This is a genomic window from Salinisphaera sp. C84B14, assembly GCF_040361435.1.
GTDB lineage: Bacteria > Pseudomonadota > Gammaproteobacteria > Nevskiales > Salinisphaeraceae > Salinisphaera.
Genome location: NZ_APNL01000002.1, coordinates 1 through 113674, shown reverse-complemented (window position 1 = coordinate 113674; position 113674 = coordinate 1). Strand labels below are relative to the sequence as shown.

Annotated in this window: 103 protein-coding genes and 1 pseudogene; 51 read left to right on the top strand and 53 right to left on the bottom strand. The window is 65.0% G+C overall.

Annotation, left to right across the window (positions count from 1 at the left end):
• Positions 1 to 36: 36 nt before the first annotated feature.
• From C84B14_RS02000 to dsbG, 8 genes are all read right to left on the bottom strand, one after another.
• Positions 37 to 414, bottom strand: a complete 378-nt coding sequence (locus C84B14_RS02000; RefSeq protein ID WP_353221633.1) for a type II toxin-antitoxin system VapC family toxin — start codon at positions 412 to 414, stop codon at positions 37 to 39.
• Positions 411 to 608 (bottom strand): type II toxin-antitoxin system VapB family antitoxin, encoded by a 198-nt coding sequence (locus tag C84B14_RS01995; RefSeq protein WP_353221632.1) that lies wholly within the window; start codon positions 606 to 608, stop codon positions 411 to 413. Before C84B14_RS01995 ends, C84B14_RS02000 begins: the two co-directional genes overlap by 4 nt.
• 73 nt (positions 609 to 681) lie before the next feature.
• Positions 682 to 1311, bottom strand: coding sequence for a LutC/YkgG family protein (locus tag C84B14_RS01990; RefSeq protein WP_353221631.1), 630 nt, complete (start codon positions 1309 to 1311; stop codon positions 682 to 684).
• Between the two features lie 3 nt (positions 1312 to 1314).
• Complete coding sequence (locus C84B14_RS01985; protein WP_353221630.1) at positions 1315 to 2034, bottom strand: class I SAM-dependent methyltransferase; 720 nt, start codon at positions 2032 to 2034, stop codon at positions 1315 to 1317.
• A gap of 4 nt (positions 2035 to 2038) precedes the next feature.
• A complete protein-coding gene (locus C84B14_RS01980; protein WP_353221629.1) occupies positions 2039 to 3532 on the bottom strand; it encodes a lactate utilization protein B in 1494 nt (497 codons plus the stop codon).
• The gene (locus tag C84B14_RS01975) at positions 3529 to 4272 is read right to left on the bottom strand and encodes a (Fe-S)-binding protein (protein WP_353221628.1); all 744 of its coding nucleotides are present in this window, start codon (positions 4270 to 4272) and stop codon (positions 3529 to 3531) included. Before C84B14_RS01975 ends, C84B14_RS01980 begins: the two co-directional genes overlap by 4 nt.
• A 235-nt stretch (positions 4273 to 4507) precedes the next feature.
• A complete protein-coding gene (locus C84B14_RS01970) occupies positions 4508 to 7177 on the bottom strand; it encodes a M16 family metallopeptidase (protein WP_353221627.1) in 2670 nt (889 codons plus the stop codon).
• A gap of 76 nt (positions 7178 to 7253) precedes the next feature.
• Positions 7254 to 8027 (bottom strand): thiol:disulfide interchange protein DsbG, encoded by a 774-nt coding sequence (dsbG, locus tag C84B14_RS01965; protein ID WP_353221626.1) that lies wholly within the window; start codon positions 8025 to 8027, stop codon positions 7254 to 7256.
• A gap of 181 nt (positions 8028 to 8208) precedes the next feature.
• Between dsbG and C84B14_RS01960 the strand changes: the two genes are divergently transcribed.
• Positions 8209 to 8607, top strand: coding sequence for a DUF4282 domain-containing protein (locus C84B14_RS01960; protein WP_353221625.1), 399 nt, complete (start codon positions 8209 to 8211; stop codon positions 8605 to 8607).
• A 76-nt stretch (positions 8608 to 8683) separates the two neighbouring features.
• On the opposite strand, the gene C84B14_RS01955 is transcribed toward C84B14_RS01960, so the two are convergent.
• From C84B14_RS01955 to C84B14_RS01940, 4 genes are all read right to left on the bottom strand, one after another.
• Complete coding sequence (locus tag C84B14_RS01955; protein ID WP_353221624.1) at positions 8684 to 9433, bottom strand: SDR family oxidoreductase; 750 nt, start codon at positions 9431 to 9433, stop codon at positions 8684 to 8686.
• A gap of 46 nt (positions 9434 to 9479) precedes the next feature.
• Positions 9480 to 10229 (bottom strand): sulfite exporter TauE/SafE family protein, encoded by a 750-nt coding sequence (locus C84B14_RS01950; RefSeq protein WP_353221623.1) that lies wholly within the window; start codon positions 10227 to 10229, stop codon positions 9480 to 9482.
• A 110-nt stretch (positions 10230 to 10339) separates the two neighbouring features.
• Complete coding sequence (locus C84B14_RS01945) at positions 10340 to 10894, bottom strand: cytochrome b (RefSeq protein WP_353221622.1); 555 nt, start codon at positions 10892 to 10894, stop codon at positions 10340 to 10342.
• Between the two features lie 253 nt (positions 10895 to 11147).
• A complete protein-coding gene (locus C84B14_RS01940; RefSeq protein ID WP_353221621.1) occupies positions 11148 to 12149 on the bottom strand; it encodes a helix-turn-helix transcriptional regulator in 1002 nt (333 codons plus the stop codon).
• A 142-nt stretch (positions 12150 to 12291) separates the two neighbouring features.
• Here C84B14_RS01940 and C84B14_RS01935 point away from each other — a divergent pair, with 142 nt between their 5' ends.
• The 3 genes from C84B14_RS01935 (at position 12292) to C84B14_RS01925 (ending at position 16180) form a co-directional block, all read left to right on the top strand.
• On the top strand, positions 12292 to 14427 hold the full coding sequence (locus C84B14_RS01935) for a TonB-dependent siderophore receptor (protein WP_353221620.1): 2136 nt from the start codon (positions 12292 to 12294) through the stop codon (positions 14425 to 14427).
• Positions 14428 to 14519: 92 nt separating this feature from the next.
• Positions 14520 to 15374, top strand: coding sequence for an alpha/beta hydrolase (locus C84B14_RS01930; protein WP_353221619.1), 855 nt, complete (start codon positions 14520 to 14522; stop codon positions 15372 to 15374).
• Positions 15371 to 16180, top strand: a complete 810-nt coding sequence (locus C84B14_RS01925; RefSeq protein WP_353221618.1) for a siderophore-interacting protein — start codon at positions 15371 to 15373, stop codon at positions 16178 to 16180. The genes C84B14_RS01930 and C84B14_RS01925 overlap by 4 nt, the downstream gene beginning before the upstream one ends.
• Here C84B14_RS01925 and C84B14_RS01920 read toward each other — a convergent pair.
• From C84B14_RS01920 to C84B14_RS01900, 5 genes are all read right to left on the bottom strand, one after another.
• Positions 16177 to 17022, bottom strand: coding sequence for an ABC transporter ATP-binding protein (locus tag C84B14_RS01920; protein WP_353221617.1), 846 nt, complete (start codon positions 17020 to 17022; stop codon positions 16177 to 16179). The two genes, C84B14_RS01925 and C84B14_RS01920, sit on opposite strands and share 4 nt — an antisense overlap.
• Entirely contained in the window at positions 17019 to 18101 is a 1083-nt protein-coding gene (locus C84B14_RS01915) for a FecCD family ABC transporter permease (RefSeq protein ID WP_353221616.1), read from the bottom strand. Before C84B14_RS01915 ends, C84B14_RS01920 begins: the two co-directional genes overlap by 4 nt.
• Complete coding sequence (locus C84B14_RS01910; RefSeq protein ID WP_502949881.1) at positions 18098 to 19138, bottom strand: FecCD family ABC transporter permease; 1041 nt, start codon at positions 19136 to 19138, stop codon at positions 18098 to 18100. Before C84B14_RS01910 ends, C84B14_RS01915 begins: the two co-directional genes overlap by 4 nt.
• Entirely contained in the window at positions 19135 to 20070 is a 936-nt protein-coding gene (locus tag C84B14_RS01905) for an ABC transporter substrate-binding protein (RefSeq protein ID WP_353221615.1), read from the bottom strand. The genes C84B14_RS01910 and C84B14_RS01905 overlap by 4 nt, the downstream gene beginning before the upstream one ends.
• 118 nt (positions 20071 to 20188) lie before the next feature.
• Positions 20189 to 22150: a ligand-gated channel protein gene (locus C84B14_RS01900; RefSeq protein WP_353221614.1), complete on the bottom strand. Its 1962-nt coding sequence runs from the start codon at positions 22148 to 22150 to the stop codon at positions 20189 to 20191.
• 145 nt (positions 22151 to 22295) lie between these two features.
• Here C84B14_RS01900 and C84B14_RS01895 point away from each other — a divergent pair, with 145 nt between their 5' ends.
• The 3 genes from C84B14_RS01895 to C84B14_RS01885 all read left to right on the top strand — a co-directional run bounded on the left by C84B14_RS01895 (position 22296) and on the right by C84B14_RS01885 (position 26414).
• Positions 22296 to 23213: a LysR family transcriptional regulator gene (locus C84B14_RS01895; RefSeq protein ID WP_353221613.1), complete on the top strand. Its 918-nt coding sequence runs from the start codon at positions 22296 to 22298 to the stop codon at positions 23211 to 23213.
• A gap of 73 nt (positions 23214 to 23286) precedes the next feature.
• Positions 23287 to 24543 (top strand): Glu/Leu/Phe/Val family dehydrogenase, encoded by a 1257-nt coding sequence (locus C84B14_RS01890; protein WP_353221612.1) that lies wholly within the window; start codon positions 23287 to 23289, stop codon positions 24541 to 24543.
• 449 nt (positions 24544 to 24992) lie between these two features.
• Entirely contained in the window at positions 24993 to 26414 is a 1422-nt protein-coding gene (locus C84B14_RS01885; RefSeq protein WP_353221611.1) for an alpha/beta hydrolase family protein, read from the top strand.
• A gap of 91 nt (positions 26415 to 26505) precedes the next feature.
• On the opposite strand, the gene C84B14_RS01880 is transcribed toward C84B14_RS01885, so the two are convergent.
• Positions 26506 to 27474 carry a TerC family protein gene (locus C84B14_RS01880; RefSeq protein ID WP_353221610.1) on the bottom strand — a complete coding sequence of 323 codons (969 nt, stop codon included), beginning with the start codon at positions 27472 to 27474 and terminating at the stop codon, positions 26506 to 26508.
• A gap of 202 nt (positions 27475 to 27676) precedes the next feature.
• Here C84B14_RS01880 and C84B14_RS01875 point away from each other — a divergent pair, with 202 nt between their 5' ends.
• The 5 genes from C84B14_RS01875 to C84B14_RS01855 all read left to right on the top strand — a co-directional run bounded on the left by C84B14_RS01875 (position 27677) and on the right by C84B14_RS01855 (position 32902).
• A complete protein-coding gene (locus C84B14_RS01875; protein ID WP_348767362.1) occupies positions 27677 to 29074 on the top strand; it encodes a hypothetical protein in 1398 nt (465 codons plus the stop codon).
• Positions 29075 to 29140: 66 nt separating this feature from the next.
• Positions 29141 to 29722, top strand: a complete 582-nt coding sequence (locus tag C84B14_RS01870) for an LOG family protein (RefSeq protein WP_353221609.1) — start codon at positions 29141 to 29143, stop codon at positions 29720 to 29722.
• A 31-nt stretch (positions 29723 to 29753) separates the two neighbouring features.
• Entirely contained in the window at positions 29754 to 31250 is a 1497-nt protein-coding gene (locus C84B14_RS01865) for an SLC13 family permease (protein ID WP_353221608.1), read from the top strand.
• A 6-nt stretch (positions 31251 to 31256) separates the two neighbouring features.
• Positions 31257 to 31853 (top strand): 3'-5' exonuclease, encoded by a 597-nt coding sequence (locus tag C84B14_RS01860; RefSeq protein ID WP_353221607.1) that lies wholly within the window; start codon positions 31257 to 31259, stop codon positions 31851 to 31853.
• A gap of 107 nt (positions 31854 to 31960) precedes the next feature.
• Complete coding sequence (locus C84B14_RS01855; protein WP_353221606.1) at positions 31961 to 32902, top strand: oxygenase MpaB family protein; 942 nt, start codon at positions 31961 to 31963, stop codon at positions 32900 to 32902.
• Positions 32903 to 33317: 415 nt separating this feature from the next.
• On the opposite strand, the gene C84B14_RS01850 is transcribed toward C84B14_RS01855, so the two are convergent.
• A complete protein-coding gene (locus tag C84B14_RS01850; protein ID WP_353221605.1) occupies positions 33318 to 34445 on the bottom strand; it encodes a M23 family metallopeptidase in 1128 nt (375 codons plus the stop codon).
• Between the two features lie 134 nt (positions 34446 to 34579).
• Between C84B14_RS01850 and C84B14_RS01845 the strand changes: the two genes are divergently transcribed.
• The 3 genes from C84B14_RS01845 (at position 34580) to C84B14_RS01835 (ending at position 38034) form a co-directional block, all read left to right on the top strand.
• Positions 34580 to 36001, top strand: coding sequence for an amidase (locus C84B14_RS01845; RefSeq protein ID WP_353221604.1), 1422 nt, complete (start codon positions 34580 to 34582; stop codon positions 35999 to 36001).
• 161 nt (positions 36002 to 36162) lie between these two features.
• Positions 36163 to 37560: an FAD-binding oxidoreductase gene (locus tag C84B14_RS01840; RefSeq protein ID WP_353221603.1), complete on the top strand. Its 1398-nt coding sequence runs from the start codon at positions 36163 to 36165 to the stop codon at positions 37558 to 37560.
• 78 nt (positions 37561 to 37638) lie between these two features.
• Positions 37639 to 38034 carry a PaaI family thioesterase gene (locus C84B14_RS01835; protein ID WP_353221602.1) on the top strand — a complete coding sequence of 132 codons (396 nt, stop codon included), beginning with the start codon at positions 37639 to 37641 and terminating at the stop codon, positions 38032 to 38034.
• Here the strand turns inward: C84B14_RS01835 and C84B14_RS01830 are convergent.
• From C84B14_RS01830 to C84B14_RS01815, 4 genes are all read right to left on the bottom strand, one after another.
• Positions 38031 to 39215: an MFS transporter gene (locus C84B14_RS01830; RefSeq protein WP_353221601.1), complete on the bottom strand. Its 1185-nt coding sequence runs from the start codon at positions 39213 to 39215 to the stop codon at positions 38031 to 38033. The genes C84B14_RS01835 and C84B14_RS01830 overlap by 4 nt on opposite strands.
• 103 nt (positions 39216 to 39318) lie before the next feature.
• Positions 39319 to 40149, bottom strand: a complete 831-nt coding sequence (locus C84B14_RS01825; RefSeq protein WP_353221600.1) for an HD-GYP domain-containing protein — start codon at positions 40147 to 40149, stop codon at positions 39319 to 39321.
• A gap of 24 nt (positions 40150 to 40173) precedes the next feature.
• Positions 40174 to 40512, bottom strand: a complete 339-nt coding sequence (locus tag C84B14_RS01820) for a DUF3391 domain-containing protein (RefSeq protein WP_353221599.1) — start codon at positions 40510 to 40512, stop codon at positions 40174 to 40176.
• 184 nt (positions 40513 to 40696) lie between these two features.
• Entirely contained in the window at positions 40697 to 41707 is a 1011-nt protein-coding gene (locus tag C84B14_RS01815; protein ID WP_353221598.1) for an NAD(P)/FAD-dependent oxidoreductase, read from the bottom strand.
• Positions 41708 to 41806: 99 nt separating this feature from the next.
• Here C84B14_RS01815 and C84B14_RS01810 point away from each other — a divergent pair, with 99 nt between their 5' ends.
• Both C84B14_RS01810 and C84B14_RS01805 read left to right on the top strand, forming a co-directional pair.
• On the top strand, positions 41807 to 43096 hold the full coding sequence (locus C84B14_RS01810; RefSeq protein WP_353221597.1) for an alpha/beta hydrolase: 1290 nt from the start codon (positions 41807 to 41809) through the stop codon (positions 43094 to 43096).
• Positions 43093 to 43860, top strand: a complete 768-nt coding sequence (locus tag C84B14_RS01805; RefSeq protein WP_353221596.1) for an MlaA family lipoprotein — start codon at positions 43093 to 43095, stop codon at positions 43858 to 43860. The genes C84B14_RS01810 and C84B14_RS01805 overlap by 4 nt, the downstream gene beginning before the upstream one ends.
• A 16-nt stretch (positions 43861 to 43876) precedes the next feature.
• Here the strand turns inward: C84B14_RS01805 and C84B14_RS01800 are convergent, their stop codons facing one another.
• Positions 43877 to 45025, bottom strand: coding sequence for a glycerate kinase (locus C84B14_RS01800; RefSeq protein WP_353221595.1), 1149 nt, complete (start codon positions 45023 to 45025; stop codon positions 43877 to 43879).
• An 899-nt stretch (positions 45026 to 45924) separates the two neighbouring features.
• Here C84B14_RS01800 and fliA point away from each other — a divergent pair.
• Both fliA and C84B14_RS01790 read left to right on the top strand, forming a co-directional pair.
• Positions 45925 to 46698 (top strand): RNA polymerase sigma factor FliA, encoded by a 774-nt coding sequence (gene fliA, locus C84B14_RS01795; protein WP_353221594.1) that lies wholly within the window; start codon positions 45925 to 45927, stop codon positions 46696 to 46698.
• Between the two features lie 138 nt (positions 46699 to 46836).
• Positions 46837 to 47364: a gamma-glutamylcyclotransferase family protein gene (locus C84B14_RS01790; protein ID WP_353221593.1), complete on the top strand. Its 528-nt coding sequence runs from the start codon at positions 46837 to 46839 to the stop codon at positions 47362 to 47364.
• A gap of 273 nt (positions 47365 to 47637) precedes the next feature.
• Here C84B14_RS01790 and C84B14_RS01785 read toward each other — a convergent pair whose 3' ends face one another.
• The 5 genes from C84B14_RS01785 to C84B14_RS01765 form a co-directional block, all read right to left on the bottom strand.
• Positions 47638 to 48747 carry a glycosyltransferase family protein gene (locus tag C84B14_RS01785; protein WP_353221592.1) on the bottom strand — a complete coding sequence of 370 codons (1110 nt, stop codon included), beginning with the start codon at positions 48745 to 48747 and terminating at the stop codon, positions 47638 to 47640.
• Between the two features lie 81 nt (positions 48748 to 48828).
• Entirely contained in the window at positions 48829 to 49803 is a 975-nt protein-coding gene (locus C84B14_RS01780; protein ID WP_353221591.1) for a chorismate transformation FkbO/Hyg5 family protein, read from the bottom strand.
• Positions 49804 to 49836: 33 nt separating this feature from the next.
• Complete coding sequence (locus C84B14_RS01775) at positions 49837 to 50967, bottom strand: glycosyltransferase family 9 protein (RefSeq protein ID WP_353221590.1); 1131 nt, start codon at positions 50965 to 50967, stop codon at positions 49837 to 49839.
• 141 nt (positions 50968 to 51108) lie between these two features.
• Complete coding sequence (locus C84B14_RS01770) at positions 51109 to 52383, bottom strand: sensor histidine kinase (protein ID WP_348765770.1); 1275 nt, start codon at positions 52381 to 52383, stop codon at positions 51109 to 51111.
• A gap of 2 nt (positions 52384 to 52385) precedes the next feature.
• The gene (locus C84B14_RS01765) at positions 52386 to 53066 is read right to left on the bottom strand and encodes a response regulator transcription factor (RefSeq protein ID WP_353221589.1); all 681 of its coding nucleotides are present in this window, start codon (positions 53064 to 53066) and stop codon (positions 52386 to 52388) included.
• Between the two features lie 221 nt (positions 53067 to 53287).
• Between C84B14_RS01765 and C84B14_RS01760 the strand changes: the two genes are divergently transcribed.
• From C84B14_RS01760 to C84B14_RS01750, 3 genes are all read left to right on the top strand, one after another.
• Positions 53288 to 54109 (top strand): HAD-IIB family hydrolase, encoded by an 822-nt coding sequence (locus C84B14_RS01760; protein ID WP_353221588.1) that lies wholly within the window; start codon positions 53288 to 53290, stop codon positions 54107 to 54109.
• Between the two features lie 13 nt (positions 54110 to 54122).
• Entirely contained in the window at positions 54123 to 55358 is a 1236-nt protein-coding gene (locus C84B14_RS01755) for a glycosyltransferase family protein (RefSeq protein ID WP_348765773.1), read from the top strand.
• Between the two features lie 94 nt (positions 55359 to 55452).
• Positions 55453 to 56742, top strand: coding sequence for a GGDEF domain-containing protein (locus C84B14_RS01750; protein ID WP_353221587.1), 1290 nt, complete (start codon positions 55453 to 55455; stop codon positions 56740 to 56742).
• Here the strand turns inward: C84B14_RS01750 and C84B14_RS01745 are convergent.
• A complete protein-coding gene (locus C84B14_RS01745; RefSeq protein WP_353221586.1) occupies positions 56739 to 58454 on the bottom strand; it encodes an alpha-amylase family glycosyl hydrolase in 1716 nt (571 codons plus the stop codon). The two genes, C84B14_RS01750 and C84B14_RS01745, sit on opposite strands and share 4 nt — an antisense overlap.
• Before the next feature lie 93 nt (positions 58455 to 58547).
• On the opposite strand from C84B14_RS01745, the gene C84B14_RS01740 reads away from it, so the two are divergent.
• Together C84B14_RS01740 and C84B14_RS01735 are read left to right on the top strand one after the other, a co-directional pair.
• The gene (locus tag C84B14_RS01740; protein ID WP_353221585.1) at positions 58548 to 58958 is read left to right on the top strand and encodes a GFA family protein; all 411 of its coding nucleotides are present in this window, start codon (positions 58548 to 58550) and stop codon (positions 58956 to 58958) included.
• A gap of 7 nt (positions 58959 to 58965) precedes the next feature.
• On the top strand, positions 58966 to 60354 hold the full coding sequence (locus tag C84B14_RS01735) for a DUF945 family protein (protein ID WP_353221584.1): 1389 nt from the start codon (positions 58966 to 58968) through the stop codon (positions 60352 to 60354).
• Positions 60355 to 60364: 10 nt separating this feature from the next.
• Here C84B14_RS01735 and C84B14_RS01730 read toward each other — a convergent pair whose 3' ends face one another.
• Positions 60365 to 60853, bottom strand: a complete 489-nt coding sequence (locus C84B14_RS01730; protein WP_353221583.1) for a DUF2938 domain-containing protein — start codon at positions 60851 to 60853, stop codon at positions 60365 to 60367.
• A gap of 74 nt (positions 60854 to 60927) precedes the next feature.
• On the opposite strand from C84B14_RS01730, the gene C84B14_RS01725 reads away from it, so the two are divergent.
• From C84B14_RS01725 to C84B14_RS01705, 5 genes are all read left to right on the top strand, one after another.
• Positions 60928 to 61350 carry a helix-turn-helix domain-containing protein gene (locus C84B14_RS01725; RefSeq protein ID WP_353221582.1) on the top strand — a complete coding sequence of 141 codons (423 nt, stop codon included), beginning with the start codon at positions 60928 to 60930 and terminating at the stop codon, positions 61348 to 61350.
• 132 nt (positions 61351 to 61482) lie between these two features.
• Positions 61483 to 63396: a tRNA uridine-5-carboxymethylaminomethyl(34) synthesis enzyme MnmG gene (gene mnmG, locus C84B14_RS01720; RefSeq protein WP_353221581.1), complete on the top strand. Its 1914-nt coding sequence runs from the start codon at positions 61483 to 61485 to the stop codon at positions 63394 to 63396.
• Between the two features lie 153 nt (positions 63397 to 63549).
• A complete protein-coding gene (locus tag C84B14_RS01715) occupies positions 63550 to 65184 on the top strand; it encodes a peptide ABC transporter substrate-binding protein (RefSeq protein ID WP_353221580.1) in 1635 nt (544 codons plus the stop codon).
• Positions 65185 to 65224: 40 nt separating this feature from the next.
• Positions 65225 to 66139, top strand: coding sequence for an oligopeptide ABC transporter permease OppB (gene oppB, locus C84B14_RS01710; RefSeq protein WP_348765780.1), 915 nt, complete (start codon positions 65225 to 65227; stop codon positions 66137 to 66139).
• A 37-nt stretch (positions 66140 to 66176) separates the two neighbouring features.
• The gene (locus tag C84B14_RS01705; RefSeq protein WP_353221579.1) at positions 66177 to 67064 is read left to right on the top strand and encodes an ABC transporter permease subunit; all 888 of its coding nucleotides are present in this window, start codon (positions 66177 to 66179) and stop codon (positions 67062 to 67064) included.
• Between the two features lie 10 nt (positions 67065 to 67074).
• Here the strand turns inward: C84B14_RS01705 and C84B14_RS01700 are convergent, their stop codons facing one another.
• From C84B14_RS01700 to C84B14_RS01685, 4 genes are all read right to left on the bottom strand, one after another.
• On the bottom strand, positions 67075 to 67419 hold the full coding sequence (locus tag C84B14_RS01700; protein ID WP_353221578.1) for a cupin domain-containing protein: 345 nt from the start codon (positions 67417 to 67419) through the stop codon (positions 67075 to 67077).
• Positions 67416 to 68732: a purine-cytosine permease family protein gene (locus tag C84B14_RS01695; RefSeq protein WP_353221577.1), complete on the bottom strand. Its 1317-nt coding sequence runs from the start codon at positions 68730 to 68732 to the stop codon at positions 67416 to 67418. Before C84B14_RS01695 ends, C84B14_RS01700 begins: the two co-directional genes overlap by 4 nt.
• Before the next feature lie 49 nt (positions 68733 to 68781).
• Positions 68782 to 69477, bottom strand: coding sequence for a biuret amidohydrolase (gene biuH / locus C84B14_RS01690; protein ID WP_353221576.1), 696 nt, complete (start codon positions 69475 to 69477; stop codon positions 68782 to 68784).
• A gap of 111 nt (positions 69478 to 69588) precedes the next feature.
• On the bottom strand, positions 69589 to 70332 hold the full coding sequence (locus C84B14_RS01685) for a GntR family transcriptional regulator (RefSeq protein ID WP_353221575.1): 744 nt from the start codon (positions 70330 to 70332) through the stop codon (positions 69589 to 69591).
• 279 nt (positions 70333 to 70611) lie between these two features.
• Here C84B14_RS01685 and C84B14_RS01680 point away from each other — a divergent pair, with 279 nt between their 5' ends.
• Both C84B14_RS01680 and C84B14_RS01675 read left to right on the top strand, forming a co-directional pair.
• The gene (locus tag C84B14_RS01680) at positions 70612 to 71430 is read left to right on the top strand and encodes an ABC transporter ATP-binding protein (RefSeq protein WP_353221574.1); all 819 of its coding nucleotides are present in this window, start codon (positions 70612 to 70614) and stop codon (positions 71428 to 71430) included.
• Positions 71427 to 72890 carry a phospholipase D-like domain-containing protein gene (locus tag C84B14_RS01675; RefSeq protein WP_353221573.1) on the top strand — a complete coding sequence of 488 codons (1464 nt, stop codon included), beginning with the start codon at positions 71427 to 71429 and terminating at the stop codon, positions 72888 to 72890. Before C84B14_RS01680 ends, C84B14_RS01675 begins: the two co-directional genes overlap by 4 nt.
• Positions 72891 to 72912: 22 nt before the next feature.
• On the opposite strand, the gene C84B14_RS01670 is transcribed toward C84B14_RS01675, so the two are convergent.
• The gene (locus tag C84B14_RS01670) at positions 72913 to 73740 is read right to left on the bottom strand and encodes an endonuclease/exonuclease/phosphatase family protein (protein ID WP_348765787.1); all 828 of its coding nucleotides are present in this window, start codon (positions 73738 to 73740) and stop codon (positions 72913 to 72915) included.
• A 56-nt stretch (positions 73741 to 73796) separates the two neighbouring features.
• On the opposite strand from C84B14_RS01670, the gene C84B14_RS01665 reads away from it, so the two are divergent.
• From C84B14_RS01665 to C84B14_RS01655, 3 genes are read left to right on the top strand one after another with little or no spacing between them, the layout of a single operon-like run.
• Positions 73797 to 74807 carry an ABC transporter ATP-binding protein gene (locus tag C84B14_RS01665; protein ID WP_353221777.1) on the top strand — a complete coding sequence of 337 codons (1011 nt, stop codon included), beginning with the start codon at positions 73797 to 73799 and terminating at the stop codon, positions 74805 to 74807.
• A 3-nt stretch (positions 74808 to 74810) separates the two neighbouring features.
• Positions 74811 to 76040 (top strand): amidohydrolase family protein, encoded by a 1230-nt coding sequence (locus C84B14_RS01660; RefSeq protein WP_353221572.1) that lies wholly within the window; start codon positions 74811 to 74813, stop codon positions 76038 to 76040.
• A 57-nt stretch (positions 76041 to 76097) separates the two neighbouring features.
• Complete coding sequence (locus C84B14_RS01655) at positions 76098 to 77855, top strand: alkaline phosphatase D family protein (RefSeq protein ID WP_353221571.1); 1758 nt, start codon at positions 76098 to 76100, stop codon at positions 77853 to 77855.
• A gap of 202 nt (positions 77856 to 78057) precedes the next feature.
• Here C84B14_RS01655 and rbp read toward each other — a convergent pair whose 3' ends face one another.
• Together rbp and C84B14_RS01645 are read right to left on the bottom strand one after the other, a co-directional pair.
• Complete coding sequence (gene rbp / locus C84B14_RS01650; protein ID WP_006914093.1) at positions 78058 to 78330, bottom strand: RNA-binding regulator; 273 nt, start codon at positions 78328 to 78330, stop codon at positions 78058 to 78060.
• A 217-nt stretch (positions 78331 to 78547) separates the two neighbouring features.
• Positions 78548 to 79315 carry a M48 family metallopeptidase gene (locus C84B14_RS01645; RefSeq protein WP_353221570.1) on the bottom strand — a complete coding sequence of 256 codons (768 nt, stop codon included), beginning with the start codon at positions 79313 to 79315 and terminating at the stop codon, positions 78548 to 78550.
• A 135-nt stretch (positions 79316 to 79450) separates the two neighbouring features.
• Between C84B14_RS01645 and uvrD the strand changes: the two genes are divergently transcribed.
• The 3 genes from uvrD (at position 79451) to C84B14_RS01630 (ending at position 83867) form a co-directional block, all read left to right on the top strand.
• The gene (uvrD, locus tag C84B14_RS01640) at positions 79451 to 81610 is read left to right on the top strand and encodes a DNA helicase II (RefSeq protein ID WP_353221569.1); all 2160 of its coding nucleotides are present in this window, start codon (positions 79451 to 79453) and stop codon (positions 81608 to 81610) included.
• 110 nt (positions 81611 to 81720) lie between these two features.
• Positions 81721 to 82686 carry a DUF3187 family protein gene (locus tag C84B14_RS01635; protein WP_353221568.1) on the top strand — a complete coding sequence of 322 codons (966 nt, stop codon included), beginning with the start codon at positions 81721 to 81723 and terminating at the stop codon, positions 82684 to 82686.
• Positions 82687 to 82712: 26 nt separating this feature from the next.
• Entirely contained in the window at positions 82713 to 83867 is a 1155-nt protein-coding gene (locus tag C84B14_RS01630; protein WP_353221567.1) for a transporter substrate-binding domain-containing protein, read from the top strand.
• A 54-nt stretch (positions 83868 to 83921) separates the two neighbouring features.
• On the opposite strand, the gene C84B14_RS01625 is transcribed toward C84B14_RS01630, so the two are convergent.
• The 8 genes from C84B14_RS01625 to C84B14_RS01590 all read right to left on the bottom strand — a co-directional run bounded on the left by C84B14_RS01625 (position 83922) and on the right by C84B14_RS01590 (position 93417).
• Entirely contained in the window at positions 83922 to 84650 is a 729-nt protein-coding gene (locus tag C84B14_RS01625) for an SPOR domain-containing protein (RefSeq protein ID WP_353221566.1), read from the bottom strand.
• On the bottom strand, positions 84650 to 86317 hold the full coding sequence (gene argS / locus C84B14_RS01620; RefSeq protein ID WP_502949880.1) for an arginine--tRNA ligase: 1668 nt from the start codon (positions 86315 to 86317) through the stop codon (positions 84650 to 84652). The genes C84B14_RS01625 and argS overlap by 1 nt, the downstream gene beginning before the upstream one ends.
• A 105-nt stretch (positions 86318 to 86422) precedes the next feature.
• The gene (locus tag C84B14_RS01615) at positions 86423 to 88621 is read right to left on the bottom strand and encodes a primosomal protein N' (RefSeq protein ID WP_353221565.1); all 2199 of its coding nucleotides are present in this window, start codon (positions 88619 to 88621) and stop codon (positions 86423 to 86425) included.
• Between the two features lie 271 nt (positions 88622 to 88892).
• Entirely contained in the window at positions 88893 to 89474 is a 582-nt protein-coding gene (locus C84B14_RS01610; RefSeq protein ID WP_353221564.1) for an NUDIX hydrolase, read from the bottom strand.
• Between the two features lie 80 nt (positions 89475 to 89554).
• Positions 89555 to 90952, bottom strand: a complete 1398-nt coding sequence (locus C84B14_RS01605) for an NAD(P)(+) transhydrogenase (Re/Si-specific) subunit beta (protein ID WP_348767314.1) — start codon at positions 90950 to 90952, stop codon at positions 89555 to 89557.
• Positions 90953 to 91001: 49 nt separating this feature from the next.
• Positions 91002 to 91286 carry an NAD(P) transhydrogenase subunit alpha part 2 gene (locus C84B14_RS01600; RefSeq protein WP_006914082.1) on the bottom strand — a complete coding sequence of 95 codons (285 nt, stop codon included), beginning with the start codon at positions 91284 to 91286 and terminating at the stop codon, positions 91002 to 91004.
• 41 nt (positions 91287 to 91327) lie between these two features.
• A complete protein-coding gene (locus C84B14_RS01595) occupies positions 91328 to 92500 on the bottom strand; it encodes an NAD(P) transhydrogenase subunit alpha (protein ID WP_348767313.1) in 1173 nt (390 codons plus the stop codon).
• Between the two features lie 155 nt (positions 92501 to 92655).
• Positions 92656 to 93417, bottom strand: coding sequence for a hypothetical protein (locus tag C84B14_RS01590; RefSeq protein WP_353221563.1), 762 nt, complete (start codon positions 93415 to 93417; stop codon positions 92656 to 92658).
• 70 nt (positions 93418 to 93487) lie between these two features.
• Here C84B14_RS01590 and C84B14_RS01585 point away from each other — a divergent pair, with 70 nt between their 5' ends.
• The 4 genes and pseudogenes from C84B14_RS01585 to C84B14_RS01570 all read left to right on the top strand — a co-directional run bounded on the left by C84B14_RS01585 (position 93488) and on the right by C84B14_RS01570 (position 97526).
• Positions 93488 to 94375, top strand: a complete 888-nt coding sequence (locus C84B14_RS01585) for a 5'-3' exonuclease (RefSeq protein ID WP_353221562.1) — start codon at positions 93488 to 93490, stop codon at positions 94373 to 94375.
• Positions 94372 to 95250, top strand: coding sequence for a fructosamine kinase family protein (locus C84B14_RS01580; protein WP_353221561.1), 879 nt, complete (start codon positions 94372 to 94374; stop codon positions 95248 to 95250). The genes C84B14_RS01585 and C84B14_RS01580 overlap by 4 nt, the downstream gene beginning before the upstream one ends.
• An 88-nt stretch (positions 95251 to 95338) precedes the next feature.
• Positions 95339 to 96206, top strand: a pseudogene (ttcA, locus tag C84B14_RS01575) (tRNA 2-thiocytidine(32) synthetase TtcA).
• Between the two features lie 132 nt (positions 96207 to 96338).
• Entirely contained in the window at positions 96339 to 97526 is a 1188-nt protein-coding gene (locus tag C84B14_RS01570) for an acyl-CoA desaturase (protein WP_348767565.1), read from the top strand.
• Between the two features lie 449 nt (positions 97527 to 97975).
• Here the strand turns inward: C84B14_RS01570 and C84B14_RS01565 are convergent, their stop codons facing one another.
• Positions 97976 to 98857 carry an ion transporter gene (locus C84B14_RS01565; protein WP_348767566.1) on the bottom strand — a complete coding sequence of 294 codons (882 nt, stop codon included), beginning with the start codon at positions 98855 to 98857 and terminating at the stop codon, positions 97976 to 97978.
• A 25-nt stretch (positions 98858 to 98882) separates the two neighbouring features.
• Positions 98883 to 99404 (bottom strand): NlpC/P60 family protein, encoded by a 522-nt coding sequence (locus C84B14_RS01560; protein WP_348767567.1) that lies wholly within the window; start codon positions 99402 to 99404, stop codon positions 98883 to 98885.
• Positions 99405 to 99494: 90 nt separating this feature from the next.
• On the opposite strand from C84B14_RS01560, the gene C84B14_RS01555 reads away from it, so the two are divergent.
• Positions 99495 to 101018, top strand: coding sequence for a Ppx/GppA phosphatase family protein (locus C84B14_RS01555; RefSeq protein WP_353221559.1), 1524 nt, complete (start codon positions 99495 to 99497; stop codon positions 101016 to 101018).
• Positions 101019 to 101165: 147 nt separating this feature from the next.
• Here C84B14_RS01555 and C84B14_RS01550 read toward each other — a convergent pair whose 3' ends face one another.
• From C84B14_RS01550 to C84B14_RS01535, 4 genes are all read right to left on the bottom strand, one after another.
• On the bottom strand, positions 101166 to 101657 hold the full coding sequence (locus tag C84B14_RS01550; RefSeq protein ID WP_353221558.1) for a GNAT family N-acetyltransferase: 492 nt from the start codon (positions 101655 to 101657) through the stop codon (positions 101166 to 101168).
• A gap of 21 nt (positions 101658 to 101678) precedes the next feature.
• Entirely contained in the window at positions 101679 to 103289 is a 1611-nt protein-coding gene (locus tag C84B14_RS01545) for a peptide chain release factor 3 (protein ID WP_353221557.1), read from the bottom strand.
• A gap of 328 nt (positions 103290 to 103617) precedes the next feature.
• On the bottom strand, positions 103618 to 104361 hold the full coding sequence (locus C84B14_RS01540) for a hypothetical protein (RefSeq protein ID WP_353221556.1): 744 nt from the start codon (positions 104359 to 104361) through the stop codon (positions 103618 to 103620).
• Between the two features lie 38 nt (positions 104362 to 104399).
• Positions 104400 to 104675: an acylphosphatase gene (locus C84B14_RS01535; RefSeq protein WP_348767572.1), complete on the bottom strand. Its 276-nt coding sequence runs from the start codon at positions 104673 to 104675 to the stop codon at positions 104400 to 104402.
• Positions 104676 to 104854: 179 nt separating this feature from the next.
• Between C84B14_RS01535 and C84B14_RS01530 the strand changes: the two genes are divergently transcribed.
• The 4 genes from C84B14_RS01530 to C84B14_RS01515 all read left to right on the top strand — a co-directional run bounded on the left by C84B14_RS01530 (position 104855) and on the right by C84B14_RS01515 (position 106457).
• Positions 104855 to 105409: a hypothetical protein gene (locus C84B14_RS01530; RefSeq protein WP_353221555.1), complete on the top strand. Its 555-nt coding sequence runs from the start codon at positions 104855 to 104857 to the stop codon at positions 105407 to 105409.
• 90 nt (positions 105410 to 105499) lie between these two features.
• Entirely contained in the window at positions 105500 to 105847 is a 348-nt protein-coding gene (locus tag C84B14_RS01525; protein WP_348767574.1) for a c-type cytochrome, read from the top strand.
• Positions 105848 to 105864: 17 nt separating this feature from the next.
• Positions 105865 to 106227 (top strand): c-type cytochrome, encoded by a 363-nt coding sequence (locus C84B14_RS01520; RefSeq protein WP_348767575.1) that lies wholly within the window; start codon positions 105865 to 105867, stop codon positions 106225 to 106227.
• A 47-nt stretch (positions 106228 to 106274) separates the two neighbouring features.
• Positions 106275 to 106457 (top strand): hypothetical protein, encoded by a 183-nt coding sequence (locus C84B14_RS01515; protein ID WP_348767576.1) that lies wholly within the window; start codon positions 106275 to 106277, stop codon positions 106455 to 106457.
• A gap of 303 nt (positions 106458 to 106760) precedes the next feature.
• On the opposite strand, the gene C84B14_RS01510 is transcribed toward C84B14_RS01515, so the two are convergent.
• Positions 106761 to 107585, bottom strand: a complete 825-nt coding sequence (locus tag C84B14_RS01510; RefSeq protein WP_353221554.1) for a ParB/RepB/Spo0J family partition protein — start codon at positions 107583 to 107585, stop codon at positions 106761 to 106763.
• Positions 107586 to 107706: 121 nt separating this feature from the next.
• Between C84B14_RS01510 and C84B14_RS01505 the strand changes: the two genes are divergently transcribed.
• From C84B14_RS01505 to plsB, 5 genes are read left to right on the top strand one after another with little or no spacing between them, the layout of a single operon-like run.
• Positions 107707 to 108525, top strand: coding sequence for a lysophospholipid acyltransferase family protein (locus C84B14_RS01505; RefSeq protein ID WP_348767668.1), 819 nt, complete (start codon positions 107707 to 107709; stop codon positions 108523 to 108525).
• Positions 108525 to 109622, top strand: coding sequence for an NAD-dependent epimerase/dehydratase family protein (locus C84B14_RS01500; RefSeq protein WP_353221553.1), 1098 nt, complete (start codon positions 108525 to 108527; stop codon positions 109620 to 109622). Before C84B14_RS01505 ends, C84B14_RS01500 begins: the two co-directional genes overlap by 1 nt.
• Before the next feature lie 32 nt (positions 109623 to 109654).
• Positions 109655 to 110407, top strand: a complete 753-nt coding sequence (locus tag C84B14_RS01495) for an MlaA family lipoprotein (protein ID WP_348767666.1) — start codon at positions 109655 to 109657, stop codon at positions 110405 to 110407.
• A gap of 10 nt (positions 110408 to 110417) precedes the next feature.
• Positions 110418 to 111113 carry a protein kinase family protein gene (locus tag C84B14_RS01490; protein WP_348767665.1) on the top strand — a complete coding sequence of 232 codons (696 nt, stop codon included), beginning with the start codon at positions 110418 to 110420 and terminating at the stop codon, positions 111111 to 111113.
• Positions 111114 to 113633, top strand: coding sequence for a glycerol-3-phosphate 1-O-acyltransferase PlsB (plsB, locus tag C84B14_RS01485; RefSeq protein WP_353221552.1), 2520 nt, complete (start codon positions 111114 to 111116; stop codon positions 113631 to 113633).
• Positions 113634 to 113674: the final 41 nt, after the last annotated feature.

The following is a 113674-nucleotide window of genomic DNA, read 5'->3' as shown; positions in this document are numbered from 1 at the left end:
AGCGCGCTCAGGGCTGCGTTGAGTTCGCAGCAGCGCTCACGAACCGCCCGCAGGATCCATCGCAAGGTTCAGTTCGCCGGCCGTTCGCGCGAGGCGTTTATCTCTCGTCCATAAGCGACCATCGCCCATGAGTGCCGCCGCTGCGAGCAGGTGCACGTCCACGAAGCCGATGCCCCGGCCCATCAGCGCGTGACGCTCAATGAAGTCGCGCGCTTCGGTGTGCGTTGCGACGGGTGCCATGGGTAGTGCATCGAGCAGCGCGAATATTTCGCGGCGTGCCTTGAAGTGTCCGCAGGCCAGTTCGCCGAGCACCATTGGGTGGCTACAGACTTCGTTGCTGTTCAGGCGCGAGGCCAGGGCCGCGTCGCCATGTCGGAAATGGTCGATCCAGATCGAGGTATCGACAAGAATCACGCGGGTTCGGATTGGCGCCGCGGCGGGTTATTCAATTGCGGTTCGCTGCCGCCCAGACGTGCGAGGCGCTGCGCACTCTCCCGTTGGATCAGCGCCGACAGCGCTTCGCGTACGAGCGCGGTGCGCTCTGACAGGCCGGTCAGGCGTTGCGCCTCGGCGAGTAATGCATCATCTAGATTGATCGTCGTACGCATGAGCGACATCCATGTTGCCGATGGTTCAATCGTACATCATGCGGTGACGATCCAGATGCGGTGTCGCTAGTGCTCAGGCCGGGTTCGCAGACACCGGAATCACCGTCAAAGACCGCACCCCCTGCGCCCCACGAACAAGCACGCCTTCGATATCCGCGGTGGCCGAGGGGCCGGTGTGGAAGACGGTGTAGTTTGCGCTCACGAAATCGTCGCGCTGGTAGGCGCGGTGGAGGTTGGTGACGATTTCGGCCGGGTCGATCAGTACGACGAGGTGCTGGGCGAGATAGGCGATGGCGTTGACGGTGAGTTCGGCTTCGGTAAAGGCCACGCTGCCGGTTTCGGCTACGCCGAAGCGTGCACGCAGCACGGCGATATCCACGTCGTGGACGGTGGCCGGGTCGTCGCTGTTGGTGAGCGTCCGGTTGCCGGCGACTTCCTGCACGTTGGAGGCAATCACGGCGTCGGCGAACGGTTTGCCCAGCTTTTCGGCGAGCGCCTGCTGTACGGCGTCTTCGATGCTCTGGCCGTCGCCCAGCGCATGCCAGCTGCCGCCCATCATGGTCAGGCGTTCGGCGAACAGGTCGACGAGGCCGGCGCGTTCCTGCGGGTAGTTGTCGTCGTAGTTCGGCACCGTGGGTGCGGGCGCGTCGAGGCCCGGTTTGGCGCTGCGAACGGCGCCGAGGATGTCGTCGCGGCTGCTCATGGGTTAAAGCTCCGGGTCGTCGTCGGTCGGCTGGCGGATGGCGATGAGTATCAGCGAGGCCGGCAGATAGTGGTTGTCGTCGAGCGGTTCCTCAACCGCGGCCAGACGCCAGTCGCCGCTGTTGACGAGTTCCAGCCAGCGCCCGAGGGTGCGGAAATACCAGGGGGCGTCGTCCTGGAAGCCGCTGCCCAGGCAGGCACCGCTGGCACTGCGCCAGCCGTCTATATAGGGCCGGTCGCCGCAGGCGGTGAGCGGGTGCAGGGTCTGGATGACCAGCAGCCCGCCGGGGACCACCGCGCGGGCCGCGCCGGCCAGGGCATCGTCCACGCTGTCTTCGCCGAGCAGGGAGAAGTTGCACACGGCCATATCGAAGGGTTCGGCGAACTCGGCGTCGGCCAGGTCTTCGTAGGCACAGACCTTGAGGTCGACGTTCGGGTTGACGCACTTCTCGCGCGCGGCGTCGATGAGCTCGGGCACGGCATCGATGCCGGTACAGGCGATGTCTTCGGCGGCCAGTGCGCGCAGCAGCCAGCCTTCGCCGCAGCCGATGTCGAGCACGCGCTCGGGCCCGCAGTCGAGCACGGTATCCACGATGGCGCGGTCGGTGGTGCGGCGGCTGGCGATGCCGTGCTGATGAATGGCGTGCACCCAGGCCGCCGCGTTGTCGTGCCACGCTTCGAGAATGGCGTTCTCAGCGGGCAATCTCTGGGTGTCGTGGGCCATGGCGTTAGTTCTCCGGGGTGTTGCGGCTTGCGCCATCCCGGTTGAGACGATGGCGCTTGTACCAGTCGTGGAAGGTGCCGTTGTCGGGCGGGCTGGGCATTTCGCGGCCTTCGCCCCAGGCGTTCATGCGGTTGTAGATCGCCCAGCGCGGCAAATGCTTTAGCGCGGAGTTGGTGGCCTTGATCGCGGCGCGATAGCCCTTGGGGCTGGCCAGCACCTTGCCGGCCGCGGCGAGCCCGGTTTTCTTGGTCCACGGCAGGTGGCCGTTCTCGGCCAACACCTGACGCCAGCCGAAGATCTGTTCGTGGATATTGATCTTCACCGGGCACACGTTGGTGCAGCTGCCGTTGAGCGTGGAGGCAAACGGCAGATTGGAATAGCGGTGGGCGTCGAAGGTGGGGTTGAGGATCAGCCCCAGCGGGCCGGCATAGGTCGCGCCATAGCTCAGCCCGCCGGAACGCCGGTACACCGGGCAGGTGTTCATGCAGGCGCCGCAGCGAATGCACTTGAGCGACGACCAGAACTTCTCCATGCCCAGGCGCTTGGAGCGGCCGTTGTCGACCAGCACGATATGCATCTCGCCGCCTTGCTTGGGGCCGCGGAAATGCGATGTGTACTGGGTGATGGGCGAGCCGAGCGCCGAGCGCGACAGCAGGCGGATGAATACGCCCATGTCTTCCACGCGGGGCACGAGTTTTTCGATGCCGATGGAGGCCACGTGCAGGTTGGGCACGTTGGCCGACAGGTCGGCGTTGCCTTCGTTGGTGCAGACCACGAAGCCGCCGGTTTCGGCCACGGCGAAGTTGGCACCGGTCATGCCGGCATCGGCGTCCAGAATCAGCGGCCGCGTGGCGTCACGCTGGGCCCCGGCGAGATAGTGGGCGTCGTCGTTGTCGGGATCTGAACCAAGCTTGTCGGCGAACAGCCGCGCCACGTCCGAACGCATCTTGTGCACGGGCGGCACCACGATATGGCTCGGGTCTTCGCCGTCGAGCTGCTGGATACGCTCGCCCAGATCGGTTTCCACGATTTCGATGCCCACGCCGTCCATGTAGTGCCGAAAGCCGCACTCTTCCATGAGCATGGACTTCGCCTTGATCACGCTCTTCACGCCGTGATCGTTGAAGATCTCGTGGATGATGCGGTTGTGCTCGGCGCCGTCTTTCGCCCAGTGCACGTGGATGCCGTTGGCCTTGGCGTTGGCCTCGAACTGCTCGAGATAGGTGTCGAGGTTGGTGAGCGTGTGCGTCTTGATGTCGCTGGCCAGCTGGCGCAGCTCTTCCCATTCCTCGATCGTATGGGCCTGTTTGTCGCGCTTGCTGCGCATGGCCCAGACGCGGGTGTCGTGCGATTTGGCGTGTTCCGGCGCGTTCAGAAACTGCTTAGCCGAACGCGCATGGTCCACGCGCTTGCCGTCGGCGGCCTTCGCCGGGCGCGGCTGGGGCTCCGGCGTGGCGCGTTTCATGGTGGCCGCGGGATTGGGTTCGTTGCCGTTCATTGGCTTGCCCCGTTGAGGATTTCAGCGATGTGCTTGAAGCGGATCGGCGCGCCGATGCGGGCAGCACAGCCGGACTGGTGCATCAGACACGACGAATCGGCCGAGACGATATATTCCGCGCCGTTGCGGCCGTGATCGGCGATCTTGTCTTGGCCCATCCGGGTAGAGACGTCCGGTTCGGTCACCGAGAAGGTGCCGCCAAAGCCGCAGCATTCGTCCGGCCGGTCGATGGAGACCAGCTCGATGCCGGCGACCTTTTCCAGCAGTGCCCGCGGCTTGGAGAAATATTCGCCGTGCAGTTCGCTGGGCTTGCCGTGGCCGAGATTGCGCAGCGTGTTGCAGGAGTCGTGATAGCCCACGCGGTGCTCGAAACGCGCCCAGGGGAATGCATCGACCTTGAGTACGTCGTGCAGGAACTCGACCAGTTCGAGCGTGTTCTCGCGTACGTGTTTGACCTCCGGCGTCTGCTCGATGGCGGTCAGGTTGTCGCGTATCTGGTGCACGCAGGAGCCGGACGGCGCCACGATGACGTCGTATTTCGCGAAGTTCTTCACGAACAGCGCTTCGGTGGCCCGTGCTTCGTCGTGGCAGCCGGAGTTGACCATGGGCTGGCCACAGCAGGTCTGGTCGAAGGGGTAGTCCACCTTGCAGTCGAAGCGTTCCAGCAATTCCAGCGTGGCAATGCCCACGCCGGGATAGAAGGCATCGATGAAACAGGGCACGAACAGGCCGATTTGCATGGGCTCTCCGAAAAGTCGCGAGCGGAACGAGGCCGGGCGGGCGGCCGCAGGCTCAGTCTAACGCGCGTGTTGCCGGATTGTCCGGCCCGGTCGTTGCCTTATACAAAAGTCGAAAGGGCCCATGTCGATGCCCTTTCGAGCCACGGCATGCCGCCGGCCCGCCCGGCGACGCCCGCCTGACTATGGCAACTACGCGACCGGCGCCGTGTCGGTTTCCGCGAGGGGATAAGGTTGGCTAGGACGCCGGCGCCGGCCCCTGGATGACGTGCACCAGGGCATCGGGGCGTATCCAGCGCTTGAAGGCTGCCTGGATCGCCTCGGCATCCAGCGACTGGTACGCCCGTGCGGCACGATAGGGCGCGTCCAGCGGCAGGCCGTTCTCCACGCGCGAGAGCAGCCCCATGCCGATGGCGCCGGCACTGGCTTCGCCCAACGGTACCTGGCGCACGAGCCCGGCCTGGGCACGATGCAGTTCGGCAGCGGATACCGGTGCCTTGGCCATATCGGCGAGCGCATCGGCAATCAGGCGATTGGCTTCGGCCACTTTGTCCGGCTGGCTGCCGTATTCGAACGCCAGCCGGGCGCGGGTACGGTCGGCCTGCAGGCCGGAATGAATGTAGTACACCAGCCCGCGCTCGGCGCGCAGCTCGCGATAGAGCCGGCTGGCATAGAAACCGCCGGTGAGCACCTGGTTGCCGAGTTCAAGGGCGCGGTAATCTTCGTCCGTCGGCTGCAGGCCCAGGGTTTCGGCGACCTGAACCGTGTCCTGTACGCGGGCGCTGTCGGGCACGTGCACGGTGGCGGCTTTATTGGCGGACACTGCAGGTAGGTCCACGTCGGGCGTTGGCCCTTTGGCTTTCCAGGCGCCAAAGTTCTTTTCTACCGCCTTGCGTACCTGGGCGGTATCAACGTCGCCGACGACCACCAGCGTGGCCAGGTCGGGTCGGAATGTCTTGTCGTAGTAGTCGGTGACGTCGGCCAGGGACAGGCCGTTCACCGTGGCCGGCGTGGCATGGCGCAGGGTCGGATCGTCGTTCGGCAAGAGCGCGCGCTTGAGCGCCTGCCCGGCATGAAAATCCGGGCTGGTCAGCTGGCCGGCCACCGCGCCGGCCGTCTGGGCCTGCACGACCTTGAAGGCCTCTTTGGGCAGCGCGGGAGCCAGCTCGTTTTCGGCGAGTAGCGCCAGGCCGCGGTCGAAGTGTTCGGGCAGCACGGTCAACGAGAAATCGCTGCCGGCGCTGGCCTGGGCACCGATCGCATCGAGTTCGGCCTGATAAGCCACCCGGTCGTGCTTTCGGGTGCCGTAATCGAGCAGGCTCGACAGTACGCCGTCGATGCCTTCCTTGCCCTTGGGCGCCTGCAGATAGGGTTCGTTACGGATATGGCCGTAGACGTGCACGGCATGGGTGGCATCAGTGGGCACCACGATCAGACGCAGGCCGTTGTCCAGCGTGCTTTGTTGCGGGGTAACGCGCGGCGTGGGCGTGTCGATGCTGGCCAGCGGTTTGGCGGCCCAGTCCGGCAGGTCGACATCGGCCGCATGGCTCGGCGCGAAGGATTCGCCGCCGCCGAAGCCGTCGCCGGCGGCGGGTGCGCCCGAGCCTTCGGGCGTGAGCACCGTCAGCACGCTCTGGTCTGGATCGAGCATACGTTGTGCCAAGCGATTGACCGCCTTGGCGTCGACGCGGCGAATGGCGGCCAGCTGGGCATCCGGCGAGGCCAGGCCGTCGATCGCAACCGCCTGCGACCACTGCTCGGCGAGCCCTTCGATGGAATCGCGGGCGGCGGCGTTGCGGGTCGTGAGCTGGCGTTTGGCGGCTTCGACCTGCTCTGCGCTTGCGCCTTTGTCCGCGATATCGCCCAGCACGTCGCGCATTTGCGCCACCAGGGCATCGCTGTCGGCGCCCTTGGGAAAGGCCGCGGCGGCATAGGCGATGCCGGCTTCGCGCAGGCCGTCGAGGGCGAACTGGGTGCCCAGGCTCTTGCCGGTGGCCACCAGCCGGCTATACAGCGCGCTGCGCGGGTTGTTGAGGATGGTGGCGAGTACATTGGCGGCGGCGTACTCGTCGGCGCTGTGCGTGCCGGGGGCACGAAAGGCGAGGTAGGCCAGGCCATAGCCGGCATCGGTGGCCATGCGGATAGGCTCGGCATCCACCGGCGAGAGCGCAACCGGCGCGGTCTTGGGCAGTTCGTGCGGCTCGATATCGCCGAACAGGCGGCCCACGGTGGCCAGGGTCTGCTTGGCGTCGACGTCGCCGCTCACGATCAGGGTGGCGTTATTGGGCGTATACCAGCGCTCGTGAAAGGCCTTGAGCATCTTGCCCGTGGTCTTGTCGAAGGAGGCTTTCGTGCCGAGCGCGTCGTGGGCATAGGGCGTGCCCGCGAACAGCTGCTCGCGCAGGCGGGTATAGGCGACATAGTCCGGACTGGACAGATCGCGGGCGACTTCCTGCTCGATGGCGCCGCGTTCCTTCTCCCAGGCGCTCTGATCGTTGGCGACCGAGCGCATGCGCTCGGCGTGCAGCCGTAGTGCCACCTCGAGATACTGGGCCGGCACGGTGAAGTAGTAGCGGGTGACTTCGTCCTGGGTATCGGCATTGAAGCGGCCGCCCATGGCCGCGGCAATGGCCGAGATCTGCGCCGCGGACAGGTCGTCGGTGCCGCGAAACATCATGTGTTCCTGCGCATGCGCCATGCCGGGAAAGCCGGCCGGGGCATCGCGCGAACCCACGTCGTAATTCATCATCGTGGTCACCGTGGGCGCAAGCCGGTTCGGCACCACGATGACCTGCAGACCGTTGTCCAGCGTCGTACGGCGTACGGCGTCGTCTTGAGCGGGGGCTGCCAGCACGGGTAGGGCGGCAGCCCATAGGCACAGCAGCAGCAGGGGGCGTAGACGGGTCATGGGGCCTCGCTCATCGTTCGACGCAATATGGTTGCAGGCTACAGACAACCATTTGCCCCTGCGAGTGCCCGGGCGGCTACTTTTTGCCGAAAATTTCCTCGCGCAGCGCGCCCTGGGGCATGCCCTGATGGATATCGATCTTGCCTTCGGCGTTGCGATACACCAGCCCCGGCGTGCCCTGGATGCCCAGCGACGACATCAGCATGTTGTTGGCGGCGACCTTTTCGCGCAGTTCGGCCGGCATGTCCTCGAGCGGCTCGATCCCGCCACGGCTGTAGTTCTCCTCGTGCCGGGCCAGTGCTGCGCTCGGGTCGTCGGCGCCGAGAATGGCGGCCGCCTTGCCGGGGCTGGACGGCTTGATGATGCCCACCGGAATATGGCGCAGCTGTACCTTGCCGGATTCGACCCAGGGCCGGGCGACTTCGTAGAACTTGTGGCAGTACGGGCAGTTGGGGTCGGTGAACACGTAGATCACGCGTTTGGCGTCGTCATCGCCGTCGGCCACCCAATTGGATTTTTCCAGCTTCGGCCAGGCGCTCTGGATATCGGGCTGGGTGATGGTGGCGTCCAGCACCTCCTGGCTCAGGTTCTTGCCGTCGGCGTCGAGCATCGGGCCGATGATCACGTGCTCGCGATCCGGGGTGAGGTAGAGCGTGAGCGGGCGGTTGCCGGCACGCGCGGCATAGCCGGTCATGCCGCCGGGGGCATCGAAGGCCTCGACGATGGTCAGGCCCTTGCCCTCGAGATTGCGAATCGGCGCCGGCCATTGCGGCGCGGCGACAGCCACCGCGAGCGGCAGCGTGGCAAGCAATAGGCCGGCAGCGATTAAGGGCCGAGCAAGGCGTGACATGAAGACTCCTGAACAAACGGGTGCGCCTGTGGCGATCGCGCCAGTCTATCTGAATCGACGATCGCGACGGGGCCAACGGCGGCCGATGTTTGCTGCAATGCAACAAAACAGCATAGGATCGGTCTTAGCGCGCACGACGTGCGATACGCGCGTTCAGCGCGAGGGTTTGTAGGTAAATGCAATGAAACGACTTCACGAAATGCGCAACGATGGCGGCAGCCTGCTTTCAGGGCTGTTCGACCGTCGTTTCACCACGGTGATTACCACCCAGATGGTGCCCACCATCTATACGTTGGGCCAGCTGCTGTCGGGCATGGCGACCGTCTACGTCATCTTCTGGGCGTTTCAGCAATCCTGGATCAGCGGTCTGGCCTGGCTGTGTCTGCTCGGGCCGGCCATGTTTCTGGCCCTGGTGGTCACGATTCGAGTCATGCTCGAGTTCGTTTTGACCGTCTTCCGGATCGCCTTCTTTCTGGAAGCCCTGGGCGGGCAGATCGAGAGCATCGCCGGCCAGACCGAGGATATCCATCAGGATTTGCCGCGTATCCGCTTCTGGCGCAAATCAGCACGCGGCAAGTAGGCCGACTGTCACCGGCGCCGCGGACAAACTTCTGCCCTCGGCGCCGGCGGCAGGCTTCATGACTGCAGGCGTCGGCTCAGACGCCGCCGTCCACGTCCAGAAACGCGCCGGTGGTGAACTTCGCCTCGGTGAGATACAGAATCGCCTCGGCAATATCCTCCGGCTGGCCGATCCGGCCCAGCGGAATGGCCGATTTCGCCTGTTCGGGTTTGTCCGGCAGGCCGCCGCTGGCATGGATTTCGGTATCCACCACGCCCGGCCGTACCGCGTTCACGCGAATCTGGTCGCCCGCGACTTCCTTGGCCAGCCCTTCGGTGAGCGTGTCGATTGCGCCCTTGGAGGCACCGTAGTCGATATACGTACCGGCACCGCCGCCGCCGGCCGCATGGCTGGCCGCCGAGGAGACGTTCACGATCGCCCCGCCCGGGCCGCCGTAGGACGTGCCCATGCGCCGGATCGCTTCGCGCGCACACAGGAACGGGCCCACAACGTTCACCGACATCATCCGCGCCACGCGTTCGGCGGACATATCCGCCACCTTGGACGGCTGATCGACGATGCCGGCGTTGTTCACCAGCGCGGTGATACGACCCAGCTCGTCGTCCACGGTCGCGAACAGGCGTACCACGTCCTGTTCGTTAGCCACGTCGGCCTGGATGGCCATCGCCTTGCCGCCGTCCTTTTCGATTGCCTTGACGACCGCGTCGGCGGCCTCTTTATTGCTGTGGTAGTTCACCGCCACCGCATAGCCGTATTTCGCGGCCATCAGGCAGGTGGCCGCACCGATGCCCCGGCTGCCGCCGGTGACCAGCATCACTTTATCCATGACTCAACTCTGCAGAGAATGATGGTCACAGGGTAACGCCTGCCCTTTACACACGCATAAACATCAGCACGGTCATGATCGAGCCGATGGCCACGATGCCGATGCGGTGCCAGCGCGGCGCGATGCGATAGCCGAACGCCGCGCCGATCCAGCCGCCGAGCATGGCGCCGCCGGCCATGAGTGCGGCCAGCGGCCAGTCGATGAGACCGAACGCCGCATACACCGATACCGAGATCGTGGTCAGCGTGGCCGACATCACCGCCTTCATCGCCACCGAGGTCAGCAGCCGGGTCTGGCCCAGCAGCCCGAGCAGGGCGATTACGATGATGCCCACGCCGCCGTTGAAATAACCGCCGTAGGTACAGGCGAGATAGAGCGCGATGGTCGCCACCGGCGTGCTGGCCTCGCGTTCGGCCATGCGCTGCTTGAGCCAGGGGGCGGCCGCGAAGATCAGCGTGGCCACGCCCATCAGCCAGGGTACGATCGCCGCGAAGGCGCGGTCGCCGGTGAGCAGCAGCAGCGAAGCGCCGCTGATACCGCCGGCCGCGGCGATTGCCACCATCGCCGGCAGCGACAGCGCGGCCGGCGGGGCCACATCGCGACGGAACCGGAACAGCGTTGTCGCATAGCCGGGCAGCACGGCCGTTGCGCTGGTGGCATTGGCCACGGTCGGCGGCAGGCCGTGAAACAGCAGGGCCGGCAGGGTGATGAAGCTGCCGCCGCCGGCCAGCGCGTTGATCGCGCCGGCCGCCAGGGCCGCGACGAAGAGCAAAGCGATATCCAAGAGCCAGTTCACGCGATGGAAAGAGCGTGCTCAGTCTAAGCCGTCGGCGGCTGCGGTGCGCGCCGCAGCCGACATGTTGTGCCGCTCAGGTGTAATCAACACCTGTGGCGCGAATGTTCGGCTTACAGGCGTTCGTCGCCTTTGGTCATACGGGCGATCAACGGTTGCTTGAGGCCATGGGTGTGTACGAACGCCATCGCGATATGACCGGCAATCAGGGCGAACAGAATCCAGCCGAGAAAGCCGTGCCATTGGTTACCGAGATTGCTCATCCACTCGATCTTGGTTTCCATGCCGTCGAAGATCTGCACGCCGAGCGCCGAAAAGGGGCGCGTGCTGCCATAGGCGCGGATGACCGCGACCACGGGGACCGCGATGAGCAGCACATACATGGCGACATGGCCGAGCGCGGCCGCGCGCTGCAGGCCGCCCGCATGCGACGGCCGGCGCGAGAGGTTGAGCAGCCCCCAGATACCGCGCAGCACTGCCAGGATGAGAATCAGCACGCCGTTGGAGAAGTGGTAGCCGAAGAAGAAGTCGGTGACCGGCGTATCGTCGAAAAAGTAGTGCAACGCTGCAGATGTCGCCTGCCATACGAGTAGCAGTGCCATCGACCAGTGAAAAAATCGACTGACCAGACCGTAACCGTATGCGTGGTCCATGACTCGAGTATCCATGCGAACCCCTTGGCGTGCGTGCCGATAGTGTCGGTGAAGCGAGGTGACGGGGCGTTGCGCCTGGCAAACCGTACAAGGCACGACGGCGCCGCCGAGCGCTTCGATCAATTCCCCAGGGAAATCCTAGCGTAATCGGCTTGCCAACGCGTGGGCAGAACGTTGCCGCAACGTTTGCACGAACGCGGCCGGGCCGGGATGACGGTGCTCGGCCCCGACGGGGTCTGGCCGGCTTGTTCGGTTTGCGTCGCGGCGGTCAGGCGCGCCGGCGGCGTTCGCTCGGCGCGATGCCGTAGACGCGCCGATAGGCGGTCGCGAAGTTGGCGGCGCTGGTATAGCCGGCAAGTTCGGCGGCGGTCACGACGTTGACGCCGTCTTCGCGCAGGGCACGATCGGCAGCCTGGAGACGGCGTTCGCGCAGAAACTTTTGCACGCTCATGCCATAGCAGACGTTGAAGTGGCGCTGCAGGCTGCTACGGCTCATGCCCGCCTCGCGCGCGAGTGCATCGACGGTCAGTGGCGCCGCCGATGGTTTGTCGACGAGATCGCGCATGCGCCGTAGCCGGCGTGCATCGATCGGCCGCGGCGGCTCGTCGGTGGCGGGCATAGCCAGTAGCGCGGGCAGGGCTTCGGCGACCATCGCCAGGGCCAGGCTTTCGCAGCGCAGCCGTCGCGCCGGGCCGGCGCTGTCGCCGCTGCTGTCCGCGGCGATCAGCACCTGGGCGCTCGCGCACAGCGCGCTGCTGGGCTGCCAGGGCTGCATGCACAGGTGCGGCGTATCCAGTAGATGCATGCTGCCGCGGCCGTCGCCGAGCGTGACCAGGCGTTGGCGCAGCCAGTCGTGCGGTACGGTCAGGGTGAGGCTTTGTTCCCGGCTGTTGCGTCGCGCACGGCGCTCGAAGATTGTCGGTTCGTGCAGATGCACGGCACAGGCATAGCGCGTGCCGGCCCCGGCCGGTAATGGGCGATCGCCGAATCGCACATCGACTTCCCCGGCGAGCACCAGGATCAGCTTGAGGCCCGGGCACAGCTGCAGTCGGGAGCGCATGTCCTGGCGGTTACGCACGCTGGCATGTCGCAGTACCAGCCCGCCCGGCAGGGCATCGACACCGAACTGACCTTCCAGGGGCGGCGAGTCGTCGGCGACGCGCGTCTGGTAGTCGCGGCCGAGATGCGCCGCATGCCGGTTGAGTTCGGCAGCGCCGATGAAGCGTTCGAGACGGGCAGGGTCGGTCGCGGTGTTCGAATGCAAAGACATTTGAGCGTTTCGCAAAGGTTTGGGCGGCAAGCCTCTGAAATAATGCGCGGCACAAAGTGTAAATGCAAAAGATTCGCATTCGCACACGGTTGAACTTGCAATCGCCCGGCGTTGCCGCGCGTGGTTTCACATTGGGGGGAATATGAACGGCTGCATCAAAACCCGGCAATCGCTTGGTACACCGCTGTTGCTTGGCGTGGTCATACTCGCTTCGGCCATGCCGGCCGCGGCACAGAAAGACGGCGCTGCCGGTGACGAGCCGCTTCAGCTCGAAATGGTCACCGTCGAAGGCAATCAGCTCTACGACATGCTGCCGTCCGAGCAGACCGGCGGCTATGCGGTGGATGCGGCTACGGTGGGTACCAAGACACCGGCCGCACTCAAGGATATTCCGCAGTCGATCAGCGTAATCACCCGTGAGTCCATCGAGGATCGCAACGTGGATACGCTCGACGAACTGGCGCGGCGCACGCCGGGCCTGCGCGTGCTCACCAACGATGCCGGGCGTTCGTCGATCTATTCGCGCGGCTACGAATACGACGAGTTCAATATCGACGGCCTGCCGGCGCCCATGGCCAGCATCAACGGCACGCTGCCCAATCTGGCCGCCTTCGATCGCGTCGAGGTGATGCGCGGGCCGTCCGGGTTGTTCAACAGCAGCAGCGAGCTGGGCGGCATCGTCAACCTCGTGCGCAAGCGCCCGACCGAGGACGCCCAGGGCCACGTGATCGGCCGCTATGGCAGCTTCAACCAGTACTATCTGGAAGGCGACGCCTCCGGCCCGCTGACCGAGGACGGGCGCCTGCGCGGGCGCGCGGTGGTCGCACAGAGCGATACCGACGGCTTTGTCGACAACAACGACAACAACTCCCAGAGCTTCTACGGCACCCTCGAATACGATATCGATCCGGATACGATGGTGTCGGTGGCCTATCTGCGTCAGCAGCGCGATATCACCGTCAACAACGGCCTGGCCACCGATGCCGACGGCAGCCTGCTGGACGTGGACCGCTCGACGTTCTTCGGCGCCGACTGGAACGATTTCACCGCCACCACCGACGACTTCATCTTCGAGCTGACCCATCGCTTCGAGTCGGGCGGCTTCGGTCGGGTGGGCGCGCGCTATTCCAACCGCAACGCCGACTACAACTATGCCTTTGGCGGCGGCCCGGTGGCCGCGGATGGCACCGTGCCGGTATCCGCCACGGCCGGTGATATCGACCAGAACACGCTCGCCGTGGATGCCAGCTATAGCCAGCCGTTCGAAACCTTCGGCAACGTCAGCGAATTCGTGGCCGGCGCCGACTACAAGCACTACGACACCGACTCCATTCGTGGACGGGCACGCCTGGGCCGTACCGACGCCGATGATTTCGAAGACCTGGCCTATGTCGACGTGCTCGCCAGCGGTTCGCTCACCGACAACACGACCAAGCTCGAAGAAATCGGCCTCTATACGAAGCTGACCTTCCGTCCGGTCGAGCCGCTGGCCCTGATCGGCGGCGTACGGGTGAGCGACTACAAGGTCGAGCTCACCGACAACACGGCAGGCACCACCGGCTCGCGCGACGACAATGGCAAGCTCACCCCCTATGCCGGGCTGGTGCTGGACGTGGATCGCCACCACGCCCTGTATGCCAGCTACTCCAAGGTGTTCAACCCGCAGACCGCCTACGACATCAACGGCGATCTCATCGAGCCGCGTGAAGGCACCCAGTACGAAACCGGCGTGAAGGGCAGCTATTTCAACGGCGACCTCAATGCCCGTGCCAGCCTGTTCCGGATGTACGACCGCAACTACGCAGCGGGCGTGCCCGGCGAAAACTACAACGAAGCCATCGGCCAGCGCCGTATTCAGGGCGTGGAGTTCGAGCTCGACGGCTCGCCGATCGAACAGCTGGATATCATCGCCGGCTATACCTATCTGGATACGGAAGTCGAGCGCGGCGCCGACGAGGCCACCTTCGTGCTCATGCCCGATCACATGTTCAACCTGTGGACCAAGTACGCCTTCGATTCCGGCCTGCTCGATCGGGTGAGCATCGGCGCCGGCGTGACCGCCTTCAGCGACTTCAGCTCCCTGCAGGGCGTGGAAGCGCCGGGCTATGCGGTGGTCGATGCGATGGTGGGCTACCAGTTCACCGACAAGCTTTCCGGGGCACTCAACGTGAACAACCTGCTCGACAAGAAGTACTACAACCGCGTCGGCAGCACCGGCACGTTCAACTTCTATGGCGAACCCACGAGCGTGGTCGGCTCCCTGCGCTACGACTTCTAGTGCGCCGGGGCCAGATCGCGAAATCCAGGGCGGGGGGCGTTGCGCGCCTCGCTCTGTGTTGTGTGCTGGTGATGGGCGGGTTCGCCCCGGCCATGGCCCAGCCCGATCTGAAGACCGTGGTCCACCCCGAGGCCGCGGCCGCGCTGCGCCACGAGTCGATCGTCGATCCGGCGACCGGGCGGGTCTATGAACTGTTGATCTCGCAGCCGCAAGCGCCGGCGCCGGATGCCGGTTACCCGGTCGTGTTCCTGTTCGACGGCAACCGCACCGCGCCGGCCGCGCTGGCATGGCTGCAGTCACATGAGCTGGCCGATCGCGTGCTCGTGGTCGGCCTGGGCTATCCCGATACCGTCGCCTTCAATATTCCGCGCCGGTTTGAAGACCTCACCCCGAGCGCGGTGGCCGGGAGAGCGGGCAGCGGTCAGGCCAGGGCATTTCTGGATTTCGTCGAAGCCCGCGTCAAGCCGCGTATCGCCCGCGACTACCCGCTCGACCCGGCACGAACCGCGCTCTACGGGCATTCTCTCGGCGGGCTGGCCGTGCTGTTCGATCTGGCCCATCATCCGGCCCGCTTTTCCGCCTATTTTGCCGCCAGCCCGTCGCTGTGGTGGGACGATGTCCGGGTCATGCCGCAGCTACAGCAGGCCGTACAGGGTGATTCCTGTGCTCGCAGCGCGCCAAAAACCGTGATCATCACCGTCGGGGCCAAGGAGCAACCGTTGAATACCGCCCAAACAGACAACCCCGAGCGTGCCGCCAAGCTCGCGCGCCGGCAGATGGTCGCCAACGCCGCGCAGGCGAACGAAATACTGGCCCGCTGCCCGGCATTCGACGTGGACTATCGGCTGCTGGCCGGTGCCGGGCACGGCGCGGCGCTCGATCGCGGGCTGTTCCACGCACTGGCGCGCTGGCTGGGCCGCGCCGCCACGGCCGAGCCCACGCCATGAGTGCACGTGGCCCCTGGCCGGTACAGGTCACCGACGTGGCGCGCTTGTCGCCCAGTCTGCTGCGTGTCGAGCTGGCCGGCGAAGACGGCGTGCTGTCGGGCTTTGCCGGCGATCATGGCGGCGCGCATATCAAGATCTTTCTGCCGGGGCCGGGTGAAACCGCGCCCGCGCTGCCCGAACTCACGCCCGACGGGCCGCGCTGGCCACAGTCGCGGCCGATCACGCGGACCTATTCGGTTCGCTATTTCGATGCGTCTCGACAGCGCCTGTACGTCGATTTCGTGCTGCACGGCGACGACGGCCCGGCCTCGGCCTGGGCCCTGCGCGCGCGGGTGGGCGATACGATCGGCGTGGCCGGCCCGGGCGGGCCGAGTCCCATGCTCGCGCCCGCGCAGCGCGTGCTGCTGGCCGGCGATATCACCGCACTGCCGGCGATCGCCGCCCTGCTGGAAAGCCTGCCGGCCCAGGTATCCGGGCATGCGATCGTGCAGTTGCCGGCCGAGGCCGACCGGCCCGAACTCGATTACGCAGCCGCGGTCACCATCGACTGGCTACGAGCGCCGCATGCCGACCATGCCGATACGCCCATGGTGCAGGCGCTGAAAGCGCTGGCGCCGCCGAGCGAGCCGGTCGCGGCCTGGGTGGCCGGCGAAAACGCCTCGGTGCTGGCCATGCGCGCGCATCTGCGCGATGTCTGGGGGCTGGCGCGCCAACAGATCTATGCCGTGCCGTACTGGAAAGCCCGTGCCAGCGAAGAGGCCTATCACGCCGAGCGTCATCGGGTGATGGACAACTTCGAGAGCTAGCGTCTGATCGAGCCGGGTACGGCGTCGCGGGCGCGGCGTACGTTGGCCAGCAGCGGCGCGCCGGTATCGGTATCGGTGACCAGCGTACAGTCCACGCCGTAGAGTTCGCGGACCAGCTCGCGGCTGACGATTTCCGAGGGCGGGCCGGCCGCGACCACGCAGCCGTCGCGCATGGCCACCAGATGGTCGGCATAGCGACAGGCGTTGCCCAGATCGTGCAGCACCATCACCACCGTCTTGCCCTCGGCGGCGAGATCGCGCACCAGCTCGAACACTTCGATGGCATGGCCCAGATCGAGGGCGGTGGTAGGTTCGTCGAGCAGCAGCACCGGCGTTTGCTGGGCGATCGACATGGCAATCCAGGCACGCTGGCGCTGGCCGCCGGACATGGCTTCCAGCGGGCGGTGTGCCAACGCCTGCAGATCGGCGGCGGCCAGGGCGGCCTCTACAACGGCGCCGTCCTCGGCCGACCACTGGCGCAGCCAGCTCTGGTGCGGCTGACGCCCGAAGCGGATCAGTTCGGCCGCGGTCAGGCCTTCCGGGGCGGTTACGTTCTGGGGCAGCAGGGCCAGCGCCCGGGCCAGTGCGCGTGCGCCGTAGCTGCGAATATCGCGGCCTTCGAGGGTAATACGACCGGCCTGTGGCGTATGCAGACGTGCCAGCGCGGACAGCAGCGTGGATTTGCCGCAGCCGTTGGGCCCCACAATCGCGGTGACTTGTTCGCGAGGAAAGGCGATATCCAGCTCGCTGAGCACCGGGCGCCGACCGTAGCTCACGCACAGCTTTTCGGCCTGCAGCGGGCTGGTCAGCGACAGGGGCGGCGCGTCGAAAGGCACGGTCATACGCCTATTCTGTGGCCTGGGCGTAGCAGTATCCAGAGCAGCACCGGCGCGCCGACCACGGTGCTGATCAGCCCGACCGGAATCTCGATCGGCGAGAACAGCACCCGCCCGGCCAGATCGGCCGCCACCATGAGCAGGGCGCCGGCCAGCATGGCGCCCATCAGCGGCACGCCGCGTCGCGAGGACAGATGGCGGGCCACTTCCGGGCCGATCAGCGCGATTAGCCCCACCGGGCCGGCGACCGCCACCGCCAGCGCGGTCAGGCCCACCGACAGCGCCAGCGCGCCCAGGCGGATGTAGCGCACGCGAATCCCCAGGCCTTGGGCCACGCCTTCGGAAAAACGCACCACCCCCAGCGCCCGCGCCAGCGCCGCCGCGCCGATCAGGCCGATCACTAGGCCGACGGCGAGCATGTTCAAGGCGAGCGCGCCCACGCCGTTGAGGCTGCCCACCGTCCAGGGATAGGCCGCATTGGCGGCATCGATCGCGCTGCGGGCGAGCATGAGCCGCGTGATCGCATCGAAGGCCGCGCCCACGCCGATGCCCGCTACGAGAAAACGATAGCCCTGGGTGCCGATGCCGCCCGCCAGACCGAAGGCGATGGCGGTGGCCACGCTGGCCCCGACCAGCGCCATCGCCGGCGGCGCGATGCCCAGGCCCACGCCCAGCACCGAGGCCACGGCGAAGGCGGTCGCGCCGTTGTCCAGGCCGATGATGCCGGGGGTGGCCAGCCGGTTGCGGGCAAGGGTCTGCATCAGACAGCCCGCCAGCGCGAAGGCCGCCCCCGAGAGCACGCCGGCAAGCAGCCGCGTGGCGCGCAGCTGCTGGACGACGAATACGTCCATGCCGTCGCCGTAGCCGAACAGCCCGGCGATCGCGGCGCCGGGGGCGATCGATACCTCGCCCAGGCACAGCGATGCCACGCAGGCGGCAAACAGCGCCGCGGCCAGCAGCAGATTGGCCCCGCAGGCCCGCTTGTCGAGCAGCAACGAGCGCCCGCTGCGAGCCGGGCCGAGCGGCAGGCGCCAGCTGCCGGCGGGCGCGATCGTATTCTTTGCCTGCTGGCTGGCGGTATTCATAACGTGGGCAGACGCCGCGAGCGCACGACGGCCACCAGCACCGGCGCGCCGATCAGGGCCGTGAGCACGCCCAGCGGCAGTTCGGAGGGGCGTACGACCAGTCGCGATACCACGTCCGCGCCGAGCGTGAGTGTGGCGCCGATGGGCAGACACAGCCAGAGCGTGGCGCGTACATCCGGGCCGACCAGCGCCCGTGCCACGAAGGGTGCGACCAGGCCGATGAAGGCGATCGGCCCGGCGATGGCGGTGGCCGATCCCACCAGCAGCGCTACGGACACGACCACCAGCAGGCGAACCAGTCGGGGCCTGTGCCCCAGCCCGCTGGCCACGTGTTCGCCCAGCGCCAGCGCGGCCAGCGGCCGGGCGATACCGATGACCATCAGCGCGGCCACGGCGAGGCCCGGCAGCAGCGCAATCACGTCGGCCGGGCGACGGCCGGCAAAGCTACCCACGACCCAGAACCGGATTTCGTCGGCGGTGCGTTCGTCGAACAGCAGCACCAGCGAGGTCAGCGCATAGAGCAGGCCGGAAAGCACCGCGCCGGCGAGCACGAGCCGCACCGGATCATCACCGGCGCCGCGCACGCGCGAAGCCGCGAGTACGGCCAGACAGCCGGCCAGCGCACCGAGCTGGGCCACCGGTACGCGCAGGGTGGCTGCATCCGCGCCGAGTGCGATGGCGATGGCCACCGCGAAGGTGGCGCCGCCGCTGACCCCCAGCAGGCCGGGCTCGGCCAGCGGGTTGCGGGTGACCGCCTGCAGCAACGCCCCGGCGACCGCCAGGGCCGCGCCGACCAGTACGCCGATGGCGGTACGCGGTGCGCGCAGCGATTCGATTGCGAACCAGGCGTTGTCGTCGGCGACGCGTCCGCTGAGCGTGCGTATGAGCGTATCCAGGGACGCGACCGGGCCCACGGCACCGGCGCCGAAAAGGAGGCTGGCTGCGCATACGATCAGCGCAACGCCGGCCAGCACTGCGAACCACAGGCCGACGCGGCGCTGGGGCGTTTTGCCAGCAGTGCGGGGGCGCTCGCTCAAGGCCGGGCGGCGATACCCAGCGCGCGGGCGATGTGGTCGAGAATCGCGTCAGCGGCCAGCGGGCCGGAGGCACTGGTCCAGAGCTGGCCGTCGACGGGTACGACATGATCGCGCTGCACTACGCTCAGGCGTTCGAAGGCCGGCGAGGTGCGGGCCTTGGCCAGCGCGGATTCACCGTCGTCGTTGAGGGTGGCCAGAAACAGCCAGTCGCTGTCGATACGGTCCAGGTTTTCCAGGCTGAGCGGATCGCTATGCGGGCGATCATCGGCGATGTCGTCATGGTCGGCCGTCTCGAAACCGGCCGCGGCCAGCACCCGGCCGCCGAATATTTTCGACGACATGACCAGCGGGCCCTGCGGCATCCAGCGCGCCAGCGTGGCCTCGGTATCGGCCGGTACCTGCGCGCTGATCTGCTCGGCGCGTTTGTCGAAGGCCGCGATGAGTTGTTCGGCCTTGTCTTCGCGGTCGAGCGCGCGTGCGAACAGCCGGGTTTCGTTCTGCCATGCATCGGGGCCGAAGGCGGCGTTCTTTGGTACCACGGTTGGGGCGATCTTCGACAGCAGCCGGTACTGCGGTTCGGACAGGTTTGAAGACGCCAGGATCACGTCCGGACGCTGGGCGACCACGGCTTCGATATTGCTCTCGCGCGCGGTGCCGACGATGGCGATACCCGGCACGCGCGCCTGCATGTAGTTGGCCACGCTGTTGCCGCCGCGCGTGGCCACGGCTGCGACCGGTTTCGTGCCCAGGGCCACAGCGGCATCGAGCGCGCCTTCATACAGGGTCACGACCCGCTCGGGGGTGCCGTCGATCTCGACCTTGCCATAGGCGGTATCGAGCGCGCGCGCGGCCTGTGCCGGGCCGGCAAAAACGGCCAGAACGAGGATTGCGATGACGCCGAGCGCACTGCGCCGGCCATTGAAAAACGACATGGGTGAAGCTCCGTGATGGCGCACGGTCGGGGTCGCGACCGTGCAGGATAATGCGCGCCGCCACCGAGAGCCAGCGGCGGCGCGTGCGACGGATTTGCCGGCGGCGCTAAGACGGTGTTCAGAACTCGACGTTCATGCCCAGCCAGTAGCGGCGCCCGTCCTCGACGAAGCCGTATTCTTCGTAGTTAACGTCCTCGTCGAACAGGTTGTAGACGCCGAGGTTGAGCGTGGTGGCATCGGTCAGGGCATAGCCCATGCCGGCGTCCACGAAGGTGTAGGACGGCGCGATCAGAGCGCTCTGCGAAGGCCCGGTGGTGGGCTGGCTCTCTTCGCCGCGATAGGTCAGGCGCGCCCAGGAGGCGATGCTCTGCGTGGCCTGCCAGTTGGCCGAGGCGCTGAACAGATGCTTGGGCAGCTGGGTGAGCGGTTCGCCCTCGTATTCGCCGGACTTCTGTTCGGAATCGGTATAGGTATAGCTCGCGGATACGTCCACGGTGGTGCTCACCGGGGCCGACAGGGCAACTTCCACGCCCTGGGTGATCGCTTCGTCGACGTTGATGCGATAGGTGGGGTCGGAGCCGAACTGGTTGGCGCCGTCGCTACAGATATCGATCGGGCAGGCCACGCGGGTGATCTTGTCGTCGAAGTCGTTGTGAAACAGCGTCAGGCTGGCGTTGGCGCCCCAGTCGCTGGCATAGAGCAGGGCGATCTCCTTGTTGACCGAGGTTTCCGGTTCCAGATCCGGGTTGCCGTAGATATTGCCGCCGCGGCTGACCTGGCCGAAGTCGGGCGTGATCTCGCGCAGATCCGGGGCCCGGAAGCCGGTCGACACGCCGCCCTTGAGGGTCCAGTTGCGGGTGGGGTTCCATACGCCGTACAGGCGCGGGCTGAGGTGCGAATCGAAGTTCTCGTCGTGGTCCAGGCGCAGCCCGCCGGTGAGTGCGAAGGTGTCGGTGAGCATCCACTCGTCCTCGGCGAACACCGCCCAGATGTCTTTTTCGACATCGGTGAGATCGGAGATCTGGTTGGTGGTGTCGTCGGCCAGTTCCTGGCGCTCGGCGCTGGCGCCGAGAGTGACGACGTGCATGCCCAGGGGCACGACCACGCTGGTCTTGGCCACCGTGTTGGTGATCTCGATTTCGCGGCTCGAGTTCTCCGCCCGTTCGCGCTGGATATAGGAATCGGTGGTGCCGAAGTCCCAGCGGCCCTGGTGGGTGAGGGCGTAATGTTCGCGCGAATAGCGGTTGAACGAATCGGTACAACCACCGCGACAGCCCGTCACCCGGCCGGAGCGGCCGACGTTCTGTTCGCGTGTCTGTTCCTCGGCGCCGGCTTCGAGGGTGAAGTCCTGGTTGTCGGTGGGCGTGAACGCCAGGCGTGCGGTGAGATTGCGCAGGTCCTTGCCTTCATAGCCGTCGATGATCTCGTCTTCGGCGCGACGGCTGACCTTGCCATAGAGCTGCAGGCCCAGCAGGTCCTGCTTGAGCGGGCCGCCGACATAGAAATTCGCGCTCTGCCGATTCCCCGAGTCGCCGTCTTCCTGGATGATGGCGTCGGCCTGTACGGCGCCGCCCCAGTCCTCGGGCACCTTGCGGGTGATGATATTGATCACGCCGCCGATGGCGTCGGAGCCGTAGAGCGTGGACATCGGCCCGCGGATGACCTCGATCCGGTCAATAGCCTGCAGCGGCGGCAGAAAATCCTGCTCGAAGCCGGCGCTGCCGTTCGGGCGGGTTTCGCGGGTGTTCTGGCGCTTGCCGTCGACGAGGATCAGCGTATAGGCGCTGGGCATGCCGCGGATGCTGATATCGCGGCCGTTATCGCCCGCGCCGCCGCCGGTGACGATCACGCCGGGTACGTCCTGCAGCGCATCGGTGACGTTGCGGTAGTAGCGTTTTTCGATCTTTTCCTGATCGATCACGCTGATCGAGGCCGGCGCGTCTTCAATCTGCTGTTCATGGCCGGAGGCCGTCACCACGACCTCGCCGAGCGACATCGCCTCCTGGGCGTTCGCGCCCGTACTGCTTCCCACAACAATCGCGACGCACAGCCCTACCCGGGCACGCTGAATACCGGTCATTGATCCCCCAAGGAATTCATTAAATACGAATCATTCTTATTAAGATTTTGCTATAAAGCGGGTTGCAATGGATCGAACGCCTGATTGCGTTTACAGCAACACGACCTCCGAGCCCGCAGGGTTCGGCCACAAGCAAGGCACGGGGATGCATCAACTCAACGAGCTGGCGGCCTTCGTTGCCGTGGTCGACAGCGCCAGCCTCACCGCCACGGCACGCCGTATGTCGTTGTCCAAGTCCACCCTGAGCCGGCGTCTGGCACGGCTGGAGGCCCGGGTGGGCCAGCCGCTGCTGCGCCGGCGTGCGAACGGGCTCGAGCCCACCGATGCGGGCTGGGTATTTGCCGGCTACTGTCGGGACATGCTCGATATCGATCGGGAAAGCCGCTATGCGCTGGAGCAGCTCAGCGAACGGGTGGCCGGCAAGCTGACCGTACACGCGCATCCGCTGTTCATGCGCGGCTGGTTCATGCACAGCGTAGAGGCGTTTCTACAGCGCTTTGCCGAGATCGAGCTCAACCTGCGCACGTTGACCCATCCGCCCGGCGATGGCTCGGGCGTGTCGTTGTGCCTGTGGCCGGGTGAACTCGCCGACTGCGGCCTGCGCTGCGAAGTCGTGGGCCAGCTCAGCCGCGGCATTTATGCACATCCGGACTATCTGGCTGCGAACGGCACGCCGTCGCATCCGCGCGAGCTGGCCGATCACCACTGGGTGGATATGCTCGGCGATCGGCGTACGCCGCTGGAGCTGCACAACGACCGCCAGGGCATGGTCTATCGGCTGGCGCCGGTTCGTACACGGGTGAGAACCGATCAGCTGGTATTGCAGGCCGATGCGATTGCCCGCGGCCAGGGGCTGGGGATCATGCCGGACTGGACCGCCGCCAAGCGTTCCCAGGCACATCCGGGCACGCTGCGCCGCTGTCTGGCCGACTGGTCGGTCGCGCCGCTGCCGGTCACGCTGGCCTACCCCTACGGCCGGCTGCCGCGACGCACGGTCTGTCTGCTCGACTACCTGCGCGAGGCCATCCCGCAGGCATGGCGCAGCCAGACGGCCGCTGCCTGAACCGCCCGGCGGCTCTTGTATTGGCGGTTGGTCGGACGCAGCTACGTTCTATTGTCCGCAAACGTATTGTCTTATGCCCAGTCTTTTCGACGGTGCGAGCGCGCGTATCGAAGCCGCGCTCGAGCATATCGATATCTCCGACGATATCGCCCAGCAGCTGGCCCAGCCGGACACCGCGCTCAAGGTGTCGGTGCCGCTGCGCCACGACAACGGCGAAATGAAGCTCTACCCCGGTTACCGGGTGCGCTATGACACCACGCTGGGCCCGGCCAAGGGCGGGATTCGTTTTCATCCGGACGTGAACGTCGACGAAGTCTCGACCCTGGCGTTCTGGATGACCATGAAATGCGCGGTGCTCGGCCTGCCCTTCGGCGGCGGCAAGGGCGGCATTTCGATCGATCCCAAAGAGCTATCGCCGGCGGAGATGGAACGGCTTTCGCGCGCCTATATCGACAAGATCGCCGACTTCATCGGCCCGGATTCCGATATCCCCGCGCCGGACGTGAATACCAACCCGCGCGTGATGGGCTGGATGATGGACCAGTACCGCATCATCAACCGGGCCGAGGAACGTGCCGTGATCACCGGCAAGCCGGTGGAAATGGGCGGCTCCGAAGGCCGCACCACGGCTACCGGTGACGGCGCCTTCCATACGCTTCAAACGATGATGGAGCGCTGGGAGCGCGACGCCGACGGCACCACCGTGGCCGTGCAGGGCTTTGGCAACGCCGGCCAGCAGTTCGCACGGTTGTGTGTCGACGCCGGCTACACGGTGGTCGCGGTCAGCGATTCCGGCGGCGCGATCTACGACGAGAACGGTCTGGATATCGATGACGTGGCCGAGGCCAAACAGTCCAAGGGATCGGTCACCGATGCCGACGGCGAGCAAATGTCCAACGACGATCTGATCGCTCTCAAGGTCGACGTGCTGGCACCGGCCGCCCTGGAAAACGTGATCACCGAGGACAATGCCGCCAACGTGCAGGCCGGTGTGATCGTCGAGATCGCCAACGGCCCGGTTGCCAGCGAGGCCGATGCCACGCTCGTGGAAAACGGCGTGCAGGTGCTGCCCGATATCCTCGCCAACGCCGGCGGCGTGACGGTGAGCTACTTCGAATGGGTCCAGAACCGCCAGGCCTGGTACTGGGATGCCGATACCGTGGCCGAGCGCCTGAAAACGCGCATGGTCGATGCTACCCAGCGCGTGGCCGACCGCGCCGAGGAGTTGGAGATCGACTATCGCACCGCCGCCTACGTGATCGCGCTGGAAAAACTGGAAAAGGCGGCCGAGGCCCGCGGCACCAGCGCCTTCTTTCGCGACGGCGCCTAGGGTGAGGTAACTCACCCGGCAAAAAGGCATCCCGGTGCCGGGTGGGTACGCTGGCTGGGTAGCGCCAAGCGCTGCCTGCGTTCTCCTTGCGCAGGATGGTGCTGCCCCAAGCTGGGCCGCGTATTCGACGTTAGGGTTATGTGCGCGCGTTCCGTGGTGCCCGGACCGGCAGGCACGAGCTGTGCAAGCGACTGACTGATCAGCGTATTTTCATCTCTTTCGCTGCAGCGACGCACGGCCGCTGTGGCCCGGTTTTATGCACGTACGGTCGAGGCACTTGACGCACGCCACGGTACGGTGAATTACTGGCGTACGCCGGTGAAATGACGTTTCGATTTTGTCGCGCCGGACGTAATAGAACCAGAATAAACCTAAAAATAAACACGGCCCGTTCGACCCCGTGTCCGTTTGACCGGACCGGGCCCCCTCGACGGCGCCCAGGAGGAGACATGAAAGATCGACGCTGGACCTTGCAGGTCCTGGCGCTCGCGTGCGCGAGCGCATTGGTGGTGGGCTGTTCCGATAGCGATGACAGCATCGACACCGTAGACTCCGATAACGACACGCTGACGCGTCAGCAGGACAGCCGTGAGTTCGCCGTCAATCGCGAGACGCTGGCATTCGAGGCGATCACCGGGGTTACCACGGATCGCTGGAGCGGCGTCATGGACAGCGGTGCGGGCTATCGTATCGAAGTGCCGGCCGAGGGCAGCTGGAACGGCATGCTCGTGATGTACGCGCACGGCTATCGTGGCGAAGGCAGCGAACTGACGGTGAGCAACCCGAATCTTCGCAACTACTACATCAGCCAGGGCTATGCCTGGGCGGCATCGAGCTACAGCAAGAACTATTACGACGTACGCGCCGGCGTGGAAGACACCAACGCCCTGGCCAATGCGTTTGTCGCTATTGCCGAACAGAACGGCCGTATCGTCATGGCGCCGAGCAAGATCTATATCGTCGGCGACTCCATGGGCGGACACGTGGCGGCAGCGGCCGTCGAGGCCGAGACCCAGCGCGAGGCCGCCAACAAGGTCACGTACGCAGGGGCGGTGCCGCGCTGCGGCGTGGTGGGTGGTACCTACGAGTTCGACTATCTGCTCAATTTCACCTTCGCGGCCCAGCACGTGGCCGGCCAGGGGCCGACGAGCTATCCGGCGACCGATTTCGACCAGTCTGAAATCGATGCCGTGCTCTGGACCACGCCCCCCAGCTTTACGCAGCAGGGCGTGCCGACCGCGGCCGGCGAGCGCCTGGAAAACATCGTGCGTACGCTCAGCGGCGGCGACCGGCCGGTCTTCGAGCAGGGCTTTCGTGGCGGCTATTACAACGTCGTAATGGGCACCGGCGGTCGCGATGGCACGGTCAACGGCATTCTCGCCCGCAACCTCAGCGGCAACCAGGATGTGACCTACAACATCGATAACGATCCCGATGCCAGCACGATGGACGAGACCGCCTTCAACGAATCGATCCTGCGTGTCAGCGCCGATCCGAGCGCCAACCCGGCCCGCAGCGACGGCGTACGCTGGATTCCGCGGGTCAACGGCGAGTTCAACGTGCCGGTGGTCACGCTTCACGGTCTGGGCGATCTTTACGTGCCGTTCGTGCACGAGCAGGTCTATCGGCAGCGCGCCGATGCCAGCGGCAGTGGCGACATGCTCGTGCAACGTGCCGTAAGGGCCCCCGGGCACTGCGACTTCACCCAGGCCGAACGTCAGGCGGCATTCGACGCCATGATCAACTGGGAACAGAACAACCAGAAACCCGCCGGAGACGACGTCGCGCGCAGCGCCGTTTCAAGCGCCGACTATGGTTGTCAGTTCACCACGGCGACCCGGCCGGGCGTCGCGGCCTGCGCGGCGCCTTGAGGCAGCTAGCCCGTTAACAAGCCGGGGCCTGTGCGCCCCGGCTTTTTTTTGCCCGAAATCCGGTCGGCGGAGCGACCGCGGGCCTGAGCGCCTACTTGTTCTTGCTGCTCATGAGGCTGGCTACCGTGGTCACCACCAGAATGCCGATGATCACCGACAGCGACAGCCAGATCGGGATTTCCGGGACCAGATGCACTTCCTGGCCGCCGTTGATGAAAGGCAGCTCATTGGTGTGCAGGGCATGGATCATCAGCTTGACGCCGATGAAGCCGAGAATGACGGCAAGCCCCAGCGACAGATAGACCAGCCGGTCCAGCAGTCCACCCAGCAGGAAGTAGAGCTGGATCAGGCCGAGCAGGGCGAAGGCGTTGGCGGTGAACACGATATAGGGCTCCTTGGTGAGCCCGTAGATCGCCGGGATCGAGTCCAGCGCGAACAGGATATCGGTGGCGCCGATGGCGATCATCACGATCAGCATCGGGGTAATGAGGCGCTTGCCGTTCTGGATCGTGGTCAGGCGCGTGCCGTCGTACTCGTCGGTGGCCGGCAAGTATTTCTGTGCCAGCCGTACCATGATGTTGGGCTCGTATTCCTCGTCTTCGTCGTGCTTGGTGCGTGCCAGGCTCCAGGCCGTATACAGCAGGAAAATGCCGAAGATATAGAACACCCAGGAGAAGTTCTCGATCGCGGCCGCACCCAGAGCGATGAAGATGGTGCGCAGAATCAGGGCGATGACCACGCCTACCAGCAGCACTTTCTGCTGATATTCGGCGGGCACGTTGAACGAGGCCATGATGATCACGAACACGAACAGGTTGTCGACCGACAGGCTCTTCTCGGTGATATAGCCGGCGAAATACTCGATGCCGTGGTCGTGGCCCCACACCATCCAAAGGCCGATGCCGAAGATGATGGCCAGCACCACGTAGAAGATCGACCAGCCGCCGGCCTCTTTCAAAGAAGGGGCATGCGGGGTGCGCACGTGGGCAAAGAAGTCGAAGATCAACAACGCCAGGATACCGGCGATCGTCGCGCCCCAGACCCAGAAAGGTACATCCATCGCTTGATTCTCTTTTGCGTAAGTCTCGGCCAAGCCCGTCGCCGGCCGATGCGGGCATGGTATGCGCCCTGTCATCAAAGGCTTGTTAAGAACGGGTCGATGCGTTCGGGCCGGGCGTGGGCCAAGTGGAATCTGGTTCCGAAAATCTGAATATCCACAATCCCGGTGCTATCTTACGCGCATCCAAACCGGGGGGATTTCAATGTTTCAATACAAGCAGCGCGACGGCGGGGAGACGCCGTACTGGGGCGCAGGCCCGTTCAAGGTTCGGCTGCCGTTTCTGCACTACCGCTTCGAATGGCCGGACTATCTGCAGGGACTGCTGATGTGCGCGGTCGACCTGGCCGCCATTCCCTTGATGATGGATCTGCTGGGCATGCCGTTCGAGGCGGCCCTGGCCGTGGTCATGCTCAACGGCCTGTTCTATCTCACCCATCATCTGCTGGGCGACCCGGTGGTGCCCGGCTGGATCACGCCGGCCATTCCGCTGCTCATCGCCTACTGCGAAGGCTTTCCGGAGGGCGTGGATCGCGTGCATGCGCTGATTGCCTTCCAGTTCATGCTCGGCACGCTGTCCATCGGCCTGGGCGCGACCGGCATGGCGAAACACGTGGTGCGCTTCGTGCCGCCCGCGCTCAAGGCCGGCATCATCATGGGTGCGGGCCTGGCTGCGGTGAACAGCGTATTCGCCGACGGCGGGCGCTTCTGGACGTTCCCGTTCACCATTTCCATTGCCGTGGGCTTGGCGTTCCTGCTGATCTTTTCGCGCGGCTTCAGCGTGCTCAAGCAGCGCAACGCCGTGTTCGGCCTGATCGGCAAGCTGGGCATCTTCCCCATCATCGCCCTGGCCATCATCATCGCGCCGATGTTCGGCGAAGCGCCCTGGCCCGACGTGGAGTGGGGTTTCTCCAAGCCGGACTTCGTGACCCTGTGGACCGAGTACACCGTGTTCGGGGTCGGCCTGCCGCCGGCCTGGTTCTTCATCCAGGCGCTGCCCATGGTCGGTGCGACCTATATCGTGCTCTTCGGCGACGTGCTTCAGTCCAAGGCGCTGCTCGACGAGGCCGACGGTTCGCGTCCGGACGAGCAGATCGACTACAGCCCGGACCGTGCCCACATGATCTTTGGCGCGCGTAACGCAGGCATGAGCATCATCGGCCCGGACGTGGCCATGTGCGGGCCGCTGTGGGCGGCGATGCACGTGGTGATCGTGGAGCGTTACAAGGAAGGCCGCAAGGCCATGGATTCGATCTTCGGCGGCGCCGGGTCGTTTCGCTGGGGTACGAATACCGGCCTGCTGCTATTGCCGATCGTGTCCATCATCCAGCCGATCCTCGGCGTGGCACTGGCATTGACGCTGCTGCTGCAGGGCTATGTATCGGTGCGTATCGGCATCATGGAAGCCCGCAGCCAGCGCGATCTGGGCATTGCCGGCGTAACCGCGGGCGTGCTCGTCACCCAGGGCGCGGCCTGGGCGTTCGGCGTGGGTATCGGCCTGTGCCTGCTGATCTACGGCAAGCGCTTCTTCTCCGGCGAGATCGACGAAACCTTCGTCAAGGATGTGGATAAGGAAGCACTAGAGCACCAGCGCAAGGTCTAGGCCGGCTGCGCGCATTCTGTAGCACTGGTTAGAATGCGTGCCCCGCCCGCCAACGCTTCGTCTGCCATGTCCGAAAACAAAGCGCCCGCTGATCTCGCCATTCGTAGTCTGTGCGTGTATTGCGGCTCCCGCGACGGGGCGCGCCCCGTGTATCGCGAGGCCGCCGCGGCCCTGGGCGATGCCATTGCCCGGGCCGGCGTGCGGCTCGTCTATGGCGGCGCGCGGGTCGGCTTGATGGGGGTGGTCGCCGACGCCGCGCTGGCCGCCGGGGGCGACGTATATGGCGTCATTCCACGCTCGATGACCGACCGCGAACTCGCGCATACGGGGCTGACCGAACTCAACGTGGTGGAAACCATGCATCAGCGCAAGCTGGCGATGATCGAGGCCGCCGACGGCTTCATCGCCATGCCGGGCGGCTTCGGCACGCTCGAGGAGCTGTTCGAGGTGCTGACCTGGCATCAGCTGGGCTGGCACGACAAACCCTGCGGCCTGCTCGACGTCGACGGCTTCTACGGGCCGCTGGCCAACTGCATCGCGCATATGCAGGATGAAGGTTTCTTGTCGGCCGTCCATGCACAACGCCTGCAGCGTGCGCCTGACGCCGACGCCCTGCTCGCCATGATGGGTGTCACCGCCCGCGCCTGAACGGGCCGTCGAAAACAACGGGAGAAAAGGCATGAGCCAGAGCCAGGACAGCGTGTCCTCCAACCAGCAGGAGGCCCATTCGACCAGCCTTGCCGGACGTATCGGGCTGTTCCTCGGTCCGCTTTTCATGCTGGCCGTGCTCGTGCTGCCCGCGCCCGGCGGCATGGACGCTGCGGCCTGGCACTGTGCCGGTCTGGCGTTGTTCATGGCCACCTGGTGGGCGACCGAAGCGATCCCCATCCCGGCCACGTCGCTGCTGCCGCTTGCCATCGGCCCGGCAATCGGGGTGGGCGGCATCGAGGATCTGGCTGCCTCCTATGCCGACGACATCATCTTCCTGTTTCTGGGCGGTTTTCTGCTCGGCCTGGCGATGCAGCGCTGGAATCTGCACCGGCGCATCGCTCTGGCTACCCTGCTGGCCGTGGGCTCAAGCCCGGCCCGCCAGATCGCCGGCTTCATGATCGCCACCGGCTTCATCAGCATGTGGGTATCCAATACGGCCACCTCGATCATGATGCTGCCGATCGGCATGTCGGTGGTGAGCCTGATGGCCGAGGAAGACTCGCCGGCGGTGGATCGTTATGCCACCCGTCTGCTGCTGGGCATTGCCTATGCGGCATCGATCGGCGGCGTGGCCACGCTCATCGGTACGCCGCCGAACGCGCTGCTGGCGGGCTATCTGTCGTCGGATCAGGGCATCGATATCGGTTTCGCGCAGTGGATGGTCGTGGGCATCCCGGTATCCATCGCGATGATGGCCGCGGCCTGGGTCTGGCTGACCTGGGGCGGCTTCGACCTGGATAACAGCCAGGCCGGGCGCGACATGCTCAAGGACGAAATGCGCCAGCTCGGTGGCCTCACCACCGCCGAGAAACGCGTGGGCGGCATGTTTCTGCTCGCCGCGGGGCTGTGGATATTCCGGCCGTTGATCAACAACGCCGGGGTCGACTGGCTCTCCGATGCCATGATCGCCATCTTCATCGGCGTGGCCCTGTTCGTGATTCCCGCGGGCAGCGGCCGGGTCGGCCCCGATCGCAAGCAGGCCAACACCGGCCGGCTGATGAACTGGGAAAACGAAGCCAACGTGCCCTGGGGCGTGCTGCTGCTGTTCGGCGGCGGCCTGGCGCTGGCGGGCGCGATCAAGGACACCGGCCTGGCCGAGTGGATTGCCACCCAGATGGAAATCTTTGGCGTGCTGCCGGGCGTGCTGCTCGTGGGTGCCGTGGTGCTGGTCATCATTTCGCTCACCGAGGTCAGCTCGAATACGGCGACCGCCGCGGTGTTCATGCCGCTGCTCGGCGCGCTGGCGGGCTCGGTGGGCGTGGACGTGCTGCTGCTGACCGTGCCGGCCGCGATCGCGGCCAGCTGTGCGTTCATGATGCCGGTGGCCACGCCGCCCAACGCCATCGTGTTCGCGACCGGGCGCATGAAGATCCAGTCGATGATGCAGGCGGGCTTCGCGCTCAATATCGTCTGTGTCGTACTCGCCACTCTGGTGCCGTACTTGATCATCAGCATGTTCTGGTAACAGGCCATGGCGCGGCCGATTCCGGCGCCGGCCGTCGTGGCCGGCGTGCCCGACTTCATTGCCATCGACGTGGAAACCGCGAACCACGACGCGGGCAGCATCTGCCAGATCGGCTTCGCATCCTTCGCCGACGGCGTTCTGGTCGATAACTGGTCCTGGCTGATCAACCCCCAGACCTGGTTTTCGACACACAACATCGGTATTCACGGTATCCGGGCCGCGGACGTTGCCGCCGCGCCGAGCTGGCCCGAGGTCCACGCCGAGATCGCGGCCCTGCTGACCGGGCGAATCGTGGTGTCGCATACCGCCTTCGATGTCACTGCCACCGCGCGGGCCTGTGCCCGCTACGATTTGCCGCTGCTGGGCGCATACTGGCTGGACTCCGCCCGCGTGGCGCGCCGCGCCTTTGCCCAATTCGCCCGGCGTGGCTGGGGGCTGGCCAGCCTGAGCGAGTATCTGGCCATCGAGTTCGACCACCACGACGCCGGCGAAGACGCCCGCGCGGCTGGCCTGGTGGTGTTGGCGGCGGTCGAGGCCAGCGGTCGATCGGTGGCCGACTGGCTGACCGATGCCCACCGCCCGCTGCGCGACTTCGCCGGCTGAGCCGATGGCCCGGCCGGCCGTCTGGTGCTGCCGGCTTCGGCCGGTTGCATCTGTGCCGGCGGTGTCGGCGGTATAGTCGTTAGCCCATCTTTTAAATCGGTCTTTGCGTGCCCAATCGTTTCAGCCAGCGCCTGCCCGCGCCAAGGCAGTGGCTTACGCCGCTGCACGCACGCCTGCGCGACTGGATCGTGGGCGTGGTGGCGACCACCGAGGATTTCGGCATCGACTACGATGCCCCGGTGGGCGATCCGGGGCTGTTCGGCCCGGATAGCGTGACCTGGAAGATCCACGGCGACTTCCCCGGCATGATGTCCGGCGGTATCGCCGCGCTCATGCTGCAGACGCTGCATCCGCGTGCGCTTGCCGGCGTGGTCAATCATTCGCGTTTTCGTGAAGACCCGCTCGGCCGGCTGCGTCGCACCACCATGTTCGTGGCTGCGACCAGCTATGCGCCGACGGGCGATGCCAAGCGCATCATCGATATCGTCGATCGCATGCATGCCCGGGTTGTGGGCACTACCGACGAAGGCGAGCCCTATTCGGCGCGCGATCCCGAGCTTCTGACCTGGGTGCACTGTACCGAGATGGCCAGCTTTCTGGCCGGCTATATGCGCTATCGGCGCGCTGATCTGAGCGTGGCGATCCAGGATCGTTATTTCGACGAAACGCGGCGGGTCGCCGAAGCGCTCGGTGCGCAGAACGTGCCGGCATCGCGGGCCGAGATGGACGAATACTTCGCGGCCATGCAGCCCCAGCTACGCTTCGATCATCGTTCGCGGGAAACGCTGGCCGTGCTCGAAGCCATGGACCTGCCGATTCCCGTCGCGGGGGTGTCGCGGCGCATGTTTCTCGGTGCCGGAGCCGCGTTGCTGCCGCCCTGGGCACGCGCGTTGATCCACCGCAGCTCGGCCCAGCGCCTGATCGACCGGGCCTCGGCCGAAAGCCTCAACCGGATCGCGCCGCTTATTCGAGCGTCCATGACCGAGGGTGTAGCCATGCGATCGGCACGCCGCGTCGGCGCACCGCGGGATTGCCTGCATTTCGATTGACCGTGGTTTGAATTGTTTGCGTATTCGGACCAGCAACGGTCCGCAAATGCACGCCCAAAGCGCGAACGATGGATAGCGACTCGACGATAACGCCCCACAGCAAACGCACGGCGTAGGTTGGATTAGCGCAGCGTAATCCAACAAAGAACGCAGCCTGCGGGGCCGATTCGGCCTGCGTCTTTCGACCATGTGCCGATGGCCATCCGACGTTGGTTTCAGGCATTTCGGCCCAGGCGCAGCTGTTCGGGTACGAGAACGTCGATGTGTAACCCATGTCCGGGCACGCCGGCTAGCGCTGCGCCTACTCAATTAATCCGGCGTGAAAAAAGGCGTCGGCGTTTATCTTTCAATGGCGCTGAAAACGGCTGACCAGGCCAGCTGTTCTGGCGCCGGATCAACAGCATAAGCGTTTGGATCAGCTCTCCGGCAAATCCGGCGCCGGGCGCAGAAACGGTGCCGGATCGACCGGCCCGAAGGTTGTGTAAATGCCGAAATGCAGATGCGGCGGCGTAGTCCGCGCATTGCCGGTATTGCCGACATAGCCGAGCACGTCGCCGGTTGATACCGAATCCCCGGATTCGACATTGAACGCATCGAGATGGGCGTAGTAGTAGCGCGCGCCACCGATGCCGAGCATGCCGGACGACAGCCAGACATGCTTGCCGCCGATGCCGCCGGTGCCGGTGCGCACACGCCCGTCGGCCACGGCGGTCACCGGTGTGCCGCGTGCCGCAAAGATATCCACGCCGTGGTGCTTGCGCGATCCGCCGTCGCGCGGCGCGCCGAAGCCGCTGCCGATATCGCGGGCGGCAGCGCCGGTGACGGGAAACGACAGCGATCCACCACGGGCCATGGCCAGCTGGTAGCCCACCGCGGCCGCGAGTTCGGGCTGGAGCACGACCCGATAGTCGCCGTCGCGTTCGGCAACGAAATTAACCACATCGCCGTCGGTACCCAGCATGCGCACGGTGGCCCAGGCGTTGGGATCGTCGCTGTCGGCGTCGCGACGCTCGATATCCGCGTAAAGCGCGCTGCGACAGTCCGTACAGGCCGGGGCATCGCGCAGCAGCCGCACCTGGAAACGTTCGCCGCGTTCGAGCGCGGTCTGGAATACATGGGCTTCGATGGTGTCGGGCTCGAACGTGCCACGCGTGGCATAGCGGGTGGAGAAGCGGCCCGGGTCGTCGGCCGCTCGTGCCACCGCACTACGCCAGCGCTCGCCCAGCGCGCTGTCCGCGAGTCCGGCAATACGCAGCCGTGCGGTATAGACATCACGCGGCGAGATATCGAAGGTTTGCATGGCCGTCGTGCGCGCCCAGGTGGCCGCGTCTGTGCGCCAATCCGGTCGATAGGCCAGCAGGGCGATCAATGCTGCGAGCAGCAGGGCCAGCAACCACGGGCGGGCCTGCCGGCCTGACGTGACCGGTTCCGGCGTGGTTGTTTCCGCCCCGTTTTCAGAAGACGTTTCGTCGGCCCGGGTACCGGCCGCGTTTTCGGTCTGGGCGGCGGTGTCGGCTCCCGCCGGGGTTTGATCTGGTTGCATGGGGTCGATACGTTACCCACCATTACGCGGATGTTGCAGGCGCGTGCTTTTCGGTGGGTAGTTGTACCCATGTTCGCGGCTGCCGATCGTCGGTACGCTCCGCGCCCCTTTTTCCAAGGCACCGCAGGAACAGCATGAGCGCGAGAGACGACGATCTGGGCACGATGGATGCCGGCAAGCTGATCGATTTATTCGAATCCGGTGATGCCTCGCCGCTCGAGGCCACGCGGGCAGCGCTCGATCGTATCGATCGCTTCAATGACGACGTCAACGCCTACGTCTATATCGATCGCGAAGGCGCCGAGGACGCTGCCCGCGCGTCGGCGCGGCGCTGGGGACAGGGCAAGCCGCTGTCGCCGATCGACGGCGTGCCCACCTCGCTCAAGGATCTCACCGAGGCCAAGGGCATGCCGGCCCGGGACGGTTCGCTGACGACGGGCACGGACAAATGCGATACCGACGCGCCGCCGGCGCGCATGCTGCGCGAGGCCGGCGCCGTACTGCTGGGCAAGACCAATACGCCCGAATTCGGCTGGAAGGCGGTAACCGACAACCGCGTATTCGGTGCCACCTGCAACCCCTGGGATACACGACTCACGCCGGGCGGCTCGTCCGGCGGTGCGGCCGCGGCGGCGGCGCTGAACATGGGCGTGCTGCATCAGGGCGGCGACTCCGGCGGCTCGATTCGTATCCCGGCGGCGTTCACGGGCGTATTCGGCTTCAAGCCGACCTTTGGCTGGACCCCGCAGTGGCCGCCGGCCAAGATGCCCACCCTGTCGCATATCGGGCCGCTCACGCGGCATCCGCGCGATGCCGCGCGCATGCTCAACGTGATCGGCCGCTACGACTATCGCGACCCCTACGCCACGCGCGGTCAGCCCGAAGACTGGGGCGTGGATCTCGAATGCGATCTGCGCGGACTGCGGATCGCCTATTCGCCGGATCTGGGCTATGCGGATGTCGACGATCAGATCGCCGCGCGGGTCAAGGAAGCGGCTTTGAAGCTCGAAGAACTCGGCGCGGAAGTCGTCGAAGTGAACCCGGCCTTCGAATCGCCGATCGATATTTTCCGCAAGCTTTGGTTTACCGCGTCGCTGCAGGTCTGGGACAGCTGCGACGAAAAAGGTCGTGAGCTGCTGGACCCGGGGCTGGTATCCAACGCCAAGCATGCCCAGAACTGGAGCGCGCTGGAACTGTTCGATGCCTTTTCCGAGCGCGCCGAGCTCACGCTGGCACTGGAAAAATTCAACCAGGATTATCATCTGCTGATGACGCCCACGGTGCCGCTGCAGCCGTTCGAGGTGAACCACGAAGTGCCGCCGGGCAGCCGTATGCGCGACTGGGAAGAATGGGCGCCGTTCTCCTACCCGTTCAACCTCAGCCAGCAGCCGGCGGCGTCCGTACCCTGCGGGTTTACCGACTGCGGGCTGCCGGTGGGCTTCCAGCTGGCGGGCGGCAAGTTCGATGATGTGCGCGTGCTGCGCGCAGCCAACGCCTATATGGCCGCCCATCCGGCACGCTTTCCGGCGGTACCGAACCCGGCGGAATACGGCTGAACCGGGCCGATTGAACAAAGCGTTGGGCGTGGTGCGCGGCCGTTGCCGGGCGGCGCGTGTCGTTGATGGCGGGGTAAGCTGTATACTGCACTGTTTGCTGCACAACGCGCGCTTGGCGCGGTGTGCAAGGGCAAGCCCTTTTCGTTGAACGAGGTGCCGTCATGGCAACCCTAGCCACGCGACGCGCGCCAGCCGACGCGCTTGAAGCGGTAATCGATCATCTGCGTGCATTGCTCGGCGATCGCGTGAGTACCAAAACCGCGATTCGCGAACAGCACGGCCACGACGAGTCCTGGCATCACCCGGCCATGCCGGACGCCGTATGCTTCGTGCAGAGCACGGCCGAGGTTGCGGCGATCGTCAAGGCCTGCAACACGCACCGTGTGCCGGTCATCGCCTACGGTCTGGGGACGTCGATCGAAGGCCAGATCATTGCCGAGCAGGGCGGTATCTGTATCGATCTGTCGCAGATGAACGCGATTCGTGCGGTACGCCCCGAAGACATGGATGCCACGGTCGAAGCCGGCATCACGCGCGGCCAGCTCAATGCCTATCTGCGCGATACGGGGTTGTTCTTCTCGGTCGATCCCGGGGCGGATGCCACGCTCGGCGGCATGGCATCGACGCGTGCCAGCGGCACCAATACCGTGCGCTACGGCACCATTCGCGAGAACGTGCTGTCGATGACCGTGGTCATGCCCGATGGCGAAGTCGTGCGTACCGGCGCCCGGGCGCGCAAGTCCGCGGCCGGCTACGATCTCACCCATTTGCTCATCGGTGCGGAAGGCACGCTCGGCATCATCACCGAGCTCACGGTACGCCTGCACGGCCTGCCGGAGGCGGTGAGTGCGGCCACGGTCTGTTTCGAAAATGTCGCCGGCGCGGTCGATGCCGTGATCGCCTCCATTCAGTACGGCATCCCCATGGCCCGTATCGAGCTGCTCGACAGTCTTTCGATGCACGCGGTCAATCGCCATGGCGGGCTCGACCACCCCGAGAGACCGACGCTGTTCTTGGAGTTTCACGGCACTGCGGCGGCCGTGGCCGAGCAGGCCGAGGGCATGGACGCACTTTGCCGCGAGTTCGGCGGTACCGGCTTTCGCTGGGCCACGCTGGAAGAAGAGCGCAGCGCGCTATGGGCTGCGCGCCACAGCGCGGCGTACGCGGCCAAGCAGTTGCGCCCGGGCCTGGAGTTTCATGCCACCGATATCTGCGTGCCGATTTCGCGTCTGGCCGGCTCCATCGAAGCCGCACAGGCGGATGTGATCGAGCTCGGGCTCACCGCGCCGCTGTTCGGCCACGTCGGTGACGGCAATTTTCATCTCGTGGTGGTCGTCGATCGCGATAACCCGGACGAGCTGGCCGCGCTCGATACGCTCAACGAACGTCTGATTACCCGGGCCCAGGCTGCCGACGGTACCTGTACGGGCGAGCACGGTGTGGGTCTGGGCAAGCGCCGCTATCTGGAAGCCGAGCACGGTGCGGGCCTGAACGTGATGCGTGCGATCAAGGCCGCGCTCGACCCCAACGGCATCATGAACCCGGGTAAGCTGCTGTAAGACGGTTCATCTGCGGCGGCTGCGTCACGCCCGCAGCGCGCAGACAGGGCCACCACTTCGCCGGAAGAACGAATCGCCATGAATCCGCGTCTGCAACAGGTTATCAACCATCCGCTGCACAGGCATCTGGGGATCGAAACCATCGAGTCGGACCGCGGGGCGGCCCGTTTTTCCATCCGCGTGGATGAGAATACGCTCAACCCGGCCGGGGTCTTGCACGGCGGCGTTCTCTATCTTCTGTGTGATGTATGTGCCTATGCCGGGCTTGTCAGCGATCTGGATACGAATACCGAAGCGGTGACCCACGATATCCATGTATCGGTCATGCGTGCGGTGGCCGCCGGTGAGGTCGTGCTGTTCGAATCGGAGCCGATCCGTGTCGGGCGGCGTATTGCCTTCATCGATGTCAGCGCCCGCGTGGACGAGCGCCTCATCGCCCGGGCACGGGTCACCAAGACGCTGTTGCAGGCCTAGTCCATGGTGTCGCCGAGCGCTTCGCGCCGCGGCTTGCCCGGAAACAGCAGGATCGTGGCCAGCGAAAGCCCGGCGTTGGCGACGAAGGTGGTCGCAAGGCCCAGCGGCTGCGCGGCAAAGCCGCCCAGGGCGGGGCCGACGATGTTACCCAGTGCAAACACCGCGAGCGTGGCGGTGAAGCCAACGGTCGGCAGTGTGGGATGCAAGTAACTGCTCCAGAAAGAAAAGATCGCGCTCAAGACCATGATGCAGGCGCCCTGCAGGGCAGCCGAGATCAGCAGCGCGCTCCAGTGGGTCGGCAGCCAGCCGAGCAATAGCAGCGATACCAGCGAGCAGGCGAAGATACCCCGCACGAGCGCGGTCAGGCCGATGCGGGCCTTGACGTCGGCGGTGAGAAAGCCGATCAGTCCGCCTGCGCCCAGGGCGATATAGAGCACTGGCCCGGACAGCGCCGTGGCAAGGCCGGGCAGGCCGCCGGCCTGGGATACGTGATCCACTGCGAAGGAAAGATAGAAACCGTTGGTCAGGCCGAAGGACAGCGCGATGGCCAGCAACGGCCAGGCCGGGCGCGCCGTCAACGAGCCAAGCGCGCTTCGATCCACGGGCTGGCCGCCGCGGCGTGGTAACCGTGCCAGGGCATACAGGTTGACCGCCGCAGTGACCAGCGCGGCCAGCGAAAACAAAAGCCAGACCGTACGCCAGCCGTGTTCGAGCCCGGCGACCGCAAGGGCCATTACGCCGGCCCCGACGATACCGCCCGCCGTGCCGGTGCTGATGATCGAAAGCGCGCGTTCGCGCTCGCTCAGCGGTATGCCGCGCTCGGCCGCATCGTTGAAGGGTGACCAGCAAAACCCGGCGCTGGTGGCCGCGAGTACCGTACCGAGCGCCAGCATGGCGGTGTTCTGGGCGATGGCGACCAGCGTCGTGCCGAGCAGCGCGGTAAAACAGCCCACGGCCACCGCAAGCCGCGGTCCTTGGGTCACCACCAGCCATACCGTAAGCAGCACAGCGAGGAAGAATCCGCCGAACGCGCTGCTTGCGATCAGTCCGGCGGTCGATGTCGACAGCGCGAACTCATCGCGAAAAACCGGCAGGAACAGGCCAAAGCCCATGCGCGCGGGCCCGAATGCGATAGCTGTGGCGAGGGCGCCGCCGACAGAAAGGAGGCGGGTTCGGGACACGCCATCTCCCGTTGCAAATGCGAGCCGACACCCTAGATATGCGTTACCGCGAACGCCATCCGTTAAAGCACGGGGAGGGCCGTAACACCCAGCGTCTGTACGGCTAGATGTCCCAGTTTTCGGCGTAGTCCTCGACGTCGATGCCGTAGCTGCCGGCAGCGAGCATGCGATTGACGAAGAACTTGGGGAAACGCATCAGATCACGCACCCGCTGCGGATAGTAGCGGCGTTTCTTGTAGTCGAGTACGAGCAGCACCGTGGGCTTTTCCCGGCGCTCGGGGCTGGGTGTGACGAATCCGACTTCGCCGGTGTTGAGTTCTACCAGCGCACCGACAGGATAGTCGCCGTGGTAATCCACGAACTGACGCAAAAGCTCTGGGTTGAACTCCTCGTTGAAGCCCAGCATCAGCTCGAGCGCCTTCGCCGGCGAAAGGCCCTTCTGATAGACGCGATCGGTCGTCATGGCGTCGTACACGTCGGCGATCGACACGAGTTGCGTGTAGTAGGAAATTTCGGAGCCGCGCAGCCCTGCCGGATAGCCGCGGCCGTTGAGGCGCTCATGGTGATCGCGCACAATCTCGAGGCTGGCGGCGGTCAGGCCGGATGCGTCCCGCAGCATCTCGACGCCGTACTGCGGATGTCTCTTGATTTGCTGATATTCGCTCGGCGTCAGCTTACCCGGCTTGTTCAGAATGGCGAGCGGGATCTTGATCTTGCCCACGTCGTGAAGCAGGGCGCCGATGCCCATTTCCTTGATCGCCCGTTCGTCGTTGCCGACGAATGTCGCCAGCGACACCGCCTGCATGCATACGTTAAGGCTATGGATGGCGGTGTACTCGTCCCGGCTCTTGAGGTTGCTGAACCACAGCAGCGCGTCCGGGTGGCGGGCGACGCTATCCATCATCTGGCCCACGACTTCCGACACGGTGGCCATGTCCGGCCGACGGTTTTCGCTGATTTAGCCGTGGATCGACCGGATTAGGTGACGCGCGTTGTCGTGAATCTTGCGGGCTGCGGGCAGCTCCTGGCGAAACGAGCGCGGCGTGCGTTCGCCGGGTGGCGGGATGACCTGCGTAGCCTGGCTGAGAAGGCGGGTGCCGCTATTGCTGTCGCCGGCTGGAGCCTGGTCGACATACACGTACTTACAGTAGTTGCGCAGCTCGTCGATATCCGCCTGTGTCTTAATGGCAATGCCTTGCAGCAGATACGGCGTTTCCACCCAGGGGCGGTCGAGCGCATCGACGTACATGCCGGTGCGAAGGTCGTCTATATCGGTTTGCTTGAGTCTTAAAGCCATTGCACGGCGAGATGGTGCGCTATTCGTACAATGCGCGCGAGGCGCTTGCGAGAACGCAATTTTATTGAGCGCAACTTAGCATGTCCCGTTTGATTTGAGCGAAGTTTAAGGCAGGCGCCTATCGGCCGTGTCGCATGGGTTAACGGCAGGCGGTGCGCTTGTCGTATCGGACGATCGGCGGCATTCACGCCAGCCTCGCAGCGGCCGCGGCGCCCGAGAGCCAGGCGCCCTCGACGCGCCCGCCGGCCAGCCAGTCGCCGGCCAGTACGATGCGCTCGTCGAGCGCGGCCTGGCAGCGATCGGCCAGCGGTTCGGCCGCCGGGCCGGGCCGTGCATAGCGCCAGCGATGGGTGCGTACCAGCCGCATTTGGCGGGTGGTCGTGCCGGTGATGGCCGCGAATTCACGTGTGAGCGTGGTGGCGATCGATTCCGGCGTGTCTTCCAGATGGGCGGCGCTGAATTCGGGGCCGGCATGCAGCGTCCAAAGACGGGCGCCAGTCCGGGTCTGGCCGGCCTTGTGGCTGTTATCGGCGCACCAGGACAGAGGACCATCCTTGACGAAAATCGCCTCGCACTCCGGTAGCGCCGGCGCAGCCAACACCAGCGAATGACAGGGCAGCAGCATACGCTCGGCCTCGGCCAGCGCGGGCAGGGCGCCCGCGTGTTCGCCGAGCAGGCGTCTTGCCTGCACCGCGGGCACGGTCAGCACGACGGCATCCGCGCTGAATTGGCCATGTTCGCCCAGATCGGCCCGCCAGCCCTGGCTCGTACGGCTCAGACGGCGTACCGGCTGGCCGCAGCGGACATCGATATCGGCCTGCTCGAATACATAGCGTACCCAGTGGTTAAGCCCCTCCGGGCCGATCAGGCGCTCGCGCTCGTCGGGGGAGCGTTTGAGCTGCCAGCCGCCGACGCCGTGTTCGGCCGTGCATACCGCTGGCGACCAGTGGGCGAGCACCCCGGCAGCCCGGTCGCGTTCGACGCGCGCGCGAAACGCCGCATCGCGCGCAGTGAAGTACTGGGCACCGTAATCGAACCACGGGCTGTGGCGATCGGGCGCGAGCCGGCGCGTGGCGCAACGGCCGCCGGGCCGTCGGGCCTTGTCGACCACGACCACGTCCCAGCCAGCGCTGTCGAGCGCCAGCGCCGCACTTGCGCCGGCAACGCCGGCCCCGATGATAAGAACTTTAGCCATCGTCGTATTGTCTTTGGCGTGTAGATAGCGCGCAAACGTTTATGAAATCGGTATGATCTGCGCTTTGTGTTCGATGCCTACGAAGCGCGGGGCCTGTCCATGCGTATTTTCTTGCGTGCCTGTCTTGCGCTGGGTTGGTCGCTAAGCGCCTGCGTCGCTGCCGCCCAGCCTGCCACCGGCGCGTATCCCATCGAGGATGGTCTAGCCGCGACGGTGGTCGGGACGCCGGCCGACTACAAGGCCGAGCTGCCGGCTAACCTCGATTTTGAAGTGCGCAGCCTCGCGCCGCTGGTCGAGCGTGAAATGCCGCCTACGTTGCGCTATGCGCGGCCGTTGCAGTATCTGCGCGTAATGCAGAAGGATCCGGCGCCGCTGGCGTACGTGATTGCCGGCACCGGAGCCAGCGCTCTGTCGAGCAAGTGCATCATGCTGTCGAGTGCCCTGTACGAGGTGGGCTATAGCGTGGCCTGCCTGCCCTCGCCCACGAGCATGACGTTCATGCTCGGCGCGGCGGAGCATCCGGTGCCCGGGCGCATGCGCAGCGATGTGCGCGATCTGTATCGGCTGATGCAGGCGGTGCGAGACGATCTCGACCCCAGCACGCAGGTGACCGGCTATGCCTTGACCGGCTGGAGTCTGGGCGCGACCCAGGCGGCCTTTCTCGCGCGTCATGACGAAACTGCCGGGCAGTTCAATTTCTCGCACGTGCTGCTGCTCAATCCGGCGGTGGATGTCTGGGCCTCGGTAAAGCGCATGGACGCCTTGCTGGCGGACAACCTCGACGGCGGCTTCGACGGCATCCCGGCGTTCGTTGCCCGCGGGCTGGGCGGTCTCAAACAGCTGTATTCCTCCGGTGATCCGTTGCGCTTCAACGAGGATTTCCTCTATCGCGCCTATCGTACCCAGGCGCCCGAGCAGGGCGATATCGCCGCGATCGTCGGCCTGGCGTTTCGGCTGTCGCTGGCCAATATGGCGTTTGGTGCCGATGTGATCACCCATGCCGACGTAATCGTGCCGAAGGATGTGGAACTCGGGCCCTATGATTCGCTCGATCCCTATATCAGGCGCTCCTTCGAAATGTCGTTCGAGGACTATTTCGAGCGTCTGCTGCTGCCGTACTGGAACCGCGACGGTCGTCAGCTGGCGCGCGCCGACCTGATCGCCGAGTCCGATCTGCGCAATATTCGCGCTTATCTTGCCGGCCGTGGCGATATCGGCGTGTTCACCAGCGAGGACGACCCCATCCTCGATGACGATGAAATCGCTTTCTTGCGCGATACCTTCGGCGCGCGTGCCCGTATTCGGCCGCGGGGTGGGCATATGGGTAATCTCGGTTCGGCGAATTCCATAGCCGCCTTGCAGCAATTCTTCTCACGGCCCGCGCCATGAACAACCGCATCGCACGCATCCACGCACGGCCGCCGTGCGCCGTTCTTCTTCTGCTGTGCCTCTGGCTCGGCGGCTGTGCGAGCACTCCGGTGCCGCAGTCCGTGAGCCCGGACACGCCCGACGATGTGCCGGTCGCCGAGACCACAGCCAATCCGCTGGCGATCTACGATCCCTGGGAAGGGTTCAACCGCCGCGTCTATCGTTTCAATGCGCTGGCCGATCGCTATGTGCTGATGCCGGTGGTGCAGACCTACCGCACCGTAACGCCCGGATTCGCGCGTACCGGTGTACAAAACTTCTTTTCCAATCTGGGCGAGATCAATACGTTCGCCAATAGCGTGCTGCAGGCCAAGCCGACCAGCTCGGTGGTCACGTTGTCGCGCTTCGCGCTCAATACCACGGTGGGATTGGCCGGGCTATTCGATCCGGCCTCGGCGATTGGCCTCGAGCAACGCAACGAGGACTTCGGTCAGACCCTGGGTTATTACGGCGTCGGTGCCGGGCCGTATCTGGTGCTGCCGTTCTTCGGGCCGTCCACGCTGCGCGACAGCATCGGCTTGGCCGGCGACCAGGGGCTGATTTTCGCGCTGGATCCGCTCCAGCTCGACGACCACCCATGGGCACGCGTGCCCTACTGGGCGTTGTATGCCATCAACACGCGCGACAGCGTGAGTTTTCGCTATTACCAGACGGGCTCGCCGTTCGAATACACTCTCGTGCGCCTGGTTTACATGAACTATCGCGCGCTGCTGATCGAGGAATAGCGCCCCACCGGTTCGCTCAGCGTTCCGGCGTATCGATCAGGCTCGCCAGCCCTGTGCCGATGTCGGCGGCGGTGCGGCGCACCCAGTGCAGCGGGTCGGCCAGGGCCGCTTCCACCGAGCCGGCGCGTTCGACCAGCGTATAGCAGCGCGCGAAGTGTGAGCCCAGCTCGGCACGGGCCTCATCGGTGATCGTGCCGGAAAGCAGAACCGTCGGCGTGTGCCCGGCAGCCCGCGCGATCGCCAGCGGCAATTTGCCCGAAAGCGTCTGCGTATCCGAACGGCCTTCGCCGGTAATCACCAGATCAGCCTCGCCGAGCGTGTGTCTGAGCCCCGTCATGTCCAGCAGCGTGTTCGCACCGGAGCAGAGTTCGCCGCCAATCAATGCCAGCGCGAAGCCAAGCCCGCCGGCCGCGCCGCTGCCGCGTTCGCCGGCGAGCGAATCCGGCGCGGCACTGTTCGCCAGACGGCTGAATGCGGCTTCCACGGCTTGGATGTCCGCTTCGCTCAGGCCCTTCTGAGGGCCGTAGACACGGCTTGCGCCCGTGGGCCCGAGCAGCGGATTGTCTACATCGCAAAGCACCCGAATTCGACTGTGCTGCAGGCGCGTATCCATGGCCGTGAGATCGATCCGGTCCGTGGCGAGCAGCCCGTCCATGGTGGGCGCCACCGTATCGCCGTGCACGTCGAGCGCACGCGCACCCAGCGCACACAGCATGCCCAGGCCGGCATCGTTACAGGCGCTGCCGCCCAGGCCGATAATGAAATCGCGCACACCGCTGTCCAGCGCCGCTGCAATCAGTTCGCCCAGGGCATGGCTGCCGCGTGCCTGCAGGCGCGGCGCGTCGTCGCGTGCCTCGATCAGCGGCAGACCCAGCACCGTAGCCGATTCGATCACGGCAATGTCGGCGTGATCACGAAACCAGGCGGCCTCGATGCGCTGGCCGTGGATGGCGACGATCGGTGTGGTTTGCCAGCGCACCTGCCGGCCGGCCGCCAGACAGTCGAGCGTGCCTTCGCCGCCGTCGGCCATGGGGGCGAGCGTCAGGCGTGCGTGTGGGCAGACCGTCTGCAGCCCTTCGGCGAGCGCATGGGCGATATCGAGTGCGCTCGCGCTGCCCTTGTAGCTGTCGGGCGCAAGCACGATATGTGGCGTGGCGTCGTTCATGCCGGGTCCGGCTGGCCCCGCAGGCGCGGCCCGGCCGTGGGTTCGAATTGTGCGGTCATGTATACAGGCGGGTTTTGAATGGGATGGAAATACGGCGACGAGCATACGCGCCACGGCGTTCCCATCCTTCGATCATAACGCGTTGGTCCCGGTCGTGGCCGTCGCTCGCGGCACTGTCCGAACAGGGCATCTGCCGAGCGTTGTCATCGAAACGGATAATTTTTCCGGTCAATAATGAGAGCTTGTGCATGCGCGCGCCGCGGCCAGCGGCAGGGAAGCTATTGGAAGAGGCCGCGCACAGATCCCGACGCTTGGCTCGCGATAGGGTCGAACACAGCTGAATACATCCGCTGTCTTGGCGCCGAATGAATAATGCGTGCGCCGATGTGGCGGGCCATGCATCGCGCGACCGGATGGCGTTGGTGCCCGATATTGGCGAGCAGCAGTCGCCCCTTGTGCTGCCATGGTGAGCCGGCGCGAGTCTGATGGCCGGTCCGAAAATCGCGATGGCGCAGCCCCAATCCGCGTCGATCCGACCAGTCGGTCACGGTGTCGCCAGGCGCGGGTTGAGCAATCACTGGGCGCTACGATCGACTCGTGAGCGGCGCGCTGTCGGCCCCGGGCTCGGTCGGACGAGCCCGACGCAAAACTGCGGCGCTATCCAATGCGCGGCCGACACAACGGCGGTGGTCTGGAATGCCCGGACTTTTCTCGGCATAAAGTGACGCTTAGCGTCATTCTTTTGGCGTTTATGCCACCAGCGTCAGGGTGTTTCTGCCAATATATGTCATACGTTGTCGTAAGTTATTGAAAATAAAAAGGACTAAAACCGGGCACGACGATTGCAATATCTGACCCGTTAGATCGATTCGCACGCGCTGGTCGGGGGTTTCTGCGACGTGCTACTGGCACTTCGTATCGCCCATGGCGGTGCGCTGACACGAGGGGATGACAGCATGCACGTGGCATTACAAACTCTAAATCCGGTTCAACAGGCCGGCCTGGTCGTCGATGAGAACCTGGAGCTGGTCAAGCGCATCGCCTGGCGGTTACATCAGCGTTTGCCCGACTGTGTTCAGATCGAAGACCTGATCCAGGCCGGCACGATCGGTCTGCTCGAGGCCTGGGAGCGTTACCAGCCGGGTGAACAGGCCAGTTTTTCCACGTTTGCCGGCATTCGTATTCGCGGTGCGATGCTCGATGAAATTCGCCGCGGCGACTGGGCGCCGCGTTCGCTGCATCGCGCCGCGCGCGCGGTAAAGCAGGCACGCCTGGATATCGAGCGCCGTTGCGGTCGTGCTGCGCCAAGTAATGAAGTCGCGGCCGCGATGGGCATGCCCCTGAACGAATATCGACGCCTATGCGACGATGTCGCCCTCGCGCATGTGGGCAGCCTCGATGCCGTCATGGTCGAGCAGCCGTCATTGGAAGTGTCGGCCGGTATCGAGTTTGCGCCGGATGCCACGGTCGAATATCAGGATATGTGCGACGCGGTGCAGCGGGCGTCCGCCCGCCTGCCGGAGCGCGAGCAGCTGCTCATGCATCTTTATTACGAAAGCGGCTACAACCTGCGCCAGATCGCCGAACATCTGGGCGTGTCGGAATCGCGGGTATGCCAGCTGCACGGCCGTGCAATCCGTCAGATTCGCAAACTGCTTGGCGAAGCTGCCTGAGCCGCCATTGTGACAAGTACCTCGTAACTGACCGCCTCCGGGCGGTCTTTTTTTGGCTCTCAAGACGGGCGGGAGCGCTTCGCGGCTGGCGGTGTCGGCATGTAACCTAGGCGGCTGCGTCCACCGTCCGGCTTTTCGATGTTTTATTTTGCCTACGGCTCGAACATGCTGATAGCCCGCCTGGCCGAGCGCGTGCCCAGTGTGCGCCCGGCCGGACGGGCCTGGCTGACCGGCCATCAGCTGCATTTTCATCTCAACGGCAGCGATGAATCCGGCAAGTGCAATATCCTGTTTACCGGAAACGATAGCGATATCGTCCACGGTGCCCTGTATGAGCTGGACGCGGATCGGCTGGACCGGCTCCATGCCGCTGAAGGCCCACCCTATGCGTTTGTCGAGCTGGAAGTCGGCACGCCGCAAGGCAGCGTGCTCGCGGCCACCTATCGTGGCCGCCCCGAATATCTGGACGATGGGCTCGTGCCCTTCGACTGGTACCGGGATTTCGTCACCCACGGTGCGCGCGAGCACGGTCTGCCGGCGGACTATATTGCGCGCTTGGAAGCGGTGCCGACATGGCGCGACGCCGACTCACGGCGCGCCGCGCACAATCGCCGGATTCTCCAGCACCAGGCGACCAACGTCGTTCGGGATTCGGCAGCGCGCTAGGGCCTGTTAACACTGGCGCCCATCGTCGCGTTGCCTTGCGGAAATTCACCCGGCAAGACGCGAGGCGAGATGTTTGCTGTGCCCAATGAGCGACCAGCAACGCGGCAGGGTGGATTGTTCGGACGCAACCCGTCGGCACGCCGGCCCCTGCGCCATTATTCAAGCCGTGCGATCCGGCCTTGCAGCTCGCGCCTGTCGCAAAGCGATACCACGCTCACCGCGCGCCACCGTTAAGGCAGGCTCGGCGTCAACGCGGGGCTGGCGTCAGCGTGTTCAGTACGCGCCTGTCAGCCACGCCAGCGGGCCAGGGCTGTTGCGTGCCCCGCGGCCTAGTGCCGCGATATCGCCGTTGAGCAGGTCGATGGCCTCGCTCAATCCGTCGCGCCGGTGCGCATGGGTGGCCTGGGCATAATCGTCCGCGCGTTCGAGAAAGGTGCGCAGCACGCCGGGCGTGAGTTGGTGCAGGGATGCGTTCGTACCGACACCCATGCGTCGAACTGCCTCGGCGTTGAGGCGTTGTTCCACCGCGTCCTCGGGCAGGGCAAGTACCGGTTTGCCCAGATGGATCGCCTCGGAAAGCAATTGATTGCCGGCCGTGCTCACCACCGCGCCGGCGGCGGCCAGATCAGCGATGAAGCCGTTTTGCGAAGGTGCCTTGAAGTGCAGGTTGGCGCGCTGCCCGCGTTCGGGCGTGCCGTAGACGATGACCGGCGCGCCGCAGGCGCGTAGCGCGGCTTCCATGGCCGCGTTGTACTGGTGTGCGCCCTTGTTGAGATAAACCAGCACGCTCTCGCCGCGGCTGGGGCTTGCCTGACGCACCGGCTCGCGCAGAATGGCGCCGACCGTGCGGACTCGCTCGTGGCGTGGCTTGGCCGGATAGAAGCTGGATACGATCACGCGGTCCGGATCGCCCATGAAGGCACGATAGCCCAGCCCGTCGCGGCGCCCGGCCAGCGCATCGCCGGGGGCGAAATCGCAGTGGCAGAAAGCCATGATGCCGACATGATCGAAGCCGATGCGCGCAATGCCGTGGTGGCGGGCAAAGCGGTGACTATAGGTTTCGGAATCCGAGATCACGATATCGGGCGCGAATTGCGCCATTTCGCGCCAGACCGCACGCGTGCGCGGTCCCGCTACCAACAGGTCGGCCACTTTTGGCGCGTTGTGGCGTAGCGTGCGTCGTGCGCAGATACGGCCCTTGGGTCCGTATTGATAGCCGATGACCGGAATTTCGACGCTGTCGTGATCGGTACACAGCATTTCGTGGGCGTCACGCCCGGCAAACACGCGTACCTCATGATTGCGTTCCAGCGCAGGCAGTACCGCGGCCGTGCGCATGGCGTGGCCACGACCGTAACCCATCACCGCATAGGCGATCCGCATGACAACACCCGATTCATATGGCGCGGCCAGTATCGGGGCGGCGAATGACGGGAATATGACGCCCGTGCCGTCTGCCCAGCCTTATGCCAGCGGCATCTGGGCTTCGAATTCCACCAGCAGTTCAGGCCGGCACAGCGGCGCGTGCAGCAGGGCCAGCGGCACGCCGGGCGCGCGTTCGGCGGCGATATCAGCGACTGCCGCAGCGTTTTCAGGGTCGCGAATATAGGCTTTCAGGCATTGCAGGGCGCTCAGGCCCGGGCTGTCGGACCAGCACGCCGCGCTTTGCATGACCGCGCTTACGTTGTCGAGGGCTTCGTGAGCCTGGGCGGCCACGTCGCCGATATGGCGGCTTTCATGGCCCACGATGCTGGCGGTGCCGGAAATCAGCAGATAGGGCGTGTTGCCCAGCTGTACGCGCCCGCCCCGGGCGAAGGCCGGCGCGCGACGGCCGTAGTCGCGCGGGTAGGCATACGCGCTGACCTGGCGCGGATTTTCGACCGGCACCACCGACGTATCGCCCAGCAGGGCGTGCATGCGCAGGCCGCGGCGATGGCTGCTGACCAGGGTGGCCGGCGGTAACACCGGCATGCCGTGTGGCGCGGCGTCGAGGGCCTGGCCGCGGCCCAGGCAGAAACGCCGGTAACGTTCGTCGTCGTCTTCACCTGCGGTGACGTTGGATAGCCAGTGCCAGATGCGCTGGACCTGGCCCAGGCCGAGGCTGCGCTGCAGACGAAAAAGCGCGCCATACGTATCGATGGCGGCCTGCTGGATCTGGTGCGGCGATTCGATATCTTCGCCGTCATCGATATGCAGGGCCGCAAACGCGAAGCCACCACCGACGACATAGTCCCAGCCGTCGGCATGGCCGCGTTCGAGCGGGGCGGCGACCTGCCATGTTTCCTGATCGAAGTCGCCGCCCAGGGATATCAGCGGACAGCTGAATACGTCGGCTTCAGCCGCATGGCGGACATGAATCGAGCCGGTTGCCTCGGATGCTTGCGCGCCGCTATGGGCACGCCAGCTTACCGTGGCCGCCTGGGCAGGCGCGTCGGGCATAACAATCGCGGGTCAGTCGAAGGATGACGCAGTTTAGCCCGACGACTGACAGGGCAACAAAATCCAGGCCACCCGCGAACCGCGATACTGGGTGCGATGGCTCACCGCGTCCACGGCGGCGGCAGCGGTCAGCGCCGGGCCTTCCAGCGCCGTGCAGCCGTCACCGAGCGGTGCGTAGCATGCCGCGGAGGTGGCCTTGAACAGGCCGACCACCGGTACCCCGGCGGCCGCGGCCAGATGCATGGGGCCACAGTCGGCGGCTACGAAGCCGTTGAGCCGCCCGAGCAGCGCGGCGAGCACGTCGAGTTCGGCGATCGACACGCTGGCGATACCGGGCTCGATCGGCTCGGGCTGGTCGGGGGCTCGAATCTGTAACAGTCGCGCGCTGGGCAGGCGCTGCTTGAACAGTGCAACAAACTCTTGCCACCAGCCGGTTTCGAGCTGTTTGGCGCCGGTCGCCCGCGTGAAGAACCCGACGGTGGGCGTGGTGGATCGGACCGGTGGTGTGAAGGCGGCCTGCCAGTAGCGTTGCGCCGCGGCATTCGACGGGCCGTGCGGAAATACGGCAAGCGTTTCGAAGGTTTTCCACGAAAAGTCGGCGACGCTGGAGGTAAGCAGCTCCACGGGTTGGATCGCCTGATGCCGGCTTTCTGCACGCGGCGCGGCATGGGTGAGGCGCACCCACTGATCGCGTGCGGCAAACCCCATGCGCTGGCGCGCGCCGGCCAGTGCCAGGGCCAGGCGGTTGCTGGCCGAGTTGCCGCTGGGGTCGATGGCCAGATCGTAGCGAACCGAGCGCAGCTGGCGAAGAAGGCGGATGGTCGCCGGCAGCGATCTTTCCCGTACCCACACCTGACCGATGGCGGGCAGGCTTTCCAGCAACGGTTTTTGGCGTGGATCCTCGATCACCACATCGATGGTGGCCGCTGGCAGAGAGGCCGCCAGGCTGCGCAGCATTGGCGTCAGGAACAGGATATTGCCCAGGCGTTTATTCAACCGCACCACGAGAATACGGCGGGTATCCCCGGCCAGCGGGCGCGAACGCGGTTCCACCGTGCCGAACAGGCTGGTCATCAACCGGTTGAGCCGCTGTCGGTTGCCGCGGCGCAGGCGTTTGATCCAGGCCTTGATGCCGGTCGCGTTCACATCGCCAGTCTGCGCCATGTGCGCTCCTGCTGAGTACGAAAACGCGCTGATGATGCGCTTACGGCCCTGCGCGAACCGTCAATCCAACGTCAAGAATATGTTAAGGCATCGGCGCGTTGGCCCGTTCGTGAGCACGAAGGCCGGCTACGCCGCGCCGGTTCATACGGTTCTGCCAAGCGGCGCAAAGCGGACCTCCACGCGGGTGCCTTCATGCGGTCGACTGGTCATGCGCAGCTGCCAGTCGTAGCGTTGCGCGACGCGTTGAACCAGATATAGACCCAGCCCCAGGCCGGCGCCACGGCCGTGGCGAAAGCCGCGCTCGAATGCCTGGCGTCGTTGTTCGGCGGTCATGCCGGGGCCGTCGTCGGCAACGCTGAGCACGCCGTCGGCCAGCGTGACCCGGATATGGGGGCCGCCGTGGCGCATCGCGTTGCGTAGCAGGTTGCCGAAGACGATGACCACGGCGATGCGCGGCGCTGCCAGAGGGCAGGCATCAAGGGCGGCGACTTCCACCCGGCTCTTGCCGAGCATCGGTTTGTAGGCATCGAGCAGTTCGCCGACCACGAGATCCGCCCGGCATTGTTGCTCGCTGGAAATGCTGCGGTCCTCGTCGCGGGCAAGGAATAGCAGCGATTCGATCAGATCGGCCATCTGCGTCGAGGCGCGTTCAATTCGCGTCAGCGGCGCGCTGTCGGCAAAGCGTGGATCCTGATGCAGAACCTCCAGCGCGCCCTGAATGACGGCCAGCGGGGTGCGCAGTTCGTGGCTGGCGTCGGCGGTAAAGCTGCGTTCGCGTTCGACGAAGCCGTCCAGCCGCTGCATGAAGCGGTCGAAGGCCCGGGCGATGGCGCCGACCTCGTAGCCGTCGAAGCGTTCGGCCAAGGCCGGCCCGGGCGCACCCGGTTCAAGACGGGCCACGTGATCGGCGAGCTGATTGATGGGTTTCAGGCTGAGCCGGGCGATCCAGATACCCAGCGGTAGCGCCAGAGCAAACACGATCACGACCGCAGCGATCAATGCAGCCCGAAACACCGACTGTCGGGATTCGATCGCGGTGGTGTCGTAAGCCAGAAAGGCGCGCTTGCCGTCGATGACGGTACTGGCCACCCGGTAGCTACGTCCGCCGTAGCTGAGGTTGGCGCCGCTGGTGTGCAGCGGCAGCGGCTGCAGTGGCTCGGGCAGGCTTTGCAGTTGGTCGGGCTCGACGACGAAGCCCTTGATGGTGGCCGAATTGGGCAGCGCGGCCTTGCCTTCGATCGGGTACTCGGCTTCCAGCTCGCTGAGCTCGTGGGCGACCATGCCGTCCAGCAAATCGTGCTCGAGACGCTCGTTGATCGCGAACAGGGTCAGTACGATCAGCGCGGCCATGACGGCCACGAACAAGGCCAGCGCGGCGGTGACCCGAAGCTGCAGGCTGTGAAGCGGGCGAAACAAGCCTAGGCCGTGTCCGGCGCGATCAGGCGGTACCCCATGGTGGGTACGGTATGCAGCAGCGGCGTGCCAAACGGTTTATCGATGGCCGCGCGCAGAGCATGGATATGCGTGCGCAGGGCTTCCGAATCCGGCGGATGGTCGCCCCAGATCGCGGTTTCCAGTTCATGGCGCCGCACCAGTCTGGGGGAGGCGCGCATGAGCACTTCCAGCAGCCGCAGCGCGGTGGGCGTGAGGGTCACGCGCTGGTTGTCGCGCGTGGTCTGCCAGGTGTCGAGGTCGAGCACGAGATCGGCCACGCGCAACACGTGCTGACTCTGGCGCGGGCCGCGATTGCCGAGCGCGGTCAGCCGCGCATCGAGTTCGAGCAGCGAAAATGGTTTGATCAGGTAGTCGTCGGCGCCGGAGGCAAAACCGGCCAGCTTGTCGTCGAGGGTGTCACGCGCGGTGAGCATGAGAATCGGCGTCTGCCGGTCGGCCTCGCTGCGCAGTCGTGTGCACAGGTCAAAGCCGTCGATACCGGGCAGCATCAGATCCAGCACGATTGCGTCGTAATCGTTGACCACCGCCAGATGCAGGCCGGTGACGCCGTCGCTGGCAGAGTCCATGACGTGATGGCGGGCCGAAAGAAAATCGATGATATTGGCGGCAAGATCCTCGTTGTCTTCAATCACGAGTATGCGCATAGTCGAAGTCCCCGCCCGAGCCATATTGCCGAAAGAAGCGCCTGGCACGATGCCATGCATATCAACCCTGCCATGTTATCTGTATTTGCGTTGCCAAGGGCTTACGCACGACACGCGAGCGTTGCTTACGGCGCCCTTCGTTTACCACCCATGGGCCGCAATACCATGACTGATTCGACACTGGCCCTCTTTCGGCCTGCTGCGTTGGCGGGGGACACACGATGAGAATGGCGCGCTCGTCGGCGGTGGTGTTCACCGATCTCGATGCCACGCTGCTCGGCCACGACGATTACGACTGGCAGCCGGCGGCCCAGGCGCTGGCGCTGCTGGCCGCGCACGATGTACCGGTGTGTATCGTCACCAGCAAGACCGCTGCCGAAGTAGCGGCCTTGCGCATCGCGCTGGGCAACGCGCATCCCTTTGCGGTGGAAAACGGCGGCGCGGTGGCGGTACCGCAGGGTTATTTCGACGGTGCGCGCTGCGATGCCCAGACGCCGGTTGCCCTCACCACGCTGGGTGCCGAACGCGACGCGCTGCGGTCGCTTGTGATCCGTTTGCGCAGCGAACATGGTTTTCGTTTTACCGGTTTCGGCGATATGGAAATCGATGATGTCGCCGAGGCGACCGGCCTGGATAAAGCCGGCGCAGCCCAGGCCCTGGATCGCAGCGCATCGGAGCCGCTGCTATGGCAGGACAGCCAGGCCGCACTCGAAGCGTTTTCTGCCGAGGTGGCCGCGGCGGGCCGGGTAGTCCGGGTAGGCGGGCGTTTTGTACATGTGCTCGGGCAGGCCCACAAGGGCGATGCCTTGGCCTGGCTGCGCGCCCGCTATGAGCGCGCGCACGGCCCGATTCTTGCTGTAGCGTTAGGCGATAGTGGCAACGATGCCGACATGCTCGAGGCCGCGGATATCGGCTACTGGGTGGCGCGGCCCGACGGCAGCTATCATGCGCCGGCGACCGGACATATCCGTCATGCGCGCGGTATCGGCCCCGCCGGCTGGGCCGAGGCTATCGAGGCGTTGATCGCCCACCACGAAATCTGAACGAGGGGACGGTATGGCGGATTTTCATCAGAACGGCTTGATCACGACCTTGCATCGCCTGGGCGATCGGCCGATCGAGGCCCTGGAGACCGAGCTGCGTGACTTTGGCAAGCGGCGCGCCATGTCTTTGATCCTGCCGTGCCTGTATTCGGAACTGGAAGGCGATGCGCTGCCGCATATCGTCGATGAATTGTCGAAAGTCGAGTATCTCGACGAGATCATCATCGGGCTGGACGCGGCCGACGAGGCCCAGTTCGCGCACGCGCATGCGTTTTTCGGGCGTCTGGGCCAGCACTTTCGGGTGCTGTGGAACGACGGCCCGCGCCTGCAGCGGCTCTACGATCAGCTCGACGCTGAAGCACTGGCGCCCGAGCGACCGGGCAAGGGGGCCAACGTCTGGAACTGCATGGGCTATTTCCTGGCCTCTGGCCGGGGCCGCGTGCTCGCCATGCACGACTGCGATATCAAGACCTACGACCGCGACCTGCTCGCCCGACTGTTCTATCCGATGGTGCATCCGAACTTCACCTACAAGTTCGCCAAGGGCTACTACGCCCGGGTGGCTGACGGCGCGATCAACGGCCGGGTGGCGCGCCTTTTCGTCACGCCACTGGTCCGGGCGTTGATGACGGTGGTAGGGGAGATGGAATATCTGCGCTATATGGACAGCTTTCGCTATCCGCTGTCCGGCGAGTGTGCAATGACCGCGTCGGTGGCCGAATCCATTCGTATTCCCAGCGACTGGGGCCTGGAGATCGGGATTCTTGCGGAAGTGCATCGCAACTACACGCCGAATGCGATCTGTCAGGTCGATATTGCCGATGCCTACGATCACAAGCACCAGCCCGTCTCCGATCACGAGGCCGATACCGGGCTGGCCAAGATGAGCGCCGATATTGCCCGCGCGCTCTATCGCAAGCTGGCCACCTACGGCGTGGTGCTCACGCCGGAAACCGTTCGCACCATCAAGGCGGCGTATCTACGCAATGCGCTGGACACCGTCGAGCGGTTCTATTTCGATGCACAAATTAACGGCTTGAGCTACGATCGCCATAAAGAAGAAAAGACGGTGGAAGTCTTCGTCGAGGCGATCATCAAGGCGGGCGAACAGTACGTCGCCAACCCCATGGAAGTTCCGTTCATGCCCACCTGGAACCGGGTGCGCGCTGCCTTTCCCGATTTTCTGGCCGACTTTCATGCGGCCGTAGAGGCCGATCACGCAGAAGCCCTTGCTGCCAGAAGGGGTTGAGTCTATCGGTGCAATGCCTGCGCGACTGTTCAGCAGAGCGTCACGCTGCGCCGTGTAATGACAGCATGCGATAAAGCGTGCAAGGACCCCTTTGATGGCGAAGTTGCCCAATACCAACGCCCTGGCGAGTTCGCGCGAGATCGAAAAGACGCAGTCGGCACCGGAAATGGTCAGCTTGATCCGGCAGCAGCTGGAGGACGGCTTTGGCGGCCTGCGTTTCGAGCCGACCCTCGAACGCGCGTTTCGCCTGCATAACAACGACGCGGGCCGGGTCAACCGGGTTGGGCTGTTGGTGCTGGCGCTGACCGTGTTGCTGGTCAGCCCGCTGTTCGATACCGCGTATTTTGGCGTGCCGTACGCGGCGGCCGGCTACTCGCGTGGGCTGCTTATCGGACTGCTGTGCCCGGTTGTCCTGTCTGCACTCATATGGTGCATTTGCTGTCGCCATTCAGCGGTCACCGAATACGTCATCACCGGCCAGTTTGCGATCGTGAGCATGGGGCTGCTGGCCAACCATATCCTGCTCAACCGCTATGGTGCGGATTTTCCGATCGAATTTCTGGGCGTGGCGCTGGTGGCGGTTGTCGCGCTCGGACGGGTGCGCTCCTGGCTGATATTGCCGGTCGCTATCCTGCTGGTAGTCATTACGCTGGCAACCGAGGTCTGGGTGGTGAATTCCAGCCCCGCGGATTACTACCATCTCGCCGCGGCGGGCGTGCTGGCGTTGTTTGCGATCTATCTGCAATACAGCAACGAGTACGTGCTGCGGCGCAGCTGGCTCGACCGCCAGCTATTGCAGCTGGTGGCCCGCCACGACGGTTTGACCGGGCTGCTCAATCGTCATGCGCTGGAAAACGCGCTTGCCACCGCCCACGCTCATGCCGTGCGCGTACGCGCCGACTACGGCCTGGCCATGATCGATATCGACAAGTTCGGTGCCTATAACAACCATTACGGCCATCCGGCCGGCGACGAAGCCCTGCGCCAGGTCGCCGCGGTCATTTCTGCCCACGCCCGGCGTCCGCTCGATGTGTGCGGGCGTTACGGCGGCGAAGAGTTCGTGGCGTTCTGGATCGAAGGCGATCAGCACAAGCTCGAAGAGCATGCCGAGGCACTGCGGGCCGCGGTTGAGCAGGCCGCGATATCGCATGCGACCTCCGACGTCGCATCGGTGGTCACGGTCAGTATCGGGTTGTGCCATGTGGCGCAGCCACAGGACCGGGATTCGCTTTCCTCGGTGCTGTCCTGTGCCGATCAACTGCTCTACGACGCCAAGGCACAGGGCCGTAACCGTGTGGCAGTGGGTCATTTCGATCGCATGGAGCACAGCAGCAAGAGCGCACACGAGCCGGCCCAGCGCCGTGCCCGCGGGCGCGCCGGCTAGGCACTGATCCAGGCGACTTCGTAAGGGCCCAGCGTAATCGAGCGGCTCGAACCGCTGATTTCGGTGGATGCCACCACGTTGCGCCGCACCCGCGCCTCGGGCAGGACATGGGCAGGCACCTTGACCGGGCGGTCGGTCACATTATGCAGCGCCAACAACGTCTGCCCCTGGCCGCGGCGTTGCACGGCGAACAGATGGGGGCCGAGATCCACCAGCGCCTGGGTGGCATCCGGATGCAGGGCAGGCTGGCGCGCGCGCACCGCCAGCAAATGCTTCAAACGTGCGAACACCGCGGCGTGATGGCTCTGGCTGGCCAGCTGGTATTCCAGCTCCCCGACATCCCATTTGCGGCGGTTGATGGTGCGATAGCGCCCGCTTTCCTCGACCCGGGGCAGGTCGTTGTGGGTCGCGGTCAGGCTGTGGAAGTACAGCGCCGGGATACCGGCAAGCGCCATGGCGATCGCCTGGCTGCAGATAAAGCGTTCCATATGCAGCGGCGTGTCGCGCTCTTCGGCGGCGGCGAGCAGGTCGTAATAGGAAATATTGAGTTCGTAGGGCTTGTGCGAGCCGTCGGCGACGGCACGAGTGGACACGAAGCCGCCGCGCTGGCGCACGGTATCCACCAGCTGTTCGATCGCTTCGCTACCCAGGATCGATTCCACCGCGCGCAGTCCGATGCCGTCGTGGCTGGCGGTGAAATTCAGGAAATGACAGCCCGCCGGCAGGGCCGGCAGGCTGCGCGCCCAGTGGCTGAGCGTGCTCGCATCCCCGGTGAGCAACGCGTTTGCGACCAGCGGCGGCAGGGCGAACTGGTAGGCCACATGCGCCTCGTCGCCGTCCACGAGATAGGAGATGTTCTCTACGTGCGGCACGTTGGTTTCGGTAATCAGCTGCACGCCGGGGGCATAGTGGGCCAGCAACGCGCGCAGGAACTTGATCAGCCGATGCGTCTGGGCCAGATGAATACAGGGCCCACCGATGTCCTTCCAGAGAAAGGCCACCGCATCCAGACGCAGCAGGCGCGCGCCGCGGGCGACGTATTCGAAGATGATGTCGATGAATTCGGACAGCACCATCGGGTTGGCAAAGTTCAGGTCGATCTGGTCTTCCGAAAAGGTCGCCCACAAATGCCGGGTACCGCGGGCGGTGGCCACTTCCGCGAGCAGCGGCGTGCTGCGGGGGCGAACCACCGCCCGCAGGTCGGTGGCCGGGTCGACCTCGATGAAATAGTCGCGGCCGGGATCGACATCGGCCAGATAGTTGGCAAACCACTGTCCCTTGCGCGAAGCGTGGTTGAGCACCAGGTCGAACATCAGCGGATGATCGTCGCCCAGTGCCGCCACGTCGTCCCAGCTGCCCAGCTGCGGGTCGACGGCGCGATAGTCCATCACCGAAAAACCGTCGTCCGAGCTGTGCGGATAGAACGGCAGGATATGAATGGCCGCGATCGAGTCCGCCAGATGTTCGGCCATGAAGGACTTCAGCGTGGCCAGCGGCGCCTCGCCCGGGCGCTGAACGATATCGCCGTAGGTGATCATCACGTTGAAGGCCTGATCGATCGGCGTGGTCGACTCGATCGGCAGGCCGTGGCGCAACGCGGCGCTCGCCGCGCGGTCTATACAGTCGGTCGCGGCCGCTTCGCCGTAGAGCGGCGCGAGCCAGTCGATCAGCGGCTGACGGCGCGCGGGTTTGGAAGAGCTTGCATCAGGCATGGGTTTGCAGAAACAAGGTTTGTGCCAGCATGCATTATGCCGGGGCCGGTTCTATGATGGGGCAGTGCTCGATTTCGATGACGAGGCGCGATCATGATCGAAGGCGGCTGTCTGTGTGGCGCCGTACGCTATGCGATTACCGGCCCGCTGGCCGATATCCAGGTTTGCCATTGCCATAGCTGCCAGAAAGCCCAGGGCGGCCCGTTTGCGACCAATATCCCGGTCGATCGAAGCTATTTCGAGTGGCTCGGCGGGCAGGCGCATATACGCAGCCATGAATCTTCGCCGGGCAAGCATCGCCTTTTCTGCGGCTGCTGCGGTTCGCCGCTGATCAGTCGGCGCGACGATGCGCCGCAGACCGTCCGGGTACGCGCCGGTACGCTCGATCGTGCGCCCGCGGTACGTATTGCCGTGCATGCCTTCACGGCCGAGGCCGTGCCGTGGTGGCCGAGCGGCGCCAAGGCCCCGCGTTTCGCCGGCCCACGTCCGAAGATCCAGCGTTGAAACCGTCATGATCCGCAAGACGCTGCTGCTGGGGCTGTTGACGCTGCTGTGTCTGGCCGTGGCCGCGCCGGCGCTGGTCGGTCTCTATCTGGAGCGCGAGTTCGCCCACGTCGTTGCCCGACTCGAGCGCCCCGGGGTCACCCGGGTCACCCATGCCCGCTTCGAGCGTGGCTGGCTGAGTTCCACCGCCAACGTGCGCATCGAACTCGCGGCGCCCCTTTGTCAGGCGCCGCCCTGTGCCGGAACGACCCTGCGTACCCGGATTCATCACGGTCCGCTGCCCTTCGATGCGCCGCTGGCCCAGGGGGACGGCTTCGAACCCAGCCTCGGGGTGGGCGTCACCGATATCGATCTGGCATCGCTGTGGCCAACCCGCGTATTCGAGCCGGCGCTGGCACCGCTGCGGCTGGTCACGCGGGTGGGATTTGATGCAGTGGCCCGCTCGCGGCTGCGCCTCGACGGGCGCACGCTGGATATTTCGCGCGATCGGCTGCTGGCGCATATCGAAACCGCGCCGATCGAAGCACGCGCACAGATACCGCTGGCCGGTGGGCCGATCGCCCTGGAAGCGAATGCGCCCGAGTTCAGCATCGTCGGCGCCGAGGGTGGACAGCTGGCCTGGCATGATCTCGAAGCACGGCTGGATGCCTCGGGCAGCGGCTCGGTACGGGCGCGTTCGCTGAGTCTGGCCGACGGGCTGGGCCAGGCGCTGCTGCTACAGACGCTGGCCTGGCAGTGGCAAAGCCTGCCGGGCGCGTCGGGGCGCGTGAGCGCACGTCTGGACGGGCGGATTGCGCGCGCGGTGCTCGATAACCAGGAATACGGGCCGCTGCAATTCGAAGCCCAGGTCGCCGATCTGGATGTGCATGCCGGGCAGGCGCTTTTTAATCAGGTCGGGCGGCTGCGCGATATCGAAACCGGCGAACTCGACGAGGCCGCCCGGGCCGAGCTCTATAGCCAGACGCTGCCTGCCATGCTGGCAGGCGGCCCGCGTATCGACATACCGCGGCTGCGCCTGACCACGCCGCAGGGCGACGTGCGTCTGAGACTGCGTATTCAGGCACCCGAGCGGATGCGCCGCGCGCGTCTGCTGGCCGATGTGGTATCGCAGCTCGATGTGGACTTCGAAACCCGGGTGCCGGCAGGTCTGGCCCGCGATCTGGCCGTGCAAGTGATGCAGTCCAGCGGGCGTTCGCCGCATACCATCGAACAAGCCGATATCGATCGGGCCCTGGCCGAGCTGGTTCAGCAGCACCTGATCGAAGCGGTCGACGACGGTTCGGCTTATCGACTGCGGCTGACCATAGAGGGCGGCCGGCTCACGCTCAACGGGCGTAATCAGATCGGCTGGAAAGCCATGATCGACCAGTTCGAAGCGGCACGCGAGCGGCTTTGAGCGCCGCCGGCTAACCGAACAGCGTCTTCGCGATCCAGGCCGATACGAACAAGCCGAGGCCGAATACCGTGTGGTTGAGCAGGCTCTGCCAGCATGCGTGCCAGGGATGGGCGGTGTGGCGCGCGGCCAGGCCGGCGCCCATGGCGGGCTGCATGATCAGAAAAGGCGCGGCCACTGTTGCCACACCGATTATCAGTGCCGGGCCGAGGGTCGGCTGGTCGAGCCAGCTGGGCCCGGCAAGCAGTGGCAACAGACCGGCGAAAAGAATCCCGATCAGGTAATGCGCACTCCAGCCCAACGCCTGTTCGCCACGGATCGGCGCAGCATCGGCGATATGGATGTGCCAAAACCGGCCATATGGCATATGCGCCAGCCAGCGCCCGACCCAGTCGAACCGCGGCGCCGACAGGTCGAACAGCGCCTTGCGCAGCAGGCTCCAGGCATCCATCGCCAGGGTGGCGCCGATGCCGGTAAAGACGGTGAGTAGCAAGATTTTCATGGTCAATGCGTAGCGGTTTCGGGAGATGCGGGTTAGGTTATTACTTCAAGTTCAATTGAAGTAAAGAGCGCGCAATGGATATCGCCGAGGTCGCCAAACGCGCGGGTGTGCCTGCCTCCACGCTGCGTTTTTACGAGGAAAAGGGGTTGATTCGCTCGATCGGTCGGCGCGGGTTGCGACGCCAATTCAGCCCTCAGGTTCTCGAGCGGCTGGCGCTTATCGCGCTGGGGCGTTCGGCCGGGTTTTCGCTCGAACAGATTCGGCCGATGGTGGGCGATTCGGGCCCGCCTGAAATCGATCGCCAGGCGTTGAGCGACAAGGCCGACGAACTGGATCGCCGAATCCGCGAGTTCACGGCCATGCGCGACGGTTTGCGCCATGCGGCGGTCTGTAGCGCGCCCAGCCATTTGCAATGCCCCACCTTCCGTCGCCTGATGGGGTTGGCTGTGGCCGACCTGTCGCGGCACTCGCGCCGGCGTGGCGATCAGCGGACCTGACCGGCTTGATGGGTCCGTGTCGGCTTTGCCTGCGCGGCGGCAAAATCTCCGCGCGCCGCAAATGCAACGGCAAACACGTTAAAATGGCGCGTTTTTGAATTCGACCGTGGGTCTTTTCCGCGGGAGCAGGCAATGAATACGCAGACCGATTTCGACGTCATCGTGGTTGGTGGCGGCCATGCCGGCACCGAAGCGGCCACCGCCGCTGCCCGTATGGGCGCGCGTACGCTGCTTTTGACCGACAATATCGAAACCATCGGCCAGATGTCTTGCAATCCGGCCATCGGCGGTATCGGCAAGGGCCATCTCGTGCGCGAAATCGATGCCCTGGGCGGCGTCATGGCGCGTGCCGCCGATCGCGGCGGTATTCAGTTTCGCACCCTCAACGCCCGCAAGGGCCCGGCCGTGCGTGCCACCCGTGCCCAGGCCGATCGTGCGCTCTACAAGGCGGCCGTGCGTTCCATGGTCGAGAACACGCCCAATCTGGCGCTGTTCCAGCAGTCGGTGGCCGATCTGATCGTCGACGGCGACCGCGTGGCCGGGGTGATGACCACCATGGGTCTGGCCTTTCATGCGCCCACGGTGGTGCTCACGGTCGGTACGTTCCTCGGCGGCACCATTCATATCGGCCACAAGCGCTTCGGCGGCGGTCGCGCGGGGGATGCGCCCTCGAACGCGTTGGCCGAGCGCCTGCGCGCGCTGGATCTGCCGGTGGGCCGTCTCAAGACCGGCACGCCGCCGCGTATCGACGCCAAGAGCATCGACTACTCGCAGCTGGCCGAACAGCCGGGCGACGAGCCGGCGCCGGTGTTTTCGTTCATGGGCGAGCGCGCCGAGCACCCGCGCCAGGTGAGCTGTCATATCACCTACACCAACGAAACCACCCATCGGATCATTGCCGACAATATCGGTGAATCGGCGATGTATTCCGGCCAGATCGACTCGGTCGGCCCGCGCTATTGTCCGTCGATCGAGGACAAGGTGGTGCGCTTTGCCGACAAGGCCTCGCACCAGATCTTCATCGAGCCGGAAGGGCTGACCTCGGCCGAGGTCTATCCCAACGGTATTTCCACCAGCCTGTCGTTCGAAACCCAGCAGAAGGTCGTGCGCTCGATCGCCGGTTTCGAGCATGCGCATATCACACGCCCCGGCTATGCCATCGAATACGATTATTTCGACCCGCGCGCGCTGAATTACACGCTGGAAACCCGCGCCATCGCCGGCCTGTATTTCGCGGGCCAGATCAATGGCACCACCGGCTATGAAGAAGCCGCCGCTCAGGGCCTGCTGGCCGGGCTCAACGCGGCCCGCGCGGTGGCCGGCGAAAGCGCCTGGTGGCCGCGGCGCGACGAAGCCTATCTGGGCGTGCTCGTGGACGATCTGATCACCCGCGGCACGATCGAGCCCTATCGCATGTTCACCTCGCGCGCCGAGCATCGTCTGCTGCTGCGCGAAGACAATGCCGATACGCGCCTGACGCCCGTGGGCCGAGAACTGGGGCTGGTCGACGACGCACGCTGGGCGGCGTTCGAAGCGACGCGCGACGCGGTGGCTGCCGAACAGGCACGATTATCGGCGATCGTGGTCAAGCCGGAAGACTTCGGCGCCGACCGGGGCGAACACGTATTGGGCAGCGCGCTCAAGCAGGCCACGTCGGCGGCCGAATTGCTCAAGCGCCCGGGCGTGAATCATGCCGGCGTGGTAGCGATCGACAGCGTGGGCGCGCCGGACCTGTCGCAGCTCAACGCCGAAACGGCACAAGCGGTGGGCGAACAGGTCGAGATCCAGGCCAAGTACGCGGGCTATATCAGTCGCCAAAGCGCGGAGATCGAAAAAACGCGCCAGCACGAGGCCACCACCCTGCCGGCCGATCTGGATTATGGCGCCGTATCCGGACTGTCCAACGAACTGCGTGGCAAGCTCGAGGACGTACGCCCGGCCACCGTCGGCCAGGCTTCGCGTATTCCGGGCATGACGCCGGCCGCGATCTCGCTGCTGCTGGTGCATCTGAAAAAGCTCGGCATGAAGCTGGCCAAGACCGCCTGAGCGGCCACGCCTTCGCCGCGCGAACCCGTAAAGACGCAGGATCGGCACGGGCGCGATAGCGCGCCCGTCGATGGCGTGCGTTGCCTTGCGTTGCGCAGGAAACAATCGTGTAACCTAGCGAATCGATCAGCTAAGCGGTTTTGCGGGGCCAAATTGAACAAGCTTCGAGCGTTCGGGTGTGTGTTGTTTGTCGCGCTGTTGATCACGGCCTGCAGCAGCGACGAGTCGGAAAAATTCCCGGTCAAGAGCACGCCGGAAATCCGTGAAGACGGCAGCACGGTCCTGCGTCGCGGCAACGGCGCCGAGCCGGAAAGCCTGGACCCGCATCAAGCCCGCAGCGTGCCCGCGGCTAACGTTCTACGCGACCTGTATTCGGGGCTGGTCCAGATTTCGCCAAGCGGCGCGATCGAGCCGGCCGATGCCGAATCCTGGGAGATGGGCGACGACGAGCGGGTTTATACCTTCAAGCTGCGCGACGACCTGCGCTGGTCCAACGGCGAGCCGCTGACCGCGAACGACTATGTCTACAGCCTGCGACGCAGCGTCGACCCGGTCACCGGTTCGCCCTATGCCCAGCTGCATGCGGCTATCGTCAACGCCAAGGCGATCATCGCCGGCGACAAGCCGGCGCAAACGCTGGGCGTACGCGCCGTGGACGAGCACACGCTCGAAATCACGCTTACTGCGCCCACGCCGTATTTCCTGGGCACGCTGGCGCATAGCATCAGCTATCCGGTCTATCGGCCGGCCGTTGAAGAGTACGGCGCGGCATTCAGCCAGCCGGGCAACGCGGTCACCAACGGTGCCTACCGCATGGAAAGCTGGCGCGTGAACTCCATGATCGCGCTCGAGCGCAACCCCGAGTACTGGGGCGATGACGAGACGTCGATCGGCCGTGTCGAGTTCTATCCGATCACCAATCAGAACTCGGCGCTGTCGCGCTATCAGGCCGGCGAACTGGACTGGGCCACCACCGTGCCGATCTCGCGGCTGGAGACGATCAAGAAACATATTCCGGCCCAGCTGCACGCCGAGCCGACGCTGGGCGTCTACTACTACGGCCTGAACGTCAAACGCCCGCCGTTCAAGGATGCCCCCGAGCTGCGTCAGGCGCTGTCGATGGCGATCGACCGCCGCACCATCGTCGACAAGATCACCCGCGGCGACGAAATCCCGGCCCACGGCTGGATTCCGCCGGTGGTGGAAGGCTATGCCGGGGCCCAGTTCGACTGGGCCAAGCTCTCAACCGCCCAGCGCGAAGCCAAGGCACAGGAACTCTACAAAAAGGCGGGTTATTCGCAGGACAAGCCGCTCAAGGTGGAGATTCGCTACAACAGCGGCGAGGGCAACAAGAAGATCGCCTCGGTCATTGCCGCGATGTGGCGCAGCGTGCTCGGCGCCGAGGTGTCGCTGCGCAACGAGGAATGGAAGGTCTTTCTCGACAGCGTGCGCCAGGGCACCGACACCGAGGTCTACCGGCTGGCCTGGATTGGCGACTACAACGACCCGAATACCTTCTTCGAGTTGATGAATTCGAAGTTCGGGCTCAACGGCACCGGCTATGCCAGCGCCGAATATGACCGCCTGCAGGAAAAACAGGCGCATATGCCCGACGGGCCCGAGCGCATGAAGGTCATGAAGAAAGCCGAGGCCGTACTGCTGGCCGACAGCCCGATCATTCCGATCTATTTCTATGTCAGCAAGTATCTGATCAAGGACTACGTGAAGGGCTTCGAAGGCAACCCGCTGGATTCCTATTACAGCAAGGATCTGTCGATCGAACCGTGAACAGGTCGATACGAATCTCGCGAATTAGGCGCGCCAGGTCATGTTGAGCTATGCGCTACGCCGCCTGCTCGGGGCGATTCCCACCCTGTTCATCCTGCTGACGCTGGCGTTCGTGATGATGCGCGCGGCACCCGGCGGGCCGTTCGACGCCGATCGCGAGCTGCCGCCCCAGGTGCGGGCCAACCTCGAAGCCAAATACCATCTCGACGAACCGCTCTATCAGCAGTACGGGCGCTATATCTGGGATATCGCCCATTTCGATTTCGGGCCCTCGTTTCAGTATCGTGATACCAGCGTCAACGACCTGATTGCCTCGGGTTTTCCGGTTTCGCTCAAGCTCGGCGCCGCCTCATTGGCGTTCGCGCTGATTTTCGGCATACCGCTGGGCATGCTGGCGGCCCTGCGCCAGAATCGGCCGGCCGACTACGGCGCCATGGCGATCGCCATGCTGGGCATCTCGATTCCCAATTTCGTGCTCGCGCCGCTCATGATTCTGGTGCTCGCCGTCTACAACGACTGGCTGCCGGCCGGCGGCCTGGGCGGCTGGCAGAACTATGTCATGCCCGTACTCGCGCTCGGCACCGCGATGATGGCCTATGTCGCCCGCCTGGCCCGGGGTTCGACCATCGAAGTCATGCGCTCGAACTATATCCGCACCGCCCGTGCCAAGGGTCTGTCGGCCACGCGCGTGGTGTGGGTGCATGCGCTGCCCGCCGCGCTCACGCCGATCGTGTCGTTTCTCGGCCCGGCTGCGGCCGGCATCATCACCGGCTCGGTGGTCATCGAAACGATCTTCGGCATTCCGGGGCTCGGCCAGTTCTTTGTCCAGGGCGCGCTCAACCGCGATTACACGCTGGTGATGGGCGTGGTGCTGTTCTACGGCATCCTGATCGTGGCCTTCAATCTGGCCGTGGATTTGCTCTACGGCTGGCTCGACCCGCGGGTGAGCTACTGATGGGGCGGGCAATGCCTTCAATCGAGCCGTGCCGCCCATGATGTTCGGGCGCCGCAAGAAAATGGAGCAGGCGGTACGCGGGCGCAGCCTGTTTTCGGATGCGCTGCGCCGGCTGCGCTCGAACAAGGCCGCGCTGGCCTCGATCGGCGTGCTCGGGTTCATCGTGGTCGCGGTAGTGGTGGGGCCGTGGTTGTCGCCGCACAACTACTTCGCCCAGGACTACGGCGCGATCTGGGTCGCCCCGACCAGCGCCGATGCCCACTGGTTCGGCACCGACGGGCTGGGGCGGGATCTGTTCGTACGCGCGCTCGAAGGCGGGCGTATTTCGTTGATGATCGGCTTCGTGGCCACGCTCGTGAGCCTGATCATCGGCGTGGCCTACGGCGCCACGGCCGGCTATGCCGGCGGGCGCGTGGACGGGGTGATGATGCGCATCGTGGATATTCTCTATGCGATGCCGTTTCTGTTTTTCGTGATCCTGCTGATGGTGTTCTTCGGCCGCAATATCCTGCTGATCTTCGTGGCCATCGGTGCGATCAACTGGCTGGATATGGCCCGTATCGTGCGCGGGCAAACGCTGGCGCTCAAACAACAGCCCTTCATCGAAGCCGCGCGTATGTCCGGCGCGCCGGCGGTGTCGATTATCGCCCGCCATATCGTGCCCAACCTGCTCGGCGTGGTGGCGGTGTATATCACCCTCACCATCCCGCAGGTGATTCTGTTCGAATCGTTTCTGAGCTTTCTCGGCCTGGGCGTGGCCGAGCCGGCCACGTCCTGGGGTGCGCTCATCAAGGACGGCGCCGACGAAATGAATCGTGCCCCCTGGCTTTTGATCGTGCCGGCCGTGTTTCTCGCCGCCACGCTGTTCTGCTTCAACTTCATCGGCGACGGCCTGCGCGACGCGCTGGACCCGAAAGACCGCTAGCGCCCGCCCATCATTCGAAGGCGACGGGCGCGAACCACTGGATGAGCACTCGACAGCCCTCGGGGCTGGCCACGCTGTGAGCGCTGCCAGCCGGGTTGTAGACATAGCTGCCGGCCGTATAGCGTCCGTTCTCGTCCTGCTGGCTGCCCTGGAGCACGTAAATATGCTCGTCGCCGGTATGGCGATGCCACGGCACCCATGCGCCTGGCAGATAGTCGAGCAGGGCGATCCGCGGGGTCTGTTCGTAGCCGGGTTGTAGTACGAATATCTGAACGCCCTCGCGCAAGGCCGCCCAGCCGCGGCCGTCGCGTGGTCCGGCATCGGGGATGGCAAGGGTTTGCGGCGATTGGTTCATGGCCGGCGCACCTCGGCACGCGACGCGGGTCGGTTCGAGTGGGGGGCCGCGTCCGTGCCGTGGCCGATTCCGAACCGATCCGCGAGCCAGAAGCCTGCGCCGCCGCCGAGCATGGCGGTTACCGCCACCGACATCTGGGCAATAAAGGTGTCGACGAATGCGGCCAGTACCACCGCGACTGCCCAGCCGGTCAGCGCGGCTGCCGGGTTGGCTTGGCCGGTGACACCCTTGAGCGCGAAGTGCGCGATCATCACCCCGCCAATCCCGGGTACGACGACACCGAGCAGGCTCAGCCAGCCGATGAGCATGTCCCAGACGCCGGCACTAGCAGCGAGCGTGCCGATCACGCCGAACACGATCGCCATGGTGGCGAAACGTTGTGAAACCACCTGACTCCAGCCGGTCGCGGCGTTGTACAGACAGTGCATGCATACCGAGGCACAGTTGATCACGAAGAACAGGGCCGCGATGGGCGTCAGCCAGGGCGCATAGCCGGCCACCACGGCAGCGAAGTTGCCGTCCTGTGCGGTGCCGGCCGCGGTGACCACCGCGCCCAGCATCATCGACAGGCCGTTGGCCAGCGGAAAGGCGCTCGCCGTGGCGATCAGTGCATGTGTCGGACGTTTCGCCCAGCGGGTGAAATCGGCGGTGAGCGTGCCCGAATCGATGAAGAGCGAGATGACCATGGTCACACCGATACCGATAGTGATCGCACTGGCATCGGGGCTGCCGGCATAGCCGCCGATCTGCTGCCAGGAATGGTCGGACAGCGTGATCGCAAGCGCCGCGATCGCCATGACGATGAAAAACGGCACGGAAAGCGCCCCCACGACGGTCAGCGCGCGCACCCCCAGCATGGTCATGCCGGTGAACAGCGCGCCCGCGAACAGGCTGACCACCAGCGCCGGCCAGCCGAGCATGTCTTCCAGGCCGGCCCCGGCCAGACCGGTCTGGACCGCGAACCAGCCGACCACCAGGGTGGACAGAAACGCGGAGACAACCTGTGCGGCCCGCGGGCCGAACACGTCCCGCGACAACAGCGAAAACGAACGGCCGGTTCGGGCGGCGGTGACGCTTTGGGCGCCGACATAGGCGAACATGACGAGGTTGCCGGCCACGATCGCCAGCAGGGCGAGCTGAAAGCCCAGGGCCCGGGTCAGTTCGCTGCCGAGAAAACCGCCGGTCACGACCAGCGGAAAGCCGATCCAGACCAGCGTGACCGATAGCAGCGAATGCCGATGCGTCGATGGCACCGGCTCGTTTTCGAACTCGTGGGTGGATGCGGGCTGGGTATTGTGTGCGGTATCGCTCATGAGCGGCTCTTGTCGATGATGTGCGTGGACCGATTGCCTCGGTTGGCGATCAGGCGGATTCGAGCCCGGCCAGCAGGGCCGAGGAGGGCGCGGTCGCGCCGAAGATGCCGCCCTGCATGCTGATCATCGATATCGCCGCATCCCGGTGGCGGATCTCGGTGGCGCCGGTACAGTCGGTGAGCATCAGGCACTCGAAGCCGCGGTCGTTGGCTTCCCGCATCGTGGTGTGAACACAGACATCGGTGGTGATGCCGCCGATGATCAAATGGCTGCGCCCGCAGGTATGCAGGACGTGCTCCAGATCGGTGGCATAGAACGAGCCCTTGCCCGGCTTGTCGATCACGATCTCGCCGTCGGCCGGCGCCAGCTCGGGGATGATTTCCCAGCCCGGCTCGCCGCGCGTGAGCACGCGTCCGCAGGGGCCGGGCTCGCCGATCGTCGCGCCGATCTGTTCGCTGCGCCAGCGTTTGTTGGCGGGCAGATCGACCAACTCCGGGCGGTGACCCTCACGCGTATGAATGACCATGATTTCCGGGTGCTGGCGCACGGCCGCCAGCACGTTCTGTAGCGGTTCGACCGCGGCCCGGGTCAGCGACAGGTCGTAACCCATGCGATCGACATAGCCGCCACGCCCGCAGAAATCGGTTTGCATGTCGATCACGATCACCGCCAGTTTCGATAGCTCGACCTCGGTATCGAACGGCCAGCGGTAAGGGTCGGCGGGCAGGGAAAGCGTCTTGCTCATGGTTGATGCCTCAAATGAAACTGTCGATAGGATTTACAAAGGGGTCATGGGGTACCGCCGCCGTGGGGCGCAGCGGTACGCAGTGCGCTTCGGATCGCAGCGCGCAGGCGTTCATGGCGTGGACTCGCTGCGCGATTCGACATAGCAGTGCGCGCTGCGCGCGACCGAAAGCACGTGTGCACGCGCGGCCTCGGCTGCGGCCGCGCCATCGCCGGCCAGCACGGCGGCGATGATGGCGGCGTGTTCGTCGAAGGAATGCAGGGTGCGGCGTTCGATCGCGAACTGGGTGTGACGGAATGGCTGCAGGCGAGCACGGGTCGCCCGCGTGAGTTCGATCAGGTGATCGCTGCGCGAACCGTCGTAGAGCGCGCTGTGAAAGCGGTCGTTGAACGCGCTGTACTCGGCCTGATGATGCGCTGCGAGCAGCCCGCGCGAGGACTCGTGCAATGCCTGCAACGCTCGTCGTTCGGCCAGCGGCATGCGCCAGGCACAAAAGCGCGCGCAGGCCGCTTCGAGTTCGGCCATGGCTTCGAACATGGCAAACAGCGTGGGTGCGTCGATCGAGGCGGTCACCACGCCGCGATTGGGACGGCGCTCGACCAGCCCCATGGCGAACAGATGGCCGAACGCCTCGCGTACCGGCGTGCGCGATACCGAAAAGCGCGCGGCGATGCCCGCCGCGGTCAGCCGGGTACCGGGCGGCCAGCGCCCGGCCACGATCTCTTCCGACAGGCGCGTAACCATGTCGTCGACGCTCGTGCCTTCGCGTGCGAGCGCCCCACGGGGCTGCGGATACGATTCGTTGCCGGGCGCCATCCTTGAAAGGGCTGTCATGAAGAGGACGAGCCACTGCATGCAGTTTCGGTGCCAACCCGCAAAACAACCGCCAGGCGGCTGAATCGGCCCTCGCCGGCCTTTATTTTGAAAAGCCTTGCGCGTTAAAGGTGCAGCCGCCGACTCGGGAAAGTGCATGCAATCCGGGCAAACGGATCTGTGCCGCGGCCGCGCATCAGGCTGCACGGCATCGGTTTTTCGGGCCCGGTCGATGCGTCGAGCGCCTACGGCGCGCGGCCGCGCGCTGTTTGCTACGTGCGCTGGCCGCCCGTGATACGGCGCTTGTCATACACTGGGCGCATGCTGCTCGACGTTCGCGATCTGAAAGTGAGTTTTGACACGCCCGATGGCGTGGTGGAGGCCGTGCGCGGTTTCGATCTACAGCTGGCCGCCGGCGAATCGGTGGGCATCGTGGGCGAATCCGGCTCGGGCAAGAGTCAGAGCGTGCTGGCGCTGATGGGCCTATTGGCAGACAACGCGCGGGTCACTGGTAGCGCGACCCTGCAAACCGACAGCGGCGGGCTGGAGTTGATCGGTGCGAAGCGACGCGCGCTCGAGCGTATTCGCGGTGCGCGTATCGCCATGATCTTTCAGGATCCGATGACCACGCTCAATCCGCATCTGCGTATCGCCACCCAGATCAAGGAAGTGATCAGCCGCCATCGCGGGCTGCGCGGCCGGGCCGCGACCCAGGCGGCGATCGAGATGCTCGAAGCGGTCAAGATTCCGGATGCGCCGCGGCGCATCCGCTATTACCCGCACCAGTTCTCGGGCGGCATGCGTCAGCGCGTGATGATTGCCATGGCGCTGGCCTGCGAGCCGGATATCCTGATTGCCGACGAGCCCACGACCGCCCTGGATGTCACCGTGCAGGCCGATATCCTCGATCTCATGGCCGAGCTACGCCAGCGTACGAATGTGGCCCTGCTTCTGATCACCCACGATCTGGGCGTGGTGGCCGGCCAGTGCGAACGGCTGCTGGTGATGCGCGCCGGCGAAGTGGTCGAACGCGGCGCGATCGACACGATCTTTGCGTCGCCCGCCCACCAGTACACCCGCGATCTGCTGGCTGCCGTGCCCAAGCTGGAAACACCGCATTTCGCGCGTGTGCCTTCATGACCCTGCCGGATTATCTGACCGACCCGCAGCTGATTGCGCTGATCAAATTCTGGGGCGCGGTCGTGCTGTTGACCGGCAGCGCGATCGCGGCCAGCGTGCACGCGCTGCTCACCCGGGAAACACCGAGCAGCGCATTCGGCTGGATCGGCGTGTCGGTTCTGTTTCCGCCGGTGGGCCCGCTGTTGTATTACATGTTCGGCGTCAACCGCGTGCGCATCCGTGCACGGCGCCTGGATCGTCAGTCGCGCCATGGTTTGGGCGCACACCAGCCGGGGGCCAACGCTGAACTGCGCGATTACAGCGCCATACTCGATCGCCGCCGGCTCGGCCTGGCCGCCGCCGGCGATCGGCTCTCGGCCTGGCCGGTCGTGGCCGACAACGGCGTGGACGTGCTCTACGACGGCGAGCAGGCCTACCCGCCCATGCTGGAGGCGATCGAGAAGGCCCGCCGCTTCGTCTATCTGAATACCTATATCTTCGAAACCAACCGTACCGGCAAACGCTTTATCGCGGCGCTGGCCCGCGCGGCCGCACGCGGCGTGGACGTGCGCGTGCTCATCGACGGTGTCGGCGAATACTATGCCTGGCCGGGCTGGCGGGCGGTCCGTTTGCTGCACAAGCAGGGCGTCAAGGCCGCGCGCTTTCTGCCGCCGCGGCTGATTCCGCCCTCGCTGCAGATCAATCTGCGCAACCATCGCAAGATTCTTGTGACCGATGCGGGGGTGGCGTTCACCGGCGGCATGAATATCGGTGACCGGCATCTGGTGGAAACCGGCAACGGCGTGGCCGACATGCATTTTCGTTTTGCCGGGCCAGTGGTGCGCCAGATCGAGGCGGTGTTCCTGTCCGACTGGGCGTTTGCCACCGGACGCCAGACCGGCGTATCGCGGGGCGAGATCGCGCCGGCCGGCAACGCGGCCTGTCGCAGTATCGAAAACGGGCCGACCCGCGATACCGAGCGCCTGACCACGCTCATCCAGACCGCGATTGCCAGTGCCCGGCGCAGCGTATTGATCATGACGCCGTATTTTCTGCCGGGCCCGGCGCTTGTCGGGGCGCTGCAGTCGGCGGCGCTGCGGGGTCTGGAGGTCAAGATCGTGCTGCCGGCCAAGAACAACCTGCCGTTCGTGCACTGGGCATCGCGGCATGCGCTGGGTGAATTGATGATGCGTGGCGTACGGATCTATTACCGGCCGCCGCCGTTTGCCCATACCAAGCTCCTGGTGCTCGACGAAGACTACGCGTTGGTGGGCTCGCCCAATCTCGATCCGCGCAGTCTGCGCCTGAATTTCGAGCTGGCGGTGGAGATCTTCGATCCGACCGGCGTGGGCGGGCTGGCCACGCATATTCGCGACACCATCGCGCACAGCCGGGCCTATTCGCTGACCGAGTTGCGCCGACGGCGTTGGCCCACGCGCCTGCGCGATTCGTTCTTCTGGCTGTTTTCGTCTTACTTCTAGTCGGCCGGGGCGGCCGGCGCCATCAGGCCAAGGCGTGGCTGGCAGCGAGCGTGCCGGCCAGCGGGCCCGGCAGCGCAATACGCATATGCACCGGCAGGTGATCGGACAGAACGGTATCGATCACCCGGGCCTCGTCGATCGCAAGACTCGGCGAGGTGAGGATATGGTCGATTCCGCGGCGCGGCCGCCAGCTCGGAAAGGTGGGCAGCGGCCGGTCGTAGACGCGCAGGCCGCTGGCTGCCAGCGCCGGGTCGGCGATCAATGCCGCAGCGGTGCAGTTGGTATCGCCCATGATCACCACGTGCCGGTCCCGGGCGACCAGGTCGCAGATGGCGGCCAGCTGGCGTGCCCGACTGCCCGCGCCCAGCGCCAGGTGCGTGATCACGACAGTGAGGGGTTCGTCCGGGGTGCCAAAGCGTGCGATCAGAGCGCCGCGCCCGGGCAGGCGCCCCGGCAGCTTGTGCTCGCTCACGGCAAACGGCGTATAGCGGCTGATCAACCCGAGTCCGTGCTGGGCTACGCGGCCCAGATTGCGGTTGACCTGAACGCGCCAGTATTCGAAGCCGGCGGCCTCTGCCAGCTGTTCGATCTGGTTGCGATACTGGCTGCGCCGGCTGCCGGCATCGATTTCCTGCAGGCCGATGATGTCGTGACCCACCAGCAGCTCGCCGATCCGATCGAGGTTGTCGCGTACCTGCTGGCTGGGCAGCACATGACGCCAGCCGCGGGTAACGTACTCGCGATAGCGTTTCGTGCCGACGCCGACCTGCATGTTGAAGCTCAACAACGACAGGCTCGGCCCCGCTTGGCTGGGGCGCGTCAGAGCGCCGGGTGCAGTGGGCGAATTCACCGGGTCAGCGTACCATCGTTATCGGGTTTGCGATGCGTTACGAGAACGGCTGGTCGATGAGCGAAGCGCTACTGCGGGTAGACGATCTGAAAGTGCATTTTCCGCTGGGCGGCGGCTGGTTCGGCGGCGCGGCGAGCCCGCTCAAGGCCGTGGACGGCGTCAGCCTTGAGCTGACGCCCGGCCGCACGCTCGGCCTGGTGGGCGAATCCGGCTGCGGCAAGTCCACGCTGGCGCGTGCGTTGACCGGCATGGTGCCCGTGACATCGGGCGATATTGTTTTCGAAGACAACACGATACGCCATGATCGGGCAGCCAGCTGGAACGCGCTGCGCCGCGATGTGCAGATGATTTTCCAGGATCCGCTGGCCAGTCTCGACCCGCGCATGACGGTAGGCCAGATCGTGGCCGAGCCGTTGCGCCATCTGCGCCCCGAGCTGAGTCGCGCCGATCGCGCGCGCCGCGTGGCGGCGATGATCGAGCGGGTCGGGCTGTCGCAGGCCCAGATCAATCGCTACCCGCACGAGTTCTCGGGCGGGCAGTGTCAGCGCATCGGCATCGCCCGTGCGCTGGTGGTGGAACCTAAGGTGTTGATCTGCGACGAGCCGGTATCGGCGCTGGATGTCTCGATCCAGGCGAAAATCGTCGAACTGTTGCAACAGCTCCAGGCCGAGTTCGGTATCGCCCTGCTGTTCATCGCCCACGACCTCGCGGTGGTACGCCAGATCAGCGACGAGGTGATGGTGATGTATCTCGGCCGGGTCATGGAGCGCGCGCCTTCGGACGTGCTGTTCGATACGCCGGCCCATCCTTATACGCGGGCGCTGCTGTCGGCGGTGCCCCGCCCGGACCCGACCATCGAGCGCAGCCGACGCCGTATCGCCCTGCCGGGCGAGCTGCCATCGCCGGCCAACCCGCCGTCGGGCTGCGTGTTTCGTACCCGCTGCCCCTGGGCCCAGGCAGACTGCGCGGCACAGACGCCGGCCCTGCGGGCATTCGGGGAGCAGACCCGGGTGGCCTGTCTGCATGCCGAGACCGTAGTCAAGGACCGTCTCGCCACCGCGGGTTGAACGATGAGCTACGAGCGCCTGTTCAATCGTCTCGGCGTGCTGGCGCTGTTTCTGGCGCTGGTCGTCGTTGCCGGCGTGGCCGGCTGGCATGCCCTGCTCCATACCTATGCCGGCGCATGGGCCCATCAGCCCGAGGACGCCGACTGGCTGCTGCCGGAGGCGTCGCGCCAGCTCATCGCCGACAGTCTGGGCGATATCGAGGGCGCGGTCGTCGACCATCGCATCACGCTTTTATCGAGTGCCCGGATCGGGCGTCAGCTCGAAGCCGAGCCGAACCAGCCGAGGGTGAACGTCGCACCGCCCACCACGCCGCGGGCGTGGCTCGACTGGCAGTTTGTGCGGCATGCCGCAGGCGTCGACGACGAGCTGCAGGTGTTCGATGTATATGCCTCGCGGCTGCTGCGCCAGATTAAGGCCATGGCAGCGGCTTATCGCGCCGACGTGTTCGCCCGGGATGCCGTCTATAGCTCGGACGGTAAGCTGGACGAAAAAGCCACGACCGAATTCGTTGCCAATGCCGACGTGGTGGAGCTGGCAGCGCGCAGCGACGGCCGGCTGACCCCGGTGATTTCGGTCCATCCCGCGCGTGCCGACGCGCTTGCCGTGATTGAACGCTGGGCCGATGCCGGGGTGCGCGACGTGGCCTGGTGGCCGATCGCCCAGCGGATCGATCTCGCCGGCGCGTCGGCCCGGGCCGCCTATGCGGTGATGGCCGAGCACGACATGCGTTTGCATACGCGTGTGGGCGGCGGGCGCAAGACGGACAGGCTGCAAGGCGCCGTCGCTCCCGACGAATTGCGGGCCGCGCTCGATGCCGGCGTGCGTATAACCGTGTCGATCGGCGATGTGGCCGGCGACGGCGGCGATGTCATGCAGGCGCTGTTCACGCTGCTGCGGGTGCCCGCCTATCGCGAGCGGCTGACCATTTCGCTCGACGGCGTGTTGTCGGGCAAGCGCGCCGAAACCGTGCTCATTCCGTTGCTCCAGCATCCGCAGTTCTTCGACCGGCTCAGCTATGCCAGCGGCTACCCGCGCTCGGCGCTGGCCGGCGCGGTCGATCTGGGGCGTCTGGCCGACCGCGGCTTTATCGACCGGGCCTCGATCGCGCCGCTACGTGCCATCTACGACGTCAATCCGCTGTTGTTCGTGTTCGTGACCCTGCGTCAGATCCACCTGCCGACCACCGGGCTGGCCCTGCCGGCAGCCGTGTTCGAGCGCCCCGGCGGGTCATGAAGGCTTCATAGGCCCGCTTCAGGCTGAAGCCGTCGAATCTTCAGCAGGAGCCATGCAATGGGTCAGCCTAAGCAGAATCATCGCGGCGCGCTTGCGCCGCAGACGCGTCGTTCTTTTCTACGTCGGGCCGGTTTTGCCGGCGGGGCGGCCCTGTCCGTGGTGGGGCTGGGCGGCTGTAGCGACGATGGCGGCAGTGCGGTACGCGTGTCGCGGGCGCCGGGCAGCAGCGCCGAGACGTTTGCCCACGGCGTGGCCAGCGGCGATCCGCTGGCCGATCGGGTCATGCTCTGGAGTCGGGTCACCCCGTCGAGCGAGGGCGACGTCAGCGTCAACTGGATGCTGTCCGAATCCCCGGACATGGCCAACGTACTGCGCAGTGGTACCGTCGTTACCGACGCGACGCGGGATTACACGGTCAAGGCCGATGTGACCGGCCTGGCGGCTGGCACCACCTATTACTACCAGTTCGAAACCGCCGGCGAGCGTTCCCCGATGGGCCGTACCCGCACGCTGCCGCAGGCCGGGGTGCAACGGCTGCGCATGGCGGTGCTGTCCTGCTCGAACTACCCGTTCGGTTTCTTCAACGTCTATGGCCGGGTGGCTGAACGCGCCGATCTGGACCTGGTGTTGCATCTGGGCGACTACCTCTACGAATACCCGGGCCGGGGTGTCTCCGAGGCAGAAAATCCGGACGAATACGGTGACGGCCGCCCGCTCGGACGTGCCCCGGAACCGCCCTACGAGATCGTCAGCCTCGACGACTATCGCACGCGCCATGCCTGTTACAAGACCGATGTCGACCTGCAGGAGCTGCATCGCCAGCATCCCATGATCGCGGTCTGGGACGACCACGAATCGACCAACAACAGCTGGCGCGACGGCGCCCAGAACCACGACCCCGACCGCGGCGAAGGCCCGTGGAGCGCGCGCGAGGCCGCCTCGATCCAGGCCTATTACGAATGGCTGCCCATCCGCGAAACCGATCCGGATAACCCGGAGCGTATTTACCGCGGCTTCGAGATCGGCGATCTGGTGTCGCTGTCCATGCTCGATACCCGCCTGATCGGCCGCGACGAGCAGCTGGCAGGCAACGCAGAGAACGGATTCACCGATAGCGGCGATTACGCCAACGACGAGCGAACCCTGATTGATGATGCCCAGCGCCAATGGCTGGCGCAGCGCCTGCAACAGACCCAGGCGCGCTGGAAGCTGCTCGGCCAGCAGGTGATGTTCGGCCAGCTCAAGCGCCAGGGCGCACCCAATTCCAGCAATACCGCCAACCCCGGCGGCCAGGGCGGCGTATTCATCAATTCGGATCAATGGGATGGCTATCCGCGAGCGCGGGAGCAGGTATGGGATATCATCCGCGGCGGCCAGGCCGCCCCGAATGTGGCCATCGATAACGTGGTCGTACTCACGGGCGATATCCATACCTCCTGGGCACTGGATATCACCGAAGACCCGAACGACGCCACGGCCTATGATCCGGAAACCGGCATGGGTTCGATGGGCGTGGAGTTCGTGACCACGTCGGTAACCTCTCCGGGCAGCAACGGCGACCCCGCAGCCGTCAAGAGCCAGAACCCGCATATGAAATACGTGGAGCTGGCCAGCCGTGGCTACCTGCTGCTGGATATCACGCGCGAGCGCATGCAGGCCGAATGGTGGTACGTCGACGATATCGGAAGCCGCAACGACCAGCAGCGCTTTGCCAGCGCCTGGCAGGTGCGCGCCGGCGAAAACCACGTGGTTGCGGCCGACGCTCAGAGCCAGCCGATCGCCGATGCGCCGGCATTGGCCCCGTCCACCGGCTGAATGCCTGAACCGCGGGCACACGCCCGGTATTCGGGCGTGCCGCGGGCCCTGGCCGGTTGCAAACGCGCCGGCTACGCCGTTTGCGCGGCCCGCCTGTTGTGTTCACGTTCAGCCGCAGCCGCGCTGCGATTCATCGAGCGCCCAAAAAGAAAGCCGCACGATGGCGGCTTTCTTCTTCGCGTCTATACGTAGCGCTTCGCGCTTAGAAGCGACGCGGACCGCGCGGACGATCGTCGCGCGGACGGGCTTCGTTCACCCGCAGGGTGCGACCACCGAGATCCTTGTTGTTCATGCCTTCGATGGCCTGTTTGGCATCGTTGTCGTCCGGCATTTCCACGAAGCCGAAGCCGCGCGAACGGCCGGTTTCGCGGTCCATGATCACCTTGGCCGACGATACTTCACCGAACGCTTCGAAAGCGCCCCGGAGTTCGTCGTCATTGGTGTTCCACGACAGATTGCCCACGTAAATATTCATCTCGACTGATCCTAGCGATACCGTGTCATTATTTCTGAAAAACCGTACGGACTCGTCAACGACACCAAACTAAGACCAACGGAGAACGGCCAAGCCGAACAATTCCGAGTCTACATATTTTTCGCTGCTTGCAATAGCTCAATGCGAAAAAAATTTCAAGCATTCAAAACCGCTCGCAAGCCGGCGTGTCCGGGCGTTGCGGCGGTTTGACGTAATGCTAGCTGCAATTCGGCTTGTTGGGCGTCTGCTGGTAGAGCTGCATGGCCTGATTCATATGGCTCTCCAGATTGTTGATCCGGCTCTGGTTGGAGGGATGGGTCGACATGAACTCGGCCGGCTTTTCGCCGCCGGCCGCGGCCATGTTCTGCCAGAGCGCAACCGACTGACGCGGGTCGAAACCGGCTCGCGCCATCAGTTCCAGCCCGATCGTATCTGCTTCGCTCTCCTGGGTACGCGAAAACGGCAGCAGGATGCCCACTTGCGCGCCGAGGCCGAGCGCCGACATCACCGCTTGGTTGCCGCCCCCGCCGGAGCCGCCCAGAAAGGCCGATACCACCTGCAGGCCGCCCTGGGTCGCGGCCTGCTGCGATACGCGTTCGTTGCCGTGGTCGGCGAGTACGTGCCCGACCTCGTGACCGATGACCGCGGCTAGCTGATCGTCCGTCTTGGCCACGTCCAGCAGGCCGGAGTAAACGCCGATTTTGCCGCCGGGCAGCGCGAAGGCGTTGACCTGGTCGTCCTTGAATACCGTGACTTCCCATTCGCCGCCGGTCACGCGCGTAATCGCGTCGGCCACGCACTTCACGTAGCGATTGTCCGCAGTGCTGGTATCGATCGGCTCTTCCTGCTTCATCTGCTGATAGCTCTGGATGCCCATCTGCGCAATCTTCTCCTCGGAAAAGAGCTTGAGCTGGTTGCGCCCGGTGGGCGAGGTCGCACAGGCAACCAGCAGCAGCAGTAGCGAAGCGACGTAGATTCGACGCATGGTCGGTTTTCTCCCGAAAGCGGGCCGTAAAACGGCGGTTGCTCGTGTCTGACAGGCATAGATTCTAGCGCGACGAGCTTGCGCGTCCATGAATGCCCGGCCGGCCGTCACGGCGCATTGGTTACAATGCGCGCCATGGATGACGTATCGACAATTCTCGACTCTTTGAACGAAGCCCAGCGTGAAGCGGTGGGCGCGCCGCCGGGGCATATGCGCGTACTTGCAGGCGCGGGCTCGGGCAAGACTCGGGTATTGATTCATCGTATCGCCTGGTTGATCGGCGTCGAGGGCGTATCGCCGCAGTCGATCCTGGCCGTCACCTTCACCAACAAGGCGGCGGGCGAAATGCGCGCCCGGCTCGAGCCGATGCTGCGCGTACCCGCACGGGCGCTGTGGGTGGGCACCTTTCACGGCATCGCCCACCGGCTGCTGCGCCTGCATTTCAAGGAAGCCAAGCTGCCGCAGGCGTTTCAGATCATCGATTCGGACGATCAGTACCGGCTGGTCCGGCGCACGCTCAAGAATCTGGAAATGGACGAGCAGCGCTGGCCGCCGCGCCAGATGCAGGGCTTCATCAACAGCTGCAAGGAGGCCGCCGAGCGCCCGCGCGATCTGGCCGATACCGGCGACTATGCGCGTAGCCAAATGATTCGTGTCTATCAGGCCTATGAAAGCGCGCGCGAATCGGCTGGCCTCGTGGACTTTCCAGAGCTGCTGCTGCGCGCCTACGAAACCTGTCGCGACAACGCCGACCTGCTGGCGCATTACCGGCGGCGTTTCAGCCATATCCTGGTCGACGAATTCCAGGATACGAACGCGCTGCAATACGCCTGGATTCGCCTGCTGGCCGGCGACAGCGGCAAGGTGTTCATCGTCGGCGACGACGACCAGTCCATCTATTCCTGGCGCGGCGCGCGGGTCGACAACATCCTGCGCTTCGAGGAAGACTTCAAGAACACTGCCACCGTACGCCTGGAGCAGAACTATCGCTCCACGGGCACGATCCTGGGCGCGGCCAATGGCCTGATCGGTCACAACCTCACCCGTCTGGGCAAGGAGCTGTGGACCGCCGGCGCCGATGGCGAGCCGATCGATATCTATGCGGCCTTCAACGAGTACGACGAAGCCCAGCATGTCGTCACCCGCATCCAGAACTGGATCGCCGACGGCGGCAAGCGCTCGGATATTGCCATCCTCTATCGCTCCAACGCCCAGTCGCGCGTGCTCGAGGAGCGGCTGATCGCGGCCGAGATTTCCTATCGTATCTACGGCGGTCAGAAGTTCTTCGAGCGTGCCGAGATCAAGGACGCGCTGGCCTATATGCGGCTGCTGCAATCCCGAGCCGACGATGCGGCCTTCGAGCGCATCGTCAATACGCCCACGCGCGGTATCGGCGCGACCACCGTCGACAAGATCCGCAGCCATGCACGCGCTGGCGCGATGAGCCTGTGGCAGGCGGCTTTCGATCTGGCCGAGAATGGGCTGCCGGCCCGTGCCGGCAAGATGGTCATGGCTTTCATCGAACTCATCGATACCCTGGACGCCGAGATCGAGGGCATGGCCCTGCACGAAATTGCCGAAAAGGTGATCGTGACCACCGACCTCAAGGCGCACCACGGCAAGGGCGGCGACGAAAAAGCCGAAGGCCGCAAGGAAAACCTCGACGAACTGGTGTCTGCCGCGCGCGCCTATACCGCCGATGACGACGACACCATGGACGAAATCACCCAGTTCCTGGCCTATGCCTCGCTGGAAGCCGGCGAAAATCAGGCCGGCGAATGGGACGAGTCGGTCCAGTTGATGACCCTGCACTCGGCCAAGGGTCTGGAGTTTCCGCTGGTGTTCATGGTGGGCCTCGAAGAAGGCTTGTTTCCGCATCAGCGCTCGGTCGACGACGACAACGGCCTCGAGGAAGAGCGCCGCCTGTGCTACGTAGGCATGACCCGGGCCATGGAGAAGCTGCATATCTCGCATGCCGAGGTACGGCGCCTGCACGGCTCGGAAAATCTGTGTGCGCCGTCGCGTTTTCTGCGCGAGATTCCGGCGGATTTCCTGCGCGAAGTGCGCCCGCAGGCGGGTATCAGCCAGCCGGTATTTCGCCCGGGTAGTATCGCCAAGTCCGAACAGCGCGCGGCCGGGCTGTCGCTCGGCCAGCGGGTCGCGCACAAGAAATTCGGCCAGGGCACGGTGTTGGCCTTCGAGGGGGATGGCGCCCGTGCCCGGATTCAGGTCAACTTCGACGGGGTGGGCAGCAAGTGGCTGATCGCCGGCTATGCCAAACTCGATCCGGTATGACTTGATCGGTAACTAAAAAAACCGCGCTCGGGGGCGCGGCCATTGGGGGAAGCGATATGGGATTGGGTCGTTTGCGGGCATGCGGGGCTTCGTGCCTGCTGCTTTCTACGATGTTCTGGATCGCGCCGGTGTGCGCGCAGGCCGACGACGCGCAGGCGCCGCAGCCACTGGCGTTTTCGGATCAGTCGCCCACGGTCGCGATCTACGGGCTGCCGCGCGCGGATGGCTATACCGTGGTCGAGCCCGGCGCCTGGCGGGGCGGACTACGGGTGGATTTCCCCAGCCACTACACCGAACAGAACAGCGGTAACGAAAGCCTTTTGTTCGACGGCGAAACCACGCGTGCCGCGCTGGTATTCGAGCGTGGCCTGGCTAACGACTGGCAGGCCAGTATCGAAATACCGTTCGTCGACCACAGCGGTGGCTTTGCCGACGGGTTCATCGACGATTTTCACGATCTGTTCGGTTTTTCCGACGGCGGGCGATCCGGCGCGCCCCGCGATCGCCAGTCGTTTCGATATGAGCGCGATGGCCGGGTTGCCCTCGATGTGAGCGATTCGCCTTCAGGCGTGGGCGATGTGCGCCTGGGCTTGAAGAAGCGCCTGGCCGGTTTCGGCGACTGGGGCATGGCACTTGCCGGCGAACTCAAGTTGCCGACCGGCGATGCCGATCGGCTGACCGGCAGCGGCGCGGCCGACGTATCGCTCTGGGGCACGATCGGCAACAACCAGAACGGTCTGTCGCGTTGGCGCATGCTCGCCGGCGTGGGTGGCCTGTATTCGGGCGAGGGTGATGTGCTCGAAGACCAGCGCGTACAGGAAGTCGCCTTCGGCTGGGCGACCCTGGGGTATGCGGTGCTGCCCTCGGTCGTGGTCAAGGTACAGGGCTATGCGCATAGCCCGTTCTATGAAGATACCGATATCGAAGCGCTCGACGGCACCGCCGTGTCCGGCGCGCTGGGCATCGACTGGCAGCTCAGCGAGCGCTCGCGCATGGAATTTGCGATTATCGAAGATCTGAACACCGGGGTTTCGCCGGACGTGAGTTTTCTGCTGGGTTTGCGCCACGGTTTCTGACGCGGCTCCGCTGAATGGGGGAGTCAATGAATAATCGTTATTTCCAGACGCTGCGGTATGCCGCCGGGCTGGCGATGCTGGGTGTCCTGCTATGCGGCATGCCGGCGTTCGCCCAGCCGGGCGGTGTGCAAACGAGCACGCCGGATATCGTGGCCCAGGCCATGCCGGCAGGCGAACGCGGCGCGCGCTTGCGGGTGGGCACAAAACACGCGCCGCCGTTCGTGGTGGATAGCGGCGACGGCCGCTTTTCAGGCGTGAGTATCGTGCTCTGGCAGGCGGTCGCCCAACGGCTGGGCATCGAATACGATTACGTGCCGAGTGATCTGGCCGGGCTGTTCAGCGGCCTCGAAGACGGCGACCTGGATCTGTCGGTTGCGGCACTGACGGTCACCGCGCCCCGCGAAGCCCATATCGATTTTTCCTACCCGTTCTATTCGACCGGCCTCGCGATTGCCGTGCCCGCGAATGACGGCAGTGCGGTTTGGGCCACGCTGCGACGCTTTTTTTCCTGGCAGTTCTTCACCGCGCTCGCCGGCTTGGCCATCGTGTTGTTGGCCGTGGGCGTGATCATCTGGCTGTTCGAGCGGCGGGCCAACGCCGAGGAATTCGGCGGCAGTACCGCCCAGGGCCTGGGCAGCGGCTTCTGGTGGGCCGCAGTAACCATGACCACGGTCGGCTACGGCGACAAGGCACCCAAGACGCTGGGCGGACGGCTCATCGGTCTGGTCTGGATGTTCGCCGCGATCATCATCATTTCCAGCTTCACTGCGGCGATTGCCACGTCGCTGACCGTCGATCGGCTGTCCTCGGGCATCAAGGGCGTACAGGATCTGGCCGATGCACGGGTGGTCACGGTGGAGGGCTCGGCTGCGGCCGAGGCCCTGCGCGATCGCGGCATCGCCTTCAGCGCACGGCCCGAGCTGGAAGACGGGCTTGCCGCATTGGCGGCGGGCCGGATCGATGCCGTGGTCTACGATGCGCCGCTGCTCAACTACCGGGTGAAAAACGAATACGGCGATACCTTGAGCGTGCTGGAGTCGATCTTCGACCGGCAGGACTACGCCTTTGCACTGCCCGAGGGCAGCGACCTGCGCGAACCCATCAATCGCGCGATTCTGGAGTATCTGGCCAGCGATGCCTGGCGCGATACCTTGACCCAGTATCTGGGCAGCCAACCTTAGGCACAGGGCCACGATCCGCGCTCGGCGGCAGGCAAGACCGCTGCCGAGCCGCGCCTAGTTCTTGGCCCGCATCACCAGCGTATCAATACGGTTTTCGCGCAGCCGTTTGAGGATCTTGTTGAGCTCGCTCGACGAGCTGATGGTATTGCTTTGCACGCGATAGACCGTCTTGCCCGAAGGCAGGTCCACTTCCACCGTCTTGGCGGCCAGTCCAAGCATGCCCAGTTCGGCCTTGCGGCGTTCTGCATCGGAGGGGGTGGAGAAGGAGCCGGCCTGGATGATAAAGCGTCCCGGTTCTTCGACCTTGGGCGTGGTCGGCTGCGGCTTGGAGGCCGGCTGCTCGACTTCAGCGGCGCTGGGCGGCGCGCTGTGCGAGGCGGAGCGACTCTTTTTCTCCGGATATTCCTCTTCCGGGATCACCACTTCATAGTTCGGCAGCATCTTGTAGAAAGAAAAGCGTGGCTCCTCTTCCTCGGCTTCGGGCTCGGCCGGGGCGGCCGCCTTTGCCGACTGCGAGGATTCGTCCTTGCTGCTCTTCTCCGGCATGGCGATTTTTATCTGCTCGCGCGCCAGATCGCCGCCGGGGCGTGCGAACACATAGAACACCGCGGCCACGGTCAGACCGATACACAGCCCGCAGATCATCCATACCCAGCCCGGCGGGCCGCCGCCCTTGGTGCGCTTGGTCGGCGTGGGTCGCGCGGCCGGCTGGCGGCGCGTGGGCTTGCGCTTGCCGTTATTCGAGGAAGAACTGCCCGGTCGGCCGGAATAATCTCGCGCCATTACATCTGCTCCGGTGCGTCCACGCCCAACAGCTTAAGCCCGTTGACCAGTACCTGTCGTGTGGCGAACACCAGCGCCAGGCGCGCGTTGCGCAGGGCGGCGTCGTCGACCAGAAACTGCTGGGCGTTGTAGTAACTATGAAAGGCATCGGCCAGATCGCGCAGATAATGCGCCACGGCCTGGGGTGCGAAATCCGCGGCAGCGGTTTCGATGAGTTCCGGAAAGCGGGAGATAGCGGTGATCAGGCGTTGTTCGTGGGCGCTGTCGAGGCGCGCCAGATCCGCTGCTTCCCGGCTATAGGCCATGCCGCGATCGGCCAACTGGCCGTCGACGCTGCAAATACGCGCATGCGCATACTGGATGTAGTAGACCGGGTTCTCTTCGCTCTGGCTACGGGCCAGATCGATATCGAAGGTTTGCTGGGAATCCGGTTTGCGCGCGGCCAGGAAATAACGCGTCGCGTCGCGGCCCACCTCGTCGATAAGGTCGCGCAGCGTCACGTAGGAGCCGGCGCGCTTGGAGAGCTTCACTTCCTCGCCGCCGCGCATCACGGTGACCATCTGATGCAGCACGTAGTCCGGCCAGCCTTTGGGGATGCCGATATCCAGAGCCTGCAGTCCGGCGCGTACGCGGGCGATGGTGCCGTGGTGGTCCGCGCCCTGTTCGTTGATCGCGCGGGTGTAGCCGCGTTCCCATTTCGCCACGTGATAAGCCACGTCCGGCACGAAATAGGTATAGCCCCCTTCGGCCTTGCGCATGACGCGATCCTTGTCGTCACCGAAGTCCGTGGTTTTGAGCCACAGCGCGCCGTCCGCCTCGTAGGTATGGCCGGCCGCGACCAGCGCCTCGACCGTGCGCTCGACCCGGCCTTCGCTATAGAGCGCCGATTCGAGCGAGTAGACATCGAAATCCACTGCGAAAGCCTTGAGGTCGGCGTCCTGTTCGCGGCGCAGATAGGCCACGGCGAATTCGCGGATTGCGTCGATATCGTCGGCATCTGCGGCGCCGGTGACTTCACGATCGTCCGCGGCAACCGTTTCGCCGGCAAGATAGGCCGCGGCCACGTCGGCAATATAGTCGCCGCGATAACCGTCGGCCGGCCAGGCGTCGTCTTCGGGAGTGACGCCCCTGGCTCGCGCCTGAACGGAAACGGCCAGGTTGGCGATCTGGGCGCCCGCATCGTTGTAATAGAACTCACGGGTCACTTCGAAGCCGGTGGCCTCGAACAGTCGCGCCAGACAGTCGCCGACTGCCGCGCCGCGACCGTGACCGACATGCAACGGCCCGGTGGGGTTGGCCGAGACGAACTCGATCATCACCTGCTGGCCGGCGCCGGTATCGCTTTGGCCATAGGCCGTACCGGCCGCGAGCACTTCATCGATGGCTGCGCGAAACGCCGCGGGCGCCAGAAAGAAGTTGATGAAGCCCGGCCCCGCGATCTCGACCCGATCGATACGCGCATCGTCGGCGAGCGTGTCGATGATCGTCTGGGCGATCTCGCGCGGGTTGCGGCGCAGCGTCTTGGTCAGCGTCATCGCGATATTGCTGGCGAAGTCGCCGTGGGCGGCATCGCGGGTGCGCTCTACGTGGGGCGCATCGGCGGTGTCGATATCGGGCCAGGCGCGGGTGACGGCGTCGGCAAGCAGATCCTGAACGAGACGTTTCACGGTGGTTTCGATAGGCGGTCGCAAGAATGACCGCGCAGTCTAACGCGCGCGCTCACGCCCGGCCATGTCTGGGCCATGACCGGCCGGGCCGATAATCGCTTTGGGCTAGAGCAGGTCCTGCGGATCGACGTCGATCGACCAGCGCACCCGGCGTGCGCCGGGCAGTTCGCCGAGCACGCGCTGCCAGTGGTCCAGGGCCGGGTGCAGACGTGCCCGATGGCTGGCATGCAGCAGCAGATGGGCCCGAAAGCGCCCGGCCCGGCGCTGCATGGGCGCGGGCACCGGGCCCAGGCAGGCGAGCTGCGGGTCCGTATTGAGAGTCGCTGCGGCCTGCGCCAGAAACGCCGTGGGCGATTGCAGGTCGTGGGCCTCGGCACGCAGCAGGGCGAGATAGCCGAACGGCGGCAGCGCGGCTTCGCGGCGTTCGGCCAGCGCGGCCTGTGCGAAGGCATCGTAGCCGCCGGTGAGCAGGCGATGCAGCAGCGGGTGCTCCGGGTGGCGGGTCTGTAGCCACACCTCGCCGGGCAGGTCGCCGCGCCCGGCGCGGCCGGCCACCTGGGTGACGAGCTGGGCCATATGCTCGGCGGCGCGAAAGTCCGCCGAGAACAGGCCGCCATCGACGTCGAGCACGGCGACACAGGTCAGGCGGGCGAAATCGTGGCCCTTGGCCAGCATCTGGGTGCCGACCAACAGCTGGGTGGCACCGCTGGCGACGTCGGCAAGCTGGCTTTCCAGCCGGCCCTTGCGCGCGACGCTATCGCGGTCGAAACGGGCCAGACGAACGTCGGGAAAACGGCTGCGCAGCGCCCCGGCTACCCGTTCGGTGCCGGCCCCGAGCGCGATGAGCTCTTTCGAGCCACAGCTTGGGCATTGTGCCGGGCTGGGTTCGTGGGCGCCGCAGTGGTGGCATTGCAGGCGTGCGCCGCCGCCATGCAGGGTCAGCGGCGCATCGCAGCGCGCGCAGGGCGCGATCCAGCCGCAGTCGTGACAGGACAGCGCCGGCGCATAGCCGCGGCGATTGATGAATACCATCACCTGATTGCCGGCGCCGAGATGGCGTTCGATATGCGCGAGCATGGGGTCGGACAGCCCGCCCAGCAGCGGTCGCGAGCGGATATCGATCACCCGCACCGGCGGCAGTGCCGCGCCGGTGGCGCGTTCGGCCAGCTTGAGATGCGCGAATCGGCCGTGCTGGGCGTTGTGCAGGCTTTCCAGGGCCGGCGTGGCGCTGCCGAGCACGATCGGAATATCGCGCTGCTGGGCACGGCGCAGGGCCACGTCGCGCGCATGGTAGCGAAAGCCATCCTGCTGCTTGTAGGAGCCGTCGTGCTCTTCATCCACCACGATCAACCCGAGCCGCGGCATGGGGGTGAACACCGCCGATCGGGTGCCGATGACGATATCCGCGTCGCCGGCGCGGGCCGCCCGCCATACATCGGCGCGTTCGCCGTCGCTGCGCTGGGAGTGCAGCACGCCGATGGTGGCATCGAAGCGGCTACGCAGGCGTTCGATCAGCTGGGGCGTCAGCCCGATTTCCGGGGCCAGAAACAGAACCTGACGACGGGCGGCCAGCGCTTCGGCCATCTGCCGGCAATACACCTCCGTCTTGCCGCTGCCGGTCACGCCTTCCAGCAGGCTGGGGTGAAAGCCGGTGCTGCGTCGGGCGAGTTGTTCGACTGCCTCGCGTTGCCTGTCCGTAAGGGTGGGCGCATGGCCCGCGCTGCCGTGTTCGAGCGCGCCTGGCAGGTCGACTTCTTCGATCAGGCCGCGTTGCTGCAGGGCCTTGAGCGGCGCATGGATCGAGCCGAAGCGGGCGAGCAGATGCGAGTGCGCCACGGCATGTTCGCCGGTACGAATGGCGTCGAGCAGTTCATGCTGGCGTTTGGCGTGCGCGGCCGGTTCGTTTGTGCCGGTCGCGGCGACAGCCTGCCAGCCGCGGTGGCGGTTCGGGGTCTGGTCTGTTCTTGCCCGGCGTAGCGCGACCGGCAGGGCGGTGGCCAGCGCCTCGCCGACCGGGTGGTGGTAATAGCGCGCCGCCCAGCGCAGCAGCGCCAACAGTTCATCGTCGAATACCGGCGCGTCATCCAGGCGGGTTTCGATGGGGCGCAGGCGCGATGTGGGCAGTTCGCTTTCAACGCCGGCTTCGATGACGATGCCGACCAGGCGGCGCCTGCCGAACCGTACCAGGACACGGCTGCCAATCGGGGTCGGGTCTTGGGCGTCTAGATCGAGATAATCGAAGCCGCCATATAAGGGCACGGGCACGGCCACGCGCAGGATCGGCGGTGTTTCTACGCCGCTCATCAACGGTTTACGGCCTGTGGATAAAATCGTGGATGAATTTCTGCGAGTGCGCTGCCGCGACCGCTCAAATCGCTTGCCTTGCTCGAAAGTTCGTAAAAAAATCCATTTTTAACAGTCATATACGAGAAATCGCGCTCAATGTGCGCTGCAGCAAAATCGCGTGTGCGATCTTTTGCGCCCTGTGAATATGTGGATAAACAACTCAGGGCCCGGCTGAAAGACCGCCATACCGGCGTTGCGCCGCTGCTGTTGGCTGTGGATGAGGCGTGCGTCATCGCGCAAGGCTGCATAGTTCGTCCAGCATCGCCAGCGTGAGACCCCACAGCCGCTGACCGTCGCCACAGTCATAGCAGGGCATGGGAACGCTCAGCCGGCCGACGTGCCAGCGCATGGTCCGGCGGTTGGCGGGCTCATCAAGCCAGGCCAGCGCGAGCCAGCGGGTGGCGGCGATCTCGTGATTGAGCACCGGCTCGATACGTTGTTCCAGCCGATAGACGAACGGGGACACCACCATCGGCGCGCGGCGCCGGTGGTCGAGCGTCAGCCGGTCGTTGAGGCGGCCGATGCCGTGCGCGCGGGTGATGTGCAGGCCGACTTCCTCGCCGGTTTCGCGACAGGCGGCGCGCGAGGCGCTGGCTTCGTCCACTGCGTCCACGCGACCGCCGGGAAACGCCATATCGCCTGACCAGGGGTCGCCTTGTCGATGCGCGCGCAGCGCAAGCAGTACCTCGGCGCCCTGACGAGACTCGCGCAGGATCACGGCCACCGCAGCGCGTTTGAGATGGCGCCTGAAGCGCAGGCGCCGCGCGGGATAGCCGGCGAGGGCGCGGGTGATGGGGGCGAGTTCGTGCATGGGCGAAGCTTAACCGGCTATATGCCGCACCAAGAAAAAAGCCGCCCGAAGGCGGCTTTTTCCGTCTTGGCCTAAACGCCCTAGAGCTGCTTGAGGCCGTTGGCCAGATCCGTACAGACCTGTTTCGCGTCGCCGAACACCATGCGGGTGTTGTCGCCGAAGAACAGGGCGTTCTGTACGCCGGAGAAGCCGGTGCCCTTGCCGCGCTTGACGACGTAGACCTCGCGGGCCTTGTCGACGTCGAGAATCGGCATGCCGTAGATCGGGCTGGATTCGTCGGTACGCGCGGCCGGGTTGACCACGTCGTTGGCGCCGATGACCAGCGCCGCGTCCGCGTTCGGGAACTCGGCGTTGATTTCTTCCAGGTCGAAGATCTTGTCGTAGGGCACGCCGGCCTCGGCCAGCAGCACGTTCATGTGACCGGGCATACGGCCCGCCACCGGATGGATGGCGAACTTCACGTCCACGTCATGCTCTTTTTCGAGCATCTGCACGAATTCCCAGAGCTTGTGCTGGGCCTGGGCCACGGCCAGACCGTAGCCGGGCACGATGATCAGACTGTCGGAATAGGCGAACGATGCAGCCGCATCAAAGGCCTCGACCGACTTCATCTCGCCTTCCGGCCCGTCAGCCTCGGCGCCGTCGTCCACACCGAAGCCGGCGAACAGCACGTTCGAGATGGAACGATTCATGCCGTTGGCCATGAGCAGCGTGAGCAGCGTACCGGCGGCACCTACGACGGTACCGGCGATGATCATCGCCGCGTTGCCGAGCACGAAGCCTTCAAACGCCACGGCCAGGCCGGTGAAGGCGTTGTACATGGAGATGACCACCGGCATATCGGCGCCGCCGATCGGGTTGGTCAGCAGTACGCCGAACACCAGGCAGAGCGCAAAGAAGATCGTGACCAGCACCGGCGCGCTGCCGGCCGACATCAAGATCCACAGGCCCAGCAGCACGATCACCAGGGCCGCGCCGCCGTTGATCATCTGCTGTGCCGGCAGACGGATCGTCTTGCTCATCTTGCCTTCGAGCTTGGCCCAGGCGATCAGCGAGCCGGAGAACGACACGCCACCAATCAGCGCGCCGAGTACGGCCAGAATGAGTACGGTCGTGCCGTGCTCGAAGGCCCGCCCCGAGTACATCTCGATGAGCGCGATGGCTGCGGCCGCGCCGCCGCCCATGCCGTTATACAACGCCACCATCTGCGGCATGCCGGTCATTTCGACCTTCTTGCCGGTATACCAGGCGCCCGCGCCGCCGATTACGATCGCGAGGATCATCAGCACGTAGCGGAAGAAGCCGGCTTCCATGGCCGGGTGCCAGAGCGTGACCACGGTGGCCAGGGCCATGCCGATGCCGGCCCACTTGATACCGCTCTTGGCGGTCTTGGGCGAGCCCATGCGTTTGAGGCCGATGATGAACAATACGGCCGCAACGAAATAACTCGCGTCTACGGTAAATTCCCAGAAACTCATATTCGGTAACCTTTTCGTGTGCTCGTTCTTGTAATGGGATCAGCGAGGATCAGTCCTTGGAGGACTTGAACATTTCGAGCATGCGCTCGGTCACGACATAACCGCCGACCGCGTTGCCGGCCGCCAGAATCACGCCGATAAAGCCGATCAGCGTCTCCCAGAAGCCGTCGGCATGGCCGAGTGCGACCATGGCGCCGACGAGCACGATCCCGTGCACGAAGTTGGAACCCGACATGAGCGGGGTATGCAGAATGGCCGGTACACGGCCGATGATCTCGTAGCCGGTGAAGGCCGCGAGCATGAAAATATAGAGTGCGACAAAACCTGTAATCACTGTCTTTTCTCCCGAAAGATGATGAGCCGGTGGGCGAAGGCCTAGGCGTTGCCTTCGAGCGCCTTCTTGGCGGCTTCGTTGACGGTTTCGCCGTCGTGCGTCAGCGCGGACTTGGCCAGGATTTCGTCATCCCAGTTGATTTCGAGCTTGCGCGTCTTGTCGGCCGGCTTGGCGTCGTCCTGACCTTCTTCCTCGATCACGATCAGCTGCAGGAAGTTGAACAGGTTCTGGGCATACATCTCGCTGGCGTGTTCGGCCAGCAGGGCCGGTACGTTGGACGGCCCGTAGATGGTCACGCTGCCGTGGGTGACGACTTCGTCGGGCTGGGTCAGCTCGCAGTTGCCGCCGCCGGAGGCGCCGAGGTCGATCAGCACCGAGCCGGGCTTCATGGCATCAACCATGGCCTTGGAGATGATCTTGGGCGCCGGCTTGCCGGGCACCGCCGCGGTGGTGATCACGGCGTCGGCATCGGCCATGTTCTTTTCCAGCATCTGCTGCTGCTTCTTCTTTTCTTCGTCGGTCAGCTCGCGGGCGTAGCCTCCCTCGGCTTCGGCCTTGACGCCTTCGGCCATGAGGAAGTCCGCGCCCAGCGACTCGACCTGTTCCTTGGTGTCGGTACGCACGTCATAGGCGAACACCTTGGCGCCCAGGCGCTTGGAGGTGGCAATCGCCTGCAGGCCCGCCACGCCGGCGCCGATGACCAGCACCTTGGCCGGGCGGATGGTGCCGGCGGCCGTGGTCAGCATGGGCAGGAAGCGCTCCAGCGAGTTGGCCGCCATGAGCGCGGCCTTGTAGCCGGCCGCGGAGGCCTGCGAGGACAGAGCGTCCATCGACTGGGCACGGGTGATACGCGGCACCAGTTCCATGGCGAAGCTGGTTACGCCGGCGTCGTTGAGCGCCTTGACCGTATCCGGGTTGTTGTGGGCCTGCACGAAGCTGATCAGTACCGAGCCCTTCTTCATCTTGCCGATCGACTGCGCATCGGGCGCATTGACGGCCAGCACGACATCGGCGCCGAATACATCGTCGGCGTTGTCGGTGATCTGAACCGGTTCCTTGAAGGATTCGTCCGGGATACGGCTGCCTTCGCCGGCGCCCTTGGCGATCTTGAGATCGACGTTGAGTTTGGCCAGCTTGTCGGCCACCTTCGGCACCATGGCGACACGGGTCTCGCCACTGGCCGTTTCTTTCGGGACTGCGATAGTTACGCTCATGTCTTCCCTTGAATTTGTTCTAATGAATACCCGGCGCGGCGCGTTGGCACGGTGCAGACAGACGTGTCCGCCCATGAGCCGCAGGCCGGATTAACCCCGAAAGCAGTCTAACCTAAACCATTAGGCTTTCGTAGCATGGGCCGCTTGCGACGATTTCAGCGCCCCGGCGGGGTCACCGCGGTTTCGACGTAGTCCTGCGGAATGCTCAATCGTTGGCTCGACACCTCTTTATGGCTGACCTCCACCAGTTGGCGGCGCTCGCCGGTGTTGGTATCGGTAAAGCGGATCGGCATGCCGGCCAGGCTGAGATAGGGCAGGCCGGCGGTCTCGAAACCGGTGCCGGCCAGCAGCGTCTGCATGAGCGAGAACATGGAGGTCACGCTGGCAAAGGTGTCTTTGCTGATGCCCAGGGCCTTGGGCGTGGCCACGCATAGCGTTTCGGCGGGCTGGCCGTCGCGTACCACCTGCACCACTTCGCACTCCACGCCGGCGACATCTTCTTTGCGCCCGGTGCGGTCAAGGCCGATTTTCTGGTTACGGGTATCCAGGCCGGGTACCGACTGCAGCATGGCCGCACGTGCTGTAGCGCGCTGTGCTTCGGGCAGCTGCTGCACACGCGCCTCGATCTGGGCCCGCAGCGAATCTACCTGCTCGCGAATGACGCTGGCGGAGTCGCGGTCCAGGCGCGTGTAGGTGCGCTCACGCGGATCGACCGAGAAGATGGCCTTGGCATCCTCCTTGTAGAGCTGCCACTGCGGGCTCGCATCGTCGATGCGCACCGCGCCCGGGTGCATGTCGACGGTAAACGCGCCGCTCGCGCCCTGGTAGGTCAGCGTGGTGTCGGCCTGGGCGATGCCCGCGACGGTGCTCAGGCCGGCCAGCAATGCAACGGCGGCCGTACGGCGGATTCGAATCATGGGCAGGGTCCTTGTAAACGGGATCGATAAAATACCGTGTCTCGGGGTCGACACGCAGCAGAACGAAGGCATGGTGCAGTACACTAGCGCCATGCTGCTCGTGGATGCCAGTGTCTACATTTTCCGGGCGTTCCACTCGCTGCCCTCGAGTTTGACCGGGCGCGATGAGCAGCCGCTGAATGCGGTCTACGGTTATACGACCTTTCTCGTGCAGCTACTCGCAGCCGACGACGATCCACATGTCGCGGCCGCCTTCGACGAATCGCTCACCAGCTCGTTTCGCAACCAGTTCTTTGCCGATTACAAGGCCAACCGGGAGTTGCCGCCGGCCGCGCTCGAGGCCCAGATCGGTGCCTGTCGCGAAATCACCGAAGCACTGGGTGTGGCCACGCTCTCCAGCCGGGTCTACGAGGCCGACGACCTGATCGGCACGCTGGCCAAAGACAGCGATTCGCCGGTCACGATCGTGACCTCCGACAAGGATCTCGCCCAGATCATGGGCCCGGACGACATCCTGTGGGACTACGCCCGCGAAACCCGCTACGACTGTGCCGCGATCGAAGCAAAGTTCGGCGTGCCGCCCGCGCGTATTGCCGACTATCTGGCCCTGGTCGGCGACACCGTCGACAATATCCCCGGCGTGCCCGGCATCGGCGCCAAGACGGCGGCGTCGTTGCTCCAGCAGTTCGATGGCATCGATGCGCTGCTGGGCGATCTCGACGGCGTCGCCGCCAGCGGTCTGCGCGGTGCGAAATCTCTGGCAGCCAAGCTCGAAGCCCACGCCGAGCAGGTGCGCTTGTCCTATCGTCTGGCCACGATCGTGACCGATATCGACCTCGCGGGCGAGCAGCGCGATATCCGTCGGCGCGCACCCGATCACGAAAAGCTGAGTTCGATCTGCGAACGGCTCGGCGTGGGCGAGCGTCTGCGTAAACGCCTCGGTGTGGCCACTTCGTGATCGATTGGGCCGCGATCGACTTGGCTATCGCGAAAGCCCAGGGCGCGCCGTTTGCCGGCGAGCGACGCACACGGCTGGGCGGCGGCTCGATCAATACCGCCTATCGGATCGAAGCCGGCGAGCGAAGCTATTTCGTCAAACTCAACCGCGCCGAACGCGAGACGATGTTCGCGGCGGAAGCGGCCGGCCTGGCCGAGTTGGGCCAGGCCGTGGGGCTGCGCGTGCCGCGCGTGATCGCCCAGGGTCGTGCCGGCGCCCATGCCTATCTCGTGCTTGAGCACATTGCACTCCATGCGCTGAGCCCGGCCGCGATGACGCGCCTGGGCGAGGCGCTGGCCGATATGCACGGCATCGTGGCGGCCCGCTATGGCTTCGAGCGCGACAACACCATCGGCACCAGCGCCCAGCCCAACGCCTGGCATGCCGAATGGCTGGAATTCTGGCGCGAGAACCGTCTCGCGGTGATGCTCGATGTGCTGGCGCCCCGGCATCGGGGTCTGGCGCGCGACGGCGATGCGCTGCTGGCCGTGCTCGACACGCTGCTGGCACGGCATCGGCCCGAGCCGTCGCTGGTCCACGGCGACCTGTGGGGCGGCAACGTCGGCATGGACGCAAACGGCGTGCCGGTGCTGTTCGATCCGGCCGTCTATTACGGCGATCGCGAAACGGATCTGGCCATGGCCGAGCTGTTTGGCGGCTTTTCGCCGTTGTTCTTCGAGGCCTACTGGGGCGCCTGGCCGATGAGCGACGGCTATCGCCATGTGCGGCGCCCGCTTTATCAGCTCTATCACCTGCTCAACCATGCCCGTTTGTTCGGCGGTCACTACGTGGCCGAGAGCCGGCGTGTGATGCAGCAGCTGCTGGCCCACGCCTGAGCCGCCCGCGCCGCGCTGTAGTCGCGTCAGCGCATGCGTACAATGACGCGCATCGTTTTCGATTGATGGCAACGCCAGGCAACGCGCCATGTCCGATATTCCGGTACTCGATACCCGCCCGCCGGCCGGCCTGACGCCGGGCTCGGTCGGGGCGAACAAGCTCGCCAAACGGCTCAAGCGCCTGACCGGCCAGGCCGTGACCGACTACGACATGATCCGCGACGGCGATCGCATCATGGTTTGTCTGTCCGGAGGCAAGGACAGCTACACCATGCTCGATATGCTGCGCTACCTGCAGGAGGTCGCGCCCGTGCGTTTCGAGCTGCGCGCGGTGAACCTGGACCAGAAGCAGCCCGGCTTTCCCGAGCATATCCTGCCGGCCTATCTGGACAAGCTCGGCGTCGACTACGAAATACTCGAGCGCGATACGTATAGCGTGGTCACCGAGAAGGTACCCGAAGGCGCGACCATGTGCGGGCTGTGTTCGCGCCTGCGGCGCGGCATTCTCTATCGCTATGCCCGCGAAAACGGCTTTAATCGGATCGCGCTCGGCCACCATCGCGACGACATCGTTGAAACCATGTTCCTGAACATGTTCCACGGCGCGCGCATGGCCGGCATGCCGCCCAAACTGCGTTCCGACGACGGCGAGAACGTGGTCATTCGGCCGTTGTCCTACTGCAGCGAGCGCGATATCGAAAAATACGCGCGGCTGAATCAGTATCCGATCATCCCCTGCAATCTGTGCGGCTCGCAGGCCAACCTGCAGCGTCAGAACATCAAGGCCATGCTCGCCGACTGGGAGCGCATCGATCCCGGCCGCAGCGAACGTATATTTCGTTCCATGACCCGTATTGCACCGTCGCAGATGGCCGATCGGGAACTGTTCGATTTCGCTGCGCTGGATTGATCCAGAACAAACGCCTGCACTTACCGATGCGTTATCAAAACGTTGAACAGGGGGCGCGAGCTGCCGTTATTCAAAATACGGTTTCATTGAAAATCGTTCCTATTTAGCGCATACTTTTGTTGTAGTGAACAGTTGTGCACTGCAACGTAATACCGCAATTCGTGAGGCGAACAACGCGATGTCCGCAGAAAGGAAGTATCCTGCCAACCCCGAGCTGGACGACAAGTTCAACTGGGTCGAATTCATCCCGTTCGCGCTGCTGCACGTCGCGCTGATCGGCATCTGGTGGACCGGCTTCACCGCGACGTCGATCGCGCTGTGTGTCGGGCTGTACGTAGCGCGCGTGTTCGCCATCACGGCGGGCTACCATCGCTACTTCTCGCACCGCGGCTACAAGACCAGCCGCGCTTTCCAGTTCGTGCTGGCCTTCGTCGGTTCGGCGGCACTGCAGCGTGGCCCGCTCTGGTGGGCAGCCAAGCACCGCGAACATCATCGCGATTCCGATATGCCGGCCGACTCGCATTCGCCGCGTCAGTACGGCTTTTTCGACTCCCATGTGGGCTGGGTGTATCGCGAAGCCCGCTCGCATGCCGACATGGATCTGATCAAGGACTTCTCCAAGTATCCGGAGATCCGCTGGATCGAGCGCCACCAGTTCCTGCCGGCGCTGATCGTGGCCGGGCTGTGTTTCGTCGTCGGCGGCTGGGCCGGCCTGGTGTCGGGCTTCGTGCTGTCGACCGTGCTCGTCTATCACGCCACGTTCACGATCAACTCGCTCAACCACGTGATCGGCAAGCAGCGCTACCTCACCGGCGACGATTCCCGCAACAATTGGTTCCTGGCACTGCTGACCATGGGTGAGGGCTGGCATAACAACCACCACTACTATCCCGCGGCGGCCCGCAACGGCTTCTTCTGGTGGGAGATCGATACCACCTATTACCTGTTGCTGGGTCTTTCCAAGGTCGGCCTGGTCTGGGATCTGCGTCAGCCGCCCAAGACCATTCTCGCCAACGAGAAGGCACCGACCCAGAAGATCATCGACAAGTGCGCGATCTATATCGCGGAAGGCTTTTCGGCCGATCGCATCAGTCGCAACATCCGCGCGCGCTGGGAAGGCAGTCATGTCCTCGAAGACCTGCGCTCGCATGCACGCGACAAATGGGATTCGGCGGAAGCCTATCTGGCAGAGATCGAACTGCCGGAGTTGCCGAGCGTCGAGCAGCTCAAGGCCCGTGCCCACGCGAAGTTCAAGATTCGCCACGAGGGTCTGGACCGAGCCATCGAACGAGCCTACGAAATGCTGCGCAGTTCGGTCTCGCATCGCCTGATCGAGCAGGTGCGTTCGGAGCCGCGCTCCGCCTAGCGGCGCGCATGCCGACCGGATAAAAAGCCCGTCCCGGCGACGGGCTTTTTTATGTCCGTCGTTTACGCACGAGCGTCGAGCAGGCGTGTGGATTGCTCTGGGGTCGCCGGCTGTGGACAAGGCGGGCTAGCCATGGCGGCGTGATTTATCAATCCGCCGCCAAAACAGCGGACTGCGGCAGCTGCTTTCAAGGGCTTGCCGGCGGTTGGCCGTGGCGCGCTTGTATTCGCACACGCGCGCCATCAACCCGAAAAGTCGTCTATTTCTATGCCGGGGTAAGAACGTCGCGCGTCGTATAGTTTCGGGATTGCGCTTGACCCATCCAGGCTGTGCGCTGTGCTGGCGAGCGGCCGAGATGGTCTGATCCCGCCTTTGCATTTGCGCGGTGTGACTCTATTCGCGGACGTTGCTGACCGAATGCGGCGCAGGACTGCGTGGTGGCGAACCGGCTAGTCGAGTTTGTCGCGGTCGGCGGCCTGTTCCTTGTCGGCGGGCGGATCGTCGTGATCGTCCTTGTCCAGGTGGCCGCCGCAGAACTTGCAGTAGTGCGCATCGATCTCGTGTCCGCTGCGCTCGCAATGCGGGCATTGACGCAGCTGGCGCTGGTTGGATATCTCGTTGGTCAGCTCGGCGGTGATAATGCCGCCGGTGACCGCGAGCAGGGCATAGCCGAGCATGATGGCGATCCCGGCAATCGCCTGACCGAGCGGCGTACCCGGGGCGATATCGCCGTAGCCGACCGTGGTGATCGTCACCACCGCCCAGTACATGCTGCGGGGGATGCTGGTGAAGCCGTGGGGCGGCCCTTCGACGACATACATCAGCGCGCCGAGGATGATCGTCACCAGTGCCAGTACGCCCAGAAAGATCTGCATCTTGCGCTGGGCATGACGTAGCGAGCGCGTGAGGACGTTGGCATCGTTGGCATAGCGTACGAGCTTGAGTACGCGAAAAATACGCATGACGCGCAGTGCGCGCACGGCCACGAAATAATGCGCCGACGGCAGCAGCAGGGCCAGATACAAGGGCAGCACGGATAACAGATCGATAATGCCGTAGAAGCTGCGGATATAGGCCCAGCGTCGGCGTGCGGCGTAGATACGCACGACGTATTCGATGCTGAACAAGACGGTGAACAGCCATTCCAGGGCATGCAGCACGGCCCCGAATCGAGCCTCGATCGCGGCCACCGAAACCAGCATGAGGTTGATCACGCTGGCTACGATCACCACCAGCAGCACGATGTCGAAGGTGCGCCCGGCGCGGGTGTCGGTACCGAAGATGATCTCGCGCAGACGCGTACGCAGGTCCGGGGACGAAGTCTCGCTCATATGTGGAATGCCGTCGTCGCTGCTTTCAGTACGTCTGGGTGAGCAGGCGGCGTGACTGCCAGTAATGGCTGCGCCAGTAGATGTTGTCGAGCCGGGACATGGTCACGCCCTGGCTGGTGGAGGCATGCATGAAACGCCCGGCGCCCACATAGATGCCGACATGCCGGCTGCTGTAGCCGGTCTTGAAGAACACCAGATCGCCTGGCGAGAGATCGCCGGCTGATATCGGCTGGCCGATTTGTGCCTGAGCGCCGGTGGTACGCGGCAGATTCAACGACTCAAGTTCGCGCATGGTACGGGCGACAAACGCAGAGCAATCGATGCCGCTGCGATCCACGCCGCCATGGCGATACGGCACGCCACGCCACTGGTGATAGTAGTCGAACAGGGCATCGATCATCGCGCCCTGGTCGGGGTACTGGCTCTTGCTGGCGCGCGCATAGGAGGCGTCGGTCCGATAGCTGGGCTGACTCGCACAGCCGGCAAGTACGACGATTACCAGCACCAGCAGCAATCGTGGGTACAACCCTGCGCGCCGTTGCGACATAATCGCTCGCGCCATTCTTTCGTGCCTCTGTTTGCCCGTGTTCATCGATTCCCTTATCGGCGCCCCGGCCGGCGCGCTTAAGATAGCCCCATGAATCGCACGAGCGAAAGCGAGGCGGCCGCGCCGGCCCCGCAGACCGTCGCCGCTGTCGATCTGGGATCGAACAGCTTTCACATGATCGTGGTCCGCGATGATGGCGGCAAGCTGCATGTGGTCGATCGGCTCAAGGAGTCGGTGCGCCTGGCCGGCGGCTTGAGCGCTGATCGCCGTCTCGACCCGGATGCCGCCGCCCGTGCGCTGGCGTGTCTGGAGCGATTCGGTCAGCGTCTGCAAGGCATTGCCCCGGGTCATGTGCGCGCAGTGGGTACCAACACCCTACGCCGCGCGCGCGATTCCGATGCGTTCCTGGCCGAGGCCAGCGCTGCGCTGGGCCACCCGGTGGAGGTGATCTACGGGGCCGAAGAGGCCCGTCTGATCTATGGCGGGGTGATCCAGGATCTGGGCAACGATCATCCGCGGCGCTTGGTGATCGACATCGGCGGCGGCTCAACCGAAGTGATCGTCGGCGAGCTGGCAAGACCGGAGCTCGTGGAAAGCCTGTCGCTGGGCGCGGTCGTACAGATGCAGCGTTTCTTCGGCAACGGCAAGATCACGCGCAAGGCCTGGCAGGCCGCAGTGACCGATGCACGTCTGACCGTCGAACCCATCGCGCGTGCCTATCGTCGGGCCGGCTGGGATCTGGCGATCGGGGCATCGGGCAGCGTGAAGTCGATTCTGCGTGCCGCAGGGGCGACCAAGGCGGACGAAACCATTACACCGGCAGACCTGAAGGCGCTGGCGCGTGCCGTGCTCAAGGCCGGCAAGGTGGACAAGCTCGATCTGCCCGGCGTGTCCGATGAGCGCCGGGCGATTTTTCCGGGCGGGCTGGCGGTGCTGACCGGGCTGTTCGAAAGCCTGGGCATCGAGGCGATGCGCGTATCCGACAAGGCGCTGCGCGAAGGCGTAGTGGCCGACCTTTTAGGCCGACTGCACGATCACGACGCGCGCGAAGACGGCGTGATTGCCGCCAGCCACCGCTACGACGTCGATCATGCCCAGGCCGAACGCGTGGCCGCGACCGCGATCGCGCTGCTCGGCGATTACGACGACGAACGGGTTACCGGCATGGCGCCGCGACTGCTGCGCTGGGCAGCGTTGTTGCACGAAATCGGTCTGGCGATTTCCCACAAGGGTTATCACAAGCACGGTGAATACATTCTGCGAAACGCCGATCTGCAGGGGTTCTCGCGCACCGACCAGGCGGTACTCGCCACCCTTGTGCGCCTGCATCGCGGGCGTTTTCGTGCCGATCTGGTGGACGCGCTGCCCGAAGACTGGCGCGCGCTGGCCTATCGGCTGGCGCTGGTGCTGCGGCTGGCGGTGATTTTGCACCGCGGCCGCGACCCGGACATGGCGCCGCCGGCCTGGCTGAACGTGGAAGACGGCGATATCTATCTGCACTGCGAGGCCGAGTGGCTGGAGGAGCGCCCGCTCACCCAGGCCGATCTCGCTCGCGAAGCGGAGCTGCTCGCCCGGGCCGATATTCATTTGGAAACCGTGGCCGACGACGACTAGAAATCTCTGCAACACGTCTCGCGGCTCGCATTCGAGAGCGTGCCGCTTCAAGGGCCGCGATTTCGCGCGCCCCGGGTTGGCGTGCCACGCTGCGTCCGCGTTTTTCTGCCAGCCACGCGCAAAGCACGCTGGCGAGGCCGCGATAGGTTATACAGCGGTTTCCGAGCGAAGCAGCTTGCGCATATACGCGTTGGCGAGTTCCACGCCACGCAGACTGCGACTGCGGCGTTCGACGACCTCGAAGCCGTAGCGGGCGAAAAACGGCTCGGCGGTGCGACTGACATCGGCGCACATGGCCTGTAGGTGTCGTCGTTTGGCCTCGGCTTCGAGCCGGGCCATCAGCAGCCCGCCAATACCCTGGCGCGGGTGGTGGCCGGAAACGAAAAAGTGATCGATATAGCCGTTGCCCTGCAGATCGGCATAGCCGACCGGCTGTTCGCCGCGCAGGGCTACGAACGGGGCGAGGGTCCGCATAGCGTCGCGCCAGGCTAGCGCATCAAGTGTGCGCGGCGCCCAGGCCTCGATCTGGCGCCGCGTGTAGTCGACGAGGGCGATGCGATGCACGGCCGAATGAAAGATCTCGGATAGCGCCGCTTCGTCGCCTTCGCGAAAGCGACGAACGCGAATCGATTCCTTCATCGGCCGAGCGCTGCCCGAGGATCAGTTGGCGTTGTACTCGCGGGTGGCCGCGAAGGTGATCTCCGGCCAGCGTTCTTCGGTGAGCTGCAGCTTGACCCGGGTGGGCGCGAGATACACCAGCGCGCCGCCGTGATCCTCGGCCACGCCGTCGTCCATGCGATCGCGAAAGCGCCGGATCTCGCGCTCGTCGCCGTAGATCCAGCGTGCGGTATGCACGTTGATGGGCTCGAAGGTGGCGTTCACGCCGTATTCGTTCTTGAGCCGTTCGGCGACCACGTCGAACTGCAGTACGCCGACGGCGCCCAGGATCACGTCGTTGTTGTTGATCGGACGAAACACCTGGGTGGCGCCTTCTTCACAGAGCTGGTCGAGGCCCTTGTGCAGGGCCTTGGCCTTGAGCGGGTCGCGCAGCACCACGCGCTGGAACAGCTCCGGCGCGAAGTTGGGGATGCCCGTGAACTGAAGATCCTCGCCCTGGGAGAAGCAGTCGCCGATGGCGATGGTGCCGTGGTTGTGGATGCCGATGATGTCGCCCGGCCAGGCGGTTTCCGCGGCCTCGCGGCGATTGGCCATGAAGGTGATGGCGTCGTTGACGCGAATCTCCTTGCCGGCGCGCAGGTGCTGCATCTTCATGCCTTTTTCGTAATGCCCGGAGCACACGCGCATGAAGGCGATACGGTCGCGATGCTGCGGGTCCATATTCGCCTGAATCTTGAACACGAAGCCCGACAGGGGCTCTTCGGTGGGGGCCACTTCGCGGCTGGTGGTCGCCCGCGGAATCGGCGCCGGCGCCCATTCCACGAATGCATCGAGCAACGGACGAATACCGAAATTGTTCACCGCCGAACCGAAGAACACCGGCGTGAGCTCGCCGGCCAGATACATGTCCAAGTCGAAGCCGTCGCCGGCCTCGCGCACCAGCTCGATTTCCTCGAGCAGGTCGTCGTAGAAGATGCCGGCGATATCCTTCAGGCGCGGGTCGTCGAGGCCGTCGAGGGTGACGGTCTTGCCGCCGGCTTCGTTGTCGGTGCCTTCATAGAGGTGCACCTTGTCTTCGAGCAGGTGATACACGCCCTTGAACTGGCTGCCCATGCCGATCGGCCAGGTGATCGGCGCACAGCTGATACCCAGGACCTCCTCGACCTCGTCGAGTACCTCCAGCGGCGGGCGGCCCTCGCGGTCCATCTTGTTGATGAAGGTGAAGATCGGCGTGGTGCGCAGCCGACAGACCTCCATGAGCTTGATCGTGCGCGGCTCGACGCCCTTGGCGATGTCGATGACCATGAGCGCGCTGTCCACGGCCGTGAGCGTGCGGTAGGTGTCTTCCGAGAAGTCCTCGTGGCCCGGCGTGTCGAGCAGATTGACGATGCGTTCGTTATAGGGGAACTGCATCACCGAGGTGGTCACGGAAATGCCGCGCGACTGCTCCATGGCCATCCAGTCGGAGGTGGCATGACGCGATGCCTTGCGCCCCTTGACCGTGCCGGCGAGCTGGATCGCGCCGCCGAACAGCAGCAGCTTTTCGGTCAGCGTGGTCTTGCCGGCATCGGGGTGCGAAATGATGGCAAAGGTCCGACGCTTGGTCGCTTCGCGCGCTGTCGGCGTGTTGTCGAGGGCGGGTGACGCGCTCATCGGTGACTCCGGATCACTATAAAGGGCTGTATCAGCTGATAAAAATATGTGTATAGTGCAACACTATTCATAGTGATAAGAAATGCAATTATGAATAGCGATGTGCTTTACCTATAATTCGTCTCGAAGCCGGCGGGGCGCAATACCTCGCCGCTCTTCGCAGAATCGGTGTCCCCCCTTCACCGGTTTTTGCGCCAACGCAGCGTACATCCTACCCGAGCGATGACGTTGCGATGGTGGCGTCGCTTTCCCCCGAGCGGCGCTGCTCTTCAAGGCCCGGATCGGCTGCCCTCCCGATTCGGGCCTTTCTTTTTGCCGCCGCCCGTGGTCAGGCCGCGGATGGGCGAGGCGTGATCGCCTTGCGACGTATGCGAACCAGCACCGTGACGATATACAGGCACAGGAACACGGCGAACATCAGCTCCTTGACTTCGCCCCCGTCAATATCGAACGGGTAGGGCACATCGCCCAGGGCCGCTTCGAACAGCTTTTCGGGGATCGAGGCCAGCGGCGCGACGAAGCCTATCACCACGCAGTCGAACGTGGGCATGGCCCAGTAACCGAAGCTGCCTTGGGCATAGCTGCGGCCGCGTAGCCAGCGCCGGATCGGCAGAATACAGCCGCCCACGAGCATGGCAATAGCCAGCAGATTGCGCGGCAGCTGGTCCAGAAGCGATCCCGCCAGTGAGTTCGAGTTGTGCAGGTTCGTTTCGGCCTGATTGTTCAAGGCACGCCACTGATCCGGCGTCGCCCAGCCGAACCAGTGCTGGCCCCAGCTGGCTTCCTCGCCGCCGAAATACAGGCAGCCCAGGCTGAATAGCGCAAAAAAGCCGGCCAGGACACGATCGCCGCGCTGAAATGCCCAGACCGTGGCCACGACCCCGCCGATACAGGCCATCGCCAGTACGATGACCGTGCCCACCTCGGTCAGCCCCGACTCGTGCAAAAGCCAGGCGTCGTAGACCGGCGCGTCAAGCACAGCGCGCGCTACATAGTGGGCGAAATAGATCGCCAGCGGTACGCCCAGCCACGCCCAGCGCGGCAAGACGGTGTCATCGGTTTGGTGGGGCATTGAAAATATCTATCTCGGGGGCCGCCAAACGGCCCGAATCAACGAACGGCGAACGGCCTGGGCAGGCTCTGCGTGCCTTCCACGGCATGGCTTTCGACGTGCTCGACCCGGGCCGGCGCGGGGCCGTCGTGCAGCCAGCGCTCCAGGGTGTCGAGGGTGTCGTCGCCTGCGCTGGCCTGCACTTCAACGCGGCCGTCGGCGAGGTTGCGAACCCAGCCGGCCATACCCAGCTCATCGGCGCGTTTGCGTGTAGCCTCGCGAAAGCCCACGCCCTGTACGCGGCCGCTGACGAAAAACTGGCGAGTGTTATTCATGACGAGGTCCGTAATGCGTCATTATAGAGTCACAATTCGTATTTGGCGTGCTTCGAACCATGTTCAACCGCATTCGCCGGCGCGTGCGTCGTCTGATCGAGCCGAACGTCGCCGCCGCAGCTCCTCGGGATACGACCGTACAACTGCGCTTGCCCAGCCCATACGGAGGTACGCCCTGGTTGACCGCAACGGTTGCGATCAGCGCTACGCCGCGTGGTCAGGGCGAGGCGCTGCGCCTGCGTGCCCACTTCGACGGCGCGCTGCGCATGCCGCCGGCCGGCGCCGAACGCAAGCGTCTGGCTTTGGACTCGGGCGCGTCGCGCGGACTGATTCGACACGGTCGCAATGCGGCCGCGGCGGTGGCGCGTAACGTCATCGAGCGTTTGCCCGCCCAGCCGCTGGAGCAGCTGGCCGCCAAACGCTGGCGTACATGGCTGGATGTGCAGCTGAGTACGTCGCCGCTGGATGAGGGCGCACAGGCGCTCATGCCGGAGCCGTTGCGCGGCATCTATGGGGGCGGTCTGCCGCGTAGTGGTACGGGCGAGCCGCGTATCGGCGTCTGGTCCGGCCCCGCGGGCGGGCGCTCGGGTGGCGTGGCCCAGCTGGTGCTGCTGCAGCTCGACGAAAGGGACCTGGGGCGCACTCGCGGCGCAAACGCACGCTCGGCGTTCAGCCTCAATGCCAGCGTTGCCCAGGTGGTCGAGCCGTTGCGTGGGGACGACGAGCAGGATTGACGGTAGCCGGCGAATTGACTCGCGCGCGGTTTTACAAGAGCATATCGCTGCGCCGCGCTCTATGGCGCAGGCTGTTTTCGGGAGATTTCGATGATTCAAAGTTGGCGTAAGGCCCTGGCGGCCTTGGTTTGTTGCGCCTTCGTGTATGGCCCTGCGTTCGCCCAGTCCGATGGCGGTGACGCGGCCGGCGATGCCGCAGCAGGTAAGGATCGTTTCTATACCTGTATCGGCTGCCACGGCATTCCCGATTACAACAATGCCTACCCGACCTACCACGTGCCCAAGATCGCCGGCCAGCATGCGGCTTATATCGAGTCGGCGCTGAAGTCGTATCGCAGCGGTGCACGCAAGCATTCGACCATGCACGCCCAGGCGTCGAGCCTGAGCGATCAGGACATCAAGGACATTGCGGCGTATCTGTCGCAGCAGAAACCGTAATGGCGGGGCGTATCGACATGAGACATGCAGTTTCACGCGGTTTGATCTGTCTGGCGCTGTGCGGTTTTGCCGGTTCGATCGCCGCCCAGGAAGATCACGGCAACGACAAGCCGGCTGGCAACGACTGGGTATCTCAGACCACCCAGACCTGTGCGAGTTGTCATGGCAAGAACGGGGTATCGCAGACGCCGAACTTCCCCGTCATCGCCGGTCAGCACCAGGATTATCTGGTGCATACGATCAAGGCCTACCGCGACGGCGATCGTGAAAACGCGATCATGGCCGGGCAGGTTCAAGGCATGAGCGATGCGCAGATCAAGGCGCTGGCTCGCTACTACAGCAAACAAAGCGGCCCGCTGCATACGGCGACGGCTGAGTAGAAACGTATTGCGGGCGCCGTAAGCGCCGCGTTGTTGGGGAATAGTCGATGTCGAATTTTGCGATCTACATGATTGGTATCGTCATCGTCGCTGGCGCGCTGGCCTACGGTGCCTACGCACTGAGCGCGCCGCCGGTCTGGATTGGCGTCGGCGTGGCGGTGATCATCGGCTTTGGGCTGATGGGCGCGGTCAAGAAGACGCGCGGCCCGAGCAGCGGACCCCGGCGCTAGGGAAGCTCTGCATAAACCTCTCACGGATCGCGTTCGCGTCCTCACAGACGGTGCGGCAAGGCGTCCAAGCGCAGTGCCTGTCTTATTGGCAGGTCAAGCTTGGCAACGCGGCCGCGGCGTCTGTGAGGCCGAACCCCTTGAGGGCCGGGGCTTTGCGCGCGCTTGATCGGCGTCAGTGTTCGCTACCGTGCAACGAGCACGCTACGCTCTCACTTCCTTGTCAATCACGCGCAAAGCACGCCGGCGCGACCGTGACAGGTTATGCAGAGCTTCCCTAGGTCTCGACTTTGTCGCGGCGAATCGTCACTCCGGGGTAAAACCCAGGCGCGCCAGCAGGCCGTCGAATTCGTCGAGATCGTGGAAGGCGATACGCAGCTCCCCGCGGCGACGCTCGGCGTCGTAGTCGATCCTGACCGTATTGCCCACATGCTCGGCCAACCGTGTTTCCAGTTCGGCCATGGCGCTGTCGTCGGTCGTGGAGGCGTCATGCGCTACCGGTTGTGAGCAACGCCGGGCCGCCTGTTCGAGCTGGCGCACGCTCATTCGCTTTTTGGCGGCCTCGCGCGCCAGTGCAATCTGTGTTGTTTCGCCCAGGCCGGCCAGTATCTTGGCATGGCCGAGATTGAGCTCGCCCGCATCCAGATGCCGTTGTACCGGCGCGGCCAGCTGTCGCAGGCGCAGATAGTTGGTCACATAGACACGGGATTTGCCGATACGCCGGGCAACGGCGTCGTGGGTCAGGCCATGGTCTTCGCACAGCCGGCCCAGGCCATGGGCGGTATCCATGACCCCCAGCGACTCGCGCTGCAGATTCTCGATCAGCCCCAGTACCGCGGCCTGGGCGGCGTCGAGATCGTTGCGTACGATCGCGGGTAGCTCGCTCAGCCCGGCGCGCTGGGCCGCACGCCAGCGGCGCTCGCCGGCCAGCAGCCGATAGCCCGTGGCGTGGTCGCCACGCACCACCACCGGTTGAATCACCCCGGAGGTCGCAATCGAGGCGGCCAGTTCCTCGATACTGTCGTTTTCGAACAGGGTTCGTGCCTGGCTGGGGCCCGGGCGGATCAGTTCAATGCTAATGGGCACGACACGGCGGGCGTCGGCCTCGGCGGCGGGTACGGAATCGGTCATCGAAGCAGGCCTGATACAGGCTCGGCACGGCCAATCTGCGTGCTAAGCTCAAAGCATTGGCGCCAGTGTAAAACCAAAAGGCGCGCCGTTTATAACGCGTCGCTTCGTGCGAGGAGTCCTCATGCGCACCCGCCAGTTTCTCAAACCGCGGACGGTAGGCCGCGATGTCGATCGGTTGGTCGATGCGCTGCCCAAGCACAATATCGGCACCCAGGGGTACGACCCCTGGGGGCTCAATCCCGATACCGCCAAGATCACGTTCACCGCGGTCCGATGGCTGTACCAGAACTATTTCCGTGTGCAGGCCCAGGGCCTCGAGCATATTCCGGGCCAGGGTCGGCTCCTTATCGTGGGCAATCACAGCGGTCAGCTGCCGATGGACGGGGTGATGGTGAGCTTCGCCGTGGCCAACAAGTCGGAAAACGCGCGTCTGCCGCGCTCGATGATCGAGCGCTGGTTTCCGTCGGTGCCGTTTCTCGGCAACTGGATGAACTCGGTCGGCGGGGTGATCGGCGACCCCAAGAACTGCGCGAAAATGCTCGACCGCGAAGAAGCCATCGTGGTGTTTCCGGAAGGCATTCGCGGCTCGGGCAAGCCCTATCGGCTACGCTACCAGCTGCAGCGTTTCGGCCACGGCTTCATGCATCTGGCCATGGAGCACAACACGCCGATCGTGCCGGTCGGCGTGGTCGGCTGCGAAGAAACCATGCCGTCGCTGGTCAATGTCAAGCCGCTTGCGCGGATGCTGGGCATGCCGTATTTCCCGCTTGCCCCGCTGGTACCGCTGCCGGCGCGCGTGTTCCTGAACTTCGGCAAACCGATGCATTTCGCCAACGACGCGCGCAACGAGCGCGACGTCGAATGGCGCGTGGAGGAGGTCAAGGATGCCATCCGCGATCTCATCGATGCCGGCATTGCCCAGCGCAAGAGTATTTTCTGATGAGCCAGTCGAACGAGCCTCGGCCCGAGGCCGAATCCGAACAACAGGACAGCGGCGCGGAAAAGGCGGCGTCCCGCAAGTCCGCGCCGAGGCGCAAGACTCCGGCCCGCCGGCAGACGGATTCAGCTCCGACAAAAACGAAGCAGGCGGCCTCGGGTATTGGCAGCGGCACCCGCGGCAAGGTGCTGGTCACCGGCGCGGCCGGCGCGCTGGCCCAGCACGTGATCGCGCTGCTCAAGGAGAACTACGACGTGGTCGGCGTCGAGTTTCGCGGCCTGCAGGCGGATTATCCGGACACCGTCGACTACGTGGTCGACTTCAACCAGTGGCCTTTCGAGGACGTGTTTCGCGAGCACGGCTTCATGGGAATCATCCACCTGGGGCGGATTCGCTTTACCCAGTCGACGCGCAATCGGCGCTATTCGGCGAACGTGGTGGGTACGGCCCGGTTGCTGCGGCTGGCGTTGAAATACGGGGTGGAGAAGGTAGTCGCGCTATCCACGTTCCATGTCTACGGTGCAGATGCGCGCAACCCGTCGCTCATCGACGAGGAATATCCCATGCGCGCGGCCAACCTCATGCCGGAGGTGGTAGACGCGGTCGAGCTGGAAAACCTGTTCAATATTCATCTCTACAAGAATCCCGAGCTCAATATCACCATTCTGCGGCCCTGCAATATCGCGGGCCCCGGCATCAACAACGAGATCAGCCGAATGCTGGCACAGCCCGTGGTGCCGTGCCTGTTCGGTTTTTCGCCGCTGATGCAGTTCATCCATGTCGAAGACATGGCCGAAGCCGTGATGCGCTCGTTCGAGCGTAACCACCCTGGCGTATATAATGTCGCGCCAGACGACTATGTGGCGTATCAGGATGCGTTGCAGCTGGCCGGGTGTCGGCGGCTGTTTCTGCCTTCCGTGCCGCCGGCGTTGGCGCGGCGCTCGGTTCGGGCGCTGGGGCGTTATGCGCCACCGGATTATCTGATCGATTTCTTCAAATACGCGGTGATCATCGACGGCGGGCTGTTTGCGCGTACGTTCGATTTCACCCCGCAACATTCGCTGGCGAATCTTCTGGGCCATTATCGAGCCCACAAATAAGCCAGCCGACGCATCTGCTTTCGAGGTATCAAATGACCACACGTCTGTCGCAACGGCTGCCGTTTCTGTCCGGAATGCTCTGTCTGATCGCCCTGGGCGGCTGTGTACACAGCCCGCCGTCCGACCCCTGGGATCCGATCGAGCCGGTCAACCGCGCCGTCTACAAGTTCAACGACACCGCAGACCGCTATGTGCTGCAGCCGGTGGCGCGGGGCTACGACAAGATCACCCCGGACCGTGTGCAGACCAGCGTCGGCAACTTCTTCGACAACGCCCGCGAGCCGGTCAATATCGCCAATAGCGCCCTGCAGCTCAAATGGGGGTCGTTCAACACCTCGCTCGGTCGCTTCATGATCAATACCACCGCCGGCGTGGGGGGTCTGTTCGACGTGGCCAGTGCCGTGGGTGTGGCAGAAATCGACGAGGATTTCGGTCAGACGCTGGGCTACTGGGGGCTCGGTCAGGGCCCGTATCTGGTGCTGCCGTTTTTCGGCCCGAGCAGCGGGCGCGATCTGACCGGCCGTATCGGCGATCAGTTCGTTCATCCGTTCAACTATGTGGACGAGGACTACGACTACGTCGTCTGGAGCCTGCGCGCACTCGAGATCATCAATTTCCGGGCCGGGCTGCTCGGTTTCGAGGAAACGCTTAACCAGCAGTTCGACCCCTATGCCTTCATGCGCGGCTACTATCTTGAAAACCGCCTGAAAGCGGTCTACGACGGTGATGTGCCGCCGGAACGGCTGTATCAGGATGAAGGCGCGGACGACGAAGACGCCGGCTGACGCGCTGCCGATGGCGGTACAGTCGACGGATCTGCAGGTGCTCGAGAGCCTCGGCCGGGCCCAGCTGCACGCGCATGCCACCCGCTATTACAAAAGCGGCGGGCAGACCGAGCCGGAGGTCGCGCTGGTGGTGTACGGCGACGCGTGCGCGGTGCTCAAGGACTATGCGCGCACGCCGGGCTGGTTCGGCCGGCTGATCGCGCCGGTGCTGATCTGGCGTGAAGCCAGTGCCCTGCGCCGGCTCGAGGGCATCGTGGGCGTGCCCCGGCTCTATCGCCAGCTGGATGCCCGCGGCGTGCTTATCGAGTATCTGCCGGCCACGCCCTGGCCCCAGGCCAAACCGGCCGAGGCGGCCTATCGCCGGCTCGACGAGCTGGTCGAGCAGATGCATGCCCGCGGCGTCGCCCACTGCGATCTGCGCGCCCCCAGCAACATGCTCGTCGACGAGGGCGGCCAGCCCTATATCGTGGACTTTGTCGCCCGGGTGTGTCGGGGCCGCGCCTGGAATCTGCCGTGGAACTGGCTGTTTCGCCAGTTCGTGGGCGCCGACGAAAGCGCGCTGGCGAAACTGCGGGTGCGTTTTGCTCCGCAGCTGGCAAGCGCCGAGGATCGTGCCCTGCTCGAAGAACGCGGCCCGATCGAACGTATCGCGCGGGGCATCGGCGAGCGCACCCGCACGATCGTGCGTTATTTCGTGGGTTCCTGAATGGCCTGGTTGCTGCGAATACTGTCGCTGTTCACGCCGTTGCTGCGCTGGCCGGTTCGCGCCTGGATCAATACCCATGCCTCGCCCTCGGATCTGTCCGAGCTCGCACTCGATCGAGACAAGCCGGTTTGCTATGTCCTGCCGGTAGCCAGCGTCATGGACTGGCTGGCGCTCGAGGCCGTATGCGCCGAGCGGGGCCTGCCCCGGCCTTATTTGGCGACCCACGGCATGCCGAGCACGCAGCGTTCGATGGTGGTGGCCCTGCCGGCCGGCCGCCGCGGCGAACGCTCGGACCTGCATCGTATCGTTTCGCGCGGGCTCCACGACCACAGCTACGACGTACAGCTCGTGCCGGTTTCCGTGTTCTGGGGGCGTAACCCGGTCAAGGAAACATCGCTGTTTCGTATTCTGTTCGCCGACAGCGAGCGCACCGGACGGCTGCGCAAGCTGCTGATCGTGCTCGCGAACGGCCACAACACGCTGGTGCATTTCGGGCAGCCCCTCGATTACCGGGAATTTGTCGACGAAGCCGAATCCGCCGCGCCCGATCTGATGGTGCGCAAGCTCGTACGCGTGCTGCGCATTCATTTCCGGCGCCAGCGCGCGGCTACGCTCGGCCCGGCACTGTCGCGCCGCAGCCAGCTGATCAATTCCCTGCTCGCCGACGCCGACGTACAACAGGCCATCGAGGATTCGGCCCGTCGCGAAAAGATGAGCACGGACGCAGCCCGTGCCCGGGCGCGCGACTATGCCAACGAAATCGCCGCGGACTATTCGAATATCGCCATCGGCTTCATGCTGCGGGTGCTGACCTGGCTGTGGCACCGTATCTATGACGGCGTGGACGTGCGTCATCTCGCGCGTCTGCGTGCGACCACCCATGACCGGCGCGAGGTGATCTATCTGCCCTCGCACCGCAGTCATATGGATTATCTGCTGGTCTCCTACATTCTCTACAAGGAAGGCCTGGCCCTGCCGCAGATCGCGGCCGGCGTGAACCTCAACTTCTGGCCGGTCGGCGCCCTGTTACGCCGCTGCGGGGCGTTCTATCTGCGCCGCAGCTTCAAGGGCGACCGACTCTATACGGCGGTATTTCGTGCCTATGTGGATGCGCTCATCCAGCGCGGTCAGCCGATGAAGTTCTACCCCGAAGGCGGGCGCAGCCGGACCGGGCGGCTGTTGTCGCCCAAGACCGGCATGCTGTCGATGGCGGTCACCAGTGCTCTGGGCGGCAAGGGCGCGCCGGCAGCGATCGTGCCGGTTTATATCGGCTACGACCGGGTCATGGAGGTCAACAAGTACTTCGACGAATTGCGGGGCACGCGGGTCAAGAAAGGCGAGTCGATGGGTGATCTGGTGCGCGGCTCGACCCAGGTCTTGAAGCGCAAGTACGGACGCGTGTTCGTGTCTTTCGGCGAGCCGATCGACCTGCAGGCCTATGCCGATACGCATCTGCCGGACTGGCGTGAGCGCATGCCCGGCCTGGATATGGACGCGCGTCCTGACTGGCTGCAGGACTTCGTCGCCGGGCTCGCCGAGCAGGTGATGGAGAGCATCAACGCGACCGCCACGCTCAATGCGACCGGCCTGGCCTCGCTGGTGCTGCTGGGTAGCCCGCAGAAGGCCGTCGCCGAAGACGAAATGGTGGGCACCCTGGCACTGCTCGCCGAACTGGCGCGGCGCTGCCCCTACTCACGCGACGCCACGGCCCCCGAGCTCACGGATGGGCGCGAGCTGCTGGCCGAAGCCGAACCGATGATGCGTCTGGTTCGGGTGCCGCATGCCTGGGGCGACGTGCTGACCGTGGAGTCGCGTCAGGCGGTTCTGCTGACCTATATCCGCAATAACGTCATGCACCTGTTCGCGCTGCCGTCGCTGGTGGCCAACTTCTTTGCTCATGTCGAATCCTGCGAACGACAGCGGGTGCTCGACGGCGCCGTCGAACTCTATCCGCTGCTCGCCTCGGAGCTGTTTCTGCGCTGGCCGGCCGACCAGGCCCGGTTCGCCTTGAACGAGTCGATCGACGGGCTGCTGGCGTGCGGCCTGCTGAGCAGCGATGGACAAGACCGGCTGCAGCGTCCACAGGCGGGCACGCGTGAATTCGCGGCCCTGATGAGCCTGGCGCGGATCATGCGCGAATCACTCGAACGTTATGCCATGACGGTGATGCTGCTCAGCCACAACCGCGAATCGGGCCACGTCGAGCGCGGCCGCTTCGAGCGTCAGTGCCAGCTCATGGCCGAGCGCATGGCGATACTGACCGGGCGCAACAGCCCGGAATTTTTCGATTCGCGGCTGTTTCGCAATCATCTGCAAACGCTGGTGCGCGTGGGCCTGCTTCATCCGCGGGGAAGCCAGCTCGAGATCGACCCGGCGTTACGCGACGTCGCCGAGCATGCGCTGCAGCTGCTGGGCGCTGACCTGCGCCAGTCGCTGGCTCATCTCACCTCGTTGCCGCAACTCGACGACGGCAGCGATGGCAGCGCCTCCTCGGTGGAGACGAGCAACGCCGCCGAGTAAGCGTCGGTGCGACGGGCCTAGGTGTGATCTTTCAGTAGGTT

Bases quoted from the DNA above. Each gene is read 5' to 3' on its own strand.
- C84B14_RS01995 (WP_353221632.1), bottom strand. From the start codon at position 608: ATGCGTACGACGATCAATCTAGATGATGCATTACTCGCCGAGGCGCAA.
- C84B14_RS01990 (WP_353221631.1), bottom strand. From the start codon at position 1,311: ATGAGCAGCCGCGACGACATCCTCGGCGCCGTTCGCAGCGCCAAACCG.
- C84B14_RS01985 (WP_353221630.1), bottom strand. From the start codon at position 2,034: ATGGCCCACGACACCCAGAGATTGCCCGCTGAGAACGCCATTCTCGAA.
- C84B14_RS01980 (WP_353221629.1), bottom strand. From the start codon at position 3,532: ATGAACGGCAACGAACCCAATCCCGCGGCCACCATGAAACGCGCCACG.
- C84B14_RS01975 (WP_353221628.1), bottom strand. From the start codon at position 4,272: ATGCAAATCGGCCTGTTCGTGCCCTGTTTCATCGATGCCTTCTATCCC.
- C84B14_RS01970 (WP_353221627.1), bottom strand. From the start codon at position 7,177: ATGACCCGTCTACGCCCCCTGCTGCTGCTGTGCCTATGGGCTGCCGCC.
- dsbG (WP_353221626.1), bottom strand. From the start codon at position 8,027: ATGTCACGCCTTGCTCGGCCCTTAATCGCTGCCGGCCTATTGCTTGCC.
- C84B14_RS01960 (WP_353221625.1), top strand. From the start codon at position 8,209: ATGAAACGACTTCACGAAATGCGCAACGATGGCGGCAGCCTGCTTTCA.
- C84B14_RS01955 (WP_353221624.1), bottom strand. From the start codon at position 9,433: ATGGATAAAGTGATGCTGGTCACCGGCGGCAGCCGGGGCATCGGTGCG.
- C84B14_RS01945 (WP_353221622.1), bottom strand. From the start codon at position 10,894: ATGGATACTCGAGTCATGGACCACGCATACGGTTACGGTCTGGTCAGT.
- C84B14_RS01940 (WP_353221621.1), bottom strand. From the start codon at position 12,149: ATGTCTTTGCATTCGAACACCGCGACCGACCCTGCCCGTCTCGAACGC.
- C84B14_RS01935 (WP_353221620.1), top strand. From the start codon at position 12,292: ATGAACGGCTGCATCAAAACCCGGCAATCGCTTGGTACACCGCTGTTG.
- C84B14_RS01930 (WP_353221619.1), top strand. From the start codon at position 14,520: ATGGCCCAGCCCGATCTGAAGACCGTGGTCCACCCCGAGGCCGCGGCC.
- C84B14_RS01925 (WP_353221618.1), top strand. From the start codon at position 15,371: ATGAGTGCACGTGGCCCCTGGCCGGTACAGGTCACCGACGTGGCGCGC.
- C84B14_RS01920 (WP_353221617.1), bottom strand. From the start codon at position 17,022: ATGACCGTGCCTTTCGACGCGCCGCCCCTGTCGCTGACCAGCCCGCTG.
- C84B14_RS01915 (WP_353221616.1), bottom strand. From the start codon at position 18,101: ATGAATACCGCCAGCCAGCAGGCAAAGAATACGATCGCGCCCGCCGGC.
- C84B14_RS01905 (WP_353221615.1), bottom strand. From the start codon at position 20,070: ATGTCGTTTTTCAATGGCCGGCGCAGTGCGCTCGGCGTCATCGCAATC.
- C84B14_RS01900 (WP_353221614.1), bottom strand. From the start codon at position 22,150: ATGACCGGTATTCAGCGTGCCCGGGTAGGGCTGTGCGTCGCGATTGTT.
- C84B14_RS01895 (WP_353221613.1), top strand. From the start codon at position 22,296: ATGCATCAACTCAACGAGCTGGCGGCCTTCGTTGCCGTGGTCGACAGC.
- C84B14_RS01890 (WP_353221612.1), top strand. From the start codon at position 23,287: ATGCCCAGTCTTTTCGACGGTGCGAGCGCGCGTATCGAAGCCGCGCTC.
- C84B14_RS01885 (WP_353221611.1), top strand. From the start codon at position 24,993: ATGAAAGATCGACGCTGGACCTTGCAGGTCCTGGCGCTCGCGTGCGCG.
- C84B14_RS01880 (WP_353221610.1), bottom strand. From the start codon at position 27,474: ATGGATGTACCTTTCTGGGTCTGGGGCGCGACGATCGCCGGTATCCTG.
- C84B14_RS01875 (WP_348767362.1), top strand. From the start codon at position 27,677: ATGTTTCAATACAAGCAGCGCGACGGCGGGGAGACGCCGTACTGGGGC.
- C84B14_RS01870 (WP_353221609.1), top strand. From the start codon at position 29,141: ATGTCCGAAAACAAAGCGCCCGCTGATCTCGCCATTCGTAGTCTGTGC.
- C84B14_RS01865 (WP_353221608.1), top strand. From the start codon at position 29,754: ATGAGCCAGAGCCAGGACAGCGTGTCCTCCAACCAGCAGGAGGCCCAT.
- C84B14_RS01860 (WP_353221607.1), top strand. From the start codon at position 31,257: ATGGCGCGGCCGATTCCGGCGCCGGCCGTCGTGGCCGGCGTGCCCGAC.
- C84B14_RS01850 (WP_353221605.1), bottom strand. From the start codon at position 34,445: ATGCAACCAGATCAAACCCCGGCGGGAGCCGACACCGCCGCCCAGACC.
- C84B14_RS01845 (WP_353221604.1), top strand. From the start codon at position 34,580: ATGAGCGCGAGAGACGACGATCTGGGCACGATGGATGCCGGCAAGCTG.
- C84B14_RS01840 (WP_353221603.1), top strand. From the start codon at position 36,163: ATGGCAACCCTAGCCACGCGACGCGCGCCAGCCGACGCGCTTGAAGCG.
- C84B14_RS01835 (WP_353221602.1), top strand. From the start codon at position 37,639: ATGAATCCGCGTCTGCAACAGGTTATCAACCATCCGCTGCACAGGCAT.
- C84B14_RS01825 (WP_353221600.1), bottom strand. From the start codon at position 40,149: ATGGCCACCGTGTCGGAAGTCGTGGGCCAGATGATGGATAGCGTCGCC.
- C84B14_RS01820 (WP_353221599.1), bottom strand. From the start codon at position 40,512: ATGGCTTTAAGACTCAAGCAAACCGATATAGACGACCTTCGCACCGGC.
- C84B14_RS01815 (WP_353221598.1), bottom strand. From the start codon at position 41,707: ATGGCTAAAGTTCTTATCATCGGGGCCGGCGTTGCCGGCGCAAGTGCG.
- C84B14_RS01810 (WP_353221597.1), top strand. From the start codon at position 41,807: ATGCGTATTTTCTTGCGTGCCTGTCTTGCGCTGGGTTGGTCGCTAAGC.
- C84B14_RS01805 (WP_353221596.1), top strand. From the start codon at position 43,093: ATGAACAACCGCATCGCACGCATCCACGCACGGCCGCCGTGCGCCGTT.
- C84B14_RS01800 (WP_353221595.1), bottom strand. From the start codon at position 45,025: ATGAACGACGCCACGCCACATATCGTGCTTGCGCCCGACAGCTACAAG.
- C84B14_RS01790 (WP_353221593.1), top strand. From the start codon at position 46,837: ATGTTTTATTTTGCCTACGGCTCGAACATGCTGATAGCCCGCCTGGCC.
- C84B14_RS01785 (WP_353221592.1), bottom strand. From the start codon at position 48,747: ATGCGGATCGCCTATGCGGTGATGGGTTACGGTCGTGGCCACGCCATG.
- C84B14_RS01780 (WP_353221591.1), bottom strand. From the start codon at position 49,803: ATGCCCGACGCGCCTGCCCAGGCGGCCACGGTAAGCTGGCGTGCCCAT.
- C84B14_RS01775 (WP_353221590.1), bottom strand. From the start codon at position 50,967: ATGGCGCAGACTGGCGATGTGAACGCGACCGGCATCAAGGCCTGGATC.
- C84B14_RS01765 (WP_353221589.1), bottom strand. From the start codon at position 53,066: ATGCGCATACTCGTGATTGAAGACAACGAGGATCTTGCCGCCAATATC.
- C84B14_RS01760 (WP_353221588.1), top strand. From the start codon at position 53,288: ATGAGAATGGCGCGCTCGTCGGCGGTGGTGTTCACCGATCTCGATGCC.
- C84B14_RS01755 (WP_348765773.1), top strand. From the start codon at position 54,123: ATGGCGGATTTTCATCAGAACGGCTTGATCACGACCTTGCATCGCCTG.
- C84B14_RS01750 (WP_353221587.1), top strand. From the start codon at position 55,453: ATGGCGAAGTTGCCCAATACCAACGCCCTGGCGAGTTCGCGCGAGATC.
- C84B14_RS01745 (WP_353221586.1), bottom strand. From the start codon at position 58,454: ATGCCTGATGCAAGCTCTTCCAAACCCGCGCGCCGTCAGCCGCTGATC.
- C84B14_RS01740 (WP_353221585.1), top strand. From the start codon at position 58,548: ATGATCGAAGGCGGCTGTCTGTGTGGCGCCGTACGCTATGCGATTACC.
- C84B14_RS01735 (WP_353221584.1), top strand. From the start codon at position 58,966: ATGATCCGCAAGACGCTGCTGCTGGGGCTGTTGACGCTGCTGTGTCTG.
- C84B14_RS01730 (WP_353221583.1), bottom strand. From the start codon at position 60,853: ATGAAAATCTTGCTACTCACCGTCTTTACCGGCATCGGCGCCACCCTG.
- C84B14_RS01725 (WP_353221582.1), top strand. From the start codon at position 60,928: ATGGATATCGCCGAGGTCGCCAAACGCGCGGGTGTGCCTGCCTCCACG.
- mnmG (WP_353221581.1), top strand. From the start codon at position 61,483: ATGAATACGCAGACCGATTTCGACGTCATCGTGGTTGGTGGCGGCCAT.
- oppB (WP_348765780.1), top strand. From the start codon at position 65,225: ATGTTGAGCTATGCGCTACGCCGCCTGCTCGGGGCGATTCCCACCCTG.
- C84B14_RS01705 (WP_353221579.1), top strand. From the start codon at position 66,177: ATGATGTTCGGGCGCCGCAAGAAAATGGAGCAGGCGGTACGCGGGCGC.
- C84B14_RS01700 (WP_353221578.1), bottom strand. From the start codon at position 67,419: ATGAACCAATCGCCGCAAACCCTTGCCATCCCCGATGCCGGACCACGC.
- C84B14_RS01695 (WP_353221577.1), bottom strand. From the start codon at position 68,732: ATGAGCGATACCGCACACAATACCCAGCCCGCATCCACCCACGAGTTC.
- biuH (WP_353221576.1), bottom strand. From the start codon at position 69,477: ATGAGCAAGACGCTTTCCCTGCCCGCCGACCCTTACCGCTGGCCGTTC.
- C84B14_RS01685 (WP_353221575.1), bottom strand. From the start codon at position 70,332: ATGCAGTGGCTCGTCCTCTTCATGACAGCCCTTTCAAGGATGGCGCCC.
- C84B14_RS01680 (WP_353221574.1), top strand. From the start codon at position 70,612: ATGCTGCTCGACGTTCGCGATCTGAAAGTGAGTTTTGACACGCCCGAT.
- C84B14_RS01675 (WP_353221573.1), top strand. From the start codon at position 71,427: ATGACCCTGCCGGATTATCTGACCGACCCGCAGCTGATTGCGCTGATC.
- C84B14_RS01665 (WP_353221777.1), top strand. From the start codon at position 73,797: ATGAGCGAAGCGCTACTGCGGGTAGACGATCTGAAAGTGCATTTTCCG.
- C84B14_RS01660 (WP_353221572.1), top strand. From the start codon at position 74,811: ATGAGCTACGAGCGCCTGTTCAATCGTCTCGGCGTGCTGGCGCTGTTT.
- C84B14_RS01655 (WP_353221571.1), top strand. From the start codon at position 76,098: ATGGGTCAGCCTAAGCAGAATCATCGCGGCGCGCTTGCGCCGCAGACG.
- rbp (WP_006914093.1), bottom strand. From the start codon at position 78,330: ATGAATATTTACGTGGGCAATCTGTCGTGGAACACCAATGACGACGAA.
- C84B14_RS01645 (WP_353221570.1), bottom strand. From the start codon at position 79,315: ATGCGTCGAATCTACGTCGCTTCGCTACTGCTGCTGCTGGTTGCCTGT.
- uvrD (WP_353221569.1), top strand. From the start codon at position 79,451: ATGGATGACGTATCGACAATTCTCGACTCTTTGAACGAAGCCCAGCGT.
- C84B14_RS01635 (WP_353221568.1), top strand. From the start codon at position 81,721: ATGTTCTGGATCGCGCCGGTGTGCGCGCAGGCCGACGACGCGCAGGCG.
- C84B14_RS01630 (WP_353221567.1), top strand. From the start codon at position 82,713: ATGAATAATCGTTATTTCCAGACGCTGCGGTATGCCGCCGGGCTGGCG.
- C84B14_RS01625 (WP_353221566.1), bottom strand. From the start codon at position 84,650: ATGGCGCGAGATTATTCCGGCCGACCGGGCAGTTCTTCCTCGAATAAC.
- C84B14_RS01615 (WP_353221565.1), bottom strand. From the start codon at position 88,621: ATGAGCGGCGTAGAAACACCGCCGATCCTGCGCGTGGCCGTGCCCGTG.
- C84B14_RS01610 (WP_353221564.1), bottom strand. From the start codon at position 89,474: ATGCACGAACTCGCCCCCATCACCCGCGCCCTCGCCGGCTATCCCGCG.
- C84B14_RS01605 (WP_348767314.1), bottom strand. From the start codon at position 90,952: ATGAGTTTCTGGGAATTTACCGTAGACGCGAGTTATTTCGTTGCGGCC.
- C84B14_RS01595 (WP_348767313.1), bottom strand. From the start codon at position 92,500: ATGAGCGTAACTATCGCAGTCCCGAAAGAAACGGCCAGTGGCGAGACC.
- C84B14_RS01590 (WP_353221563.1), bottom strand. From the start codon at position 93,417: ATGATTCGAATCCGCCGTACGGCCGCCGTTGCATTGCTGGCCGGCCTG.
- C84B14_RS01585 (WP_353221562.1), top strand. From the start codon at position 93,488: ATGGTGCAGTACACTAGCGCCATGCTGCTCGTGGATGCCAGTGTCTAC.
- C84B14_RS01570 (WP_348767565.1), top strand. From the start codon at position 96,339: ATGTCCGCAGAAAGGAAGTATCCTGCCAACCCCGAGCTGGACGACAAG.
- C84B14_RS01565 (WP_348767566.1), bottom strand. From the start codon at position 98,857: ATGAGCGAGACTTCGTCCCCGGACCTGCGTACGCGTCTGCGCGAGATC.
- C84B14_RS01560 (WP_348767567.1), bottom strand. From the start codon at position 99,404: ATGTCGCAACGGCGCGCAGGGTTGTACCCACGATTGCTGCTGGTGCTG.
- C84B14_RS01555 (WP_353221559.1), top strand. From the start codon at position 99,495: ATGAATCGCACGAGCGAAAGCGAGGCGGCCGCGCCGGCCCCGCAGACC.
- C84B14_RS01550 (WP_353221558.1), bottom strand. From the start codon at position 101,657: ATGAAGGAATCGATTCGCGTTCGTCGCTTTCGCGAAGGCGACGAAGCG.
- C84B14_RS01545 (WP_353221557.1), bottom strand. From the start codon at position 103,289: ATGAGCGCGTCACCCGCCCTCGACAACACGCCGACAGCGCGCGAAGCG.
- C84B14_RS01540 (WP_353221556.1), bottom strand. From the start codon at position 104,361: ATGCCCCACCAAACCGATGACACCGTCTTGCCGCGCTGGGCGTGGCTG.
- C84B14_RS01535 (WP_348767572.1), bottom strand. From the start codon at position 104,675: ATGAATAACACTCGCCAGTTTTTCGTCAGCGGCCGCGTACAGGGCGTG.
- C84B14_RS01525 (WP_348767574.1), top strand. From the start codon at position 105,500: ATGATTCAAAGTTGGCGTAAGGCCCTGGCGGCCTTGGTTTGTTGCGCC.
- C84B14_RS01520 (WP_348767575.1), top strand. From the start codon at position 105,865: ATGAGACATGCAGTTTCACGCGGTTTGATCTGTCTGGCGCTGTGCGGT.
- C84B14_RS01515 (WP_348767576.1), top strand. From the start codon at position 106,275: ATGTCGAATTTTGCGATCTACATGATTGGTATCGTCATCGTCGCTGGC.
- C84B14_RS01510 (WP_353221554.1), bottom strand. From the start codon at position 107,585: ATGACCGATTCCGTACCCGCCGCCGAGGCCGACGCCCGCCGTGTCGTG.
- C84B14_RS01505 (WP_348767668.1), top strand. From the start codon at position 107,707: ATGCGCACCCGCCAGTTTCTCAAACCGCGGACGGTAGGCCGCGATGTC.
- C84B14_RS01500 (WP_353221553.1), top strand. From the start codon at position 108,525: ATGAGCCAGTCGAACGAGCCTCGGCCCGAGGCCGAATCCGAACAACAG.
- C84B14_RS01495 (WP_348767666.1), top strand. From the start codon at position 109,655: ATGACCACACGTCTGTCGCAACGGCTGCCGTTTCTGTCCGGAATGCTC.
- C84B14_RS01490 (WP_348767665.1), top strand. From the start codon at position 110,418: ATGGCGGTACAGTCGACGGATCTGCAGGTGCTCGAGAGCCTCGGCCGG.
- plsB (WP_353221552.1), top strand. From the start codon at position 111,114: ATGGCCTGGTTGCTGCGAATACTGTCGCTGTTCACGCCGTTGCTGCGC.